This window comes from Kocuria sp. CPCC 205263, assembly GCF_040981075.1.
Lineage (GTDB): Bacteria > Actinomycetota > Actinomycetes > Actinomycetales > Micrococcaceae > Kocuria > Kocuria rosea.
The window spans coordinates 284,045-399,387 of sequence record NZ_JAVKPV010000002.1 but is presented as its reverse complement, the minus strand read 5'-3'; the positions used below and the strand labels follow the sequence as shown (position 1 = coordinate 399,387).

At 73.2% G+C, this 115,343-nt stretch carries 89 protein-coding genes, 1 pseudogene and 1 riboswitch (1 of these 91 cut by a window edge); of the genes and pseudogenes, 38 read left to right on the top strand and 52 right to left on the bottom strand.

Annotated elements, in window-relative coordinates; translation table 11 throughout:
- Nucleotides 1-62 precede the first annotated feature (62 nt).
- The 6 genes from RF647_RS04210 to RF647_RS04185 form a co-directional block, all read right to left on the bottom strand.
- A complete protein-coding gene (locus RF647_RS04210) occupies nucleotides 63-1,394 on the bottom strand; it encodes a deoxyguanosinetriphosphate triphosphohydrolase (protein WP_017834111.1) in 1,332 nt (443 codons plus the stop codon).
- A 30-nt stretch (nucleotides 1,395-1,424) separates the two neighbouring features.
- Nucleotides 1,425-2,603 (bottom strand): tRNA dihydrouridine synthase DusB, encoded by a 1,179-nt coding sequence (gene dusB / locus RF647_RS04205; protein WP_368810722.1) that lies wholly within the window; start codon nucleotides 2,601-2,603, stop codon nucleotides 1,425-1,427.
- A gap of 79 nt (nucleotides 2,604-2,682) precedes the next feature.
- Nucleotides 2,683-3,423 (bottom strand): maleylpyruvate isomerase family mycothiol-dependent enzyme, encoded by a 741-nt coding sequence (locus RF647_RS04200; protein WP_368810644.1) that lies wholly within the window; start codon nucleotides 3,421-3,423, stop codon nucleotides 2,683-2,685.
- 24 nt (nucleotides 3,424-3,447) lie between these two features.
- On the bottom strand, nucleotides 3,448-4,275 hold the full coding sequence (locus RF647_RS04195; protein ID WP_368810643.1) for a fumarylacetoacetate hydrolase family protein: 828 nt from the start codon (nucleotides 4,273-4,275) through the stop codon (nucleotides 3,448-3,450).
- 102 nt (nucleotides 4,276-4,377) lie between these two features.
- Nucleotides 4,378-5,478: a cupin domain-containing protein gene (locus RF647_RS04190; protein WP_368810642.1), complete on the bottom strand. Its 1,101-nt coding sequence runs from the start codon at nucleotides 5,476-5,478 to the stop codon at nucleotides 4,378-4,380.
- 143 nt (nucleotides 5,479-5,621) lie between these two features.
- Nucleotides 5,622-6,425 carry an IclR family transcriptional regulator gene (locus tag RF647_RS04185; protein WP_368810641.1) on the bottom strand — a complete coding sequence of 268 codons (804 nt, stop codon included), beginning with the start codon at nucleotides 6,423-6,425 and terminating at the stop codon, nucleotides 5,622-5,624.
- A gap of 158 nt (nucleotides 6,426-6,583) precedes the next feature.
- On the opposite strand from RF647_RS04185, the gene RF647_RS04180 reads away from it, so the two are divergent.
- Nucleotides 6,584-7,891, top strand: a complete 1,308-nt coding sequence (locus tag RF647_RS04180) for an MFS transporter (RefSeq protein ID WP_368810640.1) — start codon at nucleotides 6,584-6,586, stop codon at nucleotides 7,889-7,891.
- A 34-nt stretch (nucleotides 7,892-7,925) separates the two neighbouring features.
- Nucleotides 7,926-9,200: an FAD-dependent monooxygenase gene (locus RF647_RS04175; RefSeq protein WP_368810639.1), complete on the top strand. Its 1,275-nt coding sequence runs from the start codon at nucleotides 7,926-7,928 to the stop codon at nucleotides 9,198-9,200.
- Nucleotides 9,201-9,235: 35 nt separating this feature from the next.
- Here RF647_RS04175 and RF647_RS04170 read toward each other — a convergent pair whose 3' ends face one another.
- Together RF647_RS04170 and RF647_RS04165 are read right to left on the bottom strand one after the other, a co-directional pair.
- Nucleotides 9,236-10,216: a GNAT family N-acetyltransferase gene (locus RF647_RS04170; RefSeq protein WP_368810638.1), complete on the bottom strand. Its 981-nt coding sequence runs from the start codon at nucleotides 10,214-10,216 to the stop codon at nucleotides 9,236-9,238.
- Nucleotides 10,216-11,598 carry a glycine--tRNA ligase gene (locus RF647_RS04165; RefSeq protein WP_017833819.1) on the bottom strand — a complete coding sequence of 461 codons (1,383 nt, stop codon included), beginning with the start codon at nucleotides 11,596-11,598 and terminating at the stop codon, nucleotides 10,216-10,218. The genes RF647_RS04170 and RF647_RS04165 overlap by 1 nt, the downstream gene beginning before the upstream one ends.
- Nucleotides 11,599-11,793: 195 nt before the next feature.
- Between RF647_RS04165 and RF647_RS04160 the strand changes: the two genes are divergently transcribed.
- On the top strand, nucleotides 11,794-12,036 hold the full coding sequence (locus RF647_RS04160) for an RNA-binding S4 domain-containing protein (RefSeq protein ID WP_031283177.1): 243 nt from the start codon (nucleotides 11,794-11,796) through the stop codon (nucleotides 12,034-12,036).
- On the opposite strand, the gene RF647_RS04155 is transcribed toward RF647_RS04160, so the two are convergent.
- Complete coding sequence (locus RF647_RS04155; RefSeq protein WP_368810637.1) at nucleotides 12,020-12,706, bottom strand: alpha/beta hydrolase; 687 nt, start codon at nucleotides 12,704-12,706, stop codon at nucleotides 12,020-12,022. The genes RF647_RS04160 and RF647_RS04155 overlap by 17 nt on opposite strands.
- An 81-nt stretch (nucleotides 12,707-12,787) precedes the next feature.
- On the opposite strand from RF647_RS04155, the gene RF647_RS04150 reads away from it, so the two are divergent.
- Nucleotides 12,788-13,669, top strand: coding sequence for an SGNH/GDSL hydrolase family protein (locus RF647_RS04150; protein ID WP_368810636.1), 882 nt, complete (start codon nucleotides 12,788-12,790; stop codon nucleotides 13,667-13,669).
- Nucleotides 13,670-13,702: 33 nt separating this feature from the next.
- On the opposite strand, the gene RF647_RS04145 is transcribed toward RF647_RS04150, so the two are convergent.
- Nucleotides 13,703-14,887 (bottom strand): homoserine O-acetyltransferase, encoded by a 1,185-nt coding sequence (locus tag RF647_RS04145; protein WP_368810635.1) that lies wholly within the window; start codon nucleotides 14,885-14,887, stop codon nucleotides 13,703-13,705.
- Entirely contained in the window at nucleotides 14,884-16,296 is a 1,413-nt protein-coding gene (locus tag RF647_RS04140) for a bifunctional o-acetylhomoserine/o-acetylserine sulfhydrylase (RefSeq protein ID WP_368810634.1), read from the bottom strand. Before RF647_RS04140 ends, RF647_RS04145 begins: the two co-directional genes overlap by 4 nt.
- Nucleotides 16,297-16,372: 76 nt before the next feature.
- Nucleotides 16,373-16,488: riboswitch (SAM riboswitch) on the bottom strand.
- Nucleotides 16,489-16,630: 142 nt separating this feature from the next.
- On the opposite strand from RF647_RS04140, the gene RF647_RS04135 reads away from it, so the two are divergent.
- Nucleotides 16,631-17,269, top strand: coding sequence for a VOC family protein (locus RF647_RS04135; protein WP_368810633.1), 639 nt, complete (start codon nucleotides 16,631-16,633; stop codon nucleotides 17,267-17,269).
- Between the two features lie 23 nt (nucleotides 17,270-17,292).
- Here RF647_RS04135 and RF647_RS04130 read toward each other — a convergent pair whose 3' ends face one another.
- A complete protein-coding gene (locus RF647_RS04130; protein WP_133410485.1) occupies nucleotides 17,293-18,072 on the bottom strand; it encodes a CPBP family intramembrane glutamic endopeptidase in 780 nt (259 codons plus the stop codon).
- Nucleotides 18,073-18,186: 114 nt separating this feature from the next.
- Between RF647_RS04130 and RF647_RS04125 the strand changes: the two genes are divergently transcribed.
- A complete protein-coding gene (locus tag RF647_RS04125; RefSeq protein WP_368810632.1) occupies nucleotides 18,187-20,358 on the top strand; it encodes a S9 family peptidase in 2,172 nt (723 codons plus the stop codon).
- A gap of 104 nt (nucleotides 20,359-20,462) precedes the next feature.
- Here the strand turns inward: RF647_RS04125 and RF647_RS04120 are convergent, their stop codons facing one another.
- The 4 genes from RF647_RS04120 to gatC all read right to left on the bottom strand — a co-directional run bounded on the left by RF647_RS04120 (nucleotide 20,463) and on the right by gatC (nucleotide 25,167).
- Entirely contained in the window at nucleotides 20,463-21,575 is a 1,113-nt protein-coding gene (locus RF647_RS04120) for an NAD(P)/FAD-dependent oxidoreductase (RefSeq protein ID WP_368810631.1), read from the bottom strand.
- Nucleotides 21,576-21,705: 130 nt separating this feature from the next.
- Nucleotides 21,706-23,220 (bottom strand): Asp-tRNA(Asn)/Glu-tRNA(Gln) amidotransferase subunit GatB, encoded by a 1,515-nt coding sequence (gatB, locus tag RF647_RS04115; RefSeq protein WP_368810630.1) that lies wholly within the window; start codon nucleotides 23,218-23,220, stop codon nucleotides 21,706-21,708.
- Nucleotides 23,220-24,866, bottom strand: a complete 1,647-nt coding sequence (gatA, locus tag RF647_RS04110) for an Asp-tRNA(Asn)/Glu-tRNA(Gln) amidotransferase subunit GatA (RefSeq protein ID WP_368810629.1) — start codon at nucleotides 24,864-24,866, stop codon at nucleotides 23,220-23,222. The genes gatB and gatA overlap by 1 nt, the downstream gene beginning before the upstream one ends.
- 4 nt (nucleotides 24,867-24,870) lie before the next feature.
- Nucleotides 24,871-25,167, bottom strand: coding sequence for an Asp-tRNA(Asn)/Glu-tRNA(Gln) amidotransferase subunit GatC (gatC, locus tag RF647_RS04105; RefSeq protein WP_017833831.1), 297 nt, complete (start codon nucleotides 25,165-25,167; stop codon nucleotides 24,871-24,873).
- Nucleotides 25,168-25,305: 138 nt separating this feature from the next.
- On the opposite strand from gatC, the gene RF647_RS04100 reads away from it, so the two are divergent.
- A complete protein-coding gene (locus RF647_RS04100) occupies nucleotides 25,306-25,872 on the top strand; it encodes a hypothetical protein (RefSeq protein ID WP_206064044.1) in 567 nt (188 codons plus the stop codon).
- 147 nt (nucleotides 25,873-26,019) lie between these two features.
- Here RF647_RS04100 and RF647_RS04095 read toward each other — a convergent pair whose 3' ends face one another.
- From RF647_RS04095 to RF647_RS04070, 6 genes are all read right to left on the bottom strand, one after another.
- A complete protein-coding gene (locus tag RF647_RS04095; RefSeq protein ID WP_368810628.1) occupies nucleotides 26,020-26,736 on the bottom strand; it encodes a transglycosylase family protein in 717 nt (238 codons plus the stop codon).
- A gap of 455 nt (nucleotides 26,737-27,191) precedes the next feature.
- Nucleotides 27,192-28,031 carry an inositol monophosphatase gene (locus tag RF647_RS04090; RefSeq protein WP_368810627.1) on the bottom strand — a complete coding sequence of 280 codons (840 nt, stop codon included), beginning with the start codon at nucleotides 28,029-28,031 and terminating at the stop codon, nucleotides 27,192-27,194.
- Between the two features lie 2 nt (nucleotides 28,032-28,033).
- Nucleotides 28,034-30,328 (bottom strand): NAD-dependent DNA ligase LigA, encoded by a 2,295-nt coding sequence (gene ligA, locus RF647_RS04085; protein WP_368810626.1) that lies wholly within the window; start codon nucleotides 30,326-30,328, stop codon nucleotides 28,034-28,036.
- A 57-nt stretch (nucleotides 30,329-30,385) separates the two neighbouring features.
- A complete protein-coding gene (locus RF647_RS04080) occupies nucleotides 30,386-31,372 on the bottom strand; it encodes a MaoC family dehydratase (protein ID WP_368810721.1) in 987 nt (328 codons plus the stop codon).
- Between the two features lie 2 nt (nucleotides 31,373-31,374).
- Nucleotides 31,375-32,757, bottom strand: a complete 1,383-nt coding sequence (locus RF647_RS04075) for a 3-oxoacyl-ACP reductase (RefSeq protein ID WP_368810625.1) — start codon at nucleotides 32,755-32,757, stop codon at nucleotides 31,375-31,377.
- Nucleotides 32,758-32,807: 50 nt separating this feature from the next.
- Nucleotides 32,808-34,103 (bottom strand): acetyl-CoA C-acetyltransferase, encoded by a 1,296-nt coding sequence (locus RF647_RS04070; protein ID WP_368810720.1) that lies wholly within the window; start codon nucleotides 34,101-34,103, stop codon nucleotides 32,808-32,810.
- 147 nt (nucleotides 34,104-34,250) lie between these two features.
- Between RF647_RS04070 and RF647_RS04065 the strand changes: the two genes are divergently transcribed.
- Complete coding sequence (locus RF647_RS04065) at nucleotides 34,251-35,024, top strand: TetR/AcrR family transcriptional regulator (RefSeq protein ID WP_368810624.1); 774 nt, start codon at nucleotides 34,251-34,253, stop codon at nucleotides 35,022-35,024.
- An 89-nt stretch (nucleotides 35,025-35,113) separates the two neighbouring features.
- The gene (locus RF647_RS04060) at nucleotides 35,114-37,495 is read left to right on the top strand and encodes an acyl-CoA dehydrogenase (RefSeq protein WP_368810623.1); all 2,382 of its coding nucleotides are present in this window, start codon (nucleotides 35,114-35,116) and stop codon (nucleotides 37,493-37,495) included.
- Nucleotides 37,496-37,630: 135 nt separating this feature from the next.
- Here the strand turns inward: RF647_RS04060 and RF647_RS04055 are convergent, their stop codons facing one another.
- The 7 genes from RF647_RS04055 to RF647_RS04025 form a co-directional block, all read right to left on the bottom strand.
- The gene (locus RF647_RS04055; RefSeq protein ID WP_368810622.1) at nucleotides 37,631-38,128 is read right to left on the bottom strand and encodes an SRPBCC domain-containing protein; all 498 of its coding nucleotides are present in this window, start codon (nucleotides 38,126-38,128) and stop codon (nucleotides 37,631-37,633) included.
- The gene (locus tag RF647_RS04050; RefSeq protein WP_368797017.1) at nucleotides 38,089-38,505 is read right to left on the bottom strand and encodes an ArsR/SmtB family transcription factor; all 417 of its coding nucleotides are present in this window, start codon (nucleotides 38,503-38,505) and stop codon (nucleotides 38,089-38,091) included. Before RF647_RS04050 ends, RF647_RS04055 begins: the two co-directional genes overlap by 40 nt.
- Before the next feature lie 86 nt (nucleotides 38,506-38,591).
- Nucleotides 38,592-39,566: a hypothetical protein gene (locus RF647_RS04045; RefSeq protein WP_368810620.1), complete on the bottom strand. Its 975-nt coding sequence runs from the start codon at nucleotides 39,564-39,566 to the stop codon at nucleotides 38,592-38,594.
- Nucleotides 39,567-39,656: 90 nt separating this feature from the next.
- On the bottom strand, nucleotides 39,657-40,553 hold the full coding sequence (locus RF647_RS04040; protein WP_035926436.1) for a PP2C family serine/threonine-protein phosphatase: 897 nt from the start codon (nucleotides 40,551-40,553) through the stop codon (nucleotides 39,657-39,659).
- Nucleotides 40,550-41,707 carry an adenylate/guanylate cyclase domain-containing protein gene (locus RF647_RS04035; protein WP_133410498.1) on the bottom strand — a complete coding sequence of 386 codons (1,158 nt, stop codon included), beginning with the start codon at nucleotides 41,705-41,707 and terminating at the stop codon, nucleotides 40,550-40,552. The genes RF647_RS04040 and RF647_RS04035 overlap by 4 nt, the downstream gene beginning before the upstream one ends.
- A 3-nt stretch (nucleotides 41,708-41,710) precedes the next feature.
- Nucleotides 41,711-42,391 (bottom strand): hypothetical protein, encoded by a 681-nt coding sequence (locus RF647_RS04030; RefSeq protein WP_368810619.1) that lies wholly within the window; start codon nucleotides 42,389-42,391, stop codon nucleotides 41,711-41,713.
- 2 nt (nucleotides 42,392-42,393) lie between these two features.
- Nucleotides 42,394-43,278, bottom strand: coding sequence for a biotin--[acetyl-CoA-carboxylase] ligase (locus RF647_RS04025; RefSeq protein WP_368810618.1), 885 nt, complete (start codon nucleotides 43,276-43,278; stop codon nucleotides 42,394-42,396).
- A gap of 199 nt (nucleotides 43,279-43,477) precedes the next feature.
- Between RF647_RS04025 and RF647_RS04020 the strand changes: the two genes are divergently transcribed.
- The 3 genes from RF647_RS04020 (at nucleotide 43,478) to RF647_RS04010 (ending at nucleotide 45,749) form a co-directional block, all read left to right on the top strand.
- Nucleotides 43,478-43,780, top strand: coding sequence for a YciI family protein (locus RF647_RS04020; RefSeq protein WP_133410501.1), 303 nt, complete (start codon nucleotides 43,478-43,480; stop codon nucleotides 43,778-43,780).
- A gap of 158 nt (nucleotides 43,781-43,938) precedes the next feature.
- Entirely contained in the window at nucleotides 43,939-45,522 is a 1,584-nt protein-coding gene (locus tag RF647_RS04015) for an acyl-CoA carboxylase subunit beta (RefSeq protein ID WP_017833849.1), read from the top strand.
- Nucleotides 45,519-45,749, top strand: a complete 231-nt coding sequence (locus RF647_RS04010; protein WP_368810617.1) for an acyl-CoA carboxylase subunit epsilon — start codon at nucleotides 45,519-45,521, stop codon at nucleotides 45,747-45,749. Before RF647_RS04015 ends, RF647_RS04010 begins: the two co-directional genes overlap by 4 nt.
- Nucleotides 45,750-45,796: 47 nt before the next feature.
- On the opposite strand, the gene RF647_RS04005 is transcribed toward RF647_RS04010, so the two are convergent.
- On the bottom strand, nucleotides 45,797-47,050 hold the full coding sequence (locus RF647_RS04005) for a CynX/NimT family MFS transporter (RefSeq protein WP_368810616.1): 1,254 nt from the start codon (nucleotides 47,048-47,050) through the stop codon (nucleotides 45,797-45,799).
- Nucleotides 47,051-47,091: 41 nt separating this feature from the next.
- Between RF647_RS04005 and RF647_RS04000 the strand changes: the two genes are divergently transcribed.
- The 15 genes and pseudogenes from RF647_RS04000 to RF647_RS03930 all read left to right on the top strand — a co-directional run bounded on the left by RF647_RS04000 (nucleotide 47,092) and on the right by RF647_RS03930 (nucleotide 69,633).
- Nucleotides 47,092-48,828 carry a DUF885 domain-containing protein gene (locus RF647_RS04000; protein WP_368810615.1) on the top strand — a complete coding sequence of 579 codons (1,737 nt, stop codon included), beginning with the start codon at nucleotides 47,092-47,094 and terminating at the stop codon, nucleotides 48,826-48,828.
- 73 nt (nucleotides 48,829-48,901) lie between these two features.
- Nucleotides 48,902-50,329: a dicarboxylate/amino acid:cation symporter gene (locus tag RF647_RS03995; RefSeq protein WP_368810614.1), complete on the top strand. Its 1,428-nt coding sequence runs from the start codon at nucleotides 48,902-48,904 to the stop codon at nucleotides 50,327-50,329.
- A 157-nt stretch (nucleotides 50,330-50,486) separates the two neighbouring features.
- A complete protein-coding gene (locus RF647_RS03990; protein WP_368810613.1) occupies nucleotides 50,487-51,695 on the top strand; it encodes a transcriptional regulator in 1,209 nt (402 codons plus the stop codon).
- Nucleotides 51,696-51,837: 142 nt separating this feature from the next.
- Nucleotides 51,838-53,385 carry an aldehyde dehydrogenase family protein gene (locus tag RF647_RS03985; protein ID WP_058858411.1) on the top strand — a complete coding sequence of 516 codons (1,548 nt, stop codon included), beginning with the start codon at nucleotides 51,838-51,840 and terminating at the stop codon, nucleotides 53,383-53,385.
- Between the two features lie 108 nt (nucleotides 53,386-53,493).
- Nucleotides 53,494-54,461: pseudogene (locus RF647_RS03980) on the top strand (zinc-dependent alcohol dehydrogenase).
- 128 nt (nucleotides 54,462-54,589) lie between these two features.
- Nucleotides 54,590-55,225 carry a nucleoside triphosphate pyrophosphatase gene (locus RF647_RS03975; protein ID WP_368810612.1) on the top strand — a complete coding sequence of 212 codons (636 nt, stop codon included), beginning with the start codon at nucleotides 54,590-54,592 and terminating at the stop codon, nucleotides 55,223-55,225.
- 143 nt (nucleotides 55,226-55,368) lie between these two features.
- Nucleotides 55,369-57,162, top strand: a complete 1,794-nt coding sequence (locus RF647_RS03970) for a biotin carboxylase N-terminal domain-containing protein (protein WP_368810611.1) — start codon at nucleotides 55,369-55,371, stop codon at nucleotides 57,160-57,162.
- A gap of 19 nt (nucleotides 57,163-57,181) precedes the next feature.
- Nucleotides 57,182-58,012 (top strand): thioesterase II family protein, encoded by an 831-nt coding sequence (locus RF647_RS03965; RefSeq protein WP_368810610.1) that lies wholly within the window; start codon nucleotides 57,182-57,184, stop codon nucleotides 58,010-58,012.
- 10 nt (nucleotides 58,013-58,022) lie between these two features.
- Nucleotides 58,023-58,730, top strand: coding sequence for a 4'-phosphopantetheinyl transferase superfamily protein (locus RF647_RS03960; RefSeq protein WP_368810609.1), 708 nt, complete (start codon nucleotides 58,023-58,025; stop codon nucleotides 58,728-58,730).
- Nucleotides 58,731-59,498: 768 nt separating this feature from the next.
- Nucleotides 59,499-60,572 carry a 2,3-diaminopropionate biosynthesis protein SbnA gene (sbnA, locus tag RF647_RS03955; RefSeq protein ID WP_368810608.1) on the top strand — a complete coding sequence of 358 codons (1,074 nt, stop codon included), beginning with the start codon at nucleotides 59,499-59,501 and terminating at the stop codon, nucleotides 60,570-60,572.
- A complete protein-coding gene (locus tag RF647_RS03950; protein WP_368810607.1) occupies nucleotides 60,569-63,424 on the top strand; it encodes a Pls/PosA family non-ribosomal peptide synthetase in 2,856 nt (951 codons plus the stop codon). The genes sbnA and RF647_RS03950 overlap by 4 nt, the downstream gene beginning before the upstream one ends.
- Nucleotides 63,421-65,937, top strand: a complete 2,517-nt coding sequence (locus tag RF647_RS03945) for an amino acid adenylation domain-containing protein (RefSeq protein ID WP_368810606.1) — start codon at nucleotides 63,421-63,423, stop codon at nucleotides 65,935-65,937. The genes RF647_RS03950 and RF647_RS03945 overlap by 4 nt, the downstream gene beginning before the upstream one ends.
- Before the next feature lie 20 nt (nucleotides 65,938-65,957).
- On the top strand, nucleotides 65,958-66,956 hold the full coding sequence (locus RF647_RS03940) for a TauD/TfdA family dioxygenase (RefSeq protein WP_368810605.1): 999 nt from the start codon (nucleotides 65,958-65,960) through the stop codon (nucleotides 66,954-66,956).
- A complete protein-coding gene (gene sbnB / locus RF647_RS03935) occupies nucleotides 66,953-68,032 on the top strand; it encodes a 2,3-diaminopropionate biosynthesis protein SbnB (protein WP_368810604.1) in 1,080 nt (359 codons plus the stop codon). The genes RF647_RS03940 and sbnB overlap by 4 nt, the downstream gene beginning before the upstream one ends.
- A gap of 188 nt (nucleotides 68,033-68,220) precedes the next feature.
- Entirely contained in the window at nucleotides 68,221-69,633 is a 1,413-nt protein-coding gene (locus tag RF647_RS03930) for an MFS transporter (RefSeq protein WP_368810603.1), read from the top strand.
- A gap of 78 nt (nucleotides 69,634-69,711) precedes the next feature.
- On the opposite strand, the gene RF647_RS03925 is transcribed toward RF647_RS03930, so the two are convergent.
- Nucleotides 69,712-71,136 (bottom strand): NAD(P)H-quinone dehydrogenase, encoded by a 1,425-nt coding sequence (locus tag RF647_RS03925; protein ID WP_368810601.1) that lies wholly within the window; start codon nucleotides 71,134-71,136, stop codon nucleotides 69,712-69,714.
- An 86-nt stretch (nucleotides 71,137-71,222) separates the two neighbouring features.
- Between RF647_RS03925 and RF647_RS03920 the strand changes: the two genes are divergently transcribed.
- Nucleotides 71,223-72,044: a purine-nucleoside phosphorylase gene (locus RF647_RS03920; RefSeq protein ID WP_284562484.1), complete on the top strand. Its 822-nt coding sequence runs from the start codon at nucleotides 71,223-71,225 to the stop codon at nucleotides 72,042-72,044.
- A gap of 70 nt (nucleotides 72,045-72,114) precedes the next feature.
- On the top strand, nucleotides 72,115-73,884 hold the full coding sequence (locus RF647_RS03915) for a phospho-sugar mutase (RefSeq protein WP_368810600.1): 1,770 nt from the start codon (nucleotides 72,115-72,117) through the stop codon (nucleotides 73,882-73,884).
- Between the two features lie 133 nt (nucleotides 73,885-74,017).
- On the opposite strand, the gene RF647_RS03910 is transcribed toward RF647_RS03915, so the two are convergent.
- From RF647_RS03910 to nirD, 4 genes are all read right to left on the bottom strand, one after another.
- Nucleotides 74,018-75,316, bottom strand: coding sequence for a heparan-alpha-glucosaminide N-acetyltransferase domain-containing protein (locus tag RF647_RS03910; protein ID WP_368810599.1), 1,299 nt, complete (start codon nucleotides 75,314-75,316; stop codon nucleotides 74,018-74,020).
- 386 nt (nucleotides 75,317-75,702) lie between these two features.
- On the bottom strand, nucleotides 75,703-76,968 hold the full coding sequence (locus RF647_RS03905; protein ID WP_368810598.1) for a heparan-alpha-glucosaminide N-acetyltransferase domain-containing protein: 1,266 nt from the start codon (nucleotides 76,966-76,968) through the stop codon (nucleotides 75,703-75,705).
- 203 nt (nucleotides 76,969-77,171) lie between these two features.
- Complete coding sequence (locus RF647_RS03900) at nucleotides 77,172-78,209, bottom strand: hypothetical protein (protein WP_368810597.1); 1,038 nt, start codon at nucleotides 78,207-78,209, stop codon at nucleotides 77,172-77,174.
- Between the two features lie 48 nt (nucleotides 78,210-78,257).
- Complete coding sequence (gene nirD / locus RF647_RS03895; protein WP_368810596.1) at nucleotides 78,258-78,653, bottom strand: nitrite reductase small subunit NirD; 396 nt, start codon at nucleotides 78,651-78,653, stop codon at nucleotides 78,258-78,260.
- 226 nt (nucleotides 78,654-78,879) lie between these two features.
- Here nirD and nirB (RF647_RS03890) point away from each other — a divergent pair, with 226 nt between their 5' ends.
- Complete coding sequence (gene nirB / locus RF647_RS03890; protein ID WP_368810595.1) at nucleotides 78,880-81,498, top strand: nitrite reductase large subunit NirB; 2,619 nt, start codon at nucleotides 78,880-78,882, stop codon at nucleotides 81,496-81,498.
- Nucleotides 81,499-81,585: 87 nt separating this feature from the next.
- Here the strand turns inward: nirB (RF647_RS03890) and RF647_RS03885 are convergent, their stop codons facing one another.
- Complete coding sequence (locus RF647_RS03885) at nucleotides 81,586-82,776, bottom strand: heparan-alpha-glucosaminide N-acetyltransferase domain-containing protein (protein WP_368810594.1); 1,191 nt, start codon at nucleotides 82,774-82,776, stop codon at nucleotides 81,586-81,588.
- A gap of 299 nt (nucleotides 82,777-83,075) precedes the next feature.
- Between RF647_RS03885 and RF647_RS03880 the strand changes: the two genes are divergently transcribed.
- Nucleotides 83,076-84,218 (top strand): uroporphyrinogen-III synthase, encoded by a 1,143-nt coding sequence (locus RF647_RS03880; protein WP_368810593.1) that lies wholly within the window; start codon nucleotides 83,076-83,078, stop codon nucleotides 84,216-84,218.
- Here RF647_RS03880 and RF647_RS03875 read toward each other — a convergent pair.
- From RF647_RS03875 to RF647_RS03830, 10 genes are all read right to left on the bottom strand, one after another.
- Nucleotides 84,200-85,423 (bottom strand): heparan-alpha-glucosaminide N-acetyltransferase domain-containing protein, encoded by a 1,224-nt coding sequence (locus RF647_RS03875; RefSeq protein WP_368810592.1) that lies wholly within the window; start codon nucleotides 85,421-85,423, stop codon nucleotides 84,200-84,202. The genes RF647_RS03880 and RF647_RS03875 overlap by 19 nt on opposite strands.
- A 165-nt stretch (nucleotides 85,424-85,588) precedes the next feature.
- Nucleotides 85,589-85,948, bottom strand: a complete 360-nt coding sequence (locus RF647_RS03870; protein WP_368810591.1) for a Rieske (2Fe-2S) protein — start codon at nucleotides 85,946-85,948, stop codon at nucleotides 85,589-85,591.
- On the bottom strand, nucleotides 85,945-88,476 hold the full coding sequence (gene nirB / locus RF647_RS03865; RefSeq protein ID WP_368810590.1) for a nitrite reductase large subunit NirB: 2,532 nt from the start codon (nucleotides 88,474-88,476) through the stop codon (nucleotides 85,945-85,947). The genes RF647_RS03870 and nirB (RF647_RS03865) overlap by 4 nt, the downstream gene beginning before the upstream one ends.
- Nucleotides 88,476-88,823 (bottom strand): molybdopterin oxidoreductase, encoded by a 348-nt coding sequence (locus tag RF647_RS03860; protein WP_368810589.1) that lies wholly within the window; start codon nucleotides 88,821-88,823, stop codon nucleotides 88,476-88,478. Before RF647_RS03860 ends, nirB (RF647_RS03865) begins: the two co-directional genes overlap by 1 nt.
- 118 nt (nucleotides 88,824-88,941) lie before the next feature.
- On the bottom strand, nucleotides 88,942-90,543 hold the full coding sequence (locus RF647_RS03855; protein WP_368810588.1) for an FAD-dependent oxidoreductase: 1,602 nt from the start codon (nucleotides 90,541-90,543) through the stop codon (nucleotides 88,942-88,944).
- The gene (locus RF647_RS03850; protein WP_368810587.1) at nucleotides 90,540-92,693 is read right to left on the bottom strand and encodes a molybdopterin oxidoreductase family protein; all 2,154 of its coding nucleotides are present in this window, start codon (nucleotides 92,691-92,693) and stop codon (nucleotides 90,540-90,542) included. The genes RF647_RS03855 and RF647_RS03850 overlap by 4 nt, the downstream gene beginning before the upstream one ends.
- A gap of 48 nt (nucleotides 92,694-92,741) precedes the next feature.
- Nucleotides 92,742-94,139: an MFS transporter gene (locus tag RF647_RS03845; protein ID WP_368810719.1), complete on the bottom strand. Its 1,398-nt coding sequence runs from the start codon at nucleotides 94,137-94,139 to the stop codon at nucleotides 92,742-92,744.
- Between the two features lie 324 nt (nucleotides 94,140-94,463).
- Nucleotides 94,464-95,684, bottom strand: coding sequence for a heparan-alpha-glucosaminide N-acetyltransferase domain-containing protein (locus tag RF647_RS03840; protein WP_368810586.1), 1,221 nt, complete (start codon nucleotides 95,682-95,684; stop codon nucleotides 94,464-94,466).
- Nucleotides 95,674-99,648 carry a Pls/PosA family non-ribosomal peptide synthetase gene (locus RF647_RS03835; RefSeq protein ID WP_368810718.1) on the bottom strand — a complete coding sequence of 1,325 codons (3,975 nt, stop codon included), beginning with the start codon at nucleotides 99,646-99,648 and terminating at the stop codon, nucleotides 95,674-95,676. The genes RF647_RS03840 and RF647_RS03835 overlap by 11 nt, the downstream gene beginning before the upstream one ends.
- Nucleotides 99,649-100,080: 432 nt before the next feature.
- A complete protein-coding gene (locus tag RF647_RS03830; protein ID WP_368810585.1) occupies nucleotides 100,081-101,109 on the bottom strand; it encodes a hypothetical protein in 1,029 nt (342 codons plus the stop codon).
- Nucleotides 101,110-101,307: 198 nt separating this feature from the next.
- Between RF647_RS03830 and RF647_RS03825 the strand changes: the two genes are divergently transcribed.
- Entirely contained in the window at nucleotides 101,308-102,762 is a 1,455-nt protein-coding gene (locus tag RF647_RS03825) for an amino acid permease (RefSeq protein ID WP_368810717.1), read from the top strand.
- Between the two features lie 159 nt (nucleotides 102,763-102,921).
- On the opposite strand, the gene RF647_RS03820 is transcribed toward RF647_RS03825, so the two are convergent.
- Nucleotides 102,922-103,644, bottom strand: coding sequence for a sirohydrochlorin chelatase (locus RF647_RS03820; protein ID WP_368810584.1), 723 nt, complete (start codon nucleotides 103,642-103,644; stop codon nucleotides 102,922-102,924).
- A gap of 143 nt (nucleotides 103,645-103,787) precedes the next feature.
- On the opposite strand from RF647_RS03820, the gene cobA reads away from it, so the two are divergent.
- The 5 genes from cobA (at nucleotide 103,788) to RF647_RS03795 (ending at nucleotide 107,959) form a co-directional block, all read left to right on the top strand.
- A complete protein-coding gene (cobA, locus tag RF647_RS03815; protein ID WP_368810583.1) occupies nucleotides 103,788-104,810 on the top strand; it encodes a uroporphyrinogen-III C-methyltransferase in 1,023 nt (340 codons plus the stop codon).
- The gene (locus RF647_RS03810; protein ID WP_368810582.1) at nucleotides 104,800-105,651 is read left to right on the top strand and encodes a uroporphyrinogen-III synthase; all 852 of its coding nucleotides are present in this window, start codon (nucleotides 104,800-104,802) and stop codon (nucleotides 105,649-105,651) included. The genes cobA and RF647_RS03810 overlap by 11 nt, the downstream gene beginning before the upstream one ends.
- Nucleotides 105,652-106,025: 374 nt before the next feature.
- On the top strand, nucleotides 106,026-106,679 hold the full coding sequence (gene deoC, locus RF647_RS03805) for a deoxyribose-phosphate aldolase (protein WP_368810581.1): 654 nt from the start codon (nucleotides 106,026-106,028) through the stop codon (nucleotides 106,677-106,679).
- Between the two features lie 219 nt (nucleotides 106,680-106,898).
- The gene (locus tag RF647_RS03800; protein ID WP_368810580.1) at nucleotides 106,899-107,339 is read left to right on the top strand and encodes a hypothetical protein; all 441 of its coding nucleotides are present in this window, start codon (nucleotides 106,899-106,901) and stop codon (nucleotides 107,337-107,339) included.
- Between the two features lie 176 nt (nucleotides 107,340-107,515).
- Entirely contained in the window at nucleotides 107,516-107,959 is a 444-nt protein-coding gene (locus tag RF647_RS03795; RefSeq protein WP_368810579.1) for a hypothetical protein, read from the top strand.
- A 118-nt stretch (nucleotides 107,960-108,077) separates the two neighbouring features.
- Here the strand turns inward: RF647_RS03795 and mfd are convergent, their stop codons facing one another.
- On the bottom strand, nucleotides 108,078-111,797 hold the full coding sequence (gene mfd, locus RF647_RS03790) for a transcription-repair coupling factor (protein ID WP_368810578.1): 3,720 nt from the start codon (nucleotides 111,795-111,797) through the stop codon (nucleotides 108,078-108,080).
- Between the two features lie 210 nt (nucleotides 111,798-112,007).
- Between mfd and RF647_RS03785 the strand changes: the two genes are divergently transcribed.
- Nucleotides 112,008-112,505, top strand: coding sequence for a DUF2505 domain-containing protein (locus RF647_RS03785; RefSeq protein WP_368810577.1), 498 nt, complete (start codon nucleotides 112,008-112,010; stop codon nucleotides 112,503-112,505).
- 154 nt (nucleotides 112,506-112,659) lie between these two features.
- On the opposite strand, the gene RF647_RS03780 is transcribed toward RF647_RS03785, so the two are convergent.
- From RF647_RS03780 to RF647_RS03765, 4 genes are all read right to left on the bottom strand, one after another.
- Nucleotides 112,660-113,568: a PIG-L deacetylase family protein gene (locus tag RF647_RS03780; protein ID WP_368810576.1), complete on the bottom strand. Its 909-nt coding sequence runs from the start codon at nucleotides 113,566-113,568 to the stop codon at nucleotides 112,660-112,662.
- A gap of 154 nt (nucleotides 113,569-113,722) precedes the next feature.
- Entirely contained in the window at nucleotides 113,723-114,523 is an 801-nt protein-coding gene (locus RF647_RS03775; protein WP_368810575.1) for a hypothetical protein, read from the bottom strand.
- A 112-nt stretch (nucleotides 114,524-114,635) separates the two neighbouring features.
- Entirely contained in the window at nucleotides 114,636-115,214 is a 579-nt protein-coding gene (pth, locus tag RF647_RS03770) for an aminoacyl-tRNA hydrolase (RefSeq protein ID WP_368810574.1), read from the bottom strand.
- Nucleotides 115,215-115,320: 106 nt separating this feature from the next.
- Nucleotides 115,321-115,343, bottom strand: partial view of a 50S ribosomal protein L25/general stress protein Ctc gene (locus RF647_RS03765; RefSeq protein ID WP_126346453.1) — the end only. Its footprint extends 589 nt past the window's final position; only the last 23 of its 612 coding nucleotides appear in the window; the start codon falls outside the window, past its right edge — the gene reads right to left on this strand; the stop codon is at nucleotides 115,321-115,323.

Genomic DNA, 115,343 nt, shown 5'->3' with positions numbered 1-115,343 from the left:
CACCGCGTGCGACCCAGCGCACAGTCATTGAACGGGATCGGTCGCCGCCCCGGTGGGGTGGCTCACCAGAGCGGCTTGTCCCCCACCCGCCAGTGGGTGCCGCGGATCCGGTCGTGCAGGGACACGGCGGACAGGTCGGTGAGGGACGCGATCTGGTCCACGACGAGGCGCAGGCGGGCGGCCTCCGTGCCCGGCCCGTCGCCGAGGTCGTGCCAGTCGGCGGTGAAGGCGGGCGAGAGGAAGCGGCCGTCGGAGTCCATCAGCGCCCCCACCAGGATCGAGAGCACCTCCTGCTGGTTGTCGTAGATCGGCTGGGCGTCGCGCACCGTGATGACGTAGGTCGTGGCGATGCCCTTGAGCACGCCGATCTCCTCCGTGGTCCCCTCCGGCACCACGAGCTGGGCGTCGTAGCGGGTCAGCGGGTCCTCGCCGTAGATGTCCCGGGTGGCGCCGACCGCGGACATCGCGAAGCGGCCGATGAGCTGGCTCGTCATGTTCTTCAGCCGGGCGAGGTCCTTGCGGGACCCGTCCATCTCCCGGACCCACAGGGACGAGTCCTCGAGGCGGGTCAGGGCGGCGTCGAGGGACTCCGGCGCGGCCTCGGGCAGGTACCAGCGCCGGGTGAGCTCGAGCACCCGGTCCCGCTGGGTGGTGTCGGCGAGCCAGCCCAGCTGCACGAGCCCGGAGGCGATCGCGTCCTCGACGTCGTGCACGGAGTAGGAGATGTCGTCCGAGAGATCCATGACCTGTGCCTCGAGGCACTTGGTGCGCGCCGGGGCGCCGTCGCGCAGCCACGCGAACACCGGCAGGTCGTCCGTGTAGACCCCGAACTTCGGGGACCTGGTCCCGTCCGGGCGCAGCGGCGCCTCGTGGGCCTCCCACGGGTACTTGCACACGGCGTCCAGCACGGCGCGGGTGAGGTTCAGGCCGGCGGGCCGCCCGTCGTCGTCGAGCACCTTGGGCTCGAGCCGGGTCAGCAGGCGCAGGGTCTGCGCGTTGCCCTCGAAGCCGCCGATGTGCTGGGTCAGCCGGTGCAGGGCCGCCTCCCCGTTGTGCCCGAACGGCGGGTGGCCGAGGTCGTGGGAGAGGCAGGCGGCGTCGACGACGTCGGGGTCGCAGCCGAGCATCCGGCCCAGCTCCCGGCCGATCTGGGCGACCTCGAGGGAGTGGGTCAGACGGTTGCGCACGAAGTCGTCGGTGTCCGGGGAGACGACCTGGGTCTTGGCCGCCAGCCGCCGCAGCCCCGAGGAGTGCAGGATCCGGGCGCGGTCCCGCTCGAAGTCGGAGCGGTACTTGTTGTGGTGGTCCTCCGCCACCCAGCGCGCGACGTCGCGGGCCTCGTAGCCCGGGGCGGGCGCGCCGGTGCGGTCGATCTCGATGGACGTGTGGGGCATGCCCGGTCCTTTCCGTGTGGTGGGGACGGCTCAGCCGCCGGAGACGTCGAGCTCCGCCGCGACCAGCCCCAGCCGCTCGGCGTCCCCCAGCTCGCGGGAGCCCAGCCAGCCGTCCGGCAGGTGCGGCTTCTTCGGGGAGCCGGCGCGGCCCCGCGGGCCCTCGACCGCCTCGCCCGGGTAGCCGAGGGACAGGTCGAGCTCGTCCAGCAGCTCGCGCAGGGTCGCGAGGTCCGGCACCTGGGCCATCCTGGCGCGCAGCTCACCGCCCACCGGATACCCCTTGAAGTACCAGGCGACGTGCTTGCGGATGTCGCGCAGCCCCTTGGCCTCGTCGCCGAACATCTCCACGAGCAGCTCGGCGTGGCGGTAGATGGTGCGGGCGACCTGGTCCACCCCGGGGCGGAAGCGGTCGGGGCGGCCCTCGAAGGCGGCCTGCAGGTCCCCGAAGAGCCAGGGCCGGCCCTGGCAGCCGCGGCCGACGACCACGCCGTCCACGCCGGTCTGCTCGACCATGCGCACGGCGTCCTCGGCGCTCCAGATGTCCCCGTTGCCGAGCACGGGCACGTCCGGCAGGGCCTCGCGCAGCTGCGCGATGGCGTCCCAGTCCGCGGTCCCCGAGTAGTGCTGCTCGAGGGTGCGCCCGTGCAGGGCCACGGCCGCGACGCCGCTGTCGCGGGCGATCCGGCCGGCCTCCAGGAAGGTGAGGTGCCCGTCGTCGATGCCCTTGCGCATCTTGACCGTCACGGGGACGTTCCCGCGGGAGGCCTCCTGGACGGCCGTGCGCACGATCGCGGTGAACAGGTCGGTCTTCCAGGGCAGGGCGGAGCCGCCGCCGCGCTTGGTGACCTTGGGGACGGGGCAGCCGAAGTTCAGGTCGATGTGGTCGGCCCGGTCCTCCTCGACGACCATCCGCACGGCCTGCCCGACGTGGACGGCGTCCACGCCGTAGATCTGGATGGAGCGGGGCGTCTCGTCCGGGTCGTGGTCGATGATCCGCATCGACTCAGGCCGGCGTTCCACGAGGGCGCGGGCCGTGACCATCTCGGTGACGTACAGGCCGCCGCCGTACTCGCGGCACAGCCGGCGGAACGCCTTGTTGGTGACCCCGGCCATCGGCGCCAGCACCACGGGGACGTCGATCGTGAGCTCGCCCAGGTGCAGCGGCGGCAGGTCGAGCCGGGCGGGGTGGTTCTCGGTACGGGTGTCCATCACCGGGGAATTCTCTCACGGACGGCAGCGGCGCAGGGCCCCGGGGTGCTCCCCGGAGCCCTGCGCCGGCCGGCGCGGGTCAGATCCAGCGCGGGTTCGCCACGTCGGCGCCGACCTCGAGGCGGGCCCCGCCGCGCCCGGAGGCCCACTGCGCGACCGCGGCCAGGTCCCCGCGCACCAGGATCCCCGCGTCCTGGCCGGCTCCGGCCCCGAGCTCACCGAGCTCCGGGGCGTCGGAGACCTGGATCCGCAGCCCGGGGTCCTTGTCCTGTCCCGCCCAGTTGCCGGTCACGTCCTTCAGCAGCCGGGTCAGGACCTCGGCCGGGACGTCCGAGAAGCGGGCCCCGTTGTCGAGGTCGACCGCGTGGATCCAGACCTCGCGGTTGCGCATCCAGACGGTCTCCGTGGCCGGCACGGTCCTGCCCTGGGCGGTCCGCACCTCGTGGCCCCACGCCGCCTCCGGGGTGTCCCGCCACTCGACGTTCAGCGACACCGAGGCGTGGTCGTCGAGGTGGCGCAGCGCCCGGGCCGGCAGGGTCGCCCCATAGGCGATCTCCTGGTTGCGGGCCTGAGGGGAGGAGTACATCGGGGTCTCCACCCCGGTGTTGGCCCACTGCACGAGCCGGGTCAGGGCGCGGGCGTTGTAGCCGACGTGGGCGATGACGTGCCGCCGGGACCAGCCGGGCAGCAGCGAGGGTCCGTCGAGCTCGTCGTCGGCGAGCTCGTTGACCTTGCGGGACCAGAACGCCGTGCCCCGGCGCACCAGCAGCAGCTGGGCCTTGAGGTCCTCGTCGGTGGTGAGGTCCTGACGGGCGACCATGGCTGACTCCTCTCGTGCCCGCGCTCAGGCGGGGTCGACGATCTTGTTGGTGAGCACGCCCAGACCGTCGATCTCGACCTCCACCACGTCGCCGGACTTCAGGAAGACCTGCGGGTTGCGGGCCCGGCCCACCCCACCGGGAGTGCCGGTGAGGATGATGTCCCCGGGGTTCAGCGGCAGCATCGTGGAGAAGTAGGCCACGAGGTGCTCCGGGGTGAACAGCAGGTCCCCGATCGAGTGCTCCTGCATGGTCTCGCCGTTGACCCGGGTGTGCAGGACGGCCTGCTTCGGGTCGAACTCGTCGGCGGTGACCATGACGGGGCCCACCGGGGTGGACTTCGCCCAGATCTTGCCCTGCAGCCACTCCTTGGTGCGGAACTGCCACTCGCGCATGGAGATGTCGTTGGCGGCGGCGTACCCGGCGATGTACTGACCGGCGTCGGCCTCGTCCACCTTGTACGCGCGCTTGCCGACGACGACGACGAGCTCGCCCTCCCAGTCCAGCTGGGGGTCCTCGGCGACGGCCTCGATGTCGTCGTTCGGGCCGGTGAGGGTCTCGGTGAACTTGGCGAAGATCGTGGGGTAGGACGGCAGGTCGCGGCCCATCTCCTGGATGTGGCTCTTGTAGTTGAGCCCCACGCACAGGACCTTGCCGGGGTCGGCGACGATCGTCTCGAGCTCGGCACCGGCGGCCGGGTGCGTCGGTCCGGAGGCGTCGGCGGCGATCTGCTGCCAGTTCTCCGCCGCGAGCAGGGCGCCGAGGTCGGGGCAGCCCTCGATCTCAGTGAACACCTCGCCGTCGAGGCGGGCGGCCGTGGTGGTCCCGTTGGTGCGCAGGGTTGCAAGCTTCATCGGTCAGTGTCTCCTGGGTCGGTGTGCGGTGGCGCCCGGCGGGGCGCCACGGACGTGGTCCGGCGCGCGGGGCGGTCCGCTCCGCGCGCCGGGGGTGCGGTGCTACTTCTCCTCGCCCTCCACGAAGGTGCGGTGGAAGTTCAGCTTCTCGACGATCGGCTGGTCGCCGAACCTGAACAGGTCGAACCCGGTCTCGGCCTGGATCTGCCAGGCGGTCCAGGACGGGACGACCACCAGGTCGCCCTTCTCCACGACACGGACCTCGCCGTTGAGCACGAACCGGCCGCGGCCCTCGAAGACCTGGTAGACGCTGGAGCCGACCTCGCGGGTGGTGCGGGTCTCGGTGCCGGGGCGGAAGCGGTGGAACTCGGCCCGGATGGTGGGCATGACGTCCCCGCCGGTGGTGGGGTTCACGAAGCGCACGGCCGCGTGGCCCTGCTCCACGGTGGCGGGGTAGCCCTCGTCCTCGATGGCCAGCTGCTCGGACAGCGCCCGGTCGGTGTGCTCCCACCGGTAGGCCCCGATCGGGGAGGACACGGTTTTGCCCAGACCCGACAGGGGCCGCAGGCCCGGGTGGCACCACAGCCGCTCGGACCGCGACAGCTCCGGGGTGGACTCGTCGGTCACCCGGTCGATGCCGAACTCGAAGAACGCGGTGTCGGTGTAGTGCACGAACGGGATGTCGAGGCCGTCGATCCACGCCATGGGTTGGTCGAGCTCGTTGTGGTGGCCGTGGAAGTTCCAGCCCGGGGTGAGCAGGAAGTCCCCGCGGGACATCCGCACCGGGTCGCCGTTGACCACGGTCCACACACCCTCGCCCTCGACCACGAAGCGGAAGGCGTTCTGGGAGTGCCGGTGCTCGGGCGCCACCTCGTGGCCGCCGAGGTACTGGATGGCGCACCACAGGGTGGGGGTGGCGTACGGGCGCCCGCCCAGACCGGGGTTGGCCAGCGCGATGGCCCTGCGCTCCCCGCCGCGGCCCACGGGCACCAGGTCCCCGGCCCGCTGCGCCAGCGGCAGCAGGCTCTTCCACTCCCACACGAACGGGACGGCCGCCGAGGCCGGGGCCTCCGGCATGAGGTCGCCGATCTCCGTCCACAGCGGGACCATGTGGCCCGACTCGAAGTCCTGGTAGAGGGCCTCGAGCTGGGCCTGCTCCTGAGGCGTGGGGGCCGGGACCGTCATCTGGTTGTCGTGACTCATGGTGAGCTCCTCGGTGCTCGCGGGTCGCGGGGCGGACCACCCTGCGCTGTGATGTGAGTTACTAGCCACGCTAGAGCAGGCACCGACGGGACCGGCAATGAATTCTGCTGGATGGAAACTTCCTCCGGTGCTCCGCGACCGCTTCACCGGGGCCGACCGGACTCGATCTCCGCGGCGATCTCCCCCTCGATCTCCCGGCACACCTCCCGCAGCGCCCGGATCACCGCCCGGTCCTCGATCACGCCGGCCCGCTGCACGGGCACGGACACCGACAGAGCGACCAGGGGGCGCCCCTCGGGATCGCGCACGGCGCAGGCCACGGCGGAGACACCGCGCTCGGCCTCCTCGCGGTTGAAGGCCAGTCCCACGGAGCGGATCATCGCGAGGGACCGGACGAAGGAGCCGAAGGCGGCCTCGTCCAGGTACTCCCCCACGGTCCGGGCCGAGCCCGTGCGGAACAGCCGCGCGAGGTCCTCCTCGGAGAGGTAGGACAGGAGGAGCTTGCCCGCGGAGGTGGCGGCCGCCGGGAGGACGGCGCCGCGCCGGTCGCCGACCTTGAGCAGTCCCGCCCCCTCCACGGAGCTGAGGAAGCGGACCGTGGTGCCAACCCTGACCATGAGGTTCGTGGTCTCGTGGGTCCGCTCGCTGAGCAGCTCCAGGTAGGGCTGCACGAGAGCGCGCAGCCGGCTGTGCGAGCCGGACTCGGGGACCGAGACGCCGAGCCCCGGCCCCGCGAGGTAGCGGCGGGAGTCGTCCTGGACGGCGAAGCCGCGGTAGACGAGCATCGACAGGAGGCGGTGCGCGGTGGAGGGGGCGACCCCCAGCTCCTGCGCCACGTCCTTGAGCCGCACCCCGCCGGAGTCGCGCAGCATCTGGAGCAGGCGCAGGACGTTGTCCACGGACTGCAGGGAGTAGGCCGGCTTCCGCTCCAGGTCCTGGTTCTGCACGGGCCCAGTCTAGGCGCCCGCCGCACCCCGGTGGAGATCCACGGCACACCGTTTGTTCCATCCAGCAGAATAAGTTTCGGGGCGTGCCGGTCGCGGGCACATCCTGGTGTGACGCGCCGCACGTCGGTGGCGCCCCGCACCTGTGAAACGGAGTCCCGATGTCCGCAACGACTCGCGCCGCCGCCGCCCCGCCCGCCCCGGTGGGCCGGCGCGCCCGATGGATCGCCGTGCTGGTCTGCTGGCTGCTCATCGTCTTCGACGGCTACGACCTGATCGTCTTCGGCACGGTCAAGCCCTCGCTCATGGAGGAGTGGGGGATGTCCCAGGCGACCGCCGGCACGGTGGGCTCCTCGGCGTTCCTCGGCATGATGATCGGGGCGGTCTTCGCCGGGCGGCTCTCCGACGGGCTGGGCCGGAAGAAGACGGTCGTCTGGTGCACGGTGGTGTTCTCCCTGGCGACTGTGGCGTGCGCCGTGGCCCCCGACGAGTGGGTCTTCGCGCTGCTGCGCCTCGTGGCGGGGCTCGGCCTGGGCGGTCTCGTCCCTTCGGCCAACGCCCTCGCCGCGGACTTCATCCCGCCCCGGTGGCGCTCGGCCATGGCCACGCTCATGATGTCCGGCGTGCCGATCGGCGGCTCGCTCGCCGCCCTGACCGGCATCCCCGTGATCCCGGCGGACTGGCTCGGCTGGGACGGCTGGCGATGGATGTTCGTCTTCCCCGTCCTGGCCCTCGTCGTGCTCGTGCCCGTGGCCCTGAAGGTGATCCCCGCCGATCCCGGCCGGGAGCAGCGGGCCGCCGCGGCCGCCGCGCAGGTGCACAGGCCCGGTTTCGGGTCCCTGCTCCGCCCGCCCTACCTGACCATGAGCATCCTGTTCGCCGCCGCCACCCTCGCGACCCTCTTCGCCTGGTACGGGCTGGGCACCGAGCTGCCGAACCTCATGCGGTTGCAGGGCGCGCAGATCGGCGGGGCCCTGACGTTCGCGCTCGTCCTCAATCTCGGCGCGGTGCTGGGCTCCGTGCTCACGGCCTGGGCCGGGGACCGGTTCGGCCCGGTGCTCACCGGCGCCGTTGCCTCGGGCGCCGCCGCGGCCGGGCTGCTCGTGATCATGGTCGTCGGCGACGAGCCGGTCTGGCTGATCTACCTGATGCTCGTGCTCGCCGGTGTCGGCACGCACGGCACGCAGTCCCTGATCATCGGCGCCATCACCCTGTACTACCCGGACAGCCTCCGCGGCACCGCCCTCGGCTGGGCCCTGGGCGTGGGGCGCATCGGCGCCGTCCTCGCCCCGCAGACGGCGGGGCTCGTGCTCGGCGCCTACGCCGACCCCGCCGACGGCGTCCACCCCGTGTTCCTGCTCTTCGCGGGTGCGGCGGCCGTCGCCACGGTCCTGCAGTTCGCCCTCCTGCCCGCCATCACCAAGGCCCGCCAGGCGCCCCGGGTCGTACGGACCCAGCCGGTTGCCTGACATCGTCCCGCACAGCTCGAAAGGAATCACCACCATGGCACAGCACACCAAGGTCCTCGTCATCGGAGGCGGCATCGGCGGCTTCGGCAACGCCCTCGCCCTGCGCCGGCTCGGCGCGGAGGTCGAGCTCGTGGAGCAGGCCCCCGAGTTCGGGGAGGTCGGCGCCGGCCTGCAGATGTCCCCCAACGCCACCCGTCTGCTGCGCGAGTGGGGGGTGCTCGACCGGGCCGTCGAGACCGGCGTGGCCCCCCGGTACATCGTCTTCCGCGACGCCCTCACGGGCGAGGAGCTGCTCCGGGAGGACGTCACCGGCGAGTACTACGAGCGCTACGGCGCCCCCTACATCGTGGCCCACCGCTCGGACCTGCACCGCCTGCTCATGGAGGAGTGCGCCGAGCTCGGCGTGACCCTGCACAACAACGTCCGGGTGGCGAAGACCGAGAACGTGGAGGTCGACGGGCGCGCCGTGGCCCGGGCGACCGCCGACGACGGCCGGGTCTTCGAGGCCGACGCGATCGTCGCCGCGGACGGGATCAGGTCCGTGGTCCGCTCGCAGCTCTCCGACGACCAGCCCGTCGGCTCCGAGTACGTGGCCTACCGCGGCGCACTGCCGATCTCGCAGATCACCCACGCCGGGGACATGGAGGCCGTGGTCGTGTGGATGGGCCCCGAGTGCCACCTCGTCCAGTACCCGTTGCGCCAGGGAGAGCTGTTCAACACCGTGGCCGTCTACCGCTCGCCGTCCTTCGCCGCCGGTCAGCTCGTCTACGAGGGCGACGCCGAACTGCGCGAGGCCTACCGGGACTGCGTGCCGGAGGTCCAGGCGGCGCTCGACAACCTCAGCCACGTGCAGCGCTGGCCCATGTTCGACCGCGTGCCGATCGAGAACTGGGTGGACGGCAACATCGCCCTGGCCGGCGACGCCGCGCACCCGATGCTGCAGTACCTCGCCCAGGGCGCCTGCCAGGCCCTCGAGGACGCCGCCGCCCTGGAGGCCATCGCCGCGAGGTCCGTGTTCGCGGACCCGGAGCACCACGACGCCTCCCGGTGGAACGCCGTGTTCCGGGAGTACAACGCCGTCCGCCAGCCGCGCACCGCGCGGATCCAGACGACGGCGCGGGTGTGGGGCGAGTCCTGGCACCTCACCGGCCCCGTCGAGCGGACCGTGCGCAACATGCTGTGGAAGTCCGCGGACCGGCACGGCATCTGGGACTACACCGACTGGCTCTACGGGGAGCAGGACTACACCGGCGCCGAGGTCGGCGACCGGGCCGAAGTCCGGCGCGTCGACGCGAGCACGGCCGGCTGAGCACGTCCCCGCGTGCCGGTGCTCGGCCCGTGCGCTCAGTCCCCGGGCTCCGCGAGGACGACGGAGGTCTCCACGACCGTGGCGGCACCGGCCGCCAGGAGGTTGTCGACGACGGCGGTCAGCGGCTCCATCGACCCGTCCACCTGGAACTGCACGGGGTGGTGGTGGGCCAGCAGTGCGAGCAGCTGCTCGAGCGCGGGACCTGCCGCGGCGTCCCCCGGCATCCAGCCGAGCACGACGTGGGCGGGCTCGTCCGGCGCGTCCTCCGGGGCGGGGGCGGCGGGGGCGGCGTCGAGCTCGACGGGCCGGTAGCTCACGGCGAACGCGGAGATCCTGCCCCGCTCCCCCGGGCCCACGCCGTTGCGCAGCACGAGCGCCCCGAAGGCGTGCGCGGCGTCGGAGAGGAACAGCTGGTTGACCCGTCCCACGGACAGGTCCGCCGGCTCGTCCCAGGCGTGCACGGCCCGGTAGAACGCCCACAGCGCCCGGGTCAGTTCGACCGAGCCGGTGGCCAGGTCCTCGACGGCCTGCGCCGGTGTCCCGTCGGGGTGCTCCCGCAGCGGCTGGAGGGGCAGGGCCCCGGCCGCCACCCTGACCACGCGCGAGCCCTGGACGGGGTCCAGGCCGGCGGCCCGGGCGAAGCGCTCGCCGGACGAGCCGGGCGCCGCCTTCGTGCGCAGGGCCTGCACGCCCGAGGGCGAGCCCGCCGCCTCGGTGCGCAGCCGCTCCAGCAGGGCCCGCCCGAGGCCTTCGCCGCGGCGGTCGGGGGCGACCTCCACGTAGGCCCACAGCCGCGACGGGTGCAGCGCCGACTCGTAGACCGTGCCGGCGGCGACCGGCACGCCGGAGTCCTCCGCCACGACCGTGCGGGACCACGGGTCGTCGTCGTCAGGGCGCAGGGTCGCCCGGAAGGCGGCGGCCTGGGGCGTCTCCGGGTCGGGCCACACCTCGAGCAGCCGCAGGTCGTCCCCGTCCCGCCAGGGCCGCAGCCCGGGGCCGGTCAGCGCGCCGCTCATCAGCGGACGAGCTTCCCGGCGAGGTAGGACTTCACCTGGTCGAGGGCCACGCGCTCCTGGGTCATCGCGTCCCGCTCGCGGATGGTCACGGCCTGGTCCTCGAGGGTGTCGAAATCCACCGTGATGCAGAACGGGGTGCCGATCTCGTCCTGGCGGCGGTAGCGGCGCCCGATCGCCCCCGAGTCGTCGAAGTCGATGTTCCAGTTCCGGCGCAGCTCGGCGGCCAGGTCCTTGGCCTTCGGCGAGAGGTCCTCGTTGCGGGACAGCGGCAGCACCGCGGCCTTGACCGGGGCCAGGCGCGGGTCCAGCTTGAGGACCGTGCGCTTGTCCACCCCGCCCTTCGAGTTGGGCGCCTCGTCCTCGGTGTACGCGTCCACGAGGAAGGCCATCATCGACCGGGTCAGGCCGAAGGACGGCTCGATCACGTACGGGACGTAGCGCTCGTTGGTCTGCTGGTCGAAGTAGCTGAGGTCGGTGTTGGAGTGCTCGTTGTGCACGCCGAGGTCGTAGTCGGTCCGGTTGGCCACGCCCATGAGCTCGCCCCACGGGTTGCCCTGGAAGCCGAACCGGTACTCGATGTCGATGGTGCCGGCGGAGTAGTGCGCCCGGTCGTCCTCGGGGACGTCGTAGCGGCGCATGTGGTCCGGGTCGATGCCCAGGTCCGTGAACCAGTTCCAGCACGCCTCGACCCACTCGTCGAAGAAGTGCCCGGCCTCGGACGGGTGGGTGAAGTACTCGATCTCCATCTGCTCGAACTCGCGCGTGCGGAAGATGAAGTTGCCGGGGGTGATCTCGTTGCGGAACGCCTTGCCGATCTGCCCGATGCCGAACGGCGGCTTCTTCCGGGCGGCGGTGACCACGTTGTTGAAGTTCACGAAGATGCCCTGGGCGGTCTCGGGCCGCAGGTAGTGCAGGCCCTCCTGGTTGTCGACCGGGCCGAGGAACGTCTTGAGCAGCCCGGAGAACTGCTGCGGATCGGTCCACTGGCCCTTGGTCCCGCAGTTGGGGCAGGGGATCTCGGCCATGCCGTTCTCGGGGGCGCGGCCCTTCTTCTCCTCGAAGGCCTCGACCAGGTGGTCCTGGCGGGCGCGCTTGTGGCAGGAGGTGCACTCCACGAGCGGGTCCGTGAAGGTCGCCACGTGCCCCGAGGCCTCCCACACGGCCTTCGGGAGGATGATCGAGGAGTCGAGGCCCACCATGTCCTCGCGCCCGCGCACGAAGGTCTGCCACCACTCGTGCTTGATGTTCTCCTTGAGCTCCGCGCCGAGGGGCCCGTAGTCCCAGGCCGAGCGGGAACCGCCGTAAATCTCACCCGCCTGGAACACGAAACCGCGGCGCTTGGCCAGCGAGATGACGTTGTCCAGCGTGGACTTGGGGGCCATGTGGGATTCCTCCAGGGTCTCGCCCGACCGCCGGCTGCGGACGCGCGTGGTGGGTGGTGTGGCCCGGCGGTGCGCCGGGCGGGGACCGGCCGTCGTCGGCCGTCACGAACGAGGACGCCGCGTGCGACGTCCTCGTCCCAGGGTAGCCAATTCCCGCCGTGCCCGCCGACCGCCGGGACCTGGGACAATGGGGGCATGACGACTCCCCAGCGGCCCGGCGGCCCCGACGAACTGCCCATCCGCGACGACATGATCCGGCTGGGCCAGGCCCTCAAGCTGGCGAACCTCGCCGAGGACGGGGCGCACGCCCGGGGCCTGGTGGAGGACGGTCAGGTCTCGGTCAACGGCGAGGTCGAGACGCGGCGCGGCCGGCAGCTGCACCCGGGGGACGTCGTCTCCGCCGGGGGCGCCTCGGTGCGCATCACCGCGGGCGGCTGACCGGGCGGTCCGGGTCCCCCAGCACCACCTGGGTGAGGTACTCGCGCACGTGCCCGACCTCCTGCGGGCTGATCCCGTGGCCGACCCCGGTGTAGTGCACCTTCATGACGTCGGCGTGCTCCAGCGCCCACTCGGCGGTGGAGTCGACGAGCTCCTGCGGGATGACCGGGTCCTGCGGGTCACGGCCCCAGAACATCCGCAGCGGCCGCTCCCGCAGCTCCTCGTCGGCGAACAGGGGATGTTCGCCGGGGACCACGAAGCCGGAGAGCCCGACCACGGCGGCGATCTCGCCCGGCATGTGGCGGGCGAGGGACGTGGCCATGGCCATGCCCTGCGAGAACCCCAGCAGCGTGGTGCTGGGGTGGTCCGCGGCCAGCTCCCGCAGCCACGCCGCGACGGGCTCCACGGCCTCGGCCACCCGGTCGAGGGAGAAGCTGAGGTCCGCGGCGAGCGGGAACCACTGGTAGCCGAACCCGGCGGGCTGGGGGGCGCGCACGGACGCCACGCTGAACTCGCCCGGCAGGGCCGGGACGAGACCCATGAGGTCCTGCTCGTGCGAGCCGTAGCCGTGCAGGAGCACGAGCAGCGGGGTGCCGGGGCGGGCGTCGGCGTCCCTGCTCCACACGGCGAAGGGGGTGGCGGTCCCGGTCGGGACGGTGGCGTCGGTCATGGCACCAGTGTGCCACCCGGTCCCGGGGTCCGCGGCGCGGGCGCGTGGACGCCCGCCGGGCCCGGTGGTAGACCGGGAGGCATGACCGAGACGACGCCGGGGCCCCCGGACACCGCACCTCCCGTCCACCCGTGGCGTCGCATGGTGGCGATCGGCGACTCGTTCACGGAGGGCATCGGGGACCCGGACCCCGGCTCCCCCGGCGGGCACCGCGGCTGGGCGGACCGGGTCGCCGAGGAGCTGGACCGCCTCGCCCCCGGCCTGTCCTACGCCAATCTCGCGATCCGCGGCCGGCTCTTCCGCCAGATCGTCGACGAGCAGGTGGGGCCGGCCCTGGAGCTGACCCCGGACCTCGTGACGGTCTGCGCGGGCGGTAACGACATGCTGCGCCCCGGTGGGGACCCGGACGGGATCGCCGAGGAGATGGACGACGTCGTGGGCCGGCTCGCGGCGGACGGGGCGACGGTCGTGCTGGTCGGCGGCCCGGACATCGGCGCCACGCCCGTGCTGCGCGGGATCCGGGGCCGGATCGCGGTCTACAACGAGAACATGCGCGTGGTCGCGTCCCGGCACGACGCCGTGCTGGTGGATCTGTGGGGGCTGCGGGAGCTCGCGGACCCGGCGATGTGGGACCCCGACCGGCTGCACTTCTCGCCCCTGGGCCACCACCGGATCGCGGTCGAGGCCCTCGACACCCTGGGCATCGGGCACGGCCTCGTGCCCGAGGTGGTGGCCGACCGCCCGCCCTCGTCCTGGCGGCAGGCCCGCGGCGAGGACCTCGTCTGGGCCCACCGCTACCTGCGCCCGTGGGTGGCCCGCCGGATCCGGCGCACCAGCTCCGGGGCGCAGGTCCGGCCGAAGCGGCCGCACTTCGGCACCCCCACCGTGCCCGGCGGCGGCGTCGCGCCCGGCGAAGGACCCGGGGAGGCACCCGGCGACGGCCGAGGGGCCGCCGACGGCTGAGCGAGCGGGAACGGCTGAGGACCCCGTCCCGGCTCAGCGCGCGGGCAGCACGGTCTCCACGAGCAGCTTGCCGAGCTGGGGCGCCTCGATGAGGAAGCCGTCGTGGCCCGAGGGCGAGGTCAGGGTGTGCCGCCGGACGGCCCCGGGCAGCGCGGCGGCCAGGACGTCGGACTCGCGGGGCAGGTAGAGCCGGTCGGAGTCCACCGCCGCGACGAGCCACTCGCACGAGGTCACGGACAGCGCCTCCTCGAGCGTGCCGCGGCCCCGGGCGACGTCGTGGGACATGAGCGTCTCGTTGACGGCGAGGTAGCTGTTGGCGTCGAAGCGGCCCGCCAGCTTGGACGCCTGGTGGTCGAGGTAGCTCTCCACCTGGTAGCGCCCCCGCCCGCCGGCGTGCGTGTCGATGACCTGTTCGTCGGCCTGCGGCGAGCGCCCGAACCGGTGGTGCAGCTCGTCGGCCGAGCGGTAGGTGATGTGGGCGATCCGCCGGGCCAGGCCCAGGCCGGTGACGGGCAGCGGGCCGTCGTAGTAGTCCCCGCCGCGGAAGTGCGGGTCCTGGCGGATCGCGAGGTTCTGCGCCTGGCCCCACGCGAGCTGCTCGGCGCTGGACTGGGCGCACGCGGCGACCACCGCGCACGCCCGGACGCGGTCCGGGTGGGTCACGGCCCACTCCAGGGCGCGGGCCCCGCCCATGGAGCCGCCGATGACCAGGCGCCAGGCGTCGATGCCGAGGGCGTCGGCCAGCGCCGCCTCGGCGTGCACGGAGTCCCGGACGGTGATGAGCGGGAAGCGGGAGCCCCAGGGGCGGCCCTCGGGGTCCACGCTCGGCGGCGCGGGGGTCGCCGGGCCCGTGGACCCGTAGCAGCCGCCCACGATGTTGGTGCAGACCACGAACCACCGGTCCGTGTCGATGGCGGCGCCGGGGCCGATCAGGCCCTCCCACCAGCCGCCGCTCTCGGCGGCGCGCCGCTCGGCCTCGGGGGCGCCGGGGCGGGCCCGGCCGGCCGCCACGTGGGTGTCCCCGGTGAGGGCGTGCTCGACGAGCACCGCGTTGGAGGCGTCCGGGGCGAGCGTCCCCCACGTCTCGTAGGCGATCCGGACGTCGGGCAGCCGGAAGCCCGACTCGAGCTCGAGCTCGCCGATCCCGGCGACCCGCGGCACGCCGTCCTCGCGGACGGCGGTCCCGGCGCCGGCGCCCCTCACGACCGTCACGGTCACTCCTGTCCTCCCTGCGCGGCCGCGGCCGCGGCGAAGCCCTGCTCCAGGTCCGCCAGGATGTCGTCGATGTGCTCCAGGCCCACGGACAGGCGCACGAAGCCGGGCTCCACGCCGGCGGCCAGCTGCTCCTCGGGCAGGAGCTGGCTGTGCGTGGTGGACGCGGGGTGGATCACGAGGGAGCGGACGTCGCCGATGTTGGCGACGTTCGAGTGCAGGGTCAGGGCGTCCACGAAGGCGGCCCCGGCCTCCCGGCCGCCGTCGAGGACGAAGCCCAGGATCGACCCGGCGCCCCGGGGCGCGTACTTCTGCGCCCGCTCGTGCCACGGGGAGGACCCCAGCCCGGCCCAGGACACCGAGCGCACGTCCTCGCGGGCCTCGAGCCAGCGGGCCACCGTCCCGGCGTTGGCCACGTGCCGCTCCATCCGCAGGGACAGCGTCTCGATGCCCTGCTCGATGAGGAACGCGTTGAACGGGGAGATCGCCGAGCCGAGGTCGCGCAGCAGCTGCACCCTGGCCTTGAGGATGTAGGACAGGTTGACGCCGAAGGGCCCCTCCGCGCCCAGGGCCTCGGCGTAGACGAGGCCGCCGTAGGACTCGTCCGGCTGGTTGAAGCCGGGGAAGCGGTCCGGGTAGCGGCCGTAGTCGAAGGCCCCGGAGTCCACGATCACGCCGCCGATGGCCGTGCCGTGCCCGCCGAGGAACTTGGTGGCCGAGTGCACCACGACGTCCGCGCCCCAGCGCAGGGGCTGGATGAGGTAGGGGGTGGCCACGGTGTTGTCCACGATGAGCGGGACCTCGTGGTCGTGGGCGATCCCGGAGACCGTCTCGATGTCGAGGACGTCGTTGCGCGGGTTCGGGATCGTCTCGGCGAAGAAGGCCTTCGTGTTCGGCCGGACCGCCCGCCGCCACGCCTCGGGATCGTCGGCGTCGGACACGAAGGTGGTCTCGATGCCGAGCTTGGGCAGCGTGAACTTGAAAAGGTTGTAGGTCCCGCCGTACAGGCTGGGGCTGGCCACGAGGTGGTCGCCCGCGCCGGCGACGTTGAGCACGGCGAACGTCGTCGCCGACTGCCCCGCGCTGAGCATGAGGGCGCCCACGCCGCCCTCCAGGGCGGCGATCCGGTTCTCCACGACCTCCGTGGTCGGGTTGCCGATCCGCGTGTAGATCGGGCCGAGCTCGGCGAGCGCGAAGCGGTCGGCGGCGGCCTGGGCGTCGGGGAAGACGAAGGACGTGGTCTGGTGGATCGGCAGGGCGCGGGAGCCGGTGACCGGGTCGGGGCTCTGCCCCGCGTGGATCTGCCGGGTCTCGAAGGCCCAGCCCCCGGGGTTCTCGGGGGTGGGGCGCTCGGCCGCGGCCACGTCGGTGCTGGCGGCGGAGGCGTCGGTGCTGGAGGCGGGGAGATCGGACATGCCGTGGGACTCCTTGTGGATCTCAGGGGTCCCGTCCCGGCCGAGGCGGTGCGGCCGGGAACGGCCGGGCGCCGGGGACCCGCGCTTGCTCGCTCGCCGGTCGCGAGGAGCCTGGTCTTCACCCAGGGCACCCCACCGCGGTGGAGGGTTGCCGGCCAGCTAGCTGGGGCTTGGACGCTGGCGCTCATGACCTGGACAGCATTCTCCGGATCAGGCCCGCACGGCGTCAAGCCGGGGCCGGGCGTGACGCACCGGCCGGGGTGTCGCCCGCACGGTGCCCGGCGCGCCGCGGACCGATTTGGAGACGAAACTCACAGGGTGCCACGATGTGCCCATGAGAGTCGACCACGTGTCCTACGCCTGCCGCCCGGAGGGCCTGGAGGCCACCACCGAGCGCATCGCCGACCAGCTCGGGATCGAACCGGTCAAGGGCGGGGTGCACCCCCGTTTCGGCACCCGCAACATGATCCTGCCGCTCACGAACCACCAGTACGTGGAGGTCGTCGAGGTCCTCCAGCACCCGGCGGCGGAGAAGGCGCCCTTCGGCCAGGCAGTGCGCGCCCGGTCCGCCGCCGGCGGCGGCTGGCTGGGCTGGGTCGTGGAGGTCGAGGACCTCGCCCCTTTCGAGCAGCGCCTGGGGCGCCGCTCCGTGCCCGGCCACCGGGTGTTCCCGGACGGCCGGTGCCTGGAGTGGCACCAGATCGGCGTCAAGGGCCTGATCGCCGATCCGCAGCTGCCGTTCATGATCCACTTCGACTCCGCCCCGGAGATGCACCCGTCCCAGGCGCGGATCACGGACGTCGGGCTCGCGGGGATGGCCATCGCCGGAGCCCCGGAGCGGGTCACCGAGTGGCTGGGCGCCCCCGTCGAGACCGCGCTCGAGGACCTCGAGGTCGACTGGCGCTATCCGGACGGCACGCCCGGGGTGCTCTCCGTCACGTTCAGCACCCCGGACGGCGCCGTCACGATCTGAGGCCGAGCACCGCGGGGTGAGGCTCAGCCCAGCAGCCGGGCGGCCCCGAGGAAGCCGACGGCGTCCAGCAGGAAGTGCGCGACGACGAGGGGCATCACCCGGCCGGTGCGCCGGTAGAGCTCCGCGAAGACGAGGCCCATCACCACGTTGCCGAGGAAGGGCCCGATCCCCTGGTAGAGGTGGTAGCTGCCGCGGAACAGCGCCGTGACCACCAGCACCACCGGCCAGCTCCACCCGATGCGGGTCAGTCGGTCGGTCAGGAACGCGACCACCACGACCTCCTCGACCAGGGCGTGGCGCACGGCCGAGAGCAGCAGCACGGGCACCGTCCACCAGTGCGCGGCGAGCCCGGACGTGGTCACCTCCGCGGTGACGCCCAGGGCCCGGCCGGCGCCGTAGAGCGCCAGCGTGCCCAGGCCCATGAGCAGGAAGAGCACGGTGCCCAGGCCCAGGTCCGGGAGGGGCATCCGGGCGTCGAGGCCGATCCGCCGGCGGACCGTGCCCAGCGCGCCGGCGGAGCCGGCGAGCAGGTAGAGCGCGAGCAGCACCGGAACCAGGTCCAGGGCGATCCCGGTGAGCTGGCGCAGCAGGTCGATGAGGGGCTGCGGGCTCAGCGGCGGGTTCATCGTGGCCTGCGCCTCGGACAGCGGTCCGCGCGCCAGGTGCTCGGCGAGGGACAGCACCGCCCAGAGAGCCGAGGCGCCCAGGGACACCCCGAGCACCAGGAGCACCTGCAGCCACAGGTCGGCGCGGGTGGAGCCGAAGGCGGGCGGTCGCGGGGCGAGGTGGGCGGGGGTGCTCATGCGGCCATTCTGGCACCGGCCCGCCGGCCGCCCCGCGCACCCCGCGCCGGGCGCCCCCCGGGCCCGCCCGGACCGCTCCTCCCCGCCTGGGACGTCTTCCCTAGGATGGGGACCATGACTGTTCTTCCCCCGCAGATCCGCCAGCAGCCCGTCGAGCGCGCCTTCCACGGTCACGTGTTCTCCGACCCGTACGAGTGGATGCGGGACAAGGACTCCCCCGAGGTGCTGGCCCACCTCACCGCTGAGAACGAGTACGCGGAGTCCGCCACCGCCCACCTCACGGGCCTGCGGGAGACGATCTTCGGGGAGATCAAGGACCGCACCCAGGAGACCGACCTGTCCGTGCCCAGCCGGCGCGGCGCCTGGTGGTACTTCGCCCGCACCGTGGAGGGCGGCGCGCACCAGGTGTTCTGCCGGGTCCCGGCCGTGACCACCGGCGACGTGATCGCGGACTGGACCCCGCCCGTCGTCGAGCCCGGCACCCCCATGGCCGGGGAGCAGGTGCTCCTCGACGCCAACGCGGAGGCCGCGAAGCACGAGTTCTACTCCCTGGGCAGCTTCGACGTCTCCGAGGACGGGGAGCTGCTGGCCTGGGCCGAGGACGTCACCGGCGACGAGCGCTTCACCCTGCGGGTCCGGGACCTCACCACGGGGGCGCTGCTCGCCGACGAGATCCCCGGGACGTTCTACGGGTCCTTCCTCACCCCGGACGCGCGCGCCGTGTACTACACGGTGGTGGACGAGTCCTGGCGCCCCCACCAGCTGCGCCGGCACGAGCTGGGCACCCCGGTGGCCGAGGACGTCGTCGTCCACGAGGAGGCCGACCCCGGTCTGTGGCTCGGGGCGGGCCTGTCCGCGGACCGGCGCTGGATCGTGGTGGAGGCCATGTGCTCCGAGTTCTCGGAGCAGCTCATCCAGCCGGTCGCGGACCCGGCCGCGCCGCTGCGGGTGGTGCTGCCCCGCACCGACCGGGTGCTCTACGAGGCGGAGCCCCTGCTGCTGGACGGGCGGGAGCAGATCCTGCTGACCCACGACCACGAGGCCCCGAACTCCCGGATCTCCCTCATGGACCCGTCCGACCTCGGCCGCCCGGTCGCGGAGGTGGCCCTGCGCGACGTCGTGCCGGCCTCCGGCACGGTCCGCGTCAACGGCTGCGCCGTGACGGCCACCCACCTGGTGGTCTCCGTCCGGGCGGACACCACGCTGCGGGTCCGGTTGCTCCCGCTCGCCGGGCTGGGAACGGACGCCCAGGCCGCCCCCGTGGAACCGGCCTTCGCCGAGGAGCTCTACACCGCGAGCGTCTCCGCCGCGGAGCACGACGCCCCCGTGGTGCGCCTGTCCTACACGTCCTTCACGACGCCCCCTCGCGTCTACGACCTCTTCGTGGCGGGCGCCACCGGGGACGACGGCGCGCTGCCCGCCGAGCCGCTGCTGCGGCGCGAGGCCACGGTGCTCGGCGGCTACGACCCCGCCGACTACGCGGTGGAGCGGGACTGGGCCACCGCGGCGGACGGGACCCGCATCCCCGTCTCCCTGGTCCGCCGCGCCGACCTCGACCCCTCCGTGCCGGCACCGGTGCTGCAGTACGCCTACGGCTCCTACGAGCACAGCACCGACCCCGCGTTCTCGGTCTCCCGGCTGTCCCTGCTGGACCGCGGCGTGGTCTGGGCCGTGGCCCACGTGCGCGGCGGCGGGGAGCTGGGGCGGACCTGGTACGAGCACGGCAAGAAGCTGCACAAGACGAACACGTTCACCGACTACGTGGCGGTCACCGAGCACCTCGCCGCCCGGCCGGACGTCGACGAGCGGCGGATCCTGGTGATGGGGGGCTCCGCCGGTGGCCTGCTGGTGGGCGCGGTGCTCAACCTCGCCCCGGAGCGGTACTGCGGCGCGCTGGCGGCGGTGCCGTTCGTGGACCCGCTGACCTCCATCCTCGACCCGTCCCTGCCGCTCACGGCCCTGGAGTGGGAGGAGTGGGGCAACCCCATCGAGGACGCGCACGTCTACGGGTACATGCGCGACTACTCCCCCTACGAGAACGTCCGGCCGCTCCCCTACCCCCCGGTCCTCGCGGTCACGAGCCTCAACGACACCCGGGTGCTCTACGTGGAGCCCGCCAAGTGGGTCGCCGCGCTGCGGGAGGCCTCGACCTCCGGCGAGCCGGTGCTGCTGCGCTGCGAGATGGCCGGGGGCCACGGCGGCGCCTCGGGGCGGTACTCGCAGTGGAAGGACACGGCCTGGGAGTACGCCTGGGTGCTGGACCGGATGGGCCTCGCCGGCGCCTGACCCGGGCCGGGGGGTTTCGCGCGCGGCCTGCCCCCGCCGGGGATCCGCGGCCGAGCGGCACGGCACCCGACGGCACGGGACCCGCCGCGCCGGACGCCCGGGGCTCAGCGCCGGAAGCGGCCCGGGTCCAGGGCGGCGACCGTCTCCCGGGAGCACCACGGGCCCACCGTCCCGTCCAGGAGGACGTCCGCGGCCGCCCGGGCCATGGCGGCGCTGGTCTGGAACCCGTAGCCGCCCTGGCCCGCCAGCCACAGGAGTCCCGGAACGGCGGTGTCGACGCCGCACACGGGCACGCCGTCCGGGGACTCGGTGCACAGACCGGTCCAGGCCCGCTCGATCCCCGTGGCGCCGAGGGAGGTCACGGTGTTGGGCCGCCCCAGGAGGTCCTCGACGTCCTCGAGCACCGGCTGCGCGTCGCAGGGCTCGCTCGGCACGGCCTCTGACGGGGAGACGAGCGCGCCGTCCCCGGCCCGCCGGTAGTACCAGCCGGAGTCCGCGGCGACGACCATGGGGTGGTCCGGGGCCAGCGGCTTCGCGAGCCGTACGATGGCCGCGGTGCGCCGCAGCGGGCGCAGGCCCAGCGGGGCCGCGCCGAACAGGCCCGCCACCTCGTCCGCCCAGGCGCCCGCGGCGACGACCACCTGCCGGGCGCGCAGCCGGTGCGGGCCAGCCGCGACCCGCCAGCCGGCGCCGTCGGGCTCGGCCGCGGTCACCGGGGCTCCGGTGAGCAGCCGGGCGCCCGCGGCAGCGGCCCGGTCGCGGTGCCAGGCCACGAGCGCGGCGGCGTCGGTGCGCACGGAGGTGCTGTCGAGGCGCCCGGCCTCGACCGCGTCCGCCGAGGAGCAGGCCAGCTCGGGGCACAGCTCCACGAGCTCCGCCCGGGACAGCGGCCGAGTCCCCGGGGCGGCCTCGGCGCGCAGCCGGGCCTCGGTCCCGACGAGCACCATGCGGCTGGGCCAGGCCAGGGGCCGTGGCGGGGCCGGGTGCGGGTCGAGCAGCCGGGCCACGGTCGCCCCGGTCAGCTCCCGGACGGGGGACGGGCCGTAGCTGGGGATCAGCTGCTCCGCCGAGCGCGCGGAGGTGTGGTGGGCCAGGACGGGCTCGGTCTCCGCGAGCACGGTCCCGGCCCCGCTCCCCCGCCGCTCGGCCAGTTCCGAGGCCAGGGACAGTCCGGCGATGCCGCCGCCGATGATGAGCACGTCGCACGCAGGGTCCATGCGCCCATGCTCGCACGCCGCGCAGCGAGGGGTCGCGTCCTGCCGGAACCCTTTGCTGATTTCCACAGGAGGCGACCCCTCGGTGTTCCGCGCCGGCGCACGCGGTCATGTGCGGGCGCGCGGGCGGCGGTCAGCCCTGCACGCCGAGCTTCTCCAGGATCAGCTCGCGCACCCGGCCCGCGTCGGCCTGGCCGCGGGTGGCCTTCATGACGGGGCCGATGAGGGCGCCGACGGCCTGGACCTTGCCGGCCTGCACCTTCGCCACGACGTCGGGCATCTGCGCCATGGCGTCGTCGATCGCCGCGGTCAGCACGGAGTCGTCGGAGACCACGGCCAGGCCGCGCCGCTCCACGACCTCCGCGGGCGGGCCCTCACCCTCCAGGACGTGGGCGAGGACCTTCTTGGCGAGCTTGTCGTTGATCTTCCCGGCGTCGATGAGCCCGTTGAGCTCGACGACGTGCTGCGGGGTGACGCCGAGCTCCGCGATCTCCACCTCCCGCTGGTTGGCCAGCCGGGCGATCTCGCCCATCCACCACTTGCGGGCCACGGCCGGGGCGGCGCCGGCGGACACGGTCTGCTCGATCTCGTCGAGGACCCCCGCGTTGACGACGTCCCGGAACTCCTCGTCGGAGAAGCCCCAGTCGGTCTTGAGCCGCTTCCGGCGCTCGGCCGGGGGCTCGGGCAGCTCGGCCCGCAGCCGCTCGATCCACTCGTGGTCGGTGACGACCGGCACGAGGTCGGGCTCCGGGAAGTAGCGGTAGTCGTCGGCGTCCGACTTGGGGCGCCCGCTCGTGGTGGAGCGGGTGTCCTCGTGCCAGTGCCGGGTCTCCTGCACGATCGTGCCGCCGGAGTCGAGGACCGCCGCGTGGCGCTGGATCTCGAAGCGCACGGCGCGCTCCACGGCGCGCAGCGAGTTCACGTTCTTCGTCTCGGAGCGGGTGCCGAACGTGGCGCTGCCCTTGGGCATGAGGGACACGTTGGCGTCGCAGCGGACGTTGCCGCGCTCCATCTTCGCGTCCGAGATCCCGAGGTTCTTCACGATCTCACGGATCAGGGCCACGTACACGCGGGCCAGCTCGGGCGCGCGCGTGCCGGCGCCCACGATGGGCTTCGTCACGATCTCGATGAGCGGGACGCCGGCGCGGTTGTAGTCGACCAGAGAGAAGTCCGCGCCCTGGATGCGCCCGGCGGCGCCGCCCATGTGCGTGAGCTTCCCGGCGTCCTCCTCCATGTGGGCGCGCTCGATCTCGACCGTGAACACGGTCCCGTCCTCCAGCTCCACGTCGACGGAGCCGTTCTCGGCGATCGGCTCGTCGTACTGGGAGGTCTGGAAGTTCTTGGGGGTGTCCGGGTAGAAGTAGTTCTTCCGGGCGAAGTGGGAGACCGGGCGGATCTCGCAGCCCAGGGCGAGCCCGAGCTTGATCGCGGACTCCACGGCCACCCGGTTCACTACGGGGAGCACCCCGGGCAGGCCGAGCGAGACGGGGGTGACGTTGGTGTTCGGCTCGTCCCCGAAGACGTTGGGGGCGGCGTCGAACATCTTGGTCCGGGTGTTGAGCTCCACGTGGACCTCGAAGCCCAGCACGGGGTCGTACTTCTCCATGGCCTCGTCGAAGGACAGGACCTCTTCGGTGCTCCGGTTCATCAGCGGGCTCCTCCCCGGACGGGTGCGGACAGATCGGACGCGGCGGGGCCGCCGGCCAGGTCCCGGACCAGGGCGGCGGTGTCCGGCAGCCGCTGCCAGAGCGGTCCGCCCCAGCGCTGCTCGAGCAGGGCCTCCAGGCCGGCGCCGGCGCGGTAGAGCCGGGCGTCCTGGCGGGCGGGGGCCATGAACTGGATGCCCACGGGCAGTCCGTCCTCGGGGGCGAGGCCGCCGGGGACGGAGAGCGCGGGGACCCCGGCCAGGTTGGTGGGGATGGTGGCGATGTCGTTGAGGTACATCTGCATGGGGTCGGCGGACTCGTCCACGGCGCCCCGCTCGAACGCGGTGGTCGGGGAGGTCGGGGAGACCAGCACGTCCACCTGCTCGAACGCGGCCGCGAAGTCGCGCTGCACGAGGGTGCGGACCTTCTGCGCCGAGCCGTAGTAGGCGTCGTAGTAGCCCGCGGACAGCGCGTAGGTGCCCAGGATGATGCGGCGCTTGACCTCGGCCCCGAAGCCGGCGGCGCGCGTGGAGCCCATCACGCGCTCGATGGTCAGGGGCCCGTCCTCGGGCAGCACGCGGTGGCCGAAGCGCACGCCGTCGTACTTGGCGAGGTTCGAGGAGACCTCGGAGGACATGATGAGGTAGTAGGCCCCCAGGGCGTACTTGAAGTTCGGGGTGGAGACTTCCACGACCTCGGCGCCCGCGGAGCGCAGCAGCTCCACGGCCTCCTCGAAGCGCTGCTGGACGCCGGGCTGGAAGCCCTCGCCCGTGAGCTCCTTGACCACGCCCACGCGCAGGCCCGCCAGCCCGCCCTCGGCGGCGCCGGCCCGGGCCTGGGCGGCGAGGTCGCCGACCGGGTCGGGCAGGGACGTGGAGTCCTGGGGGTCGTGCCCGCCGATCACCTCGTGCAGCAGCGCGGCGTCGAGCACCGTACGTGCCACGGGGCCCACCTGGTCCAGCGAGGAGGCCATGGCGATCACGCCGTAGCGCGAGACCCCGCCGTAGGTCGGCTTGACACCCACCGAACCGGTCAGGGCCGCGGGCTGGCGGATGGACCCGCCGGTGTCCGTGCCCAGGGCCAGCGGCGCCTGGAACGCGGTCACGGCGGCGGCGGACCCGCCGCCGGACCCGCCGGGGATGCGGGACAGGTCCCACGGGTTGGCGGTGTCGCCGAAGGCGGAGTGCTCGTTGGAGGATCCCATCGCGAACTCGTCGAGGTTCGTCTTGCCCAGCAGCGGCATCCGGGCGGCGCGCAGCCGCCGGGTCACGGTGGCGTCGTAGGGGCTCATCCAGCCCTCGAGCATGCGGGACGCCGCGGTGGTGGGCTGCCCCTTGGTGACGATGAGGTCCTTGACCGCGATCGGCACGCCGGCGAGCTCGGGCAGCTCCTCGCCGCGGGCGCGGGCGGCGTCCACCTCGGCGGCCACGGACAGGGCCTCCTCGGTGTTGACGTGCAGGAAGGCGTTGAGCCCGGTCCTGCCGCGGCTGCGGTCGGCCGGGTCGACGGGCTCGCCGTCGGTCTCCCGGATGCGGTCCAGGTGGGACTGGACGGCGTCGACGGAGGTGATCTCGCCGACGGCGAGCCGGCGGGCGAGCTCGGCGGCGGAGAGACCGACGGGTCCCTGGGGCGTTCCGGTGCTGCTCATGCGGCTACTCCTCGTCCAGGATCGCGGGCACCTTGAACTTGCCCTCGGCGGCGTCCGGTGCGTTGAGCAGCGACTCCTCGGCGGTGAGGGTCTCGCCCACGACGTCCTCGCGGAAGACGTTCTGCAGCGGGATGGGGTGGCTCGTGGCCGGGACGTCCGGACCGGCGGCCTCGCTGACGGACGCGACGGAGTCGACGACGAGGTCGAGCTCCTTCGCCATGGACCGCAGCTCCTCCTCGGTCATCTCGATGTGCGCGAGCTTCGCCAGGTGGGCGACCTGCTCGCGGGTGATCGCAGACATGCGCACTCCTGCTCGTGATCGGGGGTGGTTTCCGGTCCAGTCTAGCCGCGCGGCACCCCCCTCCTTCCCGGCCGGAGGGGGCCCCGCAGGGGCATACCCTGGAGGGACGCACCGACCACCGCACAGGAGCACCCGGACATGGCCAAGAGCACCCCCGCCCGCACGAAGAAGGACCGAGGCGCCAAGAGCGGGCGCCCCGGCGCCCGCTCCGGGAAGGCCGCGCGCGCGACCTCCGCGACGGACGCCGCCAACGCGTGGCGCCAGCGGGTCAGCAAGGACGCCGCCGCGACGATCGACACGGTCATGGCCCACGTCCAGGCCGTGGCCGAGCAGCAGCTGGGGCAGCACGGGGCGTTCCCCCCCTTCCTCGTCACCGCGCGCAAGGACGGCGAGTACGAGCTCGACAGCCTGCCGGCCGAGGACGCCGAGGAGCTGAGCCCCGAGGCCGCCCTGGACGCCCTCCGGGCGCGGGCGGTGGAGCTGCGGGACGACCTCCTCTGCGCCGCGGTCGCCTTCCCCGTGACCCTGCCGGACCGCTCCGGGCAGACGGCCGTGGCCGTGGAGACCCAGCACCGGGAGGGCGAGTCCCTGACGGTGATCCAGCCGTACCGGGTCAAGGGCGCGGAGCGCTCCGTGAGCTTCGGCGACGCCGGGGCCGAGCCCGCCGAGCCGTGGCTGTGGACCCGGCCCGAGCGCACGCCGTGAGCTGAGCGGACACGCGGCGCCGTGAGCTGAGCGCACGCGCGGCGCCGTGCCGGTGCCCGCCGGGCACGCGAGAGGGCCCCTCCGATCGGAGGGGCCCTCTCGTGTGCTCTCGCGCGGCGCGGCCGCGCGGTGCCTGTCCGGTGGGGATCAGGCGGGGATGTTCAGCACCTGGCCGGGGAAGATCAGGTTCGGGTCGGCGATGGTGCCCTCGTTCGCGGCGGCCAGGGCCTCCCAGCCACCCTCGACGCCCAGCTTCTCGGCGATGATGGAGAGCGTGTCGCCCTCGACCACGGTGTAGTCCTCGCCGGACACGGCGGCCGGGGCCACGACGGCGGCGGGGGCCACGTACTCGACGACCGGGGCCACGACGGCGGCCGGGGCCTCGACGGGAGCGGCCACGGGGCCGGGCTCGGGGGCGGCGACCGGGGCGGGGGCCGGAGCCTCGATCGGGGCCGGGGCCTCGACGGACTGCGGGGCCACGGACGCGGAGCCCATCGGGTTGGCGGAGGGAGCGGCGGAGCCGGACAGGCCCAGCTTCGCGGAGCAGGCGGGCCACGCGCCCCAGCCCTGGCCGTCGAGAACGTTCTCGGCCACGGCGATCTGCTGATCACGGGAGGCGTCCTGCGGGGCGCCCTGGCCACCGAAGGCGGCCCAGGTGGAGGGGGTGAACTGCAGGCCGCCGGAGAAGCCGTTGCCGGTGGCGGTGTTCCAGTTGCCACCGGACTCGCACTCGGCGAGGGCGTCCCAGGTGGAGGCCGGGGCGGCGTTGGCAGGGAGGGCCATGGCGCCCACGGCGGTCCCGCCGAGGATCAGAGCGGCGGCACCGCGACGGACGTTGCGACGAACAGCGAAAGCGTTGGTCATGATGCTCCCTGGGCCACCTGCGCTCGTTTCCGTCCCCGGATGTCTTCGCGCCGTCGTCTACCCGTCAAGGTGTTGGTGGGTAAGTGCTTACAGGTGTCTGCCCTTCAGACGACGTGCGGTGTTACGGCAGCACCCAGCATGGTGTGGTGGCGCGCCGGGAGTCGGACTCCAGGCACACCGGATCCCCGGAGGAATCCTCGGGGAAGCTGTTTATCACGATAGCGTAACGATTTTCGTTGCGCTACCCCTTTCGGCCCGTCGTGATGTATCACACGTTCGCGGTCTGCAGGGGTGCCGGCCCGTGAAGGACGCCGGCGCCGGAGTTCGCACTCCGGGAAGCGGAGGGCATGCCCTCGGGAAGAACGCTTCGAAGGTCACGCTATGGCAACGTTTTGGTCTCGGTCAAGTGACGAGAGCCATCTCACACCGTCGGCGGGCCGGGCCCCGGCCCGCGCTCAGCCCGGAATGCCGCGCTCGCGTGCGGTGATCCAGGCCGCGAGGCGGTCGGCGGCCGGCACCTCGCCCGCCGCCGGGGAGGGCAGCTCCGGCCGGGTCACGAGGGCGCCGGCCTCTTCGGCGATGAGCGCGCCGGCGGCCCAGTCGTGCTCGTGCAGACCCTGCTCGCCGTACCCGTCGAGCGCGCCGTCCGCGACCATGCACAGGTCGAGGGCCGCCGAGCCCAGGCGCCGCATGTCCGTGTACTGCCGCATGGTGGCGAGGAAGGCCGGGAACTGGCGCTCGCGCCGGTCGGCGTCGAAGGAGAAGCCAGTGCCGTAGAGCCGGCCCGCCCGGTCCGGCACGGGACCCCCGAGCCGGCGGGACGCGCCGTCCTCCTCCACCCACGCGCCGGCCCCGCGCACGGCGAAGTAGGTGCGGCGCAGGGCCGGGGCGTTGACGGCGCCCACGAGCCAGTTGCCCTGGGCGTCGGCGGCGGCCACGGACGTGCAGTAGTAGACGATGCCGCGGATGAAGTTGGTGGTGCCGTCGAGCGGGTCCACCGACCAGCGGATCCCGGAGGGGTGCTCCGGCCGGTGCGTGCCCGACTCCTCGCCGGTGACGGTGTCGTGCGGGCGGCGGTCCAGGATGGTGCGCAGCACGGCCTGCTCGGCGGCGACGTCGAAGCGGGTGACCCAGTCCCCCTCCCCCGACTTGCCGGTGACGCCCAGCCGGCCGGCGTCGCGGCCCCGCAGGACCTCCGCCCCGGACTCGGCGGCCGCCAGGGCCAGCTCCAGCAGCTCCTCCAGGTGGGCGCCGGTCGGACCGAGGCCCTCCAGCGCGTCGTCGTGGCGTCCCATGCTCAGGCCCCGTTCTCGTCGTCCGTACCGTTCTCCGTGCCGTTCTCCGTGCCGGCCGGGGCGTCCTCGGAGGTGCTCCCGGCCGCGCCGGCGAGCGCGTCCGGCCCCTCGGCGAGGAGCCGTTCGAACCCGGTTTCGTCGAGCACGGTCACCCCGAGCTGCTCGGCCTTGTCCAGCTTGGTGCCGGCGTTCTCGCCCGCCACCAGGAAGTGCGTCTTCTTCGACACGGAGCCGGAGGCCTTGCCGCCGCGCACCAGCACCGCCTCCTTCGCGGAGTCGCGGCTGAAGCGCTCGAGAGTCCCGGTGATCACCACGGTGGTGCCCTCGAGGGTCCGCGGCACGGACTCGTCCACCTCGTCCTCCATGCGCACGCCCGCGGCCGCCCAGCGCTCCACGATCTCCCGGCGCCACGGCTCGGCGAACCACTCCGTGAGGGCCGCGGCGATCACGGGGCCCACGCCGTCGGCCTGGGCCAGGGTCTCCTCGTCGGCGTCGCGGATGGCCGGCAGCGAGCCGAAGGCCGTGGCCAGGGAGCGGGCCGCGGTCGGGCCGACGTGCCGGACGGACAGGGCCACGAGCACGCGCCACAGCGGCTGCGCCTTGGCCTTCTCGAGCTCCTCGAACAGCTTGCGGGTGGTGGCGGTGGGCTCGGAGGGCTTCTTGGCCGTGCCCTTCGTCCAGAAGTAGGGCACGAGCTCGGTCTCGCCCGTGGGCGTGCCGCGCGACTTCTTCTCCCGCCGGATCCGCACCTCGCGCAGGTCCTCGGGGGTGAGGTCGAACAGGTGCGCCTCGCTGGTCAGCGGCGGGGTCTCCGGCTCGTCGGGCCGGGTCAGGGCGAGGGCGGCCTCGTAGCCGAGGGCCTCGATGTCGAACGCGCCGCGGCCGGCGGCGTGGAAGACCCGCTCCCGCAGCTGGGACGGGCAGCTGCGGGCGTTGGGGCAGCGGATGTCGACGTCGCCCTCCTTGGCTGGGCGCAGCTCCGTGCCGCAGGACGGGCAGTGGGTGGGCATCACGAACTCGCGCTCCGTGCCGTCCCGCAGCGCCACCACGGGCCCCACGATCTCGGGGATCACGTCGCCCGCCTTGCGCAGCACCACGGTGTCCCCGATGAGCACGCCCTTGGCCCTCACCACGTCCTGGTTGTGCAGGGTGGCCATCTCCACGGTGGACCCGGCGACCCGCACCGGCTCCATGAGCCCGAACGGGGTGACCCGCCCGGTGCGGCCCACGTTGACCAGGATGTCCTTGAGCCGGGTGTGCACCTCCTCGGGCGGGTACTTGTAGGCCACGGACCAGCGGGGCACCCGGGAGGTGTGCCCGAGCCGGAACTGGGTGCGGCGGTCGTCGACCTTGACCACGATGCCGTCGATCTCGTGGATGAGGTCGTGGCGGCGGCGGCCGTACTCCTCGATGAACGCGAGGACGTCCTCCGTGGAGGGCAGCACGCGGTAGTACGGGCTGACGGGCAGGCCCCACCGCTCGAGCAGCTCGTAGACCTGGGACTGGGTGTCGGCGTGCAGGCCCGTGGCGGCCCCCACCCCGTGCACGTACATGGACAGCCGGCGCCGGGCCGTGACCGCCGGGTCCTTCTGCCGCAGCGAGCCCGCCGCGGCGTTGCGGGGATTGGCGAAGGGCGCCCGGCCCTCGGCCACGATGGCGTCGTTGAGGGCGCGGAAGTCGCGGGAGGAGATGAACACCTCGCCGCGGATCTCCACCTCCTCGGGGACGTCCTCCCCCGTGAGCACGGTGGGGATGGTCGCGATGGTGCGCACGTTGTGCGTGACGTCCTCGCCCGTGGTGCCGTCCCCCCGGGTCGCCGCCCGCACGAGCTCGCCGTTCCGGTAGAGCAGGTTCACGGCCAGCCCGTCGATCTTCAGCTCGGTGAGCCACGCGGACTCCGGGGCGTCCGGCAGCGCCTCGATGGAGGCGGAGGCCTTCGCCAGCCAGGCCGTGAGCTCGTCGATCGAGAAGACGTCCTCGAGGGAGTACATCCGCGCGAGGTGCGTCACCGGCGCGAACGCCGCCGAGACCTCGCCGCCGACCTCCTGGGTGGGCGAGTCGTTGGCCACCAGCTCGGGGTGCAGCGCCTCGACCTCCTCGAGCCGCCGGTAGAGCTCGTCGTACTCCGCGTCCGAGATGGTGGGCGCGTCCTCGACGTAGTAGGCGGTCCGCGCCGCGCGCACCCGGTCCACGAGCTCCGCGTACTGCTCCTTGAGGTCCTCGCTGGGCGGGGCGGGGTTGAGGTCCTGGCCCGTGGCGTCGACGGGTCGTGCGTCTGTTCTGTGCTGTGGGCTCACCCGACCATTGTGGCCCACGCGCCGGACGGGACCGCCGACCGGGCCCGCGGCGGCGGGTCAGCCGTCCAGCCGCGCCATCGTCCCCGTGAAGTTCGGGCGCCTGCGCCGCGGGTCCCACCCGGCGAAGCGCGAGCCCCGCCAGCCGGGGCCCCGGCCGTCGTCGGTGATTGCGACCGCGACCGTGCCCGGGAGCAGGACCGGGGCCGCGAACTCCACCGTCCAGCGGAAGGGCGTCCCGGGCGGCACCCCGACCTCGGCGAGGGCGCGCGAGGCGGAGTACATGCCGTGGGCGATGGCGCCCTTCATGCCGAGCGCCCGGGCGCTCGGGCCGGAGAGGTGGATCGGGTTCCAGTCCCCGCTCACCGCGGCGTAGTCCCGCCCCGTGCCGGCCGCCAGCCGCCAGTGCCCGGTCGGCGCCGGGGGCACGAACTCCTCGCGCGGGGCGTCGTCGGCCGCCCCGGGCACGCGCACGCCCCGGGCGAGGTAGGTGGAGCGGCCCGTCCAGACGGTCTCGCCGTCCCGGCGCGCGAGGCGGGAGACGACGTCGACCTGCGCGCCGGAGCGGTGCGGGCGCAGCCGCTCGGCGGTGGCGGTGACCGTGAGGTGCTCCCCGACCGCCGCGGCCCCGCGGTGCCCGACCTCGTTGGCCAGGTGCACCATGCCGAGGACCGGCAGCGGGAAGTCCGGGCGGGTGAGCACGCTCATGGCCACGGGGAACGCCAGGGCGTGCAGGTGCCCGGAGAAGGCCTCGGTGCCGCCGGGGCCCTCGCGCGGCGGCGCCCCGACCGCGCGGCAGAACGCCTCGTGCCCGGCGGGGTCGACAACCACGTCCTCGACGACGTGCGCCACCGCCGGCAGCACGAGCGGGGCGTCGCCGGTGCCGCGGCGCAACCCGGCCGGCCGGCCGGGCAGCCGGCGCGGCACCCGGTCGGTGAGGGCGCGCGGGAGCAGGTCCTCGGCCGCCCCCGCCGCCGCACGGGCGTAGAGCCCGCCCAGCGAGGGGACGCCGGGCAGGACCACTGTCTCGTGCCGGTCGGCGGCCATGCTCACGCCCCCATCAGGTTCTGGCCGCACACGCGCAGCGTCTGCCCGTTGACGCCGCCGGCGGCGTCCGAGGCGAGGAACAGCACGGCCTGGGCCACGTCCTCCGGCAGCCCGCCCTGCTGCAGGGAGTTCAGCCGGCGCGCGACCTGGCGGCGGGCCGCCGGGATCCGGGCGGTCATCTCCGTCTCGATGAACCCGGGGGCCACGGCGTTGATGCTGCCGCCGCGCCGGGCCAGCAGGGGCGCGGTGGCGGCGACCATCCCGATCACCCCGGCCTTCGAGGCGGCGTAGTTGGTCTGGCCGCGGTTGCCCGCCACACCGCTCGTGGAGGCCAGGCAGACGATCCGCGGCGCCTCGCCGAGGCCCTCCCCCGCCAGGAGCTGGTCGTTCATCCGCAGCTGCGACTCGAGGTTCACGGCCAGCACCGAGGCCCAGCGGGCCTCGTCCATGTTGGCCAGCAGCTTGTCCCGGGTGATCCCGGCGTTGTGCACCACCACGTCCAGGTGCCCGAAGCGCTCCCGGGCGAGCCCGAGGATCCGCTCGCCGGCGTGCTCGTCCGTGACGTCGAGCTGGAGGGCCACGGCGTGGATCTCGTTGGCGAGGGCGGCCAGGGGCTCGCCCGCGGCGGGGACGTCCACGACGACGACGCGCGCGCCGGCGCCGGTGAGCGTGCGGGCGATCTGCGCGCCGATGCCGCGGGCGGCGCCGGTGACGGCGGCGACCCTGCCTCGCAGGGGGGCCTCCCAGTCCGCGGGCAGGGCCCCGGCGTCGTCGCCGACCGTCACGAACTGCCCGGAGACGAAGGCGCTGCGCCCGGAGAGCAGGAACCGCAGGGCGCCCAGCACGCTGGGGGCCTCCGGGGGGACGCCCTCGGCGAGCAGGACGCCGTTGGCGGTGGCCCCGCCGCGCATCTCCTGGGCGGTGGAGCGCAGCAGGCCGACGACGGCCTGGCGGGCCGCGGCGACGGCCGGGTCGAGCGGCTCCGCCGCCGCGGGCGTGGCCGAGGCCGCGCCCGTGCCGATGCCCGGCGCGGGCCGGGACACGGTGACCACCCGGCCGCCGGGGGCGAGCGAGCGCAGCGCCCCGCCCAGGCCGAGCGCGGGCTCGGCCAGCTCGGCGGGCCGGGCGAGCTCGGTCAGGGCCAGCACGACCGCGCCGAAGCGGTGGACGTCGTCGGGGTGGCGGCGCACGTCGAGGTCCCAGCCGAGCAGGGCCGCGGCGATCCGGTCGGCCTCCTCCCCCCGCCCCAGCACGAGGACGGGACCGGGCACGAGCGGGTCCCCGGCGCGGTGGCGGCGCAGCCGGGCGGGGGCGGGCAGCCCGAGCTGCCGGGCGAGCCGGCCGCCGGGGCCGGAGCTGACGAGGTCGAGATAGGTGTCTGCCATGGGGGTGGGGTCCTTGCTGCGGGGGTCGGCGGGGTGTCGGGGGCGCGGGCTCAGCGGGCCTCGAGGACCGCGGTGACGCCCAGGCCGCCGGCGGCGCACACCGAGATGAGCCCGCGGGCGGGGCGGCCGGTCTCGTCGGCGCGCTCGCGCAGGAGCTTGGCGAGGGTGCCGACGATGCGCCCGCCGGTCGCGGCGAACGGGTGCCCGGCCGCGAGCGAGGAGCCCGTGACGTTGAGCTGGCCGCGGTCCACCGTGCCGAAGGCGCCGTCCAGGCCCAGCCGCTCGCGGCCGAACTGCTCGTCCTCCCACGCGGCGAGGGTCGCGAGCACGGTTGCGGCGAAGGCCTCGTGGATCTCGACGAAGTCGAAGTCCTCGAGCGCCAGGCCCTGACGTGCCAGCAGGCGGGGCACGGCGTAGGCGCCGGCCATCAGCAGGCCCTCGTCACCGTGCACGAAGTCGACGGCGGCCGCCTCGACGTCCACGACGTCGGCGAGCACGGGCAGGGAGCGCTCCGCCGCCCAGTCCTCGGAGGCGAGCAGCACGGTCGAGGCGCCGTCGGTGAGGGGCGTAGAGTTGCCCGCCGTCATGGTGGCCCCGGCGTCGAGTGACTTCCCGAAGACCGGCTTGAGCCCGGCGAGCTTCTCGACCGTGCTGTCCGGGCGGAGGTTGTTGTCCCGGGACAGGCCGCGGAAGGAGGTGACGAGGTCGTCGAAGAACCCGCGCTCGTAGGCGGCCGCCAGGTTGCGGTGGCTCGCGGCGGCGAGCTCGTCCTGGGCCTCGCGGGAGATCCCCCAGCGGGCGGTGGTGAGGGCCTGGTGCTCGCCCATGGACAGCCCCGTCCGCGGCTCGCCCGTGCCGGGGGCCACCGGCTTGAGGTCGGCAGGGCGCAGGCCCGCGAGGGCCTTGAGCTTCTGCGGGGTGCTCTTGGCCCGGTTGAGCTCGAGCAGGGTCCGGCGCAGCCGCTCGCTCACCACGACGGGCGCGTCCGAGGCGGAGTCGACGCCGCCGGCGACGGCCGAGTCGATCTGGCCGAGCCGGATCTTGTTGACCAGCGTGGAGACGGCCTCCATGCCGGTGGCACAGGCCTGCTGCACGTCGAAGGCCGGGGTGCGGGGGTCCAGGACCGAGCCGAGCACGGACTCGCGCGTGAGGTTGAAGTCCTTGGGGTGCTTGAGCACGGCGCCGGCGGCGACCTCCCCGATCCGCTCCCCGGCGAGGCCGTAGCGGGCGGCCAGGCCGTCCAGGGCGGCGGTGAGCATGTCCTGGTTGCCGGCGTTGGCGTAGGCGCCGTGCGCCCGGGCGAAGGGGATGCGGTTGGCGCCGACCACGACCGCGCGGCGGGCCACGCCGGTGCGTCCGGCGCCGCTGGGGGTTGTGTGCTCGGCGGTGGGCTCGACGGTCTGCTCGGGGGTGGACTCGCTCACAGGTAACTCCTCGGTGGTGTTGTGATGATGATCACGTCACGAAAGACAATACCTGATACTCTCAGTATCGTGAAACAGGTCGACGCCACTGACTCCGCCGCCCCGGGCGGCACGCCCGCCACGGACGGACGCTCCTCCCGCTGGGCCCGGCACCGCGCGCAACGCCGGATAGAGCTCATCCGCACGGCGCGCAGCGCCGTGGACGAGCTCGGCGCGCAGGCGTCCATGGAGGAGATCGCCACCGCGTGCCAGACCTCCAAGTCCGTCTACTACCGGTACTTCGGGGACAAGGCAGGACTGCAGCGGGCGGTCGGCGAGTACACCGTGACGCGGATGCGCGACCGGCTCGAGGAGGCGGCCCGCGCGGCCGGCTCCTTCGAGGACTCGGTCGAGGCGATGGTCGCGGAGTACCTGCTCAGCATCGAGCGCTCGGCGGCGGTGTACCGCTTCGTCGTGGTCCTCTCCCCCGACCCCGGGCGCTCGCGGCACGACCGGCACCGCGCCGAGCGGGCCCGCGGCGAGCGCTCCGGCAAAGAGGACGCCCCGGCCGGGGACGGCGGCGAGCGCTGGCTGATCCAGGAGTTCGCCGAGTCCGTCAGCGGGCTGCTCGCGGAGGCCCACGTGCGCCACACCCCCGCTGAGCGCCGGCTCGAGGAGCCGGTGCTCAGCTACTGGGCCGCGTCCACGATCGGCATGGTCCGCGGCGCCGGCGAGGCCTGGATGAACACCCCCGAGGGCACGTGGCGACCGTCCCGCGAGCGGATGACGGAGCTGATCGTGGGCTGGGCCGTCGACGGCCTGCGCCCGCCCGGCGCACCCGTGCCGGAGCCCCCCTCGACCTGACCACCGCCCTGGCCGGCACGGACCCCGGCCGGCCCCCACCACCCCGTGACCGCACCGGCCACCGCCGGTCACCCACGACAGGAGCGAACATGACCACCACCGTCGACCGACCGACCACCGCCGCAGCCGGCTCCGCAGCCGGGCCCGCCACCGCGGACGGGGCCGGGCTCCCGGCGCCCGCCGTGGACGTCGCCGCCCTCGGGGAGGTGCTGCTCGGGCGCTGGGCCGAGGTCCGGCGCGAGACCCGCCGGATGCTGCTCGACGAGCGGCTGCACCAGCAGCCGGGCCTCACCCACCACGAGCACCGCGAGCGGGTGCTGGGTCAGCTGCACCTGCTGGTGGAGCACGGGACGATGAGCCGCGGGCTGCCCGAGGAGTACGGCGGGCACAACGACCCGGGCGGCAACGTCTCGGGCTTCGAGGAGCTGCTGCTCGGGGACCCCTCGATGCAGATCAAGGCCGGCGTGCAGTGGGGCCTGTTCGGCTCCGCGGTGCTCAACCTCGGCACCGAGGAGCACCACCGGCGCTGGCTCGCGGACATCCGGGACCTGAAGATCCCGGGCGTGTTCGCGATGACCGAGATCGGCCACGGCTCCGACGTCGCCTCGATCGGCACCACCGCCACGTACGACCCCGCCACGGAGGAGTTCGAGATCCACACCCCCTTCACGGCGGCGTGGAAGGACTACCTCGGCAACGCCGCCGTGCACGGGCGCGCCGCCGTGGTCTTCGCCCAGCTGGTCACGCTCGGCGTGAACCACGGCGTGCACGCGTTCTGGGTGGACCTGCGGGACGCGGACGGGAACTTCCTGCCCGGGGTGGGCGGCGAGGACGACGGCCACAAGGGCGGGCTCAACGGGATCGACAACGGGCGGCTGCACTTTACCCGGGTGCGGGTCCCGCGCACGCACCTGCTGGACAAGTACGGCGCCGTGGCTCCGGACGGCACCTACAGCTCGCCCATCGCGAGCCCGGGCCGCCGGTTCTTCACGATGATCGGCACCCTGGTGCAGGGCCGGGTCTCCCTCGACGGCGCGGCCGTCCTGGCGAACAAGGCCGCGCTGAGCATCGCGATCCGCTACGGCAGCGAGCGCCGGCAGTTCAACGCGTCCTCCGACGTCCAGGAGGAGGTGCTGATGGACTACCAGCAGCACCAGCGGCGGCTGCTGCCGCGGCTGGCGGAGACCTACGCCATGCACTTCGCCCACCAGGAGCTGCTGCACAAGTACGACGACGTCTTCTCCGGCCGCGAGGACACCGACGAGAACCGGCAGGACCTCGAGACGCTCGCCGCGGCCCTGAAGGCGCTGTCCACCTGGAGCGCCCTCGACACCGTCCAGGAGTGCCGCGAGGCCTGCGGCGGGGCGGGGTTCCTGACCAAGAACCGGCTCACCTCCCTGCGCCACGACCTGGACGTCTACGCGACGTTCGAGGGCGACAACACGGTGCTGCTGCAGCTCGTGGCCAAGCGGCTGCTCTCCGACTGGGCGGACGAGTTCAAGCACGTCGACGTGGGTGTGATGGCCCGCTACGTGGCCGGCCGGGCCACCGAGGCCACCTACCACCGGTCGGGGCTGCGCAAGCTCGGCCAGGCCTTCCGGGACACCGGGGACGTCCGCCGCTCGGTCAACGCCCTGCGCGAGGAGTCCGCGCAGCGCGCGCTGCTCACGGACCGGGTGCAGACCATGGTCGCCGAGATCGCGGAGAACCTGCGGCCCAGCGCCAAGCTCCCCCGCGCGGAGGCCGCGGCGCTGTTCAACGAGAACCAGTACAAGATCATTTCCGCGGCGCGCGCCCACGCGGAGCTGCTGCAGTGGGAGGCCTTCACCCGCGGCCTGGAGCAGGTCGAGGACCCGGGCACCCGCACCGTGCTCACCTGGCTGCGCGACGTCTTCGGGCTGCGGCTCATCGAGAAGAACCTCGCGTGGTACCTCTCCTACGGCCGGCTGTCCATGCGGCGCGGGCGCAGTCTCGACGAGTACATCGACCGGCTGCTCGCCCGCCTGCGCCCGCACGCCCTCGACCTCGTGGCCGCGTTCGAGCTCGAGCCGGAGCACCTGCGGGCCGAGATCGCCACGGGGATCGAGGCCCGGCGCCAGGAGGAGGCGGCCGAGCACTACCGGCGGCTGCGCGCCTCGGGCGGCGCCCCGGTCAAGGAGCGCGCCCCGCGCCGGGAGGCCGCCACCCCCGCCGCCGGGGCACCGGGCGAGAAGGCCCCGGAGGAGGCGAAGCGGGAGCGCCGAGCCGAGAAGCAGGCCGAGCGGCGCACGGAGGGCCGGGCGGAGCGCAAGCACGAGCGCCGGCTCGAGCTGAAGCCGTTGAAGAAGGCGGCGCAGCGGGCCGCGGCGTCCGCGCAGCGGGCGGCCGAGCCGGGCCGCAGGTCTGCGGAGGGCCGGGAGCCGGCGGAGGGCCGTGAGCCCGCCGCCGGCACGGCGCCGGCCGAGGGCGCTGCCGTGACCCAGGACGCCTGACCCGGCGTCACCCGCCGGCGGGCCCGGCGGTGACGACGCCGCCCCGGAGGCCCCGGGGCGGCGTCGTCGTCCGGTCCCGCGGCGCGCGCGGGGACCGGGGAGGGCTGCGCCGTCGGCGGCCGGGCCCCCGGCGGCTCAGCGGGGGACGGCGCCGGCGAGGAGGCCGTCGATCTGGCCCATGGCCTCCCGCATGCCCTCCTCCATGCCCATCGCGGACATCTGCTCCAGCTGGTCCGCGCTCTCGAAGGTCGAGACCGTGGTCATCCGCGTCCCGCCGTCGACGGCCTCGAACGTCACGACGCCGTGGGTGGCCCCCAGCGCGGGGTCGGGCTCGCCGTCCTCGCTCGCGAAGCCGTCGTCGAACTCCAGCCGGTGCGGGGGGTCCACGGCGGTGACCGTCCACCAGCCCCGGGCCTTCTCCCCGCCGGGGCCGGTCATGTAGTAGCGGCACCGCCCGCCCGCGGAGAGCTCGTGCTCCTCGAAGGTGGCCGGCCACTCGGGCGGGCCCCACCAGCGCTCGAGCTGGCGCGGGTCGGCCCAGACCTGCCAGACCCGCTCGATGTCCGCGGCGAACTCCGCGACGAACGTCAGGGTCAGTGCCTCGGTGTCCTTGTGCACGTCGATGACCGGCATGTCATGCTCCCTTCCTCCTGGGCCCCCGGGTCCCCCGGGGGCGTCTCCTCGGCGAGGAGGTCCTCGATGGCGCGGGCCCGCCCGCGCCAGATCTGCTCGTAGTCCGCCAGTAGCGCCGCCGCCCGGCGCAGCGTGGCCACCCCGGCGTGCACCACCTGCTCCCGGCCGCGCCGCTCCTTGGTGACCAGCGAGGCCCGCTCGAGCACCGCCACGTGCTTCTGCACGGCGGCGAAGCTCATCCGGTAGTGCGCGGCCAGCGCGGAGACCGACTGCTCCTGCCGCAGCACCCGCACCACGATGTCCCGTCGCGTCGAGTCCGCGAGGGCCTGGAAGATGCGGTCGACCTCGTCGTCCGTCAGCTCATTTCGTACAACCATTTGGTTGTATGTTAGGACGCCCGGTGCCCCGGCGCAAGAGGTCCGGGCCCCGGGACCCCGGTGTGACCTCCGGGGCCGCGGAGCGCTCAGTAGAGTCCCGCCGCGCCGGTCAGGTGGCGGTGCAGCCCGTGGGCCACGATCGTGTTGCCCAGCGCGTTCAGGTGCCGGCGGTCCGCGGCGACCACCGAGCGCGGGGGCAGCCCCAGGCCCAGCCACCGGCGGTCCGCGGGCGAGGCCCCGATCCGGTGGGCCCGCAGCGCCGCCAGGGACCAGAGACCGGGATCGCGCAGATCGGCCATGGTGTCGTAGAACCGGTCGCCGTACTCGGCCCGGTGGGCCGCGTTCACCGCGCGCACCTGCTCCCACCCCGCGGTGCCGGGACGGTCGGCCGCGGTGTGCCAGTGGCCCATCACCACGGACGTATCCGGCTCGACCCCCCAGGCGGCACGGGTGTCGGAGAGCACCTGGTCCGGGTCCTCGATGTTGTTCTTGCCCGTCCACAGCAGATGGACGTTGCCCCGGTGCTCCTCCTCCAGCGCCGTGCGCCAGCGGGCCTCCGACGCGGGCGCCACCTCGAGCTCGGCCCCCGGGACCGCCCGGCGCAGCACCACGTCCCCCTCGTCCCGCCCCACGGCCTGGATCGTGCACGGCAGACCGGAGACAGTGCCCGGGATCGCGAGGTGGACGCTGGGCACCCGGCCGTCCACCGTGGGCACGACCAGCGACCCGTGGGCCGGGATCCGCCCCACCCCGTAGCCGGAGCCCAGCCGGGGCAGGTAGGGGTGGGCGCTGCTGCGCATCGCCAGGGTCTGCCACGACCGGTCGCCGCTGACCGCGCGCGAGGTCCCGGGCGCCTCCAGCAGCTGCGAGAGCAGGTCGTCGATGCGCACCGCGGGGAAGCCCCGCGGGCGGTCCCGGTGGAGGGCGCTGGCCGCCGAGGAGGAGCCCCACAGCACGAACGGGCGCCGGCCGGCGGAGGGCTCCGCCAGGGCGCCCCCGCAGGCCCCGGAGGCGGCGAGCACCAGGCCGGAGAGGACGAACGAGCGGCGCGAGAGAACCATGTTCTCAAAGGTAAACAGGCCTGGTGGGAGCGGTGCCGTTGTGACGGATCATGATGCCCCCCACTTCGGGGGACGCGGCGTGCGCGCGGCTCAGAAGCCGGGGGCGTACTCCCCCGGCCGCACGGCGTCGGCCACGATCACGGTGACGTTGTCCCGCCCCCCGGTGCGCAGCGCGGCCTGCAGCAGGACGTCGGCCGCCTCCTTCGGGTGGGGCACCGAGGCGAGCACCCGGGCCATGTGGGCGGGGCTCAGCTCGTTGGTCAGCCCGTCCGAGCACAGCATCAGCCGGTCCCCGTGCCGGGCCGGGAGCACCCACACGTCCGGCTCCCACACCTGGCCGGTGCCGAGGGCGCGGGTGATCACGTTGCGGCGCGGGTGCACGAGCGCCTGGGAGGCGGTGAGCTGCCCGATCGACACGAGGTACTGCACCTCGGAGTGGTCCACGGTGAGCTGCTCGATCCGCGGCCCGCCCTCGCCCTCGCCGGCCCGCCCCCCGGGCTGGGGCGAGACCAGCCGGTAGGTCCGGGAGTCGCCCGTGTTGAACACGACCCACAGCATGCGCCCGTCGATGCGCAGCAGCCACACGCCGGTGACGGTGGTGCCCGCCCGGCCCTCCACGGCGTGCTGGATGTGCTGGTCCGCCTGCCACAGCACGGAGCGGACCCGGCGGACGGCCTCGATCGCGTCGTCGGGGATCTCCGGGTCCAGGCGCAGCTCGCGCTCCACCACGGCGCGGAACCGGGCGATGTCCCGGGGCGGCTCCGGCTCGAGGACCTCGAAGGAGCGGAAGTCCTCCAGCTGGAACAGGGGGGACGCCCCGAGGGTGCGCACGCACAGGGCGCTCGCCACCTCACCGGCCTCGTGCCCGCCCATCCCGTCCGCCACGGCGCACATCGCGGCCGTGACCACCAGGGCGTCCTCGTTGGACTCCCGGCGCAGGCCCCGGTCCGTGGACGCGCCCGCGCGGATGACGAGGGGTGCGCTCATTCGAAGTCGACCTCCAGCCCGGGACCGGCGCCTTGGGAGAGCGCGACGGGCTGGACGTCGCCGAAGCCCCGCACGTTGCGGGTGGGCTGCGGCAGGAGGATGAAGCGGTCGTCGCCGGAGAGCACCGCGGCGGTCGAGGCGTCCACGAGCACGGAGCCCGGCTCGGTCAGCGACACGAGCCGGGAGGCGAGGTTCACCGTGGGCCCGTAGATGTCCCCGAGCCGCGGCAGCACCCGCCCCCAGACGAAGGCCACGCGCGCCTGCGGCAGCTCGGGGTCGTCGCGGATGGCGCGGGCCAGGGCCAGGGAGATCTGGGCCCCGCCCTCGGGGGTCTCGGCGAGGAACATGACCTCGTCCCCGATGGTCTTGATGAGCCGGCCGCCGCCCACGGCGATCACCTCGGCGCAGCGGTTCTCGAAGCGCTGCACGAGGTTCGCCAGGGTCCGTTCGTTCATCTGCCGGGACAGCGAGGTGTAGGAGACCAGGTCCGCGAAGCCCACCCCGCGCGCGAGCGGGAGGATGGAGGACGCCCCGTCGTCGGACGTGGGGCCGGTGGCGGTCGAGCCGTCCGGGCGCTCCACGCGCATCGCGAGCCGTTGCACGGCGGCGTTCATCTGCCGCCGCCACGAGTAGACGAGGAGGTTCTCGATCGCGTCGATGAGGTCGGGCAGCAGGTGCAGCAGCTGCCGCCGGGCGGCGGCGTCGGTCATCCCCCGGTGGACGACCATGTCCTCCACGAGCGCCTCGACCTGCCACACGACCATGCGGTCGGTCATCTGCCCGATCGAGCGCACCAGGGACAGCGCCGCCTCCTCGGTGACCTTCTCCTCGAGGACCATGGTGGACAGCACCCGGAGGGCCTCGGAGTCCTGCTCGGTGAACCAGAGGTCGTCGTCGGTGAGGTTCGGGAAGCCCAGGGCCCGCCACACCTTCCGCGCGGACAGCAGGGACAGCCCGCCCCGGCGCGCGGCCTCCCGGCGGCGCAGGTCGCGCTCGGAGCCCAGGAGGGTCTGCTCGAGGGCCTGCACGGCGGCCTTGGACTCGTCCGAGCGGTACAGGTTGGCCTGGACGGGGTTGTGCAGGTTCAGGTTCAGCTGTGCCGTCTGGGGGCCGAGTTCCGGCTCGCCCTGGTTCTCCGGGTCCTCACTCGCCACACGTCACTCCTGTTCCTGGTGGACGGCCCGCCGGCTCCACGGTCGGCGCGGGGCGCCGGACGGGCCCGGGCGTGGTGCCACGACCGCGTCGCGGTCCACTCTAGTGGGACGGAGCCACGGCGCACCCCCACCGGGACCGGGATCCCCCGCCCGGCCGGCGCCGCCGCCCGCCGCCCACTCGTCCTCGGCGGCCTGGCGGATCAGCCCGGCCAGGCGCTGCGCCTCCGGGGCGTGCTCCAGGCGCAGACCGCCGAAGGGCCCGAAGTCGGCCACGACGCGCCCGTCGTGGCGGCCCAGGGCCGGACCGCGCCGGCGCTCCACCGAGACCCGGCGCAGCTGCTGCAGGGGCAGCGACACGGTCCTGCGGGCCCCGCCGGGGCGCAGCAGCACGAGGTGGCGGGTGGTGAGCACGTAGCGGGTGCGCCACCACCGCACCAGCGGGCGCAGGCAGCTGCGGAGCACCACCCAGCCGGCCGCGACGAGCAGGGTGAGCTCCACCCCGGCGTGCACCGTGGTCCACGGCTCCGCCACGGGACGCCAGCGCAGCTCGAGGGCCCGCTGGGCGAAGGAGAGCGCGAACACCGTGAGCAGCAGCACCAGGAAGGGCCGGGTCAGCCGGGCGCCGTGGGCCCGTGTGGACACGAGCACGCGCTCCCCGGGCTGCAGGGCGGGGCGGGCGGGCACGCTCAGACCGTCCCGGGGGCGCCCGGGGCCGGGCGCAGGTGCACCACGTCGCCCGCCGTCACCTCGCGCTCGGCGCCGCCGTCCTCGCGCACCAGCAGGCCCCCGTGCTCGCCGAGGCCCGTCGCGGTGCCCGTGACGGGGGCGGCCCCGCCGGGCAGCTCGGCGCGCACTGGGCGGCCGATGGTCTCCATCCGCTCGGTGACCCGGGCGCGCAGCGGCCCGCCCGGGCCCACGGCGGCCGCCGGGTCCGCGCAGAACTGCCGGTAGACGGGGACGAACGCGCCCAGCACGGCCCGCAGGACGGCGGCGCGCTCGACCTCGCGGCCGGTGGCGCGCCGGACGGACGTGGCCGTGTCCACGGGCAGCTCCTGCTGGGCGACGTTGATGCCCGTGCCCAGGACCACCGCCGGCGGGTGCTGCCCGTCCAGCACGAGGCCCGCGAGCAGGCCGGCCGCCTTGCGCCCGTCCACCATGACGTCGTTGGGCCACTTGATCCGTGCGCCGGCCGCCGCGAGCCCGTCCAGGGCGTCGACGACGGCCGAGGCCATCAGCAGGGTCAGCCACGGGAAGTGCTGGGTGGGCAGTGGGCGGCCGCGCGCGTCGGCCGGTCGCAGCAGGACGCTGAAGGTCAGGGCGGTGCCGGGCTCGGTGGTCCACACCCGGTCCAGCCGGCCGCGCCCGGCGCTCTGGTGGCCGGTGAGCACGAGGGAGAGGTCGGTCCACCGCCGGTCCGGGCGGGGCCCGTGCGCCTGCCGGGCGACGGCGGCCGTCAGGTGCGCGTTCGTGGAGCCGACCTCGTCGAGGACGTCGATCCGCCCCAGGCCGAGGTCCGCCAGGGCCGCGAGCAGGGCGGGCTCGCGCAGGTCGGCGGCGCAGGGGTCGGGCACGGTGCTCCTCGGGTCGGTCGTCACGGGTCGGTCGTCACGGGCGGGTCCTCGCGGGCCGGGGCGGTCGGTGCTGTCCGGCCGGGCGCCGTCCGCGTAGTGTTCGGACCACATCCACAGTAGTAGCCCGGTTCCCCGGGAACCGGCTGGACGGTCTCGTCCGGCCGGGCGGGGCCGCGGCACGACCCCCGGGAGAGCCACCGTGAGCGCAGCCGAGAACCGCACGACCTTCGCCGTCACCTACGTCTACGGCGGGCCCGCCGACGTCCTGGCCGCGCGCCGGCCGGAGCACCGCGAGTACCTCGGCGGGCTCGTGGAGCAGGGGCACCTGCTCGCGTCCGGTCCCTTCGACGACGACGGCGCGCCCGGCGCGCTGCTGGTCTTCGCCGCCGAGGACGCCGGGGCGGTGGAGCGGCTCACCGACGAGGACCCGCTGGTGCGCCACGGGGTGGTCACCGAGCGGACCGTCCGCCCCTGGAAGGTGGTCCTCGGCAGCGTCGGCTGAGCACCGTCCCGTGTCCCCCGGACCCGGGCGCGGATTTTGTAGGAGTTCTACAACGGAGGCCCCCGCGGCCGCGGACTAGAGTGAGCAGGTCCCCTGACCACCCCGGACCGGACCGATCGGCCCGCCGGGCCGGCCGCGTACCAGACCACGAGGTGCCTGTGACCCACGACCTGACGACCACCGCCGGCAAGATCGCCGACTTCCACGACCGCAGGGCCCGCTCCGAGGTGCCCGCGGGGCAGGCGGCGGTCGAGAAGCAGCACGCCCGCGGGAAGAACACCGCCCGCGAGCGCGTGGAGATGCTCCTGGACGAGGACTCGTTCGTGGAGTTCGACGCCCTCGCGACCCACCGCTCGACCGCCTTCGGGATGGCGTCGAAGAAGCTGCCCGGCGACGGCGTGGTCAGCGGCTACGGCACGGTGGACGGGCGCCTGGTGGCGGTCTACTCCCAGGACTTCGCGGTCTTCGGCGGGTCGCTGTCCCAGGTCAACGGGGAGAAGATCGTCAAGGTCCAGAAGTTCGCCCTGCGCAACGGCTGCCCGGTCATCGGGATTAACGACGGCGGCGGGGCGCGGATCCAGGAGGGCGTGGCCTCCCTGGCCATGTTCGCGGACATCTTCAACATGAACGTCCGCTCCTCCGGGGTGGTTCCGCAGATCTCGCTGATCATGGGCCCGTGCGCGGGCGGGGCGGCCTACTCCCCCGCCCTGACCGACTACATCGTGATGGTCGACAAGACCTCGCACATGTTCATCACCGGACCGGACGTCATCAAGACGGTCACGGGCGAGACGGTGGACATGGAGACGCTGGGCGGGGCGCGCCAGCACAACGCGACGACCGGCACGGCCACGTACCTCGCCGAGGACGAGCAGGACGCGCTGGACTTCGTGCACGAGCTGCTCGAGTTCCTGCCGGCGAACAACCTGCAGGAGGCGCCCCTGGTGGACCACGACCAGGAGGACGAGGTCACCGACCAGGACCTCGCCCTGGACGTGCTGGTCCCCGACTCCGCGAACCAGCCCTACGACATGCGGGCGGTGGTCGAGGCGATCGTCGACGACGGGCACTTCCTGGAGATGCAGGCCCTCTACGCCCCCAACGTGATGATCGGCTACGCCCGGGTCGAGGGGCACACCGTGGGCGTCGTGGCGAACCAGCCCATGCAGTTCGCCGGCACCCTGGACATCGCGGCCTCCGAGAAGGCGGCCCGGTTCGTCCGCCACTGCGACGCGTTCAACGTCCCGATCCTCACCCTCGTGGACGTGCCCGGCTTCCTGCCCGGCACCGACCAGGAGTTCAACGGCATCATCCGGCGCGGCGCCAAGCTGCTCTATGCCTACGCCGAGGCGACCGTCCCGCTGGTCACCCTGATCACCCGCAAGGCCTACGGCGGGGCCTACATCGTGATGGGCTCCAAGAAGCTCGGCGCGGACGTCAACCTGGCCTGGCCCACCGCGCAGATCGGCGTGATGGGCGCCCAGGGCGCCGTGGAGATCCTCTACCGCCGGGACCTCAAGGCCGCCGCGGACAACGACGAGGACGTCGAGGCGCTGCGCGCCGAGCTGGTGCGCAAGTACGAGGAGAGCCTGCTCAACCCCTACCAGGCCGCCGAGCTGGGCTACGTGGACGCGGTGATCTCCCCGTCCGAGACCCGGGTGCAGGTGCTCAAGGCCCTGCGGGCCCTGCGCGACAAGCGCGCGTCGATGCCCACCAAGAAGCACGGGAACATCCCGCTGTGACCCCCCGTGAGCCCGCCGAGGGCACCCCGTCCCTGCGCTTCACGGCCGGCAGCCCCACGCCGGAGGAGATCGCCGCCGTCACGGCCGTCCTGCTCGCGCGCCGGCACGCGGACGAGGACGCCGCGAAGGGCTCCCCGGGGCGCCGGGACCAGTTCCGCCGGATGCGGCTAGGCCTGAAGCTGCGGCCGGGCCGCGGCGCGTGGCGGCGGACCCGGCCGGAGGAGTGACCGGGCCGGAGGAGTGACCCGCACGCCGTGACCCGGGTGGAGCCCGGTCACGGCTCCCGGGGGATCCGCCGGGAGACGACGAGCGCCACCGCGATGCCCGCGAGGGCGAGCACCGCCGTCACCGCCCACGTCAGGTCCCAGGAGCCGGTCGCCTGCGCGACCGACGCGACCGCGGGCGGGCCGGCGAACTGGCCCAGGGCGTTGAACTGCTGGCCCAGGCCCAGCGTGGTGGCCACCGTGGTGGGGGTGGGCGCGACGCGCATGAGGCTCGCGATCGCCGTGGTCGGCACCACTCCCCCCACCGCGGAGAACACCAGGACCGCGCCGTACCGGACGCCGAAGCGCACGCCTTCGTCCAGCAGCGGGGCGATCCCGAACGCGACCACGGCGGCCAGTCCCAGCACGGCGAAGCCCGTGCACCACAGCACCACGGGTCGCACCCCGCGGTGCAGGGCCCGGCCCGCGCCCAGGTTGCCCACCACGTTGACCCCCGCGGCGAGCGCACTGAGCCCCGCGGCGGCGCCCGCCGTGATCCCGGCCTCGGCGTACATGGAGGGCAGGAACTGCACCACCCCGTTCCACTGGGCGGTGTAGAGCCCGAAGACCGCGGCCACGAGCCACGGCCCCGGCGCGCGCAGGGTCAGCCCGAGGCGCTGACGCACCCCGTGCACCACCGTGTGGGCCGGGTCCGGCGGGAGCACGGCGAGCACCAGCACGCCCAGGAGTGCGGAGCCGGCCGCGGCGGCCGCCCACCAGGTGCGCCAGCCGAGGGCTTCGCTGAGCAGCCCGCCGAGCAGCAGGGAGAGGGCCGCGGCGACCGGGATGTGGCAGCCCCACAGCCCCACCAGCAGGGACACCCGGGCCGGGGCCACGGTGCGCCGGATCAGGGCCGGGGCGCAGATCGACACGAGCATGAACCCCACGCCCTCCAGCACCCGGGAGCCCAGCAGCGGGCCGTACCCCGTGGAGAGCAGTCCCGTCACGGAGCCCGCGGTGAGCAGGCCCAGCCCGAGCACCAGCCCCCGGCGCAGGCCGATCCGGTCCCCGGACAGACCCACCACCACGCCCAGCAGCATTCCGGCCACCTGCACGGTGGAGAGCAGGAACCCGCCCTGCACCAGGCTCAGGCCGAGCTCGGCGGAGAGCACGGGCAGCGCCGGGGCCAGCTTCCACACGTGCAGGGCGCCCACCACCCCCGCGACCACCACGAGCAGGGCGGGTCCGGTCCCGGCGGTCCCCGTGGGCCCGGCCGGGACGGTCGCGGGGGGCGCGGAGTTCGCGCGCGGCGCAGGAGCGGACATGCTCCGCAGTCTAGGGAGCGCCCGGCGCTACTGTGACGTGCATGACCGATCAACGGCCCGACCCCCTGACCGGCGCCGGTCCCGCACCCCTCGGCACGGGGCGGCGCGAGCCCACGGACGTGGACGCCGTGGCCGAGCGCTGGTTCGCGCGCACCATGGAGCTGGACCCGGCCCAGGCCACCGTGCACGGCTTTCCCGGGCACGAGACCGAGTACCGCGACTTCGGGCCCGAGGGCCTGGAGGCCCACGCCGACGCCGCCCGCCGGACGCTGGCGGAGCTCGAGCGCGCGGCGCCATTCGACGACGTCGACCGGATCACCGGCCACGCCCTGCGCGAGCGCCTGGGTCTGGACCTGCTCCTGCACGAGGAGGGGCTGCGGGGCTGGGAGGTCAACAACATCTCCTCCCCGGTGCAGGAGATCCGGGAGGTCTTCGACGACCTGCCCCGGAGCACCGCCGAGGACTGGGCGCACCTCGCCGGCCGGCTGCGCGCCGTGCCCGCCGCCGTGGACTCCTACGTCCTGGGCCTGCGGCACGCCCGCTCCCTCGGCCGCTCGGCCTCCGCGGCGCAGCTGCGCAACGCGGCCCGGCAGTGCACCGGCTACGCGGCGCGCCACGGCTTCTTCGACCGGCTGGCGCGCAGCCCCCGCGTCCCCGAGGCGCTGCGGCAGCAGGTCGGGGAGGCGGCCGAGGCGGCGCGGCACGCCTACCGGGGCCTCGCCGCCGTGCTGGGCAAGGAGCTCGCCGCGGACGCGCCCCGCACGGACGCGGTGGGACCGGACGTGTACACGCTGCGCCTGCAGGAGTTCCTGGGCGCCGTCCTGGACCCGGCCACGGTCTACGCGTGGGGCGTGGAGCGGCTGCGCACGATCGTGGCGGAGCAGGAGCAGCTCGCCCGCCGGATCGCCCCCGGCGCCACGGTCGCCGAGGCCATGGCGGCCCTGGACGCGGACCCGGCGCGGCAGCTGCACGGCACCGACGCGCTGCAGGCGTGGATGCAGGACCTCTCCGACGCCGCCGTGGACGCCCTCGCGGACACGCACTTCGAGCTCACCGGTCCCATGCGCCGGCTCGAGTGCCGCATCGCCTCGACCCACGACGGCGGGATCTGGTACTCGATGCCCAGCGCCGACTTCTCCCGCCCCGGGCGCATGTGGTGGTCCGTGCCCGAGGGCACCCGGACCTTCACCACGTGGGAGGAGACCACGACCGTCTACCACGAGGGCGTTCCCGGCCACCACCTCCAGTTCTCCACCGCGCTCGCCAACTCGGGCGAGCTCAACCGGTGGCGGCGGATGGGCGTGTGGGTCTCGGGCCACGGGGAGGGCTGGGCGCTGTACGCCGAGCGGCTCATGGACGAGCTGGGCCACCTGCAGGACCCCGGGGACCGGATGGGGATGCTGGACGCCCAGCGGCTGCGGGCGGCGCGGGTGGTGTTCGACGTCGGCTTCCACTGCGGCTACCGGATCCCCGCGGAGCTCGGGGACGCCCTCGGCGGGGCCCGCCCCGGCGAGGTCTGGACGCCCGAGGACGGCTGGCAGTTCCTGCGCTCGAACATCGTGATGGCGGACCCGATGCTGCGCTTCGAGTGGATGCGCTACATGGGCTGGCCCGGGCAGGCGCCGTCCTACAAGGTGGGCCAGCAGCTGTGGGAGCAGGCGCGGGAGGCGGCCCGCGCCGCGGCGGGCCCGGAGTTCCTGCTCAAGGACTTCCACACCCGCGCGCTGCGGGTCGGCTCGGTGGGCCTGGACACCCTGCGGTACGCGCTCGCCCTGTGACCTCCGTCATTCCCGCGTCACATTTCGTCACCGTCATTCGGTGTTGTATATTTCCGCGCCCTATCGTGGCCATATGATTTCCGCAGAAAGCACTAGACGGCTGCCCCGGTGGATGACCTCCTTCGGCCCGCAGATCGTGCTCGCCCTCCTCCTGGGCGTGGTCCTGGGCACCGTGGCCGACACCCTCGGCGGTGACCCCGACACGGACCCCAACTGGCTGATGACCGCCCTGGACACCATCGGCACCAGCTACGTCAGCCTGCTCAAGGCCGCCGTGGTCCCGCTCATCGTGACCGCGGTGATCTCCTCGATCGCCAACCTGCGGGAGGTCTCCAACGCCGCCCGGCTCGCGTGGAAGACGCTGCTGTGGTTCGGGATCACGGCCCTGATCGCCGTGACGGTCGGCCTGGTGCTCGGCCTGGTCGTCCAGCCCGGCGCCGGCAGCGGCGCGGCCGCGCCCGCCGAGGCGTACACCGGGACGCAGGGCTCGTGGCTGGGCTTCCTCACCGGCCTGGTCCCCGCCAACTTCCTGGGCCTGCAGGTCTCCTCCTCCGTGGTGGACCCGGAGACCGTCCAGACGTCCCTCGGCTTCAACGTGCTGCAGGTGCTCGTGGTCTCGGCCGCCGTCGGCATCGCGGCGCTCAAGGTGGGCGCCCCCGCCGAGCCCTTCCTGGCCGTGGTCCGGGCCGCGCTCGCCGTGGTGCAGAAGGTGGTCTGGTGGATCATCCGTCTCGCCCCGCTGGGCACCCTCGGGCTGATCGGCCGGGCCGTGTTCGAGTACGGCTGGACCTCGATGGGCGGGCTCCTGGCGTTCGTCGCGACCGTCTACGCCGGCCTGCTGATCGTGGCGTTCGTGGTCTACCCGGCCCTGGTCAAGGCGCACGGGCTCTCCGTCCGGCAGTACTTCTCCGGCGTGTGGCCGGCCGTGCAGCTGGGCTTCGTCTCCCGCTCCTCGGTGGGCACCATGCCCCTGACGCAGCGCGTCACCGAGCGCAGCCTCGGCGTGCCCCGCGCCTACGCGTCCTTCGCCGTGCCGCTCGGGGCGACCACCAAGATGGACGGCTGCGCCGCGGTCTACCCCGCGATCGCCGCCCTGTTCGTCGCGCAGTTCTACGGGATCGAGCTGGACGTCACGCACTACGTGCTCATCGCGCTCGTGTCCGTGCTGGGCTCCGCGGCGACCGCCGGCACCACGGGCGCCACCGTGATGCTCACCCTGACGCTGTCCACGCTGGGCCTGCCGCTCGACGGCGTGGGCCTCCTGCTGGCCGTGGACCCGATCATCGACATGGGCCGCACCGCGCTCAACGTGGCGGGCCAGGCCCTGGTGCCCACGATCGTCGCCCACCGCGAGGGGCTGCTGGACCGGGAGCTCTACGACGCCCCGCGCTCCGGCGACCCCTTCGTCCCCGAGGACGCCGCCCCCGAGGACACGGAATCCGGCACCGGGTCCGGCGCGGAGCCGCGCCCCGAGGAGGCCGCGGCGACCGCGGCCCGCTGAGCCCCGGCGCCGCCGTCCCCACTGCGAGGGGCGGGGAACTGCGAGAATGCTGGACGCATTCCGGCAGTTCCCCGCCCCTCGCTGTTTCTGGAGGCGTCACGGGCTACCCTGGGACGGGCATGAGAGCTGGGTCACAGCACGGGACAGGAGGCGGCGCGTGGGCGCACCGGTGGACGGACCGACGACGACGGACCCGCTGCTGCGACTGTCCTGGGCCCGGTCGCTGGACCACCTCTCGGCGCCCGAGCGCTGTACCCCGCGGGTCGTGCTGGACGGCTCCGACGTCCGGGAGGCCCGCTCCCCGTTGCGCCTGCTGATGCCCGTGCTCGACGAGCTGCTCACCCCGCTGGCCGAGGACACCGGGCTGGTCGTGGCCGTCACGGACCCCGGCGGCGTGATCCTGCGGGTCCGGGGCAGCGCCGCTACCCGGCGGCGGGCCGAGTCCATGGGCTTCGTCGAGGGCGCCGACTGGTCCGAGCCGGCCGTGGGCACCAACGCCCCGGGCACCGCCCTGGTCCTGCGCCGGCCCGTGACCGTGCACCGCGAGCAGCACTTCTACCCCGAGGCCCGGCCCTGGACCTGCACGGCCGCCCCGCTGCTGCACCCCGTCACGGGGGCGCTGCTGGGGGCCGTGGACCTGACGGGCGGGGACGCCGCCGCGACCCCCGCCACCCGGGCCCTGGTCGGCGCGGCGGTGCGCGCCGCCCGGGCCGAGCTCGCCCTCGCCCTGCGCTCCGTCCGCCGCTCCGAGAACGCCGCGGCGGCCCCGGCCGCCGCCCACGCCCACGGCGCGTTCCTGCGCGTGCTCGGCGACGCCCCGCCGGCGCTGGTGCTGGACGGGCAGACCCTGGAGCTCACCGAGCGCCACGCCGAGATCCTCCTGGCCCTGTCCCGCGCCGGCAACGGCCTGTGCACCGCGGAGCTGTCGGAGCAGCTGTGGGCCGGCCGGGCGCAGGAGACCACGGTGCGCGCCGAGGTCCTGCGGCTGCGCCGGCTGCTCGAGTCCCGGGGCGGGCCGGCGATCGCCTCCCGCCCCTACCGGCTCGAGACCCCGCTGCCCTCGGACGCGGACCGGGTGCTCGAGCTGCTCGCCCGGGGCTCGCACCGGCGGGCGCTGCGCGAGTACACCGGGGCGCTGCTGCCGCACTCCGAGGCGCCGTCCCTCGTGTCCCTGCGCCACCGCCTCACCGGACTCCTGCGCGAGGCCGTCCTGACCGACGGCTCGGCCGAGGCCGTGCGCGAGTACCTCACCCTGCCGGAGGCCGCCGACGACGCCGAGGCATGGGCGCTGCTGCTGCGCCTTCTGCCGGCCCGCTCTCCCGCCCGCGCTGAGGCCGTGCTCGAGCTGGAGCGGCTGCGCCGCTGACCGGCCCCGGCGCCCGCTGCACCGTGCGTGCAACGTGCGTGCAACGTGACCCCGCATAGCGTGATCCGCATCACACGATGGTGCGGACGAGGCGGTCCGCACCCGTGCCACACGCACCGTCACGCACCAGGAGAAGGTCACCATGAGCGTTGAAACCCAGTCCCTCACCACCGTCTACGCGCAGCCGGGCACCGAGGGCTCGAAGGTCACCTTCAAGCCCCGCTACGAGCACTGGATCGGCGGGCAGTGGGTCCCGCCCGTGCAGGGCCGGTACTTCGAGAACATCTCCCCGGTCAACGGAAAGCCCTTCACGGAGGTGGCCCGCGGCACCGCCGAGGACATCGACGCCGCGCTCGACGCCGCGTGGGCCGCCGCCCCGGCCTGGGGCAAGACGCCGGTCGCCGAGCGGGCCCTCGTGCTCCACCGGGTCGCCGACCGGATGGAGCAGAACCTCGAGATGCTCGCCGTGGCGGAGACCTGGGACAACGGCAAGCCGGTGCGCGAGACCATCAACGCGGACATCGCCCTGGCCATCGACCACTTCCGCTACTTCGCCGGGGCCATCCGCGCCCAGGAGGGCACCCTCTCCCAGCTCGACGACAACACCACGTCCTACCACTTCCACGAGCCCCTCGGCGTGGTCGGGCAGATCATCCCCTGGAACTTCCCGATCCTCATGGGCGTGTGGAAGCTCGCCCCGGCCCTGGCCGCGGGCAACGCCGTGGTGCTCAAGCCGGCCGAGCAGACCCCGGCCTCGATCATGGTGCTCATGGAGCTGCTCGCGGACATCCTGCCCCCGGGCGTGGTCAACGTGGTCAACGGCTTCGGCGTGGAGGCCGGGAAGCCGCTGGCCTCGAGCCCGCGGATCCGCAAGATCGCCTTTACCGGCGAGACCACCACCGGCCGGCTCATCATGCAGTACGCGTCCCAGAACATCATCCCGGTGACCCTCGAGCTGGGCGGGAAGTCCCCGAACATCTTCTTCGAGGACGTCGCCGCGGCCCAGGACTCCTTCTACGACAAGGCGCTGGAGGGCTTCGCGTTCTTCGCCCTCAACCAGGGCGAGGTCTGCACCTGCCCCTCGCGGGCCCTGATCCAGGGCTCGATCTACGACCGGCTGCTCGCGGACGGCGTCGAGCGGGTCAAGGGCATGGTCCAGGGCAACCCGCTGGACCTCGACACCCAGGTCGGGGCGCAGGCCTCCAACGACCAGCTGCAGAAGATCCTCTCCTACATCGACATCGGCCGGCAGGAAGGCGCGAAGGTTCTCGTGGGCGGCGAGCGCAACGTCCTGGACGGGGACCTCGCCGAGGGCTTCTACGTCTCCCCCACGGTGTTCGAGGGCGAGAACTCGATGCGCATCTTCCAGGAGGAGATCTTCGGGCCCGTCCTGTCGGTCACCCGCTTCACCGACTACGCCGACGCCATGGCCACCGCCAACGACACCCTCTACGGCCTCGGCGCCGGGGTCTGGGCCCGCAACGGCAACCTGGCCTACCGCGCCGGCCGCGACATCCAGGCCGGGCGCGTGTGGGTGAACCAGTACCACAACTACCCCGCCCACTCCGCGTTCGGCGGCTACAAGTCCTCGGGCATCGGCCGCGAGAACCACCTCATGATGCTGGACCACTACCAGCAGACCAAGAACCTGCTGGTCTCCTACTCCGAGGACGCCCAGGGCTTCTTCTAAACCGCCCTCACCCGTCCCGACCGTCCGTCCCGTTCCAAGAGGAGCACCATGAACGCCCAGCGTGCCCCGACCGTCCAGGAGTCCGCGGCCACCGCGGTCCCCGGCACCATGACCGCCGCCGTCGTCACCGCCTTCGGGCAGCCCCTCGAGGTCAAGGACCTCCCGGTCCCCGAGCCCGGCCCCGGCCAGGTCCTCGTCAAGCTGATCTCGACGGGTGTGGCACACCCCGCCCCTCGTCCCGGGCCACGAGGGCGTGGGCACGGTCGTGGCCCTCGGACCGGGCGTCACGGAGGTGGAGGAGGGCGACCTCGTGGGCAACGCCTGGCTGGCCTCGGCGAGCGGGCACTGCCGCAACTGCCGCACCGGCTGGGAGACGCTGTGCGAGGAGCAGGTCAACGGCGGCTACAGCATCGACGGGTCCTTCGGCCAGTACATGCTGGTGGACGCCCGCTTCGCCGCGCAGATCCCCGCGGGCTCCGATCCGTACGAGGTGGCGCCGGTGCTGTGCGCCGGGGTCACCGTCTACAAGGGCCTGAAGATGACCGAGGCGCGGCCCGGGGAATGGGTGGTGATCTCCGGCATCGGCGGCCTGGGACACCTGGCCGTGCAGTACGCGGTGGCCATGGGCCTGCGGGTCGCGGCGGTCGACGTCGCCGACGACAAGCTGGCCCTCGCCCGCAAGCACGGGGCGGAGATCACCGTCAACGCGTTCGCGGAGGACCCGGCCGAGGTCGTGCTCGCGCAGATCCCGGACGGTGCGGACGCCGTGCTGGTGACCGCCGTGCACCCGGCCGCGTTCGGCCAGGCGATCGGCATGGTCCGCCGCGGCGGGACGATCGTGTTCAACGGCCTGCCGCCCGGGGACTTCCCCGCGCCGATCTTCGACATCGTGCTCAAGGGCCTGACCATCCGCGGGTCGATCGTGGGCACGCGCCAGGACATGGTCGAGGCCCTCGACTTCTACGCGCGGTCTGATTCACCCGACCTGCAGCACCCGTCCGCTCGAAGACGTCAACGCGATCCTCGACGAGATGGAGAAGGGCAGGATCGAGGGCCGCGTGGTCGTCGAGCACTGAGCCCGGGCGAGCCCGAGGGGCCGCATCCTGCCGGTGGGGTGATCTCCCGCCGGCAGGACGCGGCCCCTCGCGCGTGGGCGGGGGCCCAGCGCGGCCCCTCGCGCGCACGGCCTGCGTATCCTGGGACGGTGACTCCCCGCCTCGTCCTCGCCTCCCGCTCCCCCGCCCGCACCAAGCTGCTGGCCGACGCCGGGATCGGCCACGACCGGCTCGTCTCCGACGTGGACGAGGACGCCGTGGTCCGGGAGCGCGGGGTGACCGGCGCCGAGGAGACCGCGATGGTCCTGGCCCGGGCCAAGGCCGAGGCCGTGGCGGCGCTGCCCGAGGCCGCCGGCGCCCTCGTGGTGGGCTGTGACTCGGTCTTCGAGCTCGACGGCGAGGTGCACGGCAAGCCCCTGGACGCCGCCACGGCGACCGCCCGGATCCGGGCCATGCGCGGGCGCTCGGGGGTGCTGCACACCGGCCACTGGCTCGTGGACACGCGGAACCCGGAGGACGGCGGGACCGGCTGGAGCGGCGGCGCGCCCGCCAGCGCCGAGGTGTTCTTCGCGCAGATGTCCGACGACGAGGTCGCGGCCTACGTGGCCACCGGCGAGCCCCTGGAGGTGGCCGGGTCCTTCACCATCGACTCGCTCGGCGCGGCGTTCGTGGAGCGGGTGGAGGGCGACGTGCACGCCGTCGTCGGCCTGAGCCTCAGCACCCTGCGCACGCTGCTCGGCCGGGCGGGCGTCGGCGTGCCCGAGCTGTGGACCGCCGGCCGCTGAGGACCGCTCGCCGCCGGAACCGGTCTGCGCTTTGTAGGACTCCTACAGAAACGGCGTCGCATTTCCGGTCCGCCGCCGGGTGGTTGGGCGATTGCTCACGACGGGGAATACAGTGCATCGGAGGATTCGACAAGGAGTGAGACGTGACCGGTAAGAACCCCGCGGACGGCGCCATCCGCCCCATCACCAAGGTGCTCGTCGCCAACCGCGGCGAGATCGCGGTGCGCGTGATCCGCGCCGCCCGCGACGAGGGCATCGCCTCCGTGGCCGTGTACGCCGACCCGGACCGGGACGCCCTGCACGCCCGCACGGCGGACGAGGCGTACGGGCTCGGCGGGTCCACCGCCGCGGACTCGTACCTGGTGATCGACAAGATCCTCGACGTCGCCGCCCGCTCGGGCGCCGACGCCGTGCATCCCGGCTACGGCTTCCTGTCCGAGAACGCCGAGTTCGCCCTGGCCGTGCTCGAGGCCGGGCTGACTTGGATCGGGCCCCCGCCCGCGGCCATCGCCAAGCTCGGCGACAAGGTGGCCGCCCGCCACATCGCGGAGAAGGTCGGCGCCCCGCAGGTCCCCGGCACCACCGACCCGGTCGGCTCCGCCGAGGAGGTCCTCGCGTTCGCCGACGAGCACGGGCTGCCCCTGGCCATCAAGGCCGCGTTCGGCGGCGGCGGCCGCGGCATCAAGGTGGTCCGCAACCGCGACGACATCCCGGAGCTCTACGAGTCCGCCGTGCGCGAGGCCACCGCGGCGTTCGGCCGCGGCGACTGCTTCGTGGAGCGCTTCCTGGACGCCCCGCGGCACGTCGAGACCCAGTGCCTGGCCGACGCCCACGGCAACGTGGTGGTCGTCTCCACCCGCGACTGCTCCCTGCAGCGGCGCAACCAGAAGCTCGTGGAGGAGGCGCCGGCGCCGTTCCTGTCCGAGGAGCAGAACCGCCTGCTCTACGCCTCCTCGAAGGCGATCCTGCGCGAGGCCGGCTACCAGGGCGCGGGCACGTGCGAGTTCCTGGTGGGCCAGGACGGCACGATCACGTTCCTGGAGGTCAACACCCGCCTGCAGGTGGAGCACCCGGTGTCCGAGGAGGTCACGGGCATCGACCTGGTGCGCGAGCAGTTCCGGCTGGCCCGCGGCGAGGCCCTCGGCTACGAGGACCCGGAGGTCCGTGGCCACTCGATCGAGTTCCGCATCAACGGCGAGGACCCGGGACGGCACTTCATGCCCTCCCCCGGCACCATCACCGCGCTCGACCTGCCCGGCGGTCCCGGCGTGCGCGTGGACTCCGGCGTGCAGGCCGGCGAGACCGTGGGCGGGAACTTCGACTCCATGCTCGCCAAGCTGATCGTCACCGGGGCCACCCGGCAGCAGGCGCTCGAGCGCTCCCGCCGGGCGCTGGCGGAGCTGCGCATCGAGGGCATGCCCACCGTGGTCCCCTTCCACCGCGCCGTCGTCGCCGATCCCGCGTTCGCCCCCGCGGACAGCGCCCCGTTCTCCGTGCACACGCGGTGGATCGAGACGGAGTTCGACAACACCATCCCGCCCTTCGAGGGCGTCCCGCAGGCCGGGCCGGAGGCCGAGGAGCGCCAGGCGATCGTCGTCGAGGTCGCCGGCAAGCGCCTCGAGGTGGTCCTGCCCGCCCTGCCCGGCACGGCCAAGCCCAACGGGACCGCGGCCAAGCCCCGCAAGTCCCGCTCCGCCCGCGGCGGCGGCACCGCCGCGGCGAGCGGCGACAGCCTGAGCTCCCCGATGCAGGGGACCATCGTGAAGATCGCGGTGGACAACGGGGACGAGGTGGCCGAGGGCGATCTCGTGCTGGTGCTGGAGGCCATGAAGATGGAGCAGCCGCTGACCGCCCACAAGTCGGGCACGGTCTCGGGGCTGTCCGTGAACCCCGGGGACACCGTCTCCGCCGGCGCCGTCCTGGCGACCATCTCCTGACGCGGGCGGCCCGGCCCCGATGAGCACCCGACCGACCGGCTCCCCCGGGCGCTGCCTCGTGGACCTCTCCGCGCAGGACCGGCTGCGCAGCGGCGCCCCCGCCCGGACGCCCCGGCTGCGCGTGCTCTGCTGCCCGCCCTCGGGCGCGGCCGCCGGGTACTGGCGGTTCCTGGTCCGCGAGGACGTGCACGTCCTGGGCGTCCAGTACCCCGGCCGGGAGAGCCGCTTCCGGGAGCCGGCGGCGCCCTCGGTCGCCGCCCTCGCCGCGGAGGCGGCCGAGGCCGTCGCCGGCGCGCCGTGGGCGGCCTCGGACGTCCCGCTCGTGGTCCTGGGCCACAGCATGGGCGCCACCGTCGCGGCCGAGCTGGCCTCGCTCCTCGAGCACCGGGAGGGGATCCGGGTGTCGCTGCTCGCGCTGTCCGCGAAGACCGCCCCGGGCGCCGTGGACACGGCGGACGACGGGGACGAGGACCTGCGGGCCGGGCTCGACCCGCAGGACCCGGGCGCGGACGAGGCGCTCGCCCGGTGGCTGCGGCGGCTGGGCGGCACCCCCGAGGCGGTGCTGGCGAACCCCGAGCTGCTGGCCCTGCAGCTGCCCGCCCTGCGCGCGGACCTGCGGGTTGCGATGGCCCATGACCGGCTCCCCGCCCCGGTCGGGGCGCCCCTGCTGCTGCTGCGCGGCAGCGAGGACCACACGGTGGACGCCGCCGGCATGGACGCCTGGCGTCCCGTCAGCACCGGGACCGTGCAGCGGCGCGAGTACCCCGGCGGCCACCACCCGCTCGCCGAGAACCGGCACCGCCTGCTCGAGGACCTCGAGGCGTGCGCCGCGCCCGGCCGCTCCCGGTGAGCCCGTCGTCGTGACGACGCCCCCGCCGAGCGTGCCCGGCACGGTCGAGCTGCCGGTGCCGGGCGCTCCCGCGGACGTGCGGGTCGTGCTCGCCCGCGTGGCCCCGCTGGCCGGCTGGGCGGAGTCGGTCCGGGACTGCCTGGACGAGGACGAGCGGGCCCGGGCCGCGGCGTTCCGCCACGAGAGCGACCGGCGGCGGTTCGTGGTCGCCCACTGCATGCTGCGCCACGAGCTCGCCGCCCGCACCGGCGCGGACCCGGCCTCGCTGCGCCTGGGACCGCCCGTTCCCGCCGTGGGGCCCCGGCCCAAGCCGCGGCTCGAGGACCACGCCCTGCGCTTCTCCCTCTCGCACAGCGGCGACCAGGTGCTCGTGGCCACCGCCGAGCGCGAGGTGGGGGTGGACGTCGAGCACCTCCAGGACCCGGTCGCCGCCGAGCAGGTGATCCCCCTGCTCCACCCCGCCGAGATCATTGCCCTGCGGGCCCTGCCGGCCGCGGACCGGCCGGCCGCCGTGACCACGGTGTGGGCGCGCAAGGAGTCCCTGCTCAAGGCCATGGGCTCGGGACTGTTCCGCGAACCCTCCGTCGACGAGGTCGGGGCGGGTCCTTCCCCGGGGCGGCCCGTGGCGGGGTGGCGGATCCTCGACCTGGCTCTTCCACCGGACCCCGGTTCGGACCGTGCGGAGTCGCGGGCGGCGCTGACCGTCCGCGTCCCGTGATCGTCACCGCGTACAACCACCGGTGGACAGGATTTCTCCATCCCGAGGCGGACTACAACGTCTGATGCGTCGGTCACACTTGAAGCATGTCGGGCCCCCTCCAGGGAACAGGGTCCGGCGGGAGCGGCGAACAACTCACTCGCCCTGTGCCGTGCTTCCTCGAGATCCCGGAGCGGAGCACCTTCCGGACCCAGCCCTCCATCACGTCAGGATCATCCGTCACGTGCAGTTGTCAGCACCCGGATTCCTGCGCTGACAAGGAGAGCCGGTTCCGCGATCGGCCGGGTCCCCACCGGGGCCGTGTCCGAATCGTGTCCGTCATCTTCGCAAATGTTGGTCGAGGCCCCCTGACCTGGGCCTACGTTGGTCACGTCGAACCATACACAGGGCTCAACGGGCGTTCGGGGGAACGCGCCACGGGCCGGCACCAGTCGCGAAGCGGATCTCGCTTCTCCACCGGATGGGACAGACCCATGAGAAGAACCACCTGAGCAGTCACGACCGCCGCCTTCGCGGCTGGCACCACTGTCCCGCGGCTCCTGCCGCGAGTGGGGGACTCACAGCCGTCGATCGCTCCGGGCTCACAGCGCAGCGTTGCACCGATCCGTCGAGGCGGCGCCCCGCAGGACGGAGCCCTCGTCGATCGGCATGCCGAGAAGAGGGTCCTTGCGGTGCCCGTCAGCCGAGCTACGAGCCGACCCGAATGCGAAACGCCGTCCCCGCGCCCTCCTCACGGACCGAGCGCACGACGAGAGAACGAGGAAGACCATGTCCATCATCAAGGCTCCGCACCTGTTCAACGAGGAGAGTCTGTTCATCGATCTGGAGGGCGTGCTGAACCGCCACCTCTACCTGAAGATCGAGGGGTTCAACTTCGCCGGCTCGATCAAACTCAAGCCCGCCAGGGAGATGGTCGAGCGGGCCGAGCGGGAAGGGAGGGTCGGCCCCGGCTCCGTGCTCGTGGAATCCTCCTCCGGGAACCTCGGCGTGGCGCTCAGCATGATCGCCGCGAGCAAGGGATACAGCTTCGTGTGCGTGATCGACCCGCGCTGCAACCCCGCGACCCGGCAGCTCATGGAGTCGCTCGGGGCGCACGTCGACCTGGTCACCGAGCCGGACCCCGTCGACGGTTTCCTCGGCGCCCGCCTCAATCACGTCCGGGAGCTGTGCAGGTCCGACGAGCGGTACGTCTGGCTCAACCAGTACACCAACCCCGGCAACTGGGGGGCGCACTACCGCTGGACCGCCCCCGAGATCGAGGCCCAGTTCCCCGAGCTCGAGGTGCTGTTCGTGGGGGCCGGGACCACGGGCACGCTCATGGGCTGCGCACGGTACTTCAAGGAGCACCGGCCCGACGTCCGGATCGTCGCGGTGGACGCCGCCGGCTCGGTCTCGTTCGGTCGCCCGCCGGCCACCCGTCTGATCCCCGGGCTCGGCATGAGCGTGCGGCCGCCCCAGCTCGACGAGTCCCTGATCGACGACGTGGTGATGGTCGAGGAGCTGGACACGGTGCGCACCTGCCACCGCCTGGCCGGGCGCGGGTTCCTGCTCGGCGGCTCCACCGGGACCGTGGTCCACGGCGCCATGACGTGGCTCGCGGACCACCACGCCGAGGACGTCACCGCGGTGGCCATCTCCCCGGACCTGGGCCGCCCGTACCTGGACACCATCTACCAGCCGGACTGGGTCCTCGACCACTTCGGGGCCGAGGCGCTCGCCGGCTCCGACTCGACAGCCGCTCTGAGCCGACCGCCTCACCAGGTGTCATGGCGTCGGCAGGCGGCAACCACACCGGTGACCGAATCCGCGGCCACCTCCTCCCCGAGGAGTCTCTCGCAGTGAAGAAGCTCGCCGACGCCCTCCCGGCGTCTCCTCTCCCCCCGATCTCGGTCCCCACCAGGCGCGAGCCTCCGTCCGCACCGGCCCTCGAGGGGACCGGCGCGGACCTGCCGCTCGAGCGCCGGTTGGCGGATCTTCTCGCCTCGGTGGTGCAGCAGGACGACGTCCCCGTGGACGCCGACTTCTTCGCCGACCTGGGCGCGGACTCCCTGGTGATGGCGCGGTTCTGCGCACGGGTGCGCAAGCAGCCGGACCTGCCGGCGGTGTCCATGAAGGACGTCTACCAGCACCCCACGATCACGGCGCTGGCCGGGGCTCTGGCGCCGGCGGAGCCGGTGCCGGCGGCGGTGCGGGACCGGCTGGCCGAGGTGCTGACCGGGGTGCTGGGTGTGGACCAAGTGCCGGTGGACGCCGACTTCTTCGACGACCTCGGCGCGGACTCGATGGTGATGGCGCGGTTCTGCGCCCGGGTGCGCAAGCAGCCGGATCTGCCGGCGGTGTCCATGAAGGACGTCTACAGCAACCCGAGTGTCTCCGCCCTCGCCGCGGTGCTGCACGGCTCCTCGCAGCAGGACCGACCGCAGAAGCCGTCCCCGGTCCTGGCGTCCGTGCCCGAGACGCCGCCTCCCTCGGACGCGCGGACGTGGGAGTACGTCGCCTGTGGCACCCTGCAGGTGCTCGTCTATCTCGGCTACTGCATACTCACCGGCGGACTCGCGGTCGTAGGGTACCACTGGGTGTTTCCGGACGCGGGGCCGGGCAACCACCACTGGGTGGGCCACGGGATGGGCTTCTGGGAGATCTACCTGCGGTCGGCCGCTTTGGGCGCGGCGACGTTCGTGCTGATGTGCCTCCTGCCGGTGGCGGCGAAGTGGATTCTCATCGGACGCTTCCGGCCCCAGGAGATCCGGATCTGGAGCCTGGCCTACTTCCGGTTCTGGCTGGTCAAGGCCCTGATGCGCACCTCGCCCCTCGCGCTGATGACCGGTTCTCCGCTGACGCCCCTCTATCTGCGGGCCATGGGTGCCGAGGTGGGCCGCAACGTGACGATCCTGACCAATCACCTTCCCGTCTGCACCGATCTGCTCACGATCGGGGACGGGACGGTGATCCGCAAGGACGTGTTCGCCAACGGCTACCGCGCCCACGGCGGCGTCATCCAGACCGGAGCGGTGACACTGGGCCGAGAGGTAATCGTCGGCGAGGGCAGCGTTCTGGACATCAACACGAGAATGGGAGACGGCTCACAACTGGGCCATCGGTCCGCTCTGTACACCGGCCAGGTCGTGCCCGAAGGTGAGCGTTGGCACGGTTCGCCTGGCAGGCGTACGGATGTGGACTACGGCGCGGTCGCTCCCATGCCCTACCGGCCCTGGCGTCGGGGCTTGTTCGCCACGTACGAACTCCTTGTCCTGCTTGGGCTGGTCACAGTGGTGGGAGTTGCGATCATGCTGGCGGTCCTGGCATTTCCGCAGGTGGCGGCGCTTCTCGAGGCACATCCGCACGCGTTCACTGACTGGACTTTCTACGCCGACGCCGTTGCCTTCGCCGGCGTGGGCGTCATCGGTGGAACGGTCGTGGGATTGGTCGTCATGACAACCGTGCCGCGGGTGCTTCAACTCTCGCTCAAGCCCGACACCGTGTATCCGCTGTTCGGGCTACGGCACGCGGCAGAGCGGACGGTGGAAAGGTTGACCAACAGCCTTCTGTTCGCAAAGTTGTTCGGCGACAGCTCGTACGTGGTGAACTACATGCGGGCCGTCGGGTACAACCTCGGACAGGTGCAGCAGACCGGCTCTAACATGGGTGAGGCGTTCAAGCACGACAACCCGTTCCTGTCGACCGTAGGCAGCGGCACGATGATCGCCGACGGGGTGTCGTTCATGAATACCGACTACTCGGCGACGTCGTTCAAGGTCAGCCGCGTGAGAATCGGCGCGCACAACTACCTCGGCAACTACGTTCTTTATCCGGCCGGGGCAAGGACCGGGGACAACTGTCTGCTCGCGACCAAGGTGATGGTCCCCCTCGACGGACCGATGCGCCACGACGTGGGTCTGCTCGGGTCACCGGCCTTCGAGATCCCTCGCTCGGTCCTGAGGGACGCCCTCCCCGAGGAGCACGTGGGAAGGGCCCACTTCCGCAAGGATCTTTCGGCCAAGAACAAGCACAACCTGCGCTCCATGGCCCTTTTCATGTTGGCGCGTTGGCTTGACGCGTCGCTGGCTCTGCTGGTCTTGTTCGCAGCCCTGGAACTGTCCGATCGGTTTGGTTTCCTCGCCCTCAGCGCAGCGTTCGCAGTCATGCTCCCAATCGGACTGCTGGTCCCTATCGGCATCGAGCACGTCGTCACGCGGTCCCGGCGACTCAAGCCCCAGGTCTGCTCCATCTACCACCCCTACTTCTGGTGGCACGAGCGGTACTGGAAGCTGGAAACCCCGGTGCGGCGCATGGCGGTCCTCAACGGGACGCCGTTCAGACCGCTTGTCTTCCGTCTGCTGGGCGTACGGGTCGGGGCACGAGTGTTCGACGACGGTTGTGCGATCACCGAGCGGAGTCTGGTGATGATCGGCTCCCGTTGCACGCTGAACTCCGGCACCCTGATCCAGAGCCATTCCCAGGAGGACGGAATGTTCAAGTCCGACTACGACACCCTCTGTGACGACGTCACGCTCGGCGTCGGCGCACTGATCCACTACGGCGTGACCGTCGAGGACGGTGTCGTCGTCGCCACCGACTCCTTCGTCATGAAGGGGACGACCCTCACCCGGGGAACTCTGTGGGGCGGCAACCCGGCCGACGAGATGCGTGCCGCCACCACGTCCACCGTCCCTTCGGAAAGGCCGATGCCATGACCATCACCCATGGGCCCACCTGCCGGACCGTCACCGGCCATACGCCGGGCCCGGCCGGTGACCGGCCCACCCTCCCGGAGCTCGCACCGACGAGAATTCCCCGATGGACGCAGGACCGCCGAGCAGGCCAGGAGCAGCTCGAGGTGGCGGTGCCCGAGGACCTGGGCTACGCCGTGCGCCGACTGGCCCGCTCCCTGGAGGTGGCGCCCGGCTCCATCTGGCTGGCGGCCCACGCGAGGGTGCTCCAAGCCCTGTCGGGCGAGACAGAGATCGCCACCGGTTGCATGGACGCGGCGGCGACCTGGCGGTGCACCCTCGATGTGGGCCACCGGTCCTGGCGAACCCTGGTCCGCGAAGCACACGTCCAGCAGACCCGGGACCACCCCGGGCCGTCCTCGCGGGGGCAGGAAGGTCACCGGGCGGCTGCCCCCGGGTACGAGGTGGTGTTCGGCACCGGTCAGGACGCCGATTCCGAGTTGTCGCAAGGCATCGTCCTCGGCGTGTTCCTCCGGCAAGAGGCCGGGGTCGAGGTGCTCCGTCTGCGGTATCGGCGGGATGCCCTGGATGCCGGTGCAGCCCACAGGACCGCCGGGTACCATCTGGCCGCGCTCCGCCACCTGGTCGCCGCTCCTGAGGCGGACCCGGTCGACGCGGAGCTCGTCGATCCGGACGAGCAGCGCTTTCAGCTCGAGCAGCTGGCCGGGCCCGAGCGACTCCGGCCCCAGGGACGCTTCCACGAGCTGTTCGAGGAACGCGTCCGGCAGCACCCGGAGCGCATCGCTGCCGTCCAGGACGACCGGCAGTGGACGTACGCGGAACTGAACGCCCGCGCCAACCGGCTCGCCCGCGCGCTGCTCGCGCGCGGACTGCAGGCGGAGGACGTCGTGGCGGTCCTCGCCGAGCGGAACCTGGAGTGGATGGCCGCCGTCCTCGGCATCCTCAAGGCCGGCGGCGCGTACCTGCCGCTCGAACCGCACTTCCCTCCCGACCGGATCGCCAGGACGCTCACCCGGGCCGGGTGCCGGACGGTGCTCACCGAGAAGGGCAGCACCAGCTCGCTGGACGCAGCGCTCGCCGGGATGCCCTCAGTGGCGAAACTCCTCGTCGAGGACGTGGAGGTCGAGGGGCACGCCGCCCACGACCCTGGTGTTGCGGTGCGCGGGGACCAGCTCGCCTACGTCTACTTCACCTCCGGCTCCACGGGAGAGCCGAAGGGGGCGATGTGCGAGCACGACGGGATGGTGAACCACCTGTACGCCAAGATCGAGGACCTGGGGATCGGCCCCGGCGACGTCGTCGCCCAGAGCGCCCCCCAGTGCTTCGACATCTCGCTGTGGCAGCTGATTTCGGCCCTGCTCGTCGGCGGTCGCACACTGATCGTCGGGCAGGACCGGATCCTCGACGTCGAGCGGTTCGTCGACACGGTGGATCGGGGCGAGGTCGCGGTCCTCCAGGTCGTCCCGTCCTACCTGGACGCGGTGCTGGCCTACCTGGAGGGCAGCCCCCGTGCCCTGCCCTCCCTCCGCTGCGTCTCGGCGACCGGGGAGGCGCTGAAGCAGGAGCTGGTCCGCCGGTGGTTCGACGTGATGCCGGACGTCACGCTGGTCAATGCCTACGGGCTGACGGAAACCTCGGACGACACGAACCACCAGGTGATGAGCGCCCCGCCCGCGAGCGACCACGTGCCGCTGGGCCGACCGATACCCAACGTCCGGATCCACATCCTCGACGAGCAGCAGCGTCTCGTGCCGCTCGGAGCACCGGGGGAGATCGCCTTCTCCGGGGTGTGTGTGGGCCGTGGGTACATCAACGACCCGGAGCGGACGGCACAGGCGTACTCCACCGACCCGTACGTGCAGGACGCGCGGCTCTACCGGGCGGGTGACTACGGACGCTGGTCACCGGACGGCACGCTGGAGTACCTGGGCCGGAGAGACCACCAGGTCAAGATCTCCGGGTTCCGCATCGAGATCGGCGACATCGAGAACGCTCTCCTGCGGGTTCCTGGAGTCCGCGACGGGGCGGTCGTCGTGGCGGAGCGACCGGACCGGGGCAAGCACCTGGTCGCCTTCTACCACGCCCCCGAGCCGCTGGTCTCCGGCACGCTGCGCGAGCGACTGGCGCAGTCGCTGCCCGGGTACATGGTCCCGCAGGTGTTCCAGTGGCAGCCGGCCCTCCCGCTGACGGCCAACGGCAAGATCGACCGCAAGCGCCTCACCGCGCTGGCGGCGGACGTCGAGCCCGAGAGCCGCTCGCTCGAGCCTCCGCGCACCCCCACCGAGCAGTGGCTGGCGGCCGCGTGGTCGCGCGTGCTCGCCGTGCCGGAGGACGGGATCGACCGCCGTGACCACTTCTTCGAGCGCGGCGGCACGTCGCTCACCGCTGTCCGGCTCGCCATCGCCCTGGACCGGAAGGTCTCGCTCAAGGACCTCCTCAGCCACCCGGTCCTCACCGACCTCGCCACGGAGCTGGACTCCAGGTCCGCCGCGGCCGGTTCACCCGCCCAACCGTGATCCCACCGGAAGGAACCACCATGTCCGCCACCTCCGCACCTCCGGAGCTCGACGTCGACGCGCGCCCGGGTGCGCCGGCCACCGCCCTGGTCTCTCCCCCGGGCGACCCGGTGTCCTGGGCCCAGCAGCACCGTGATGCGCTGCGGGCGACCGTCGCCCGGCACGGGGCCGTCCTCGTGCGCGGCCTCGGGCTGTCCCACCCCGACCAGGTCGCCGCCGTGTTCCGGGCCGTCAGTCCGGAGCTGATGACCGAGCGGGAGGCCTTCGCCGCCCGCAGTTCCTATGCGCCCGGCGTGTACTCCTCGGCCACCTGGCCGGCGAACCAGCCCATGTGCATGCACCACGAGCTGAGCTACACGCTCCACGCCCCCGGACTGCTGCTCCTCGCCTGCCTCACCGCCCCGGCCGCCGGCGGCGTGACCGGTGTCGCGGACTCCCAGGCGGTGCTGCGCGCCCTTCCCGCGGACCTGGTCGCGCGGTTCGAGCGCGACGGCTGGATGCTGATCCGCAACTACAACGACGAGATCGGCGCCTCCGTCGCGGACGCCTTCGGCACGGACGACCGCGCCGCGGTCGAACGCTACTGCGTGGAGAACCGGATCGAGCTCGAGTGGCAGCCCGACGGCGGCCTGCGCACGCGTCAGCGCCGCGCCGCGATCGTCCGTCACCCCGCCACCGGGGAGCGATGCTGGTTCAACCAGGTCGCCTTCCTCAGCGAGTGGACGATCGACCCGGAGGTCCGCGAGTACCTCGTGGACATGTACGAGGAGGACGGCCTCCCGTTCACGACGGCGTTCGGCAACGGCGACCCCATCGGCGATGACGTCGTGGCCATGCTGAACGAGATCTACGAGTCGCACACGCTGCGCGAACCGTGGCGCGCCGGCGACCTGATGCTCGTCGACAACGTCCGGACGGCGCACAGCCGCGAACCGTACGAGGGCGAGCGGGAGATCCTCGTCGCCATGAGCGACCCGGTGTCGCTCCAGGGCACGGCCTCGGAGGAGGAGGGACGATGACACTGACAAGCGGACCCGGCACGGACCACAGGCAGGACGCCCCCGGACGGCGACCGACCATCCCGTCCTTCGCGGTCATCTCCGGCGCGGAGGTCGACCAGGTGCTGCAGGGGCACCGGGCCGAGATCGTCGCACTGGTGGAGGACACCTACCGGCTGCACGGCGCCGGACAGACGGTGAACCCGCCGTCGTACTTCCTGCGGTTCCCGGACCGCCCGACCGGACGGATCATCGCGCTGCCCGCCTCCCTGGGGGGACCCCGTGCCGTGGACGGCCTGAAGTGGATCTCCAGCTTCCCCACCAACGTGGAGTTCGGCATCCCGAGGGCCTCCGCCGTGCTGATCCTCAACGATCCGGACACCGGCTACCCCTTCGCCTGCCTGGAGAGCTCCATCATCAGCGCCTCCCGGACGGCCGCCTCCGCGGCCCTGGCCGCGGACTGGCTCAGCCGGGAGCGGGGGCGTCCCACGCGGGTGGGCTTCTTCGGCGTCGGGCTCATCGCCCGCTTCGTCCACGCGTTCCTGGCGGACACCGGGTGGGGCTTCGACGAGGTGGGGGTGTTCGACCTGCTGCCGGGCAGCTGCGAGGGCTTCCGCGGCTATCTCGAGCGCTCCGCGCCCGAGAGCACGGTCACCGTCCACGAGGACGCCGAGTCGCTGATCGGCTCGAGCGACCTGGTCGTGTTCGCGACGACGGCGGGAGAGCCGCACGTCACCGATCCGTCGTGGTTCGAGCACCACCCGCTCGTGCTCCACATCTCGCTGCGCGACCTCGGGCCCGAGGTGGTCCTCGCCGCCACGAACATCGTCGACGACGTGGAGCACTGCCTCAAGGCCCAGACGTCCGTGCACCTCACCGAGCAGCTCACCGGCTCGCGGGACTTCCTCGCCGGCACGCTGTACGACGTCATGACCGGCGCCGTGGAGGTGCCGGCAGACCGGACCGTGGTCTTCTCGCCGTTCGGCCTGGGAGTGCTCGACCTCGCGGTGGGCAAGCACGTCTACGACACGGTCGCCGGCAGCGGCGGCCTGCACACCATCGACTCCTTCTTCCACGAGGTGCGTCGGTACGGGTGACGGCCGCCTCCCGGGTGTCGACCAGCCGGGTCCGCCGGGCCGGTCGACACCTGGGAGGGGCGTCGTCGTCGAGCGCGTCCCCGACCTCGTCGTCGTTCCAGGATGTGAGACGGGCCACCCGCCATGCGGAGGGCCCGGCGTACTATCGGGATCTTGTCCCCACCCACTGCTACGACCGAGGTTTCCCCATGTCCTCTCCGGTGACCGGGCAGGACGCCAACGGCGCGTCCTCCCCCTCGCTCTCCCTGTCCGACCGCGTGCCCCGCAGCCGGGTGATCCTGGCCTCCCTCGTGGGCACAACGATCGAGTTCTACGACTTCTACGTCTACGCCACCGCGGCCGTGGCCGTATTCCCCGCCCTGTTCTTCACGGGCGAGGACGAGACGGCCAAGCTGCTGGCCTCCATGGCGACCTTCGCCGCGGCCTTCGTGGCCCGCCCGATCGGCTCGGTGATCTTCGGGCACTTCGGCGACCGGATCGGCCGCAAGGCCACCCTGATCGGCGCCCTGCTGACCATGGGCGTCGCCACGTTCCTCATCGGCCTGCTGCCCACCTACTACTCGATCGGCATCTGGGCCCCGCTCATCCTGACGATCCTGCGCTTCTGCCAGGGCCTGGGCCTGGGCGGCGAGTGGTCCGGCGCGGCCCTGCTGGCCACCGAGTACGCCGAGGAGGGCAAGCGGGCGCGCGCCGCCATGTGGCCGCAGCTCGGCGCCCCGTTCGGCTTCATCCTGGCCAACGGCTTCTTCCTGGTGCTGACCGTGGTGATGGGCTTCGTCTCGGTCGCCGAGCAGGGCACCGACCACCCGTTCCTCACCTGGGGCTGGCGCGTGCCGTTCCTCGCCTCCGTGGTGATGGTGGTCGTCGGCCTGTACGTGCGGTTCAAGCTCGAGGAGACCCCGGTCTTCCAGAAGGCGCTGGACCAGGGCGAGAAGGTCCAGACCCCGCTCGTCGAGGCGTTCCGGGGCTCGTGGCTCCAGATGATCCAGGGCACGTTCATCATGCTCGCCACCTACATGCTCTTCTACCTGATGACCGCGTGGATCCTCTCCTACGGCATCGGCAGCCCCGCCAACGGCGGCCTCGGCATCCCCTACCGGGACTTCCTGGTGCTGCAGCTGCTCGCTGTGCTGCTGTTCGCCGCCATGGTGCCCGTCTCCGGGTGGGTGGCGGACCGCTTCGGCCGGCGCAGCTCGCAGCTGGTCATCACCTCGGTGATCCTGCTCTTCGGGCTGAGCTTCGGCTTGCTCATGGACCCGGCCGCGGTCGGCACCGGGGAGGACGTCAGCACGGGCCGCGTGCTGTTCTTCCTCGTGGTCGGCATGACCCTGATGGGCCTGACCTTCGGCTCGATGTCGGCGATCCTGCCCGAGCTGTTCCCCACGAACGTGCGCTACACCGGTTCCGGCGTCGCGTACAACACGGCGTCGATCCTCGGTGCCGCCATCACCCCGTACGTCGCGGTCACCCTCAACGCGAGCTACGGCGTGGGCTCCGTCGGCCTCTACCTGGCGTTCGGCGCCGTGCTGACCCTCGTGGCCCTCTGGTTCTCACCGGAGACCAAGGACGTCGACATGGAGAACGTCGTCACCCGCCGCTGACCCGCTCCCGTCGGCGCCGCACGCGCAACGGCCGCATCCCCGCAGCGGGGATGCGGCCGTTGTGCGTGCCGGCGGGGATCAGACGTGCACGTGCAGGCGCCGCGCCGCCTCCGAGATCGACCCGGTGAGGGACGGGTAGATCGTGAAGGTGTCGGCGAGGTCGTCGACGTGCAGCTTGTGCGTGACGGCCAGCGAGATCGGGAAGATCAGCTCGGACGCGCGGGGACCCACCACCACTCCCCCGATCACCGTGCCGGAGCCCTTGCGGGAGAAGATCTTCACGAACCCGTCCTCGACCGCCATCATCTTGGCGCGCGGGTTGGTGGACAGCTTCAGCATGATGGTGTCCGCCTGGTAGGTGCCGTCCTCGATGGACTTCTCGCTCACGCCCACGGACGCGATCTCCGGCGAGGTGAAGATGTTGGAGGCCACCAGGTGGGTGCGCAGCGGCTTGACGGCGTCGCCCATGAGGTGCGCCACGGCGATCCGACCCTGCATGGCGGCCACCGAGGCGAGCGGGAGCACGCCCGTGCAGTCACCCACGGCGTAGACGCCCGGCACGGTGGTGCGGGAGACGCCGTCGACCTTGATGTGCCCGGACTCGGAGCGGGCCACCCCGACCTCCTCGAGCCCGAGGTCGTCGGTGGCCGGGATCGCGCCGACCGCGACGAGGCAGTGCGAGCCGGCGATCTTGCGCCCGTCGGAGAGCGTGACGACCACCCCGTTCTCGCTGCGCTCCACCGCATCGGCGCGGGAGCGGCTGAGCACGTTCATGCCGCGACGCTCGAAGACGCTCTCGAGCACGGCCGCGGCGTCCTCGTCCTCGCCGGGCAGCACCTGGTCCCGGGAGGAGACGAGCGTGACCTCGGCCCCGAGGCCCCGGTAGGCCGAGGCGAACTCCGCGCCGGTCACGCCGGAGCCCACCACGATCATGTGCTCGGGGACCTCGGTGAGGTGGTAGACCTGCTTCCAGTTGAAGATCCGCTCCCCGTCCGGCTTCGCGGACGGCAGCTCCCGGGGATAGGCCCCGACGGCGAGCAGCACGGCCTGCGCGTCGAGGGTGTACTCCAGCCCGTCGTCGGTGGTCACCTGCACGCAGGTGGGGCTGAGCAGCCGGCCGGTGCCCGCGATCACGCGCACCCCCACCCGCTCGAGCCCGCGCTTGATGTCCCGGGACTGGGACGCCGCGAGGCGCAGGAGACGGGTGTTGACCTTTTCCAGGTCCACGGCGAGGTCGTTGATCTCGTCCCCGTCCTTGCTGCCCCCGCGCACGTGCACCCCCAGGTCCGCGGCCTCCGCGAAGCGGGTCATCGCGTCGGCGGAGGCGATGAGCGTCTTGGAGGGGACCACGTCCGTCAGCACCGCGGAGCCGCCCAGGCCCTGGCGCTCGACGATGGTCACGTCCGCCCCGAGGCTGGCGGCGACCAGGGCGGCCTCGTAGCCGCCGGGACCGCCCCCGATGATGACGAGCTTCTGGATGGAGAATTCGCTGTGTGCAGTCACCCGGCCATTCTTGCAGGTGCCGCTCCGGCGGCGGAACCGGCCCGGCCGCACCGGACGGCCCGGGACCATGCGGTAGCTTGGGGCGGGTGGACACAGAGCACAGCGCTGACCGGGCCGACCCCTTCGAGCTCGCCCAGGAGGCCGCGGACGCCCTCCGCCGGGCCACCGGGGTCGACACGCACGAGATCGCCCTGACCCTCGGCTCCGGCTGGGGCCAGGCCGCCGAGCTGATCGGCGAGACCGTCGCCGAGATCCCGGCCGCGGAGATTCCGGGCTTCACCCCGCCCGCCCTCGAGGGCCACGTCGGCACGCTCCGCTCCGTGCGCACCGCCGCGGGCCGGCACGCGCTGGTGATCGGCGCCCGCACCCACTACTACGAGGGCCGGGGCGTGCGCCCCGTGGTCCACGGCGTGCGCACCGCGGCCGCCGCCGGGGCGCGCACCATGATCCTCACCAACGGCTGCGGCGGGCTGAACCCGTCCTGGGGCCCCGGCACCCCGGTGCTCATCAGCGACCACCTCAACCTCACGGGCCGGTCCCCGCTCGAGGGCGCCACGTTCGTGGACCTCACCGACCTGTACTCCCCGCGGCTGCGCGAGCTGGCCCGCGGGGTGGACCCCACCCTCGACGAGGGAGTCTACGCGCAGTTCCCCGGCCCGCACTACGAGACGCCGGCGGAGGTGCGGATGGCCGGGGTGCTCGGGGCAGACCTCGTCGGGATGTCCACCGCCCTGGAGGCCATCGCCGCCCGGCACGCCGGCATGGAGGTCTTCGGGATCTCCCTCGTGACCAACCAGGCCGCCGGGATCTCGGCGACCCCGCTCTCCCACGAGGAGGTCCTCGAGGCCGGGCGCGCCGCGGGCGCCCGGATCTCCGGACTGCTCGCCCGCATCGTCGCCCAGCTCTGACCGGCCCCGGGCCGGGACGGGTTCCCGGTCCGGCACCCCGGCGCACCGGACGCCCCCAGGAGGCCGCGCCATGACCACCGACCCCCGCACCGACCCGCAGCTCCTCGACGCCGCGCGCGCGTGGGGCGCCGCCGACCCGGACCCCGCCACCCGCGCCGAGCTGGCAGCTCTCGTCGAGGCGGCCGCCGCCGGTGACGCCGCAGCACGGGCGGAGCTGGCCGACCGCTTCTCGGGCACCCTCCAGTTCGGCACCGCCGGGCTGCGGGCGGCCCTGGGTGCCGGGCCGATGCGGATGAACCGGGTGGTGGTGCTGCGCGCCGCGGCGGGGCTGGCCGCGCACGTGCTGGCCGTGCAGACCCCGGCGGACGGTGCGGCGGGCTCCGCCCGGCGCCCTCGCGCGGTGGTCGGCTACGACGCCCGGCACGGCTCGGAGGTCTTCGCCCGGGACACCGCCGCGGTGTTCACGGCCGCCGGGATCGAGACGCTGCTGCTGCCCGCGCCGCTGCCCACCCCCGTCCTGGCGTGGGCGGTGCGGGCCCTCGAGGCGGAGGTGGGCGTCATGGTCACCGCCAGCCACAACCCGCCGGCGGACAACGGCTACAAGGTCTACCTCGGCGGTCGGGCCGTGGAGCCGGAGGCCCGCGGCTGCCAGATCGTGGCGCCGCACGACCGGATGATCGCCGAGCGGATCGCGGCCGTCAGGCCCGTCGAGGACATCCCCCGGGCGCAGGACGGGTGGACCGTCCTGCCCGCGAGCGTCGAGCAGGACTACCTCGACGCCGTGCTCCCAGCCGTGGTCACCGCCGCCGCGGGCGCCGGACGTCCCCTGCGGGTCGTCCTCACCCCGTTGCACGGGGTGGGCGGGCGCACGACGACGGAGGCCCTGCGGCGGGCCGGTCTCGCCGACGTGCACGTGGTCCCGGAGCAGGCGGAGCCGGACCCGGGCTTCCCCACGGTCGCGTTCCCCAATCCCGAGGAGCCCGGCGCCCTGGACCTGGCCCTGGACCTGGCACGCGCCGTGGGCGCGGACCTCGTCCTGGCCAACGACCCCGACGCGGACCGGGTGGCCGTGGCGGTCCCGGTGCCCGGGGCCGGGACCCGTGCCGGGGTCACAGCGCAGGACTGGCGGATGCTGCGCGGCGACGAGGTCGGCGCGCTGCTCGGCCACGCCGCGGCGGCCCGGTGCGCGGGCCGCGAAGGCGCCGTGTTCGCGAACTCCATCGTCTCCTCCCGTCTGCTGGGGCGGATCGCCGCCGCGGCGGGGATCGCGCACCAGGAGACGCTGACCGGCTTCAAGTGGATCGCCCGCGTCCCGGGGCTCGCGTTCGGCTACGAGGAGGCGCTGGGCTACTGCGTGGCGCCGGAGGTGGTCAGGGACAAGGACGGGATCAGTGCGGCCGTGGCGGTGGCGGTGCTCGCCGACGAGCTGCGCGCGCAGGGCCGGACCCTGTTGGACGTGCTGGACGACCTCGCCCTGGCCCACGGGCTGTACGCGACCGACCAGCTGAGCATCCGGGTGGCGGACCTGGGCCGCATCCCGGTCATGGCGGCCGCCCTGCGGGACGCCCCGCCCGCGGCGCTGGGCGGCTCCGAGGTGGTCGAGGTCGCGGACCTCGCCGCCCCGGGGACGGGGCTGCCGCCCACCGAGGGCCTGCGCCTGCTCACCGCGGACGGCACCCAGGTGATCGTGCGTCCCTCCGGGACGGAGCCGAAGCTCAAGTGCTACCTCGAGGTGGTCGCCCCGGTGGCCGGCCGGGCCGCGCTGCCCGCCGCCCGGGCCGAGGCGCAGCAGCGGCTCGGGCGGATCCGCGCCGAGCTCGAGGCCGCATTGGGGCTCTGAGCCTTCGGCCCGAGCGGCGAGGCGGGCTTTGATCGGGACGATGAACAGGGCGAGCCCTTGGACGTCGGAGGTAAGCGCGGTCCGGTGCTGGAGCAGCCGTCCCGCGCAAAAGGCGGCCACCGCGGACGCTGTCTCAGGCACTCATGTCGCGAGCCGCGCCATGGGCGAGCACTCTCCGACGCACGCCGCGGGTCACAGTCGAGACGGCCTTCTCAAGCGGACCCTGCCCTATCGTGCGCTGCCACAGAACAGCGAAGAGAGCGAAGCAGGTGGCCTGGATCCAGAACCACAGCAAGGGCGCGGTCTCGTATGCGTCGAACGACAGGAACACCAGGTGGGCCGTGTAGAGGGTGAACGTCATCGAACCCATCGCGATGAGCGGGGCGAGGAGCTTCGTCACGGCCCTGGGCACGAGGAGGAACAGTCCAAGGGTCACCACAGCTGTTCCCAGGCAGAGGAGAAGGGCCAGCGGTGTGTGCGTGTGCGGCCCGGGCACCACGAGCCACCAGAGTGTGGTGGTCGGCGTCGGTGAATCCGGTTCGACAGCGACGATCTCGTCGATGGCCTGGCTCGACATCCACGGAGTGGCACGTCTGATTGCCTCGAAACCCCCCAGAACGTGCAGGGCAACAAAGGATGACCCCCACGCCAGACAGGTCAGAGCGGCGCCTATGAGCACAAGTCGAACCTGCACCCGGAGGCTCCTCAGATCCATCCGGCCCAGCGCCAGTCCCGCGCACAGATACGTCATCCATGCCAAGGCGGGATAGGCACCGGTCAACAGCACGTCGGAGGCCACGGCCAACGGGTCCGTCAGAAGATCCACGATCGTAGGGTCCTCGTACGCGTCCGTACTCGGCAACGATGTCTTGGCCCACCACACGAGCAACGGTCCGAGGAGCGCGAAGAGCGCAGAGCTGAGCAGCAGATATCGGATGCGCAGGCCCAGGAACGGGATGGCCAGAAGAAAGAACATCCCGTAGTAGACGAGGATGTTGTCCGCCGCAGCGTCCAGCAGACCCGTGAGTAGACCCGCAATGGCGATCAGCACTGCTCGGGCTGCGACGGACCATCGAGCGGCGACCATCCTGCGCCCGGTGCTCGACGCGCGGCCTCCAGAGACGAACGCCAGACTGACGCCGGCGAGAGTCACGAACAGGGCCGAGGACTTTCCGCTGAAAAGAAGACCGGTCAGGGTCGCCCGACCCACCTCGTCGTTCCACAGGTCCAAGGTGTGCACGGCCGTCATCCCAAAAAGGGCGTACCCTCGGGCCGCGTCGACACCGACAACCCGTCGATCGTCGCGGCTGACGTCGCGCTTCCCTCTGCCTCCGGAAGAGGCAGGGGCTGCGGCCGACGATTTCTCTCCGCCGACAGGCCCGAACCGAGAGTGGTGACGTGCCGTATCCGATCGCCGATGGTCTTCGGTCATGGCGCATCCCCCGATGATTCAGCACGGTTCGCCGGTCTGCTCCGACTCCTCGTCACAGGCACCGGTTCGATTTCTCCCGTGTTGCATCACGCTGGATTTGGATGGGCCGAGGGCGAGCCGGGAGCACAGTGACTGGTGGCGTCAATCTACTCCTGCCCCGGCGCCGGCAGACAGATGATGACGCACATAATTTCCACATTGAGTGCTGTTGATCCTGCCGGGCTGACGAGTCCGGGGATGCTCGACGCTCTCGCCGGACTGCCGTTGCGGGCCGGAGACGTGCTGCTCCCCGAGCTCTCACGGCGACCAGGCGTTGGTGGACACTGCGGGTCACCCTCGAATCGACCGTCTCCAGCGGCACACCGGCGGCCGGAGCGCGGCGCGGGTCAGGATGCTGGCGGCCGTGCCCCGTCCCCGTCCCGGGCGAGGACCCGGCGCGAGACGGCCTGGGTCGACCGGGTGACCACCTTCTCCAGCGGGCCCTGGCCCAGGGCCCGCCGCCACAGCAGGGCGAACACGGTGAACGCCACGATCTGGCCCGCGGTCCACGCGGCGGGCGCGAGGTCGTAGTACTCCGGCCAGAGGATGAGCAGGTGGGCCGTGTAGAGCGTGAACGTTATCGCGCCCGCCGCGGCGAGCGGCGCGAGGACCCTGCCGGCCACGCGCTCCAGGAGCAGGCAGACGCCGAGGACGGACAGTGCCAGGCCCACGTTGAGCGCCAGGAAGAACGGCGTGTTCGTGTGCGGGGTCGAGATCAGCAGCCACCACAGGGTGTCGGTGGGCAGCGTGGGGTCCCCGCCGAAGATGAGCACCTCGTCGATCTCCGACTCGTCCATCCAGGGCGTGCCCGCGGCGATGGCCTCGTAGCCGCCGAGCACCTGCAGCGCGAGGGCGGAGGACGACCACGCGAGCAGCGCGACCGCCGCCCCTATCGTCGCGAGCAGGGTCTGCACCTTCCGGTTGGTGAGGTCCGTGCGTCCCACGGCGAGGCCGGCCAGCAGGAACGCCATCCAGGGCAGCGCGGGGTAGACGCCCGTCAGGAGCAGCTGGGAGAGCACGGTGCCCGGGTCGACGACCAGGTCCACGAGGCTCGGGTTCTCGTACTCGAGGCCGGGCAGCACGTCGATGGACCACTGCATGAGGAAGGGCGCGACGAGGGCGAAGAGCGCGGCGCACACCAGGAGGGACCGGGTCCGCAGGCGCAGGAAGGGCACGGCGAGCAGGAAGAGCATGCCGTAGTAGATGAGGATGTTGCTCACCGGCAGCTCGAGGAAGCCGAGGAGGAAGCCGACCAGGGCGATCACCCCCGCCCGTGCGGCCAGGGCCCACCGGGAGGCCGTCATCCGCAGCCCCGTGCGGGGGGTGCGGCCGCCGGAGGCGAAGGCCAGGCTGACCCCGGCCAGGGTGGCGAACAGCGCGGCCGAGTGGCCGGCGAACAAGGTCCAGGACAGGTGCGCCTCGCCCGTCTGCTCGTCCCACGAGGGCAGCGTATGCACGGCGACCATGCCGAACAGGGCCAGGCCGCGGGCGGCGTCGACGCCGAGGAGGCGGCGGGTCGTCCGGGGGGCCCCGGCGACGTCGCGCCCGGGTCCTTCCGTCGGGACACCGGTGGCGGTGGCCGTCCCGGACGGCGGCGTGCGTTCTGCGGTCATGCGGTTCCCCCACGGATCGATCGGTTCGGGCACCCGTGCCGGTCCCGGCCCCGTCCGCGCCCCCCGGCACGGCGCCCGGCGCCCGCCCGCCTGTCGTGGTCGACGGGCGCGCGGCGCACTGGTGCGGGACTTAGCTTACTAGAGCAAATGCGGAGCGGGTCCCCGGCCGGAGGAAAACCCAGGACCCAGGGCGACGGGGCACGTCAGGACTGCTCCCGGGAGTCCTCCTCGGCGGCGTTCAGCGCGCGCTGGAGGATGCGGGCGTACGGCAGCCCGAAGTGGTCCACGCCGTCCCGGTACCGGATGCGGGCGCGCTCGAAGCCCTGCTCCTCGTACCAGCGGTGTCCGTCCCACGCCGCGGACAGGGCGTCGAACCGCGCCTGCGGGTCGGTCCCGTCGTCCTCCGTGCCCACGTCCCAGCGCAGGCGCAGCTCCTGCAGCTGCTCGGAGGTGGGCTCCGCGGAGGGCCGGTCCGGAGCCTGTCCGCCGCCCATCATGATCGCGCCGCCGCCCGGGACGAGGTCCACGTGGTCCGCCAGCAGCTCCTGGCTGATGAACTGGGCCCCGCCGGAGTACCCGGTCAGCCAGGTGCGGGAGCGGTCGATGTCGTACTCGGGCTCGAGCCGCTCCTCGACGAGCGAGAGGAACCACTGCGCGTTGAGGTCCCGCTCCTCCCACCAGGTGATCTCCCCCGCACGATCGGGGGTCCGCGGGACGACCAGCAGCATGTTGTGCTCCCGCGCGACCTCCGCCAGGCAGGAGGCGGTGTACTGGGGGCTTTCGTACTCGAAGGCGCCGTCCCCGTGGAAGTGGTACACGACGCCCACCGACCGGTCCCAGTCCAGGTCCTCGGCGAAGACGTGGTAGGAGCTGGTGATCCCGTCGTGCTCGTGCTCGAGCTGGAAGCGGTCCTGCCGCTCCTCCCCCGGGCCGAACACTCGCGCGTCCAGCACGGCCCCGTCCGTGGGCCCGCCGGGGCCGCGGGCCGTGACCCGGACGTCGTCGAGGCCGTAGCGGGCGCACGAGACCGTCTCGGGGGCCTCAGCCTCCGGGGTCTCCTCGTCCCGGCCGACCAGGAGGGCCACGGCCGTGACGAGCAGGAGCACCAGCGCCAGGGCGCCGGCCCCGAGCAGGCGCAGCCGCCGCCGGGCGCCCCGGGACGTCGCACCGCGGTGGCGGTGCCGGTGCGGCAGCCAGGACCAGGGCCACCGGGGACCGCTCCGAGGGTGTTGTCGTGTCACCCGGTCATCTTACGAAGGAGTACCTGGGAGAACCCCGGCGACGTGCCGTCAGCGGGGCAGGCCGACGAGCACCCGCCCGTCGCGCACCTCGGCCGGGTGCACCGGCAGGGCGGGGCCGTCGCCGGTGAGGCACAGCCCGGTCGAGAGGTCGTAGACCTCCTTGTGCAGCGGCGAGGCGACCGTGACGGCCGAGCCGCGGGAGCCGAGGATGCCGCGGGCCATGACGCAGGCCCCGGTGCGGGGATCGCGGTGGTCGGCCGCGAGCACCGTGGTGGCGTCCACCCGGTACAGCGCCACCTGGCGGCCCGCCACCCGGGCGGCCTCGCCCCACAGGGGCTCGAGGTCCGTCAGGGCGCACACGTCGTGCCACTCGGTGCCGGCGGCACGGGCCGCCGTGTCCACCGCGGTCGTGGTCGTGGTCGTGGTCGTGATGAGGGTCGTCATGTGAGGCCTCCTGCGGCTCGGCGGAACGTCGTGCTCGACGTTAGGCGGGGCGGATGACGGGCGCGCTCCGGGGCCGTTTCGCCCCGGTCAAAGCCCGCTCACAGGGAGCCGGGGCCCCGGTGAGGGAAGCGAAAAGCGACCGGAACGGCGGGGCAACGGCGGGGCAATCCCGTCTCCCTAGAGTCGGAGCAACGCCCCAGCCGCCCGCCAGCTCCCGGAGGTCCCCGTGCCGCGCTCCCCCTTCTCCCCGCAGTCCCCCCAGCACGTCGTCGTGGTCGGCGGCGGCCCCGCCGCCCACCGCTTCGCGGAGGCGGTGCTGTCCGCGGAGGACCACCACGTGCGCCTCACCGTGTTCGCCGACGAGCCGTGGGTCCCCTACGACCGTGTCCAGCTGTCCAAGGCGCTGACGGGCCCCGCGGGCGCGGTCGACCTCACTCTGGGCGGGGGCACGGTGTGGCAGGACCCGCGGGTGGACCTGCGCCAGGGCGTGAAGGCCCGGGAGATCGACCCCGCGGCCCGCACGGTCACCGCGGCGGACGGGACCGTGACCGGCTACGACGAGCTCGTCCTTGCCACCGGCTCCGACGCCGCGCGCCTGGACGTTCCCGGCGCCCACCACGCCTTCGTCTACCGCACCCTCGACGACGTCGCGGCCATCCGCGCCGAGGTCGAGCGGCTGCGCGCCCGCTACGGGCGCACCCCGCGCGGCGTGGTCATCGGCGGCGGTCTGCTGGGCCTCGAGGCCGCGGGCGGGCTCCAGGAGCTCGGCGCGGAGGCCACGGTGGTGCACTCCCGCAAGTGGCTGATGAACGCGCAGCTCGACGAGGGCGCCGGCCGCTCCCTCAACGCCCTCATCACCGCGCGCGGCGTGCGCCTGCACTTGGGCGAGCGCCCCTCCGGCGTGGGGCTGCGCAAGTCCGACGGCGAGGTGTGCGCCGTCGAGTTCCGGGACTCCGCCGACCTCGAGGCGGACCTGGTCATCGTGGCCACCGGCATCCGGGCCCGGGACCGGCTGGCCTTCAACGCGGGCGTCGAGACGGCCCCGCGCGGCGGCGTGGTCATCGACGAGGCCTGCCGCACCTCCGTGGAGCACGTGTGGGCGATCGGCGAGGTCGCCTCCTGGAACGGGGAGTGCCTGGGGCTCGTGGCCCCCGCGAACACCATGGCGGAGATCGTCGCCGACCGGCTGGCCGGCGGGCGCTCCACGTTCGACGGCTTCGACACCGCGACCAAGCTCAAGCTCTCCGGCGTGGACGTGGCGTCCTTCGGCGACGCCTACGGCGAGACCGAGGACTGCCTCGAGGTCGTCTACGCGGACCCCGCCCGCGGGATGTACCAGAAGGTCGTGGTCACCCAGGACGCGCGGACCCTGCTGGGCGGGGTGTTCGTGGGGGACGCCGAGCCGTACAACGCCCTGCGCCCGCTGCTGGGCCGGGAGCTGCCCGGTGAGCCCGGCGCCTACCTCTCCGCCTCCGGCGTGGACGCCCCGGCCGGGGACCTGCCCGACGACGCCGTGATCTGCTCCTGCAACAACGTCACGACCGGGGCCGTGCGGGATCAGATCTCCTGCGGCGTGCACGAGATCGGCGAGCTCAAGAAGTGCTCCCGGGCCGGCACGCAGTGCGGGTCCTGCGTCCCGATGCTCAAGAAGACCCTGGACCTGGAGCTGGCGAAGGCCGGCGTGGAGGTCTCCAGGGCGCTGTGCGAGCACTTCGAGCTCTCCCGCGCCGAGCTCTTCGAGGCCGTGCGCGCCCTGGACCTGTCCTCCTGGGACGAGGTCGTGGGCCGCTTCGGCACCGGCCTGGGCTGCGACATCTGCAAGCCCGTGGTCGCCTCCGTGCTCGCCTCCCAGCGGGACGAGTACGTGCTCGACTCCGGCCGGGGCGCCCTGCAGGACACCAACGACCGGGCGCTGGCCAACATGCAGAAGGACGGCACGTACTCCGTGGTCCCGCGCGTGCCGGCCGGGGAGATCACCCCGGAGAAGCTCATCGTGCTCGGCGAGGTGGCCCGGAAGTACGGGCTCTACACCAAGATCACCGGGGCCCTGCGCGTGGACATGTTCGGGGCCCGGCTCGAGCAGCTGCCGGAGATCTGGCGGGAGCTCGTGGACGCCGGCTTCGAGTCCGGGCAGGCCTACGGCAAGGCGCTGCGCAACGTGAAGTCCTGCGTGGGCTCCACGTGGTGCCGCTACGGGGTGCAGGACTCCGTGGGCATGGCCGTGCGGCTGGAGCTGCGCTACCGGGGGCTGCGCTCCCCCCACAAGTTCAAGATGGGCGTCTCGGGCTGCGCCCGCGAGTGCGCCGAGGCCCGCGGCAAGGACGTGGGCATCATCTCCACGACCGACGGCTGGAACCTCTACACCGGCGGCAACGGCGGCGCGAACCCCGCTCACGCCCAGCTGCTGGCCCAGGGCCTGGACGACGAGACCCTGGTCCGGTACATCGACCGGTACCTCATGTACTACATCCGCACCGCGGACCGGATGCAGCGCACGGCCCGGTGGCAGGAGGAGCTCGACGGCGGGATCGACCACGCGCGCGCCGTCGTCGTCGAGGACTCCCTGGGCATCGGCGAGGAGCTCGAGGCTGCGATGGCGCGGCACGTGGACCGCTACGAGGACGAGTGGGCCGCGACGCTGAAGGACCCCGAGCGGCTGCGCCGCTTCCGCTCCTTCGTCAACGACGCCGCCCCGGACGACTCCCAGGACTACGTGCTCGAGCGCGGTCAGCGCCGCCCCGCGACCGACGCCGAGCGCGCCGCCGCCGAGGCCGGCGACGGCCCCGTGCTGCTGACCGGGCCGCGGATCCCGGTGCGCGAGGGCGCCGCGGCCTCCGGAGCCTGACGCGCCCCGGGACCGCCGGGGAGATGCGCCCGGGGACGGATCGGGCTCCCGGCCGGAACCGGGCCGGAGGGTCCGCGGCGCCGGGGGTCACGTCCGGTGGAGCCGGCGGTGCCGGTGGAGCACGGTGCGGCGGCCGGCGTCCCCGCCGGCGTCGAGGGCCCGCTCCAACGGTCCTTGGCCCCGTGCCCGGTGCCAGCCGACGGCGAGCAGGACCGCCGCCCCCAGGTGGACGAGGGACCAGACGACGGGGAGGTCGTACCGGACGTCGACGGACAGCGCCACCAGGTGGGCGGTGTACACGCTCAGGCCCATCGCCCCCACGGCCGACAGCCGCAGCGACCACGCCCCGGACCTGCGGGAGATCAGCAGGCAGCCCCCCAGCACCAGCAGTGCCACGCCCAGGCCGGCGGCGATCTCCCACACGCCGTCGACGGGCCACGGATCCGGGCCCCGCACCAGCACCTCGGCCAGCTCGTCCGCGCCCGTCCCGCCGGTCGTCGGCACCCGGCCGTGACCGCCGAAGACGTACGGTCCGAAGGGGTCGGCGGTCCGGGCGAGGACGACCAGACCCGCCCCCGCCGCCAGCAGACGGACCTGGATCCCCTTGTCGCGCAGGTTCATCCGCCCCACCCCCAGCCCGACCAGCAGACAGCTCAGGTACGGCAGGGCCGGGTAGGTGCCGGTCACCAGCAGCCGGGAGACCGTCCCGCCCGGTTCCGCCAGCACGTCGGCGAACGCGGGGTGGCCGGAGGCGGGTGCCGGGAAAACGTCTGTTACGCCGTGCACCAGCAGCGGACCCACCATCCAGAGGACCGCCGCGCAGACGAACAGCGCGGTCGCGGACAGGTGCAGGAACGGGATGGCCAGCACGAAGAGCACCCCGCAGTAGATCAAAAGGTTGTCGGCCGGGGCGTCCTCGGGCATCAGCGCCCCGAGCCCCATCCCCACCACGGCGAGCAGCACCGCCCGCACGGCCACCCCCACCCGATCGGCGGCCAGCCATCTGCCCTGGTGCGGGAACCGTCCCCCGGATCCGAGCGCCAGTCCCACCCCGGCCAGCAGGATGAACAGTGCCGCCGAAGCCGCCGAGAGGAGGACGTGCGGCCAGGCCGGTGCCTGGGTCGAGGCGTTGTGGCCGGGCAGGATCTGCAGCGCCATCAGCCCGATCAGCGCCAGCCCGCGGGCCGCGTCGAGGCCCGCCCACCACGCCGGGGACTTGCGGGCACCGCCCGTGGCATCGGCCGGGGCGGAGCGCTCCGTTCCGGACGTCCACCTCATGACTCCCCCGTCCTCCCGCACCCGCCCCGGCACTCCCAGGGTCCGGACCCGAGCCGCGTCCGAGGTCCCAGTGCTCCGGGACCCTTCCGGACCCAGGATCTCTGCTGCACGTGGCGCTACCGTTGCGCACACCTCACGATTCCGTGAAGTCTGCGGGCCCCGCCGTGCACGTCAGCGGGACGTCCGCGCCGGGCCCACCCGGCACGCCGCGGTCGCCGCACGACGTCCGTGGGGCAGGCGGTGCGGAATCGGAAACCTGGGGTAACACCGTGGTCACAGGACCGACCTACGCTCGGAGCATGACCGCCGCACCCCCCGCCCCCGCACCCGGTGACCACGGCGCGCCCGGCGCGCCCGGGGAACTGACCGGGTTCCGCGTCGGCGTGACGGCCCACCGCCGCGCCACGGACTTCATCGCCGCCCTGGAGCGCCGCGGCGCGCAGGTGGTGCACGCGCCCGCCCTGAAGATCTCCCCCGTGGCCGAGGACACCCGGGTGGTCGAGGACACACGCACGCTGCTCGCCCACCGGCCCGGGATCATCGTGGTGACCACCGCCTACGGGCTGCGCCGGTGGTTCGAGGCCGCGGACGCCGCGGGTCTCGGGGAGGACCTGCGGGACGCCTTCCGCGCCGCCCGGGTGCTCACCCGCGGGGCGAAGGCCCGGGGCCAGGTGCTCTCCCTGGAGCTCGAGGACGCGGAGGTCTCCGAGGACGAGCGGACCTCGTCGGTGGTCGACCGGCTCCTGGCCGACGGCGTGGCCGGCGCCCGCGTGGCCGTCCAGCTGCACGGGCTGACGGACCAGATCCAGCTGGAGCGGCTCGTGGCCGCCGGGGCGAAGGTGGACACCGTCTCCCCCTACCGGTGGCTCTCCGCCGACGACGGCGAGCGCCTGCCCGGCCTGATCCGCGACGTCTGCGAGCGCCGCCTGGACGTGCTGACCTTCACCGCCGCCCCCGCCGTGGACTCCCTGTTCAGCACCGCCCAGGAGATGGGCCGCTACGAGGACCTCGTGGACGCGCTGCGCACGGACGTCACGGCCGCCGCGGTGGGACCCGTGTGCGCCGGGCCCCTGCTGGAGGTGGGGGTGGAGCCGCTCGTGCCGGAGCGCTACCGGCTGGGGGCCCTGGTCCGGGCGGTGTGCACCCACGCGGTCGAGGAGCGCACGCTGGTGGTGCCCACCCGGCACGGGACGCTGCGGCTGATGAGCACCGGCGCCGCCCTGGAGGACGTGTTCGTCCCGCTCTCCGATGCCCAGGTCGCGGTGCTGCGGGCGCTCGCGGCGCACCCCGGGGCGGTGGTCTCCCGGGGGCAGCTGCTGTCCGCGGTGCCGGGCCTGGAGACCGAGCACGCCCTGGAGATGGTGATCTCCCGGCTGCGCCGGATCCTGCCCGCTCCCCTGGTCGCCACCGTGATCAAGCGCGGCTACCGGCTGGACCCCTGAGCCACGGCCCGGCGGACCGGCCGGACCGCCGCGTTCATCGCCCGCTCCAGCGGGCCCCGCCCGAAGGCCCGCTGCCAGGCGAGGGCGAACAGCACGGAGAGCACCAGGCTCGTGATCAGCCAGAGCAGGGGCGCGGTGTGGAAGAGCTCGAAGGACAGGAACACGAGGTGCGCCGTGTACAGGGTGAGGCTCATCGCGCCCAGGGCCGTCACGGGCAGCAGCCAGGCGCTGTGCCGGCGGGCCAGGAGCAGGCAGGTCCCGACGACGGCCAGGCTCACCCCGAGGCTCCACGCCACGGAGAACGGGGTGTTGACGTCCGGGGTGGTGAGCACGAGCCACCACGGCGAGGTCGTCGGCAATGTGTCCTCGGGGCCGTAGGTCAGCAGGCTCTCGAGCTGCGCCACGGTGAGGTCCGGGTCGCTGAACAGCAGCCTGGTGTAGACGTCCCCGGCGTAGAGCAGCTGCCGCGAGACCAGCTTCGCGGTCACTGCGAGGACCGTGCCCACCACGACCAGCCGGACCTGGACGTCGCGGCGGCGGAGGTTGAGCCGGCCGATGGCCAGGCCCGCCAGCAGGTAGGCCAGGTACGGCAGGGCGGGGTAGGTCCCCGTCAGGAGCAGCTGGCCGAGCACCGCGAGCGGCTCGGTGACCAGGGTGACGAAGGTCGGGTTGTAGGAGGAGAAGCCCGGCAGCGCGTCCCCGGCGAGGTGGAGCAGCAGCGGGCCGGCCACCAGGGCGGCGCCCGCGCCGAGGAACAGGGGCCGCGGCCCGAGCCTTAGGAAGGGCAGGGCGATCAGGAAGTACGCGGCGAAGTAGATCAGGATGTTGTAGGCCGGGGGCTCCGGCGGCATGAGGTGGCCGATGACCAGCCCCAGGATCAGCAGCAGCAGCGCGCGCACCGCGATGCCGGCCCGGGCGGCCGTCATCTCGCGGCCGCGGAGCGGGCGGCGCCCGCCGGAGGTGAGCGCCAGCCCCGTGCCGGCCAGCAGGGCGAACAGGGCCGGGGAGTCGCCGGGGAACAGGATCCAGGTCACCGTGGGCCGGCCCGTGGCGGCGTAGGACACGGGCAGGATGTGCACGCACATGATGGCCACGAGCGCCAGCCCGCGGGCGGCGTCGAGGCCCACGACGCGCCTCGAGGACCGCGGTGCGGCGCCGCGGGACGCGGCCGCCGCGGGCCGGTGCTCGGTGGAGCGCTCCCTCATGGATGGTCGTCCTGTTCGTCGGTGCAGGCCCGTGCGGGCGCGACCATCTTCGCACCCCGGGGCACCCCGGCCCATCGTGACGGGCCGGTGACGCTGTCCACCCTTGTGCGAATGCCCACCGTCGGCGCGCCGGTCCCCGGCGGCACCGGGGCGGGGACGCGTCCGTCAGTCCGTGTGCAGGACGATGTTCTGCTCGGCGTCGGTGCCGACGCGGTAGCTGCGGAGCGGGTCCTCGCCCGTCGTCGAGCAACCGGTGTCCAGCTCGAAGGTGTTGTGGTGCAGCGGGCACATCACCACGCGCCGGTCGATCTGCCCGTCCGCGATGGGCCCGCCGCGGTGGGGGCAGACCGCGGACAGCGCCCGCAGCGTGCCGTCCCGCAGCCGGAACACGGCGACCTGCTCGCCGTCCACGGCGAAGGCACGGCCCTCGCCGGGCGGCACCTGGTCCAGCGGTCCCAGGACGTGCTCCCGGACGCCGACGACCCCGGTGCGGGCAGGCTCGGTGCTGCGGGGCTCGGCGCTCATCGGACCGGCACCTGCGGGAGCACCTGGAGCGGCAGCGAGGTCCGGAACTGTCCCGGGGTGAACGGGTCGTCGCGCTCCACCCAGGGGTCGCTGTACTCGTCGATCGAGGCCTGCATGGCCGCGTCGAGCCGCTCGCCGATCCCCTCGGCGTCGTCCACGACCACCGACCGGATGTGCTCGAGGCCCACCCGCGGGACGAAGGAGTAGGTGCGCTCGAGCCAGTTGGCGTTCTCCCGGTAGTACTGCATGAACCGACCGGCCAGCAGCTTGACCTGCTCCGGGTCGTCCACCGTGGCCAGGAGGTCGCCCTTGCGGATGTGCGCGCCGGCGGCGCCGCCCACGTAGATCTCCCAACGGCCCCCCTCGACGGCCACCACGCCCACGTCCTTGACCAGGGACTCGGCGCAGTTGCGGGGACAGCCGGACACGGCCAGCTTCATCTTGGCCGGGGACTCGATGCCCTGGAACCGCTCCTCGATCTCGATGCCCAGCTTCGTGGAGTCGCCTGTGCCGAAGCGGCAGAACTCCTTGCCCACGCAGGTCTTGACCGTGCGGAAGCTCTTGCCGTACGCGTAGCCGGACGGCATGTCGAGGTCCGCCCACACCGTCGGCAGGTCCTCCTTGGGGACCCCGAGCAGGTCGATCCGCTGCCCGCCGGTCAGCTTGATCATCGGGATGCCGTGCTTCTCCGCGACGTCGGCGATGCGGCGCAGCTGGTGCACGGACGTCACGCCGCCCTTCATCTGGGGGACCACGGAGAAGGTGCCGTCCCGTTGGATGTTGGCGTGCACCCGGTCGTTGATGAACCGGGCGTCGCGCTCGTCGACGTAGTCGTCCGCCAGCATCATTTTCAGCAGGGAGGCGAGGCCCATCTTGGACTTCGCGTCGTCGGCCCGGTCCGGGGCCAGCGCGGCGAAGACCTCCGACACGGAGCGCAGACCCTGATCGCGGATGGCCGCCATCAGCGTCGGCTTGTCCATGGGGATGCCGGGCACGTACCAGTTCGCCGCCGGGTCCTCCTCGACGGCGCCGCCGGCGGCCCACTCGACCACCTGCCCGACCATCAGCTTGCAGGAGCCGCAGCCCTTCCCTGCACGGGTGGCGTCCATGGCGCCGGCCACCGTGCTGCAGCCGCCCTCGACCGCGTCCACGAGGTCCTTCTTGCTGACGCCGTTGCAGTTGCAGACCTGGGCGTCGTCGTCGAGCTCCGCGACGCCGGCCTCCTCGGTGGGGCCGCCGAGGTCGAAGAGCAGGGACGTCCGCTCCTCGGGCAGCGGCAGCCCGCGGTCGAAGGCCTGGGTCAGGAAGGCGACCTTCCGGCTGTCCCCGAGCAGCGTGGCGCCGATGATCTTCTCGTCCCGGATCACCACGGACTTGTAGACGCCGCGGCGGGGCTCGGAGAACATGACGTGCTCGTCCGTGTCCCGCTCGGGGCCCTGCACGCCCATCGACGCGACGTCGACGCCGGCGACCTTGAGCTTCGTCGCGGTGCGCGAGCCGTGGTACGCCGCCGAGGGGTCACGGCCGGTCACCTGGTCGGCCAGGACGACGGCCTGCTCCCACAGCGGCGCCACGAGGCCGTACACCTGGCCGCGGTGCTGGACGCACTCGCCGACGGCGTAGATGCCATCCACGTCCATGCCCTCCTCGTCGAGGACCCGCATGTGGTCGTCGACGACGATGGCCCGTTCCACCGGCAGGCCGCTGGCGACGGCGACGTCGACGTTCGGACGGATGCCGGCCGTCACGACCACCATGTGGCAGGCGAGGTCCGGCGCGCCCCGCAGGCGCACGCCCTGCACCTTGTCGGTGCCGAGCACGGCGGTGGTGCGGCTGTTCAGGTGCACGCCGATGCCGAGCGACTCGACGCTGCGGCGCAGGATCGCCCCCGCCTCGGGGCCCATCTGGGCGTTCATGAGGTGTCCGCCCGAGTGCACGACCTCGACCTGCAGGCCGTAGGCCTGCAGTCCGCGCGCCGCCTCGAGGCCGAGCAGGCCGCCGCCGATCACCACGGCGCGCCGGTGGTGCTCGTGCTGGGCGTAGGAGACCATCTCGCGGGTGTCGTCGATGGTGCGGAAGGCGAAGACCCCGGGCAGGAGCGAGCCGTTCCCGGTGTGCAGCCCGTCGATGGGTGGCATGAAGGCCCGGCTGCCGGTGGCGATGATCAGCACGTCGTACGGCGTCACCTGTCCGTCGTCGGAGTGGACCTCCTTCGCGAACCGGTCGATGCGCTCGGCCCGGACCCCCGCGTGCAGGGTGATCTCGTTCTCCTCGTACCAGAGCAGGGAGTTCAGGAAGATGTCCGCGTCGTCCTCCTCGCCGGAGAGGACGTGGCTGAGCATGATCCGGTTGTAGTTGCCGTACGGCTCGTCGCCGAACATGGTGATGTCGAACTGTGCGGCGCCACCGCGCTCGAGGATCTCCTCGACGGCGCGGGCCCCGGCCATGCCGTTGCCGATCACCACCAGGCGCCGGCGGGCTCCGGCGCCTCCGTCCGCGGGGAGCGCCCGCTCGAGTGTGCTGCTCATCAGTGCTCCACCATCCCCAGGTCCACGACCACGGATCCGCTGACGCCGACCGGCGCGAGAAGCCCGAGCTCGATGCGGGACCCGCCGTCGATGTCCTCCACGACGCGCAGGGGAACGTTCACGTCGCCCTTGGCTGCCATCGGGAACCAGCGCATGGGCTTCCCGTCGCGCAGGAGGACGATGGTGACGAGCTCGGAGCACGAGTTGCCGCCCCGGAAGTACAGGGGCTGGTTGACCACACCGTCCGGGACGTCGTGCGTGAGGTCAGCGGAGATCGTCGCCGGCGCGTCCAGCCCGGCGCCCTCGAACGGGTAGATGCCCTGCAGGAAGAGGTTCTTGGAAGTCACGGGGAATCCTTTCGCCGGTGTGCGCTGCACGCCGCCAGTCTGTGGTCGCGATGTTTCGGTGCGGGTGGCTGCCGGTTACGGTCCTGCAAAGCGCCTGACGGCAGGAGGCCCCGGGTCGTCACACAGCCACGCCACGGTGGACCTCGATGATCCGGGCCACCGCGGCCTTGCAGCCGCCGCAGCCGGTGGAGGCCCGCGTGGCGCAGCTGACCTCCTCGACCGTCGCGGCGCCCTCCTCGACGACGTCCGTGATCCGGCCCATCGTGACGCCCGCGCAGTGGCAGACCGTCGACTCCGGGGTCATCTGGCTCTCCCCGCTCCCTGCGTCAGGCCCGTCCAGGCGCAGCAGGACGCTGGGGTCCTCGGGCACCGCTTCGCCGCGGTCGTACAGCAGCCCGATGCCTGCCGCGGAGCGGGGCAGGCCGAGCACGATGTAGCCCTCGAGCGTCCGCTCCGGGCCGAGCACGAGCTTCGCGTAGGTCCCGGCCCTGCCGTCCGCCCACTGCACCACGGACCCGCCGTCCGGGCGGAACTCCCACGGCAGCCCGCCGACTGCCCCGGCGCAGGCGAGCTCCACCTGGTGCGCCTTGAGCCGCACCGCGCCGGCGGGTCCACTGGTCAGCGGCGCGAGCACCGCCGTGCCGCCGTCGGCCACGGCCTCGAGCTCGGCGTGGAACCGGGCGGCCAGCCACTCCGCCTGCCGCCAGCCGGGACCGACGAGCCCGGACGGGCCCATGCCCTCCCTGCCCGGGCAGACCTGGCAGGACGGGTCCTTGCACAGCACCTCGGCGCAGTCCCCGATCGCGAACACCCGCTGCTCCACGTCGGCCTCGAGCTCGTGGTTGACCACGACTCCTCGAGCGGTGCGCAGACCGGCGCCCTCGGCGAGCTCGGTACGGGCCGTGACCCCGATCGAGAGCAGCAGCAGCTCTCCGGGGACCTCGCGGCCGCCCTCCAGGAGGAGGCCGCGGAAGCGCCGGCCCTCGTCGAGGAGCACCTCCCGCGCCTGTGTCCCGGAGACCACCCCCACGCCCGCGTCCGCGAGCGCGCGGCCCAGCAGCGCACCGCCGGCCGCGTCGAGGGAGCGGGTCATCACCCACGGGGCATGGTGGACCACGGTCACGGGGCATCCGGCCTCGCTCGCGGCGAGCGCGGCCTCGAGCCCGAGGACGCCGCCGCCCAGGACCACCACGCGGCCCCGCCGGTCGACGACTTCGCGCACGGCCCGGGCGTCGCGCAGGTCCCGCAGGGCCGTGACGCCGGCCGGGAGGTGCTCGTAGGCACGGGGATCGGGGTTGATCCCGCGCAGCACGGGCAGGTTGGGGCGGGCGCCGGTGGCGAGGACCAGGCGGTCGTAGCCGAGCTCGCGGGCCTCCCCCGTCGGCCCGTCCGTGAGGTGCAGGACCCGGCGGGAGCGGTCGATCCGGGTCACCTCCGTGCCGAGCAGGACGTCGATCCCGGACTGCGACAGCGACTCCGGGTCGGCCAGGCCCATCGTGGCCAGCTCGGTGCGGCCCATCGCGTGCTCGCCCACGAGCACCCGGTTGTAGGCGGGGTCGAGCTCCCCGCCGATCACGGTCAGCCGGATCGTGCCCGCGGCGGCGAGGTCGGCGACGTCGTCGACGAACCGGGCGGCCACGGGGCCGAAGCCGACGACGACGACGTGCTCGCCGGACCGCATCGGGGTGCCGTGGGCACGGGTGGGGCGGTGCACGGTCATCGGGTCGTCTCCTCTGCGTCGATCGCCCGGACGGTCACGGAGCCGGCCTTGAACTCGGGCATGGACGAGATCGGGTCCACGGCGTCCGAGGACACGAGCTTGTTGGCGGTCTGGTTCCCGGCGTAGTGGAAGGGCAGGAACACGGTGTCGGGACGGATGTCCGTGGTCAGCTGGGCGAGGGCCACGGCCTGGCTGCGGGCGCTCGTGAGCTCCACCGCGGCACCGTCCCGGATGCCGAGGGAGGCCGCGGTCGCGGGGTGGATCTGCATCATCGACTCGGGCCGGGCCTCGTGCAGCGAGTGCACGCGCCGGGTCTGGTTCCCGGACTGGTAGTGCTCCAGGTACCGCCCCGTCACGAGGGTCAGGGTCCCCGCCCGATGGAGGGGTTCGCGGCGGTTCCGGCGCGGGCTCGGGTCGACGGCCCGGCCGGCGGCACGGGTCCTGACCGGCACGAGCACGGCCCGCCCGTCCGCGTGCCCGAACCCGTCGAGGAAGGCCCGGGGCGTGCCCGCGGAATTGCCGGCGGGGTGGGGCCAGTAGCAGGCCTCGTCCGCGTCCAGGGCCGCCCAGCTGATCCCCGAGTAGTCGGCCTTCCCACCGGCGGAGGCACGGCGCAGCTCCTCGAAGACCTCCTCGGGCTCGGGGCTGAACGTGCCCGGGGCCTCGAGCCGTCGGGCGAGCTCGGCCATGATCCACAGCTCGTCCCGGGCGCCGGGCGGCGGGTCCACCGCGCGGCGGCGGCGCAGCACCCGGCCCTCGAGGTTCGTCATGGTGCCCTCCTCCTCGGCCCACTGCAGCACCGGCAGGACGAGGTCGGCGAACTCGGCGGTCTCGGAGAAGAAGAAGTCGCAGACCACCAGGAAGTCCAGGGCCTGCAGCCCGCGGACCACGGCGTCCGTGTCCGGGGCGCCGATCACCACGTTGGAGCCGTTGACCCACAGGCAGCGGACGCCGTGGTCGGTGCCGAGGGTGGTCAGCATCTGCACGGCCGGGATCCCGGGACCGGGCAGCTCGGCGGGGTCCACGCCCCACACCCCGGCGACGTGCTCGCGGGCGGCGGGGTCCGTGATGCTGCGGTAGCCGGGCAGCTGGTCCGCCTTCTGCCCGTGCTCACGCCCGCCCTGCCCGTTGCCCTGTCCGGTGAGGGTGCCGTAGCCGGAGCCCGTCAGGCCGGGCAGGCCGAGGAGCAGGGCCAGGTTGATCGCGGCGGTCGCGGTGTCCGTGCCGTCGACGTGCTGCTCCACGCCCCGGCCGGTGATCACGTACGTGCCCCGGCGCTCGCGGGCCAGCAGGTGGGCGGCCCGGCGGATCCGCACGGCCGGGACCCCGGTGACCTGCTCGACCCGCTCGGGCCACCACGCGTTGATGCTCGTCGTGAAGGCCTCGAAGCCCGTGGTGCGCCGCTCGAGGTACTCCCGGTCCGCGAGGCCCTCGTGCAGGACCACGTGGGCCAGGCCCAGCAGCAGCACGAGGTCCGAGCCGGGGGTCGGCTGCAGGTGCAGACCGCCCCCGTCCTCGGTCATCCGCGCCGTGGCGGAGCGGCGGGGGTCCACCACGATCAGGCCGCCGTGCTCCTGGGCGTGCTGAAGGTGCTGGACGAACGGCGGCATGGTCTCGGCCGGGTTGGTCCCCAGCAGCAGCACGGTGTGGGCGTCGTCGAGGTCCGTCACCGGGAACGGCAGGCCCCGGTCCATCCCCAGCGACCGGTTGGCCGCGGCCGCGGCGGAGGACATGCAGAACCGGCCGTTGTAGTCGATCCGCGAGGTCCGCAGCGCCACCCGCGCGAACTTCCCCAGCTGGTAGGCCTTCTCGTTGGTCAGCGACCCGCCACCGAAGATCCCGACCCCGTCCCGGCCGTGGCGCTCCTGCGCGCTCCGGAACTCCCCGGCCATCCGGTCCAGGGCCGCGTCCCAGGACACCTCCTGGAAGACCCCGTCCGCCCCGCGCAGCAGCGGTGCGGTGAGCCGCGACGGGTTGGCCAGCAGCTCCGACGACGTCCAGCCCTTCCGGCACATCCCGCCCCCGTTCACCGGGAACTGCCGCCCCAGCACCTCTGGGAAGCCCTGCTCGGCGGCGGTGTCCGACCCCGTGTCCAGGGTCATCGCGCACTGCAGCGCGCAGTAGGGGCAGTGGGTCGCCGTCGTGCTCATGCGGGCGGGGCTCCTTCCGGGGGTCGGGACGGGGGGGGTGATGCCGGCTCAGATGTGGCTGTCGCCCATCTCGGTGCCCTTGCGCAGGTAGCAGAACCAGGTGACCGCGAGCGCCACCACGTAGAAGGCCACGAAGCCGTAGAACGCCGCGCTGTAGGCCCCGGTGGTGCTGTTCGAGAGGTTGAGCGCCTGCGGGATCATGAAGCCGCCGTACGCGCCGACCGCCCCGATCAGCCCGAGGGCGGCCGAGGCCTTGCGCTCGGTGGAGACCGCGACGTCCTGCTGCTGCCGCAGTCCCAGCACCCGGTAGATCGAGGGGATCATCCGGTAGGTGGAGCCGTTGCCCATGCCCGCCGCGGTGAACAGCAGCAGGAACAGGCCCAGGAACAGCCAGAAGTTCGCCAGGGGCAGGGTGAGCACCACGGCCAGCGCGAGCAGCGCCATGACGGCGAACACGGCCACCGTCATGGGGGCGCCGCCGAAGCGGTCCGCGAGCTTGCCGCCGTAGGGCCGGGAGACCGAGCCGACCAGCGGGCCGAGGAACGCCAGGGACAGCGCCGCGGCACCCACGCTGAAGGACGAGAACTCCGGGAAGGTGTCCGCGATCAGCTTGGGGAACACGCTGGAGAAGCCGATGAAGGAGCCGAAGGTGCCCACGTAGAGGAAGGACATGATCCAGAAGTGCGGCTCCTTGACCGTGGCCAGGGACCCGGCGACGTCCCCCTTGGCGTGGGAAAGGTTGTGCATGTACTTCCTGGCGCCCCACGCGGCGAACAGGATGAACGGCACCCACAGCCATCCGGCGACCGACAGCCCGCTGGCCCCGAGGGCGACGAGCGAGACGGCGATCGGGACGACGAGCTGGGCCACGGCCGTGCCGAGGTTGCCGCCGGCGGCGTTCAGTCCCAGCGCCCAGCCCTTTTCCCGCACCGGGTAGAAGAAGGTGATGTTGGCCATCGAGGAGGCGAAGTTGCCGCCGCCGAAGCCGGCGGTGGCCGCCAGCAGGAGCATGACCCCGAACGGGGTGTCCGGGTTGCCGACCGCCAGGGCCAGGCCCACCGTGGGGACCAGCAGCAGCAGGGCCGAGACGATGGTCCAGTTGCGGCCGCCGAACCGGCCCACCATGAAGGTGTAGGGGATGCGCAGCGTGGCGCCCACCAGGGACGGGATGGAGATCAGCCAGAAGATCTGGGAGTCGCTGAAGGTGAAGCCCGCGCCGGGCAGGAAGACGACGGTGATGGCCCACAGCTGCCAGACGGCGAAGCCGAGGAACTCCGCGAAGATGGACCACTTCAGGTTGGTGCGCGCGATCGGGCGGCCGGCGGACTCCCAGAAGTCGGGGTCCTCGGGGCGGTAGCCGTCCAGCCAGCGGCCGGGCCGCTCCCGCAGCGCGAGCGGCGGGGGCGCCGGGGTGCCGGTTGCCGTGGTGGCCGGGTCGGGATGCAGTTCTGAGCTCACGGGTGACCTCCTGGGCGAGCGGGGGCGGAGCACGGCGACGGCGGCGTGCGGTGCTCCCACGCTACGAACCCCGTGTTTCGGTCCCCGACGGCGGGAGTAACACCCCGATGCACTTCCACTCACAGCGCCGCAGCCCCCGTGTGAGGTCCCCAGCCCCCGACCACTTGGCTCCCGTGCCCCGTCGAGTCCCCCAGCCCCCGGCCCCCTCACGCACCGAGTCCCCCATGTGTGCGCGTTTCCCCAGGATCGAACTGGGGAGTTGCGCTCACATGGGGGACTCGACGGTCACGGCGGGGCCGCGGGGTCGCAAGGTCAGCGGGCGGCGACGCTCCCGGCGATGCGCTTCGAGGTGCGGGCCACCAGCTTCTCGAGCGGGCCCTGGCCCACGGCGCGCTGCCACGCGACGGCCAGGAGGCCGAACACGGCCACCTGCATCCAGAACCAGAACCCGGGGTGCAGGTCGTAGACCTCGGTGCCGAGGAACAGCAGGTGCAGGGTGTAGAGCGTGAACGTCATGGACCCGGCGGCCGCCAGCGGCGTGAGCGCCTTGCCGATCAGCCGGGCCAGGAGCAGGAACGCCCCGAGGGCGAACGCGGCCATGCCGAGGCTCAGGAGCAGCGCCACGGGCGTATTGCTGTGCGGGGCGGGCACCATCAGCCACCACAGGGTGGTGGTCGGCAGGGACGGGTCCGGGCCGAAGACGAGGATCTCGTCGATCTGCTCCTCGGTCAGCCACGGGGTGGCCTCCCAGATCCGGTCGTAGACGCCGAGGGCCAGCAACGCGCCCATCGACACCGTCCAGGAGAGCAGGGCCAGCGCCGCGCCGGCGCCCACGAGCCACAGCTGCACCCGCCGGCTCGTGAGGTTCATCCGGCCCAGGGCGATCCCCGCGCACAGGTAGGCCATGTACGGCAGCGCCGGGTAGGTGCCGGTCAGCAGCAGCTGGGAGAGCACGGTGACCGGGTCGGTGACCAGGTTCCACAGGGTGGGGTTGCCGTACACGTGCGCGGGCAGGACGTCCACGGCCCACTGCATGAGGAACGGGGCCAGCACGGTGAACGCCACCGCGCTGATCAGCAGGTGCCGGATGCGCAGGCCCAGGAACGGGATGGCGAGCAGGAAGAACATCCCGTAGTAGATGAGGATGTTGTCCACCGGCAGGGCCACGAAGCCCACGAGGAACCCGACGAGGGCGATCACCGCGGCGCGGCCCACCAGTCCCGCCCGGTCCCCGGCCAGCCGCCGGCCCGTGTGCGGGGTGCGGCCCCCGGAGAGGAACGCGAGACTCACCCCGGCCAGGGTTGCGAAGAGGGCGGCCGAGTGCCCGGCGAACAGGGACCAGCTCAGGGAGGCTCGCTCGTTCTCCGCGTCCCAGAACGGCAGGGTGTGCACGGCGACCATCCCGAGCAGGGCGAAGCCCCGGGCGGCGTCCACGCCGACCAGCCGCCGCCGGGTGCGCCGCCCGGAGGCGCCGGGGACGTTGAGCACCGCGGTGCCCCCGCCGCGCGTGGCGGCCGCGTGCTCAGCGCTCATGGGTCGCACCTCCGGTGGGAAGGGCCTCGGCGTGCAGCGGACGGATCGGGTTGCCGCCCCAGGTGCTGCCGGCGGGCACGGTCTCCTGGGCCATGACCAGGGAGCCGGGGCTCACCGTGGCGCCGGCCTCCACGGTGCTGCCGGGCAGGACGAAGCTGTTGGGCCCCAGGGTGGAGCCCGCCTCCATCGACACCGGCTGCAGCCGCATGATGCGGTCGTGGAACAGGTGGGTCTGGAGCACGGTCCCGCGGTTGACGGACACGCCGCGGCCCAGGTGCACCAGGTCGAACTCGGGCAGCCACCAGGTCTCGCACCACACGCCGCGCTCGATCTTCGCGCCCATGAGCCGGGCCCAGGCGTTGAACACCGGGGAGCCGACGGCCAGCCGGATCAGACCGGGCACCGCCAGGGACTCCGCGAAGGTGTCGGCGAGCTCGTTGCGCCACACGAAGGAGCTGAACAGGGGGCGCTCGCCCTCGCGGAAGCGGCCCATGAGGGCCCACTTGACCAGCACGGGGATGAGGGCGGCCACCACGCCGGCGGCGAGCACCACGGGCGTTGCCCACAGCAGCGCCGAGACGATGCCGTCGAGGCCTCCCCCGGCCCGCATGTACACGGTGGTGAGCACGAAGACGATCGCGAGGTCGATCCACGCGGTGACCATGAAGGGCACGGCGCGCAGGGACTCGACGAGCGTGCGGGCCACGACCAGGCGCCGGCGGGGCTGGTAGGTGACGGCCTCGTCCGCGGTGTCGGTGACGCGGCTGATCGGCTCGGGCAGCCGGCCCAGCCAGGAGGTGCCGCGCTCGGCGTCGGCCGGGGCGGAGGAGAGCACGGCGACCAGGGAGTCCTCGGGGACGTCCCGGTCCGGGCCCACGATCGCGGAGTTGCCCACGAAGGAGCGCTCCCCCACGGTCGAGGGGCCCACGTGGATCCAGCCGAAGCCGGTCCGGGCGGAGCTGACCATCGAGTGGTCGGCCATGAAGGAGCCGGACTTGAAGGTGGTGAGGTGCGGCAGGGTCTCCACGGTGGAGATCTCCACCTGGCTGCCCACCCGGGCGCCCAGCAACCGCAGGAAGAACGGCGTGGCGATGGAGGCGTAGACCGGGTAGGTGGAGACGAGGCTCTTCTGCAGCAGCACGCCCGTGAGCCACACGGCCCAGCCCACGGTCCCGTCGGCGGGATGGTGGCCGGGACGGATCAGCAGGGCGAGCGCGCGCACGATCAGCACGAGCAGGGCGAGGTAGACGAGGACCGTGAGCACGGCGAAGACGGGCACCCACAGGGCCATGACGGGGAAGACGAGCTCGTAGAGCTCGAGCCCGCGCACCTGGGTGAAGACGATCAGCGCGCCCGGGACCACGGCCAGCACGGGCAGGATGCCGACCGTGCCGAGGCCCAGGGCGTACAGCAGCCCGGTCAGGAACCGGTTGCTGTGGCCGGGGGCCCACTCGAGCCAGGACTCCCCGGCGGGGCCGAGGTCCACGAGCGGGGAGCCGCCCTGCAGGCGGCCGGCGGGAACGGTGCCGGTGACGTGGGAGCCGGGGTCGACCTCCGCGCCGGCCTCCACCACCGCACCCGGGCTCAGGAGCGTGCGGGTGCCGACCCGGGCGTTCTCGCCCACGGTCACGTCGCCGAGGTGGAAAACGTCGCCCTCGAGCCAGTAGCCGGAGAGGTCGACTTCGTGCTCGATCGCGGCGCCGTCGCCGATGCGGGCCATGCCGCTGACGGGAGGCATCGTGTCGAGGTGGGCGTGGCGGCCCACCTGGTTGCCGAGCAGCCGGAAGAACAGCACCATCACGGGGGCGCCCATGAGGGGCTCGAACTTGTTGAACATCAGCACCCGCTCGGCCATCCAGACCCGCAGGTGGGTCCAGGAGCCGCGGGCGTGGGCGCCGGGGCGCAGCCGGAAGGTCAGCAGCCGGATGAACAGCGCGGTGAGCACCAGTCGGCCGGGCAGGGCGAAGAGCACGAGCCAGCCGAGAACCAGGGGCAGCAGCGGGGGGTTCGGGACCCAGCCCGCGCCCAGCACGTTGAAGAGCAGCCAGACGACGATCGAGGCGCCCAGGACGTAGCGCAGCCCCGAGACGGCGTAGAGGGCCGTGAGGAAGGGGACCTGGACGAGGCCGTTCCAGCGGGGGACGTCCGCCACCCGGCGCTCGCGCGCGGCGTCCTGGGCGACGACGTCCACGGGCGCCAGCGTGGTCAGGTACTCGTGCATCCCGGCGAGCGTGGGGTGCCGGTAGATCTCGGCGATCGCGGCGTCCGGGTAGGTGCGGCGGATCTCGGAGACGAGCTTGGCCACCGCCACGGACGTGCCGCCCAGGACGAAGAAGTCGCTGTCCTCGTCGATGGGCAGGGGGCCGAGCTGGTCCGCCCACAGGGCGGCGAGCCACTCGAGCTCGGCATCGATCTGCGAGGCCTCTGCGGCGGCGCCGGTGGAGGGCAGCGGCCAGGGCAGGGCCTTGCGGTCCACCTTGCCGGAGGTCTTCAGGGGGAGCTCGTCCATCAGGGTCAGCGCGGGCACCATCTGGCCCGGCAGCCGGTCGGCGAGCAGGCGGCGGGCGTCGGCGAGGTCCACCGAGCCCGGGGCCTCGGCCACGAGGTAGCCCACGAGGACCTGGTTGCCGGCCGGGGTGGTGTGCACGGCGGCGGCGCCCGCCTGCACGCCGGGCAGCCGCGACATCTGCTCGTCGATCTCGCCCATCTCCACGCGCCGGCCGGAGATCTTGACCTGGTCGTCGGCGCGGCCCACGAAGACGATGCCCTCGGGGTCGGCGCGCACGAGGTCCCCGGAGCGGTAGGCCCGCTCCCAGCCCAGGGTGTCCATGGGCGCGAACTTCTCGGCGTCCTTGGCGGGGTCCAGGTAGCGGCCCAGTCCCACGCCGCCGATGATCAGCTCGCCCTCCTCGCCCCAGCGCACGGGGTTGCCGGAGGTGTCGACGATCGCCAGCTCCCACCCGGGCAGCGGCAGGCCGATGCGCACCGGCGGCTCGCCGGTGAGCACGGCGCCGGTCGCGATGACCGTGGCCTCGGTGGGGCCGTAGGTGTTCCAGACCTCGCGGCCGGGGTGCACCAGGCGGGCGGCGAGCTCGTTGGGGCACGCCTCCCCGCCGAAGATGAGCAGGCGGATGCGGCTCAGCGCCTCGGCCGGCCACATCGACGCGAGCGTCGGCACGGTGGAGACGGCGGTGATGTCCCGCTCGACGAGCCACGGACCGAGGTCGGTGCCCGAGCGCACCACGGCGCGGGGGGCGGGGACCAGGGCGGCGCCGGAGCGCCAGGCCAGCCACATCTCCTCGCACGAGGCGTCGAAGGCCACGGAGAGCCCCGCCATCACGCGGTCGCCCGGGCCCAGGGGGCGCCGGGGCAGGTAGAGCTCGGCCTCGGCGTCCACGAGGGCTGCGGCCGAGAGGTGGCTGATCGCCACGCCCTTGGGCTTGCCGGTGGACCCGGAGGTGAAGATGATCCAGGCGTCGTCGCCCGTGCCGGGCTGCTGGCAGTCCGCTCCCGCGCGGACGCCGGTTCGGGGCCGGAGGGACAGGTCCGCGCCGTAGACGGCGCACACCGAGGCCTCCTCCCAGACCGTGTTCGCCCGCTCGTCCGGGTCGTCGAAGTCGACCGGGACGTAGGCGGCGCCGGCGAAGATCGTGCCGAGGACGGCCACGTAGAGGTCCACGGTCCCGGAGGGGACGCGGATGCCCACGCGGTCCCCGCGGCCGATGTCGAGGTCCCACAGGCGCTGGGCCTGGGCCTCGACGCGCTCGAGGAACTCGGCGTAGCTGAGCACCGTGGTGCCGTCGTCGAGGGCCACTGCGTCCGGGTGGCGCGAGACGGTGTCCATGACGATGTCCACGAGCGTGCGCGGGGCCGGCGGGGGCGAGACGGGGAAGACGGCGCGGCCCGGGACCTGCGGCATGGGCTGCGTGTGCAGCGCGCGGTCGAGGACCTCGCCATCCTCCATCGGGTCCTGCTCCGGGTAGCGGTCCTCGAGCAGGTGCCGACCGCCTCCCTGGCGGGTCGAGCCGCTGCGCGTGGTTGGGCGCACTGTCATTGAATCCCCCATCGACTTCACTGCCGCTGCGGATCTGCACAGCGGCCGGTGCCGACAGGAAGGACGGGCCCAGGGACCGGACGGACCGGACGGAAGGCACCCCGGGGGCACGCGCGCCGGATCAGCGCGGTGCCGAGAGTGTGTGTTCGGCCGTGATGCCCCCGCATCGGCCTTCCCCCTGAGCCGGCTCCCCTGCCAGCTTTGCTTACTGCACCGTACGGTCGGTGCTATTGCATATGCAAGCCGACAGGGCACCCGTCGTCCGCCCCCCGAGTGGAGCCTCCTCCCGCTGTGCCCCGCCATTCCGCGGATCCGTTCCTGACCTGCGACGACGACGAGAGATCAGTCACGTCCCCTCTTGGGGGGCTCCGTCGGGGGTTCCCCCGAGAGCTCCGCCGAGCGCTCTGCCGGGGACTCCCCGGCGGTCATCGCGGCGTCGAGCACCCGGGCCTCGGGCAGCTCGAAGTGGTTTACTCCCTCGCGGTAGCGCACGCTGGTCCGCGCCCAGCCGGCGTCCTCGTACCAGGCGTGCCCGGCGGCCGCCGCGGAGAGTGCGTCGAACGGGGCGTAGGGGTCGGTGCCGTCGTCCTCGAGGCCCACGTCCCAGTGCAGGACGAGCTGCTCGAGCTGCTCGTCCGTCGGCTCCGAGGTCCCGGTGGACGGCGCCCCGCCGCCGCCGGAGAGCACCGCGCCGCCGCCCTGCAGGAAGTCCGCGCGGTCGGCCAGCAGCTCGTAGCTGATGAACTCGGCGCCCCCGGAGTATCCGTGCAGCCACGTGCGGGAGCGGTCGATGTCGTACTCGGCGAAGATCCGCCGCTCGGCCAGGGCCAGGAACCACTCGGCGTTGCCGTCGAGGTCCTCCCACCAGGTGGGCTCGCCCTGCCGGTCCGGGGTGCGGGGGGCCACGAGCACCGCGTTGTGCGAGCGCGCCACCTCCGCGAGGCAGGAGACCTTGTGCTCCGGGTGCTCGTACTCGTAGGCCCCGTCCCCGTGCAGGCGGAAGACCACGCCGACCGGCTCGCTCCAGTCGATGCCGTCGGCGAAGACGTGGTAGCTGCTGGTCGTGCCCTCGTGCTCGAAGGGCACGTCGAGCCGGTCCGAGGCCCCCTCCGCCCAGCGCCGTCCGCCGGAGAGCACCAGGCCGGTGCTGAGCGGGCGGGCTCCGCCGCGCGGGGTAGTGCTCACGTCCTCGAGGCCGTAGGGGGCGCAGGAGACCTGCTCCTCCGGCCCCGGGGCCGGCGTCCACGCCCACCGGGCGGCGAGCGTCGCGGCGACCAGGGCCAGGAGGGCGCCGGTGAGAATGGCCACATCCACGACCCAGCGGGATCCGCGGCGCGGCGCGGCCTCGCCCGGATCCGCATGCGTTTTCACCCGTCCATCCTAGGCGGAAGCACCGGCGGCGGCCTCCCGCCGAATTTCGGTTTCGCAACCGGTCCCCCATAATCGGCCAGGACCGTTCGGGGGGACGGCGCCCCCACTTCCTCCTTCCGGGTCCGTCCACCGCACCAGAGGAGAAGATTCCGCGTGACCACCACCGCACGCCCTCGGACCGGGCAGAGCGCTACTGAGATCCAGGAGCAGCCGCCGGCCCAGGACAGGCTGCGCCGCAGCCTCAAGCCCCGCCACCTGACCATGATCGCAATGGGCGGGGCCATCGGCACCGGCCTGTTCGTGGCCTCGGGCAACACCATCGCCACCGCCGGGCCGGGAGGGGCGCTCCTGGCCTACGTGGTCATCGGCTTCATGGTCTTCCTGCTCATGCAGAGCCTCGGCGAGATGGCCACCTATCTGCCGGTCTCGGGCGCGTTCGAGGAGTACTCGACCCGCTTCGTGAGCCCGTCCTTCGGCTTCGCCATCGGCTGGAACTACTGGTACAACTGGGCGATCACCGTGGCCGCCGAGCTCGTGGCCGCCGCGCTGATCATGCGCTACTGGTTCCCCGACTTGCCCTCCTGGATCTGGTCCGGGTCCTTCCTGGCCATCCTGTTCGCCCTCAACGCGCTGAGCGCCCGGGCCTACGGCGAGAGCGAGTTCTGGTTCTCCCTCGTCAAGGTCGTCACGATCGTGCTCTTCCTCGGGCTCGGCATCCTGATGATCGTCGGGATCCTGGGCGGCGAGTCGCCCGGCTTCGAGAACTGGACCACCGGGGAGGCGCCCTTCGTGGGCGGCGGCCTCGGCATCCTGGCGATCTTCATGGTGGCCGGCTTCTCCTTCCAGGGCACCGAGCTCGTGGGCGTGGCCGCCGGCGAGGCGGACAACCCCGAGAAGAACGTGCCCAGGGCCATCCGCACCGTGTTCGTGCGCATCCTGCTCTTCTACGTGGGCGCGATCACCGTGATCGGCTTCCTCATCCCCTACACCAGCCCCAACCTGCTCACGAACAGCGTCGAGGACATCTCGATCTCCCCGTTCACCCTGGTCTTCCAGAACGCGGGCGTGCTGGCGGCGGCCTCCGTGATGAACGCGGTGATCCTCACCGCCATCCTCTCGGCAGGCAACTCCGGGCTCTACGCCTCCACCCGCATGCTCTGGGCGCTGGCCGACAGCGGCAAGGCCCCGCGTTTCCTGGCCAAGGTGAACCGCCGCGGCGTGCCCATGAACGCGCTGATCGCCACCACCCTGGTGGGCGGGGCGTCCTTCCTCACCACCTTCATCGGGGACGGGGACGCCTACGTGTGGCTGGTCAGCGCCTCCGGCCTGGCCGGGTTCATCGTGTGGATGGGCATCGCCTGGAGCCACTACCGCTTCCGCAAGGCGTACACCGCCCAGGGCCACGACCTCGCCGACCTGCCCTACCGGGCACGGTTCTTCCCGCTGGGCCCCCTGGTGGCGCTCGTGTTGTGCGCCGTGGTGATCCTGGGGCAGAACTACCAGGCGTTCATCGGCGACATGGACCTCATGGCCGCCCTGACCGCTTACATCGGCCTGCCGCTGTTCCTGGCCCTGTGGTTCGGCCACAAGCTGGTCACCGGCTCGACCATGGTCCGCTACGAGGACGCCGACCTCACCCGCCCGCGCGACTGACCACCCGACCCATTTCCGCCACTCGCCCCGCCGAGCCCCCACACTCCGGACGCCATTTCCGCCGAGCCCCCAATGCAGGTGCAATTCCCCAGACTTGATGTGGGAACGCGCGCCCGCATTGGGGGCTCGGCGCACCGGGTGGCCAAAGCTGGCGAGCGCTCAGGCCACCGAGCGGTAGCGGGAGACCACTACGTCCACCAGCTCGGCGGGGACCTCTCCCTCCGGCACGGCCAGCGGGTCGGTGTCCACGTCCGCACCGGCTTTCCGGGAGAGGTCCAGGAAGTAGCCGGGCGCCAGGAGGTAGTTGGCGACGACGACGCGCCCCCCGTCCGCCAGGCCGGCCCGGGCGGAGGACACCGCCTCGGCCACGCGCGGGCGCGCGGCGGCCAGGTAGGACACGGTCACGGGCCGCTCCAGCTCCTCGGCCAGCAGGTCCGCCACTGCGGCGCAGTCCACCACCGCGCGGCGGTCGGAGGACCCGGCGGTGGCCAGCACCACGGCGTCGTGCTCCGCCAGCGGGGCCCCGGCGGCCGTGCAGGCCTCGTGCACCCGCCGGGCGAGCAGCCGGGCGAGCGCCCGGTCGGGGCCCAGGGCGGCCGAGACCCGGTGGAGGTCGTCGGCGGCGACCGCCTCGGCCACGTCCACGTAGACGTGGTAGCCGGCGGAGAGCAGCAGCGGCACCACCACCGCGGGGTGCCCGGCGTACTGCTCGGTGCGCTCGGCCAGGTCGGGGGTCTGCACGTCCACCCATGTGGGCACCACCTCGACGTCCGGCAGCTCGGCGGCGACGGCGTCCACGAGGCGCTGCACGGCGGTGCGCCCGAACGGGGAGCTGGTGCCGTGGGCGCAGGCGAGCAGGACGGGGGCGTCAGAGGTCGTCATGGCTCCCAGCCTACGAAACACGGCCCGCAGCGGTCGCCGGCGTCACGCGACGTCACGGGGGCAACCGTGCTGTAACACGCGTGCCGCATCCTGGTAGTGGCGGCCGGCCCGCCACGACCCCCGCTCTGCCCCTGGAGGACCGCATGCTGTTGACCGCCGACCTCACCGGAGTCCCGGTGCTCGTCCTCGGCGCCCCGGACGACGCCCGCCGCGCCCGGCGCCGCTACGAGGCGGCCGGCGCCGCCGTCCGTTCCGTGGCCGAGCCCGCGCTGCTCGGCCCAGCCGACCTCGCGGGCGTCGCGCTCGCCGTGGTCGTGGGCCCGGCGGCGCAGCGCTGGCGCGAGGCCCTGGACGCGGCCGGCGCCCGCGTGCCCGTGGTGCAGGAGCCCACGGCCCGCACCGGCGGCCGGGTGACCCTGGTCGGCGGCGGCCCCGGCGCGGACGACCTGCTCACCGTGCGCGCCGTGGCGGCCCTGCAAGACGCGGACGTCGTCTTCGTCGACCGGCTCGCCCCCGCGGGTGCGGTGGCCGCCGCGGCCCCCGGCGCCGAGATCGTCCCGGTCGGCAAGACCCCCGGCCACCACCCGGTCCCGCAGTCGCAGATCCAGGACCTCATGGTGGAGCACGCCCTGGCCGGCCGCTCGGTGGTCCGGCTCAAGGGCGGGGACCCCTACGTCTTCGGCCGCGGCGCCGAGGAGCTCGCCGCGTGCGCCGCCCACGGCATCCCCGTGGACGTGGTCCCGGGGATCACCAGCGCGGTCTCGGTGCCGGGCGCGGCCGGGATCCCCGTGACCTTCCGCGAGGTCTCCCGGATGTTCACGGTCGCCTCCGGGCACGTGCCGTTCTCCGAGGCGGAGCTCGCCCACTTCGCCGGCCTCGGCGCCGGCGGCGGCACCCTGGTGGTGCTCATGGGCGTGGCCACCTTCCCCCACCTGGTGGCCGGCCTCGTCCGCAACGGCGCCGACCCGAAGACCCCGCTGGCCGTGGTGGAGCGCGGGTTCACCGACCGGCAGCGCTCGACGATCACCACGCTTGCCACCGCGGTTGCGGACACCGCGGCGGCGGGCTGCGGCTCGCCCGCCGTCGTCGTCGTCGGCCCCGTGGTCCGCCTGGCGACCGCCGAGCGGGACGCGTTCCTCGCGGAGGTCACCGCCCATGGCTGCTGAGGACCTGCCCCTGACCGGCCGGGTGGTGGGCGTGACCGCGCACCGCCGCTCCGAGGACCAGATCGCGGCCCTCGAACGCCGCGGCGCCCGCGTGCTGCACGCCCCCGCCCTGCGCGTGGAGCCGGTCGGCGAGGACGCCGGGCTCGCGGCCGCCTCCCGGGCGATGTTCGAGGCCCGCCCGGACCTCGTGCTGCTGACCACCGGCTACGGCCTGCGCCGCTGGCACGACGCCGCCGTGGCCCAGGGCTTCGACGCGGACCTGCTGCTGTGCCTGCGCGAGGCCGCCGTCTACGTGCGCGGGCCCAAGGGCCGGGGCGCCGTGCGCGGCCTGGGCCTGGAGGACGCCGGGATGTCCGCGGACGAGACCACCGCCGGGCTCGTGGACCTCGTCCTGGCCGAGCACGGCGGGGACCTCACCGGGCGCACGATCGGCCTGCAGCTGCACGGGATCGCCGACGTGGTCCAGCGCCGCCGGCTCACCGACGCCGGGGCCCGCGTGCTCACCGTGACCCCCTACCGGTGGGCCTCCGCCGACGACGCCGGGCAGGTCCCCGTGCTCGTGCGCGAGGCCGCCGCCGGGCGTGTGGACGCCGTGACGTTCACCGCCGCGCCAGCCGTGGATGCCCTGTTCAGCACGGCCGAGGAACTGGGCCTGCACGAGGAGCTGCTGGCGGCGTTCCGCAGCGGGATGCTCGCCGCGACCGTGGGGCCCGTGACGGCCGCGCCGCTTCTGGAGCTCGGGATCGAGCCGCTCGTGCCGGAGCGCTTCCGGATGGGCGCGATGCTCAAACAGCTCACCGACGCCCTGTCCGGCGCACAGCCCGACGACGACGGGCGGTAGCCGCTCCGCCCCCGGGAGAACCCGGCGCCTGGGCGGGCGCGGGACGATTGCGGGGGCGCGCCAGGACGGGGGTCAGGGGAACCGGGGGTATCCCGACGCACCCCTGCGACCGCTCGGCAACCACCAAGGCCGCAGGTCAGGCGGACATTTTGTTCGCCGTGCACCGAATGTAGCAGATCACACCGGATTAGCGAACACTTTCCTGATGTAATTGTGTCGGAATGGTCACGGCCCTCGGTCCGACGGGATCGCCACGTCTCCACAGGGTCTTCCGCCGATCCGTGAGCCGGGTATGCCGCGGGGGCATCATCGGGGTCTTCCGGCGGCGGCCGGTAGGCTGAGCGCGACCCGCCCGTCCTGTCGAAAGGCCGCCCGTGACCACCCCCCAGCTCGCCTCCTACGTCGACCACACGCTGCTCAAGCCGGAGGCGTCCCGCGAGCAGATCGCCACCCTGTGCGCGGAGGCCAGGCAGTACGGCTTCGCCTCGGTGTGCACCAACCCGCTGTGGACGCCCTTCGTGCGGGAGCAGCTCGCGGGCAGCGACGTGCTGACCTGCGCCGTGGTCGGCTTCCCGCTGGGCGCGTCCGCCACGGAGGTCAAGGCGTTCGAGACCGCCACGGCCGTGGCCGCCGGGGCCGACGAGATCGACATGGTCATCGACATCGCCGCCGCCCGCGCCGGCGAGCGCGAGCGGGTCGAGGCCGATGTGCGCGCCGTCGCCGAGGCCGCCCACCAGGGCGGGGCCCGGCTCAAGGTGATCATCGAGACGTGCCTGCTCACCGACGAGCAGAAGGTCCTCGCCTGCGAGGCGGCCGTGGCCGCCGGTGCGGACTACGTGAAGACCTCCACGGGCTTCTCGACCGCCGGGGCCACCGTGGAGGACGTCCGGCTGATGCGCGCGACAGTGGGTCCGGACATCGGTGTCAAGGCCTCCGGCGGGATCCGCACCCGCGAGGACGCCCTGGCGATGATCGAGGCCGGCGCCTCCCGGATCGGCGCCAGCAGCGGTCCCGCCCTCCTCGGCTGAGTCCACCGCCGGCCGGCCGAGCGCGTCCGATCCTGCTCGGCAGAGCGCTCCGACTCCTTCGCGGCCGGCCGCACCGGTCTGGCTCCGATGCACCCTCTACGGGGCCCGCCGCGCCCTCCACCGGGCACCGCCGCGGGCTGCGCCCGAGCGACTAGACTGGCCCCGAACGCCCCGCGGCCGCCGTGGCCGGCCGCTCCCATCGTCAGAAGGATTGGATCCATGGCCAACCGAGCCCAGTCGTCCACCAGCACCGCGGCGGACGCGACGCCCAGCGGCCGCAGCGGCGGCGCGACCGTCCGCTCGCACTCGGGCCAGGGACGCACGGTCAACAACCTGATCTTCCTCGTGCTGTGCATGGGAATCATGATCGGCAGCTTCATCGCCTTCGCCAGCTACCCGAACAGCCCGCTGATCTGGTTCATCGGCCTGGGCCTCTACGCCCTGGCGCTGCTGATCCCGGTGGGCATCCTGCAGAACAGCACCGCGAAGAAGGCCGAGGGCGGGCGCACGATCCTCATGCACGTCCCGCCGAGCACGGAGGTCGCCGGCGAGCCGACCACCGCGGCGGCCTTCCCGGACCCGCCCCGCAACATCGGCACCCGGGACGCCGAGGTCCGCGCCGAGCACCAGAACGACGCCCTGGGCAAGGCGACACAGTAGCCGGCCCGCACGACGGCTCAAGGCCCCCTCCCGCCCCCGCGGGAGGGGGCCGTCGGCGTTGGGGACGAGGCGGTCGCGCGGAGCATCCGGGCGTCGGTCGGTGCGACTAGACTGGCCGGGAATGCTTCGCGGCCGCTCGTGACCGGCCGCCTCCCACCGCCAGAAGGGTTAGATCCATGGCCAACAGAGCCCAGTCCTCCACCAGCGCCTCGGCGGACGCGTCGACCGGCCGCAGCGGCGGCGCCACGGTGCGCTCGCACTCCGGTCAGGGACGCACGGTCAACAACCTCGTGTTCCTCGCGCTGTGCATGGCCATCATGATCGGCAGCTTCATCGCCTTCGCCAGCTACCCCAACAGCCCGCTGATCTGGTTCGTCGGCCTGGGCCTCTATGCCCTGGCGCTGCTCATCCCGGTGGGCATCCTGCAGAACAGCACCGCCAAGAAGGCCTTCGGCGGCCGCACGGTCCTCATGGACGTCCCCTCCTCGACCGAGGTCCCCGCCATGGGCCAGGGCCGCACCGCCGCCGACTTCGACGACGGGCCCCGCGACATCCGCGAGCGCGACGCCAACACCGCGGCCGTCCACCACGGCGACAAGTACGGCAAGAACGTCGAGTAGGGCCGCGCCGGGTCCGACGACGACCCGACGACCGCTCGCACCGCAAAGGTCCCCTCCCCGGTGGGAGGGGACCTTTTCCATACCCGGTGACCCGGACGGCGGAGGCCGCGCCGACGGATCAGGCCGTGGCCGGCTCCTTCGCGAAGACGGACTCGACCACGCCGCGGGCCCAGGCGAGCACCGCGCCGTCCACGAGGTCCTTGCCGCCGATCCGCTCGGTCTTGGGCTTGGGGATGAGCACCTGGTAGGTGTCGGTGCCGGGCACCGCCTTGACCTGCGCGCCCGGGTAGAGGCGGGTGAGCCGCATCTGCCGGGACTCGGGGAGGTCGGCCGGGGCGAAGCGGACCATGCTGCCCTGCGCCGCGACGTCGGTGAGGCCGGCGGCGCGGGCGGTCACCCGGAAGCGGGCGACCTCGAGCAGGTTCTGCACGGGCTCGGGCACCTCACCGTAGCGGTCCACGAGCTCGTCGGCGACCTCCTGGATCGCTTCCTCCGTGGCGGCGTTGGCGAGGTTGCGGTAGGCCTCCAGGCGCAGCCGCTCCCCCGGGACGTAGTCGTGCGGCAGATAGGCGTTGACCGGCAGCTCGATCTTCATCTCGGTGGGCCGCTCGTCCTCCTCGCCGCGGTACTCGGCGACGGCCTCGCCCACCAGGCGCAGGTACATGTCGAAGCCCACCCCGGCGATGTGCCCGGACTGCTCCCCGCCCAGCAGGTTGCCGGCGCCGCGGATCTCGAGGTCCTTGACGGCCAGCTGCATGCCGGCGCCGAGCTCGTTGTGGGCGGCGACGGCCTTGAGCCGCTCCAGCGCCGTCTCGGAGAGCGGCTTCTCGGCCTGGTACAGGAAGTAGGCGTAGGCCCGCTCCCGGCCGCGGCCCACGCGTCCGCGCAGCTGGTGGAGCTGCGAGAGGCCGTAGCGGTCCGCGCCGTCGACGATCAGGGTGTTGGCGTTGGCGATGTCCAGGCCGGTCTCCACGATGGTGGTGCACACCAGGACGTCGAACTTCTTCTCCCAGAAGTCCACGATGATCTGCTCGAGCCGGGACTCGGACATCTGCCCGTGCGCCACGGCGATTCGCGCCTCCGGCACGAGCTCGGCGATCTCCTTGGCCTTGCGCTCGATCGAGGAGACCCGGTTGTGGATGTAGAAGACCTGGCCCTCGCGCATGAGTTCGCGCCGGACGGCGGCGGAGACCTGCTTGTCGGTGTAGGCGCCCACGTAGGTGAGCACGGGGTGGCGCTCCTCCGGCGGGGTGGCCAGGGTGGAGGTCTCACGGATGCCGGTCAACGACATCTCGAGGGTGCGCGGGATGGGGGTCGCGGACATCGCCAGGACGTCCACGTTGGTGCGCATCGCCTTGAGCTTCTCCTTGTGCTCCACGCCGAAGCGCTGCTCCTCGTCGATGACCACGAGGCCGAGGTCCTTGAACTGGACCTCCTTGGACAGCAGCCGGTGGGTGCCGATCACCACGTCCACGGACCCGTCCTTCAGCCCGGCGAGCGTCTCCTTGGTCTCCTTGGCGGTCTGGAACCGGGAGAGCGCGGCCAGGCGCACCGGGAAGCCGGAGAAGCGCTCGGTGAACGTCTCGGCGTGCTGCTGGGCCAGCAGCGTGGTGGGCACGAGCACGGCGACCTGCTTGCCGTCCTGCACGGCCTTGAACGCCGCGCGCACCGCCACCTCGGTCTTGCCGTAGCCCACGTCCCCGGAGATCAGCCGGTCCATGGGGACCTCCCGCTCCATGTCCGCCTTGACCTCGTCGATGGTGGTCAGCTGGTCCGGCGTCTCGATGTAGGGGAACGCCTCCTCGAGCTCGCGCTGCCACGGAGTGTCCTCCGCGAAGGCGTGCCCGCGGGAGGCCATCCGCGCCGAGTACAGGCGGATCAGCTCGTTGGCGATGTCCCGGACGGCCTTCTTGGCGGCGCGCTTGGTCTTGTTCCAGTCCGTCCCGCCCATCTTGGACAGGGTGGGGGTCTCGCCGCCCACGTAGTTGGTGACCTGGTCCAGCTGGTCGGTGGGCACAAACAGGCGGTCCCGCGGGCCGTTGCGCTTGGAGGGCGCGTACTCGAGCACCAGGTACTCGCGCACGGGCTTGGGCTGGCCCGGCTTGATCATCGCCCCGGCGATGGGCCGCTGGATGAGCTCCACGAACTGGCCGATGCCGTGCTGCTCGTGCACCACGAAGTCGCCCTGGCTCAGCGCCAGGGGGTCCACGGCGTTGCGCTTGCGCCGCACCGGGAGCTTGCGCATGTCCTTGGTGGTGTACGGGCTGGCCTTGCCCAGCAGGTCCGCCTCCGTGAGGAGCACGATTTTCGGGCCGTCCAGGGCGAAGCCCTTGCCGGCCACGGCGGTGGTGAGCTCCACGATCCCGGGCTGCGGCTGCTCGGCGAGGGTCTCACGGCGGGCGGCGGGGATCCCGGCCTCGTGCAGCAGCTCCGCGATCCGGGTCAGCGGACCAGGTCCTTCCGTGACGGCGACGACGCGCCAGCCGTCCGCCACCCGCCCCTGCAGGAACTCGAGCATCGCCTCGACGTCCCCGTGGAAGCCGAGCGGGTCCCGGGCCGCGACGGTGAGGGTGTCGGCGTCCGAGTCGATGAGGGCGATGTCCTCCGCGGCGGTGTCCGCGTCCACGTCCTGGCCGGCCACCGCGTTGACGTTGAGCGCCGTGACGGCCCACCAGCCGAGACCAGTTTCCAGCGCGGTGGCCCGGGCCTCGGCCAGGGTCTGGAAGGACCCGGAGGCCAGGGTGCGGCCCTCGCCGTCGTCGTTCCGGACGACGTGCTCGGCGGAGGTGATGTCGATGGGCGCGGACTGCCCGTCCGAGGCGGAGTCCCACGCGGCGAGGAGGAACTCCTCGTTGGTGGCCACGAGGTCGTGGGCGCGGGTGCGGACCTTCTCCGGCTCCATGACCACCACGAGCGAGCCGGGCGGGAGCAGGGACAACATGGGCACCAGGCCGTCCACCAGCAGCGGCGCGAGGGACTCCATGCCCTCCACGTAGATGCCGCCGGCGATCCGCTCGAGCATCGACTCCGCGCCGGGCAGGGAGTTCTTGAGCTTCGCGGCCCGGGACATCACGGACGGGGTGATGAGCACCTCGCGGCACGGCGGAGCCACGAGCCGCTCCGGGTGGCCCCCGGTGGTCAGGGTGCGCTGGTCGGCCACGGCGAACCAGCGCAGCTCGTCGACCTCGTCCCCGAAGAACTCGATCCGCACCGGGTGGTCCTCGACCGGCGAGAACACGTCGATGATCCCGCCGCGCACGGCGAACTCCCCCCGCCGGGTCACCATGTCCACCCGGGCGTAGGCGGCCTCCGCGAGCGAGGTCACGGCGGAGTCGAAGTCGAGCTCCTCGCCCCGGGCGAAGCGCACCGGGGCCATGTCCCCCAGACCTTCGACGACAGGCTGCAGCACCGAGCGGACAGGGGCCGTGACCACCCGCAGCGGGCGCTCGGCGTCCTTGCCGGCCAGCCGGCGCAGCACGTCCAGGCGGCGGCCCACGGTGTCGGAGCGCGGCGAGAGCCGCTCGTGCGGCAGGGTCTCCCAGGCCGGGAACTCCGCGACCTCCCCGGCCGGCAGGTACGCCCCCAGGGCGGCGGCGAGGTCCTCGGACTCGCGGCCGGTCGCGGTGACGGCCAGCAGCACCGGGGCGCGGGATCCGGCCGGTGCCGGCGCGTCGTCGAGGGCGCCGCGCAGCTGGGCCGTGAGCACCGCGCGCATCCCGTCCGGGGCGCTGATCACGGTCTCGGCGCTGCGCTCCCCCGGCGGCAGACCGGCCTGGGTGCGCAGATTGGCGAAGGAGCGCTCCGCCCCGAGGGCGGCGAGCAGTCCGGACAAAGTCATGGGTGAGCAGTCTCCTGGGACGCTGAGTGGGGTGCTGGTGGAGCACAGAGGCTGTCGGAGCCAACGTTCGCGGGTCCCAGCTTACTCCCGGGCCCCGACAGGGCCCCCTCCGGAACCCACAACCCAGGCCACAGCCCGGGCCCCGGGCGCCCGCCTACCATGGGAGCACGCAACCGCCGCTGCCGATCCGCCGCTACCGAGGAGTCCTCCATGGCCGTCACCGCCTCCACCACCGTCCCCGCTCCCCTCGACCAGGTCGTGGTGACCTTCACCGACGAGGAGTTCATCCGGCACGTGACCCACCGCGCCGGGGCCACCCTGGACTCGGTGGAGGTCGACGGGGACGTCGAGGCGCAGTTCGCCGTGACCACCGTGCGGACCATGGCCGCGGACCGGCTGCCGGAGATGGCCCGGAAGTTCGTGGGCTCCTCGGTGCAGCTCACCCAGGTGGACACCTATCACACCGCCGACGCGGACGGGGTCCGGGTGGTGCGCACCGAGATCTCCGTGGGCGCGCTGCCGGTCTCCGGCTCCGCCACCCAGACCCTCACCCCGCAGGGCGGGTCCACCGACGTGCACGTGCACTGTGTGGTCAAGGCCAACATCCCGTTCGTGGGCAAGATGGTCGCCGAGGCCGCCGAGCCGTTCATCGGCAAGGCCCTGTCCCTGCAGTCCCAGGAGGCCGAGGCCTGGCTCGCGAACCGCTGAGGCCTGGCCCGCACCCGGACCGGCGTCCTCGACCGAGTGCAGTTGCGGGGTCCGCCGAACGATACAGGTGGCCTCACCGCGTAGGAGGTACCCCGGTACCGGGCTGCCGCACCCGGTCCAGGCTGGAGGCCCCGGTCTGAGAAGTTCCCTGAGGTCAGAGGTCGCCGATGGCGGAGCCGAGCAGGCGGACCGGCTCGAAGGCCTCCGCATTGCTGTTCTTCGCCTGTGCTCCGCGGAAGGCGGCCATGGCTCTGACCCGTTGCGGGGTCATGTAGGGCTTGCCCGCCTGATTACGGTGCGTGAGCACGGCCTCGACCTTGACGTCGACGTAGCCGTCGATGTCCACGAACACGGACGGGTCGAAGTCGCGGGTCACCGACGGGGACTCGAAGCACAGGATCGAGTGGTGGGCCCGGGCGGCGCGCAGGGTGGCCTGGTGCACCGCGTAGTGGTCCTGGTGCTGGTCGTGGGCCGAGTGGGTGAAGACCACGTCCGGACCGAACTCCGTCATGGCGGACTCGATCGCCGCCACCATGTCGTTGCCGACTGTCTCCAGTCTCGTGTCCGGGAAGTCCAGCACACGCATGTCGCTCAGCCCTAGGAAAGAGGCCCCTTGGCGAGCCTCCTCAGGACGAGCTCTCGAATTCCCACCCACTTCTCCGGAGCTCATCACCAGGCCGCGGACCTCGTGGCCGGCATCGACCAACTTGGCCAGGGTCCCACCGCAGGCGAGCTCGAGATCGTCCGGGTGCGCCCCCACAGCCAGGATCTTGCGTCTCCGCGCCCGGACGGCAATGGGGATGCGGCGCTTGGTGACCACCAGACCCCACGCGCCGGTGGCAGCCAGGGTCAGCAGCGCGACCACGTCCTCGAGAAGCTCGCCCGGGTCGGCCAGCACACACCACAGGTTGAGCCCGAGCAGAACCGCGTAGGTGACGATGATGGCGTTGCGCAGCAGCTTCGCTCCGCGCACCAGCCGAGTGTGCTGCCCCGGTCGCGAACCCACGGCGATGTATCCGAGCACGATCACGCTCAGCAGCACGCCCGCCAAGGACAGCAACATGTTTCCCCCCAAAGACGGCTGACGTCTACGCTGGTCACTTCACGGCGTCGCGATCCCCCGATGCATCGCCGGACTTCTGAACAACGAGTCAATACCATCAGCAAACGACAGCCACCGCGAACCCTGACACTTGCCCGAGGTAACAATGCCCCGCTTACGTCATGGGTTCGGCGGGTCGACGTGGTCCTGGCTCGGCGGCCGGGTCCCACACCCGATAGAGACAGAATCCCGTCGTCGACGGCGGAGTCCGGCTCCAGTGCAGCGCCAGCACCAGGCAGGCGGTCATGCTCAACAGCTTCACCGTGACCCGGACATCCGCCAGCACGAGGGCCAGAGTGCCATCACCCAGTCCACCGCCGAAGGCGCTGAGCAGCACGTAGCTCACCGCCACCGCGCCGAGTGGCGCTGTCACAGCAAGCAGGATCAGCGCGGCCCTGCGGGCCGGAGCGGCACTCGTTGTGTACGAGCGGACTAGGGCGACGGAGAGCACGGTCCCGACCGCCACCCAGAAGGCGAGTCCTCCCAATTCCTGGCCGCCCGCTGCGGACAGCGCGGGCACTCGATGGTCCAGGTCGAGGAACGCGCCCGCGCGTTCGTGCAGGCGTAACAGGTCGTCCGCCACCATGACGAGAAGCACTGTTCCCCAGGTGCCCAGGATGCCGTGCTTCGGGACACGCCGAGCCAGCAGCACCAGCAGCACCGCGGCAGAACTCAGCTGCAGCAGACCCCAGAGTTCCACCAGAGAGCCGTCAGCGCCGCCGTTCCACACAGCGCGGCGGCGGAAGGGCAACGGCCACCACCCCTCCGGATCCGCTCGCACGAGCACCTGGTGCAGGCCGTGGGCCGACAGCAGCAGGGCGTCAACAGCCGCTACTCCCAGGAGCAGCTTTCCCGGCGTCGATGTTCCGAAGGCCTTCCAGCCGCGGCGCGGGCTGTCTCTCGTCCTCCAGCGCACCCCGCAGTCCTTCCCCCCGGTCGGCAGCGCGGCGGATCGGCCGCACACCTGCCGGGAGTCTAAGGAACCGACGGGCACTTAGATCGAGAGTGTCGTTTGTGAAGCGGGCGCGTCAGCGCGCGTGGAACTTCTGCTGCGCCTCGAGCAACCCGTACTCGACGAGGTGCTCGACCGCGTCGGCGGCGTCGTCGAGCAGGAAGGGCAGCTCCTTGCCCTCGGTGGAGGAGAACGGCTTGAGCACGTAGGAGGCGGCGTCCATCCGGCCCGGCGGGCGACCTACGCCCACCCGCACGCGGTAGTAGTCCTTGGTGGACAGGGCCTTGGACATGTCCCGCAGGCCGTTGTGCCCGCCCTCTCCCCCGCCGATCTTGAGCTTGAGGGCGGCGAAGGGGATGTCGATCTCGTCGTGCACGGCGATGACCCGCTCTGCGGGGATGTCGTAGAACTTGGCGAGGCCGGCCACGGGCCCGCCGGAGGTGTTCATGTAGGTCATGGGCTTGGCCAGGACTACGCGCGGGCCGCCCGGGCGCAGCCGGGACTCCAGGACCTGGGCGCGGGTCTTGTGCACCTTGAAGGTGCCGCCGAGCCGGGAGGCGAGCTCGTCGAGGACCATCTGCCCCACGTTGTGCCGGGTCCGGGCGTACTCGGGCCCGGGGTTGCCCAGTCCCACGACCAGCCATGCGTCGGACATCGGTGCCTCCATCGAAGTGGTGAAGAGAGCGGTCATGCGAAGTGCGGGGCGGCTCGCAAGCCGCCCCGCACTTCGCGGATCACGTGGATCGGGTGAGCGGTGAGGCTCAGGCCTCGTTCTCGGGGACCA

What these genes read in the sequence shown, in the direction of transcription:
- cobA (WP_368810583.1), top strand. Translation starts at nt 103,788, where the DNA reads ATGCTGTTGACCGCCGACCTCACCGGAGTCCCGGTGCTCGTCCTCGGC.
- RF647_RS03835 (WP_368810718.1), bottom strand. Translation starts at nt 99,648, where the DNA reads ATGGAGGATGGCGAGGTCCTCGACCGCGCGCTGCACACGCAGCCCATG.
- dusB (WP_368810722.1), bottom strand. Translation starts at nt 2,603, where the DNA reads ATGGACACCCGTACCGAGAACCACCCCGCCCGGCTCGACCTGCCGCCG.
- RF647_RS03855 (WP_368810588.1), bottom strand. Translation starts at nt 90,543, where the DNA reads ATGACCGTGCACCGCCCCACCCGTGCCCACGGCACCCCGATGCGGTCC.
- RF647_RS03810 (WP_368810582.1), top strand. Translation starts at nt 104,800, where the DNA reads ATGGCTGCTGAGGACCTGCCCCTGACCGGCCGGGTGGTGGGCGTGACC.
- RF647_RS04055 (WP_368810622.1), bottom strand. Translation starts at nt 38,128, where the DNA reads ATGCCGGTCATCGACGTGCACAAGGACACCGAGGCACTGACCCTGACG.
- RF647_RS04135 (WP_368810633.1), top strand. Translation starts at nt 16,631, where the DNA reads ATGAGAGTCGACCACGTGTCCTACGCCTGCCGCCCGGAGGGCCTGGAG.
- RF647_RS04130 (WP_133410485.1), bottom strand. Translation starts at nt 18,072, where the DNA reads ATGAGCACCCCCGCCCACCTCGCCCCGCGACCGCCCGCCTTCGGCTCC.
- pth (WP_368810574.1), bottom strand. Translation starts at nt 115,214, where the DNA reads ATGTCCGACGCATGGCTGGTCGTGGGACTGGGCAACCCCGGGCCCGAG.
- RF647_RS04160 (WP_031283177.1), top strand. Translation starts at nt 11,794, where the DNA reads ATGACGACTCCCCAGCGGCCCGGCGGCCCCGACGAACTGCCCATCCGC.
- RF647_RS03780 (WP_368810576.1), bottom strand. Translation starts at nt 113,568, where the DNA reads ATGTTGCTGTCCTTGGCGGGCGTGCTGCTGAGCGTGATCGTGCTCGGA.
- RF647_RS04095 (WP_368810628.1), bottom strand. Translation starts at nt 26,736, where the DNA reads ATGACCAACGCTTTCGCTGTTCGTCGCAACGTCCGTCGCGGTGCCGCC.
- gatA (WP_368810629.1), bottom strand. Translation starts at nt 24,866, where the DNA reads ATGAGCAGCACCGGAACGCCCCAGGGACCCGTCGGTCTCTCCGCCGCC.
- RF647_RS04120 (WP_368810631.1), bottom strand. Translation starts at nt 21,575, where the DNA reads ATGGACCCTGCGTGCGACGTGCTCATCATCGGCGGCGGCATCGCCGGA.
- RF647_RS04045 (WP_368810620.1), bottom strand. Translation starts at nt 39,566, where the DNA reads ATGGTTCTCTCGCGCCGCTCGTTCGTCCTCTCCGGCCTGGTGCTCGCC.
- RF647_RS04080 (WP_368810721.1), bottom strand. Translation starts at nt 31,372, where the DNA reads ATGGCCGCCGACCGGCACGAGACAGTGGTCCTGCCCGGCGTCCCCTCG.
- RF647_RS03940 (WP_368810605.1), top strand. Translation starts at nt 65,958, where the DNA reads ATGTCCGCCACCTCCGCACCTCCGGAGCTCGACGTCGACGCGCGCCCG.
- RF647_RS04175 (WP_368810639.1), top strand. Translation starts at nt 7,926, where the DNA reads ATGGCACAGCACACCAAGGTCCTCGTCATCGGAGGCGGCATCGGCGGC.
- mfd (WP_368810578.1), bottom strand. Translation starts at nt 111,797, where the DNA reads ATGACTTTGTCCGGACTGCTCGCCGCCCTCGGGGCGGAGCGCTCCTTC.
- RF647_RS04050 (WP_368797017.1), bottom strand. Translation starts at nt 38,505, where the DNA reads ATGGTTGTACGAAATGAGCTGACGGACGACGAGGTCGACCGCATCTTC.
- RF647_RS03820 (WP_368810584.1), bottom strand. Translation starts at nt 103,644, where the DNA reads ATGACGACCTCTGACGCCCCCGTCCTGCTCGCCTGCGCCCACGGCACC.
- RF647_RS03945 (WP_368810606.1), top strand. Translation starts at nt 63,421, where the DNA reads ATGACCATCACCCATGGGCCCACCTGCCGGACCGTCACCGGCCATACG.
- RF647_RS04140 (WP_368810634.1), bottom strand. Translation starts at nt 16,296, where the DNA reads ATGTCCGATCTCCCCGCCTCCAGCACCGACGCCTCCGCCGCCAGCACC.
- RF647_RS04005 (WP_368810616.1), bottom strand. Translation starts at nt 47,050, where the DNA reads ATGTCCGCTCCTGCGCCGCGCGCGAACTCCGCGCCCCCCGCGACCGTC.
- RF647_RS03910 (WP_368810599.1), bottom strand. Translation starts at nt 75,316, where the DNA reads ATGACCGAAGACCATCGGCGATCGGATACGGCACGTCACCACTCTCGG.
- RF647_RS04090 (WP_368810627.1), bottom strand. Translation starts at nt 28,031, where the DNA reads ATGGGACGCCACGACGACGCGCTGGAGGGCCTCGGTCCGACCGGCGCC.
- RF647_RS04040 (WP_035926436.1), bottom strand. Translation starts at nt 40,553, where the DNA reads ATGAGCGCACCCCTCGTCATCCGCGCGGGCGCGTCCACGGACCGGGGC.
- RF647_RS04155 (WP_368810637.1), bottom strand. Translation starts at nt 12,706, where the DNA reads ATGACCGACGCCACCGTCCCGACCGGGACCGCCACCCCCTTCGCCGTG.
- RF647_RS03905 (WP_368810598.1), bottom strand. Translation starts at nt 76,968, where the DNA reads ATGACCGCAGAACGCACGCCGCCGTCCGGGACGGCCACCGCCACCGGT.
- RF647_RS03795 (WP_368810579.1), top strand. Translation starts at nt 107,516, where the DNA reads ATGGCCAACAGAGCCCAGTCCTCCACCAGCGCCTCGGCGGACGCGTCG.
- RF647_RS03880 (WP_368810593.1), top strand. Translation starts at nt 83,076, where the DNA reads ATGACCGCCGCACCCCCCGCCCCCGCACCCGGTGACCACGGCGCGCCC.
- RF647_RS03885 (WP_368810594.1), bottom strand. Translation starts at nt 82,776, where the DNA reads ATGAGGTGGACGTCCGGAACGGAGCGCTCCGCCCCGGCCGATGCCACG.
- RF647_RS03850 (WP_368810587.1), bottom strand. Translation starts at nt 92,693, where the DNA reads ATGAGCACGACGGCGACCCACTGCCCCTACTGCGCGCTGCAGTGCGCG.
- gatC (WP_017833831.1), bottom strand. Translation starts at nt 25,167, where the DNA reads ATGTCTGCGATCACCCGCGAGCAGGTCGCCCACCTGGCGAAGCTCGCG.
- RF647_RS03985 (WP_058858411.1), top strand. Translation starts at nt 51,838, where the DNA reads ATGAGCGTTGAAACCCAGTCCCTCACCACCGTCTACGCGCAGCCGGGC.
- nirD (WP_368810596.1), bottom strand. Translation starts at nt 78,653, where the DNA reads ATGACGACCCTCATCACGACCACGACCACGACCACGACCGCGGTGGAC.
- sbnB (WP_368810604.1), top strand. Translation starts at nt 66,953, where the DNA reads ATGACACTGACAAGCGGACCCGGCACGGACCACAGGCAGGACGCCCCC.
- RF647_RS04150 (WP_368810636.1), top strand. Translation starts at nt 12,788, where the DNA reads ATGACCGAGACGACGCCGGGGCCCCCGGACACCGCACCTCCCGTCCAC.
- RF647_RS03965 (WP_368810610.1), top strand. Translation starts at nt 57,182, where the DNA reads ATGAGCACCCGACCGACCGGCTCCCCCGGGCGCTGCCTCGTGGACCTC.
- RF647_RS03800 (WP_368810580.1), top strand. Translation starts at nt 106,899, where the DNA reads ATGGCCAACCGAGCCCAGTCGTCCACCAGCACCGCGGCGGACGCGACG.
- nirB (WP_368810590.1), bottom strand. Translation starts at nt 88,476, where the DNA reads ATGAGCAGCACACTCGAGCGGGCGCTCCCCGCGGACGGAGGCGCCGGA.
- RF647_RS04210 (WP_017834111.1), bottom strand. Translation starts at nt 1,394, where the DNA reads ATGCCCCACACGTCCATCGAGATCGACCGCACCGGCGCGCCCGCCCCG.
- RF647_RS03930 (WP_368810603.1), top strand. Translation starts at nt 68,221, where the DNA reads ATGTCCTCTCCGGTGACCGGGCAGGACGCCAACGGCGCGTCCTCCCCC.
- RF647_RS04190 (WP_368810642.1), bottom strand. Translation starts at nt 5,478, where the DNA reads ATGAGTCACGACAACCAGATGACGGTCCCGGCCCCCACGCCTCAGGAG.
- RF647_RS04075 (WP_368810625.1), bottom strand. Translation starts at nt 32,757, where the DNA reads ATGGCAGACACCTATCTCGACCTCGTCAGCTCCGGCCCCGGCGGCCGG.
- gatB (WP_368810630.1), bottom strand. Translation starts at nt 23,220, where the DNA reads ATGAACCGGAGCACCGAAGAGGTCCTGTCCTTCGACGAGGCCATGGAG.
- RF647_RS04180 (WP_368810640.1), top strand. Translation starts at nt 6,584, where the DNA reads ATGTCCGCAACGACTCGCGCCGCCGCCGCCCCGCCCGCCCCGGTGGGC.
- RF647_RS04195 (WP_368810643.1), bottom strand. Translation starts at nt 4,275, where the DNA reads ATGAAGCTTGCAACCCTGCGCACCAACGGGACCACCACGGCCGCCCGC.
- RF647_RS04000 (WP_368810615.1), top strand. Translation starts at nt 47,092, where the DNA reads ATGACCGATCAACGGCCCGACCCCCTGACCGGCGCCGGTCCCGCACCC.
- RF647_RS03840 (WP_368810586.1), bottom strand. Translation starts at nt 95,684, where the DNA reads ATGAGCGCTGAGCACGCGGCCGCCACGCGCGGCGGGGGCACCGCGGTG.
- sbnA (WP_368810608.1), top strand. Translation starts at nt 59,499, where the DNA reads ATGTCCATCATCAAGGCTCCGCACCTGTTCAACGAGGAGAGTCTGTTC.
- RF647_RS04125 (WP_368810632.1), top strand. Translation starts at nt 18,187, where the DNA reads ATGACTGTTCTTCCCCCGCAGATCCGCCAGCAGCCCGTCGAGCGCGCC.
- RF647_RS04170 (WP_368810638.1), bottom strand. Translation starts at nt 10,216, where the DNA reads ATGAGCGGCGCGCTGACCGGCCCCGGGCTGCGGCCCTGGCGGGACGGG.
- RF647_RS03875 (WP_368810592.1), bottom strand. Translation starts at nt 85,423, where the DNA reads ATGAGGGAGCGCTCCACCGAGCACCGGCCCGCGGCGGCCGCGTCCCGC.
- RF647_RS04165 (WP_017833819.1), bottom strand. Translation starts at nt 11,598, where the DNA reads ATGGCCCCCAAGTCCACGCTGGACAACGTCATCTCGCTGGCCAAGCGC.
- RF647_RS03995 (WP_368810614.1), top strand. Translation starts at nt 48,902, where the DNA reads ATGATTTCCGCAGAAAGCACTAGACGGCTGCCCCGGTGGATGACCTCC.
- RF647_RS04100 (WP_206064044.1), top strand. Translation starts at nt 25,306, where the DNA reads ATGGCCAAGAGCACCCCCGCCCGCACGAAGAAGGACCGAGGCGCCAAG.
- RF647_RS03915 (WP_368810600.1), top strand. Translation starts at nt 72,115, where the DNA reads ATGACCACCGACCCCCGCACCGACCCGCAGCTCCTCGACGCCGCGCGC.
- RF647_RS04200 (WP_368810644.1), bottom strand. Translation starts at nt 3,423, where the DNA reads ATGGTCGCCCGTCAGGACCTCACCACCGACGAGGACCTCAAGGCCCAG.
- RF647_RS03785 (WP_368810577.1), top strand. Translation starts at nt 112,008, where the DNA reads ATGGCCGTCACCGCCTCCACCACCGTCCCCGCTCCCCTCGACCAGGTC.
- RF647_RS04060 (WP_368810623.1), top strand. Translation starts at nt 35,114, where the DNA reads ATGACCACCACCGTCGACCGACCGACCACCGCCGCAGCCGGCTCCGCA.
- RF647_RS03870 (WP_368810591.1), bottom strand. Translation starts at nt 85,948, where the DNA reads ATGAGCGCCGAGCCCCGCAGCACCGAGCCTGCCCGCACCGGGGTCGTC.